Raw genomic sequence first — 115343 nt, 5'->3', positions numbered from 1 at the left:
TCTTTGCAGGTGATCATGGTGTGATGGAAGAAAATATTTCGGCCTACCCACAAGCTGTCACACGCCAAATGCTACAAAACTTCACGACCGGTGGTGCATGTATTAGTGTCATTGCACGTGAGTATCAAGCCAAACTACAAGTGATTGACTGTGGTTCGGTAGGTGAAGCTTATGAATATGCAGGGGTAGAGCGCTACTGTATTGCAGCGGGTACAGCAAATTTTGCTAAAACTGTTGCGATGAGCGAATCACAATGTATTGAAGCGATGAATCTTGGCCGTAAAAGTGTTGAAGATGCTATCGCTGCAGGTGCGTCAATTTATGTCGCAGGGGAAATGGGCATTGGCAATACCTGTTCTGCTTCTGCTGTTGCATGTTTTTTATTTAATGAGCCGGCCGAAAAATTGACAGGTGTTGGTACAGGTATTCGTGCTGAACAATTGGCACATAAGAAACACGTGATTGATCAGGCCTTGGCTTTACATCACGACTATGTCGGCCAAGATGTCTTTAAAGCCCTATGTGCTGTTGGTGGCTTAGAAATTGCCGCGATGGTTGGAGCATACATTCGCTGTGCGCAATTGGGGCTAGCAATGGTCGTGGATGGATTTATTAGTACGGTTTCTGCCTTGGTCGCTGTTCGTTTAAATCCTTCTGTACGTGAATGGATGCTTTTTGGTCATCAATCGGCTGAATATGGGCACCAGCGTTTACTTCAAGCCCTTGAAGCTGAACCACTCTTAAAGTTGAATTTACGTTTAGGTGAAGGCAGCGGTGCCGGTGCGGCATTGGGTTTAATTCGTTTGGCATGTCGTTTACATAACAACATGGCGACTTTTGCACAAGCTGCTGTGATTGGTGAAAAAGTTTAAATGGAACATTTCCGTTTAGATATATTGCGTCATGGTGAGACTGAACTAAGCCATACCTTACGTGGCTCTACAGATGATGCTTTGACGCAAAAAGGTTGGCAGCAGATGCAGCAGACCATAGATGATGTATTGAACGTCATACATACACACGGTTTAGCGAGCTGGGATGTCATCATTACTTCTGACTTACAGCGCTGCCGTTTATTTGCTTTAGATTTGTCTCAACAACTCAAATGTCCAATGTTTGAAAATGCGAAGTTTCAAGAAATGCATTTTGGCGACTGGGAAGCGGTATCAACCAAGCATATCTATGAAAACACTCCAGAGTTACTCGCACAGTTTTGGCAAAGTCCCAGCACATTTACGCCACCGAATGCAGAAAGTCTTCAGCAATTTCAACATCGGATATTAAGCGGTCTAGATGAGCTAGTCTTGCAGGCTCAACAGCATCATTGGCAACGCGTTTTATTGGTTTCCCATGGTGGTGTGATTAAATTATTAAAATGTATGGCACAGCAAAGTCACTTAGATGATTTATTAAAAATGACTGCTGAATTGGGACAATTAAATTCATTCATTGTGCAAAATCGTGCAAATATTCGTCTTTTGGAGCAAAGTGAATGACACCTTTTTGGATTGCTCTACAGTTTCTCACGACTTTCCCTATTCAACTTAAAGCGATGCCATCGAAACAGCAAAATGGACAGTCTTTATTGTTTTATCCAGCGGTGGGATTGCTGATCGGTGGCATTCTTGCCTTGCTTGCTTTTATATTTCACAGCCTGCCGATCGTCTTACTCACTAGTATTTTGCTTGTAGTCTGGATTTGGCTCACAGGTGGATTACATCTAGATGGTTTAGCTGATACGGCAGATGCGTGGGTCGGTGGCTTTGGTGATGCCGAGCGTACACTTAACATCATGAAAGACCCTGCATGTGGGCCGATCGGTGTTTTGAGCCTCGTCGTGATTTGCTTACTCAAATGGTCGGCACTTTATGTTTTGCTACAACAGCAAATGTATTTGGCATTGATTGTATTTCCAATGTTGGGTCGTTTAGCCCCTTTATTTTTGTTTTTAACAACTCAGTATGTCCGTGAAAAAGGCTTAGGCTCATCGATAGCAGAAACTATTCGACGCAAGTCGGCATACATGGTCTTTATACTCTGCCTAAGTGCATGTTTGTATTTTAGCTGGCTTGGAGTGGTCAGTATTCTTACATTTATTTGTACTTTATTGTATTTACGATGGAAATTTATTCAGCGTATAGGTGGTGTGACAGGAGATACAATTGGTGCCGCGATTGAAATCACAGAAGTATCGAGTCTTTTAGCGTTTGTCATAGCAATACATTATTTAGCTGTATAGTTTTACAGATGAAACAGTTTAAATCATCATTTTAAAAGCCCAGAGACTGCACTGGGCTTTTTATTTTATCCCAACAGATAAATGACTAAATGAATAAGCGATGGCCCAAGCAATACCATAAATACTCCAGCAAGTACCATGCTCAAGCAGGCTGCAACACCTTCTTCTTTATGACGTGATAATGCTTTACTTGTACCAAATCCGTGTGCAGCATTGCCAAGAGCCGCACCTTGTGCAAAGCGTGAATGCAATTTAAGCCCAGCCAAAACTAGGTCAGCCATAGCCACGCCGGCAATCCCAGTAATCATGGTAAATAGAATCACCAATTCTACTGAACCTCCAATATTCGAGGTAAGTTCCATGGCAAAGGGCGTAGAAATGGAACGTGCCATTAAGCTATAAGACGTTTCTTGGTCAAACTGAAACAACTGTGCCAAATAAAAAGCACTAATAATCCCTGCTAACATACCAATCACGATGCCCAAACTAATGCTCAGCGCATGCTGACGGATAATTTGTCGATATTCATAGATGGGAATAGCAAAGGCCACAGTGGCAGGGCCGAGCATCCATACAATCCATTGGCTTTCTTGCATATAGGTGTCATATGAAATATGAAAGCAAAGCATGAGTATAATCAGCACAAACGGGACGAATAGTGCAGGGGAAAGAACCATATACGGTAACTTACGATGTAGCTTTTTCGCCAAAATATAACCGATTAGGGTCAGGACGAAAAACAATACAGAGATGCTGTTCAACCCAAAATCGTTCATAAGGTTTTTCCTGCTGTGTTGACATCATGATCTGTCGCAGTTTGGTGTTTCGCTTTAAGTTTTGCCTCGAGTTTAAAGCCCCAATAAACCGTAAATGCTGTAAACACCATGACACAGACGGTACCCAGTACCACGGCTAAAATTAACTGCCAGCCAGAGCTGAGTAATAAATCTTGATATTTAATTAATCCAACTACACAGGGGATAAAGAATAGAACCAGTTCAGCCAAAATAAAATCTGAGCCTTGTTTGACCCACTGCATTTTAAATAAACCACTCAACAATGCAGCTAATAGCAGCAATAAACCAATCACGCCAGCAGAGATCGGCAAGTTAAACCATGATTGAATGCAAGAGCCGATCCACCAGATCAATATCAATAAACTTAGCTGCGCTAAAGTTTTAAGAAACTGGGTAAATTTGGAAGTAGATTGTGGAAACGTATCCATGAGACAACAGCAGAATAGGAGATGACGCTATTTTAAAAGTGCATACCCTGTATAATTATGAATAATTAATTATTAATTATGCTTAAATGGAATAATAATGGACATTAAAAGCCTAAAAGTCTTTGTGACCATCGTGCAAAAACAGAGTTTCAGTCATGCAGCAGAAGCGCTTTTTGTCACTCAGCCGACCATTAGCAAATTAATTCGTCAGTTAGAAGACGAGATCGGCGTGCCTTTATTTCATAAAGGAGAAGCAGGTCGAAAAAGGGAAGCACAGCTCACCTATATGGGAGAGCAGATTTATCAGCATGCTTTAGTGATTTTGAATGAACAACAACGGATGCTTGATACTGTCACCCAAGTTCGCGCCTTAAAACAAGGTAAATTGACTCTAGGTTTACCGCCATTGGCATCGGTGATGTTTAGTCAGTTAATCGCGCTGTTTCATAAAAAATACCCCAATATTGAACTGAGCTTTTTTGAGGTAGGGGCGACGGGTATTGAAAATGCCATTTTAAAAAAACAGGTCGATGTCGGGATCATTTTGGGTCACTTGAAACCGGTGTTGAGCGGTATTCCAGTGATGGAGTCACCTTTGTGTCTATTGTCCAAAAAAAACTCACAGTGGCGTAAGCGAAAAACCGTTTCGTTAATTGAATTAAAAGAAGAATCTTTTTTATTGTATGACGATACTTTCACACTCAATGACATCATTATACAGGCGGCAAATTACGTCGGATTTGAGCCCAATGTAGTGTGTAAAAGTAGCCAGTGGGACTTCATCGCCAAAATGGTAGATTCAAATGTCGGGATTGCACTCCTGCCTAAAATTTATTGTGAACAACTTGATGCGGCAAAATACCATATGGCTGAATTAGAAAATCCAAACCTAGACTGGAAACTCAGTATGGCCTGGAATACCACTGTTGCCATGAGTCCCGCAACGCGTGCATGGCTAGAAATAATTGAGGACAATAAAGACAAAATACATTTTTAGTTCATTTACAGATCAATCCGATGAAATAAATGATTGGAAATGAAGGTCGATTTATGATTTGTATATCAAAGATTATTGAAAAGGATTTTGCAAAATCAACAGGCATGAATTAAATTGGGTGTTGGTCGTTATTTTTGATGGTTCATAAAATGAAATGGGATGATATAGGTCAACAACCGTGTTCAATCGCTCGTGCACTTTCAGTGCTAGGGGATCGTTGGACCATGTTGATTATCCGTAATGCATTTATGGGCATTCGACGTTTTGATGACTTTCAACAAAATCTCGGTGTGACGCGTCATGTGTTATCTGACCGATTAAAGCGTTTGGTTGAAGAAGGTATTTTAACCAAAGTTGCTTATGTCGAGCGTCAGGAACGGTTTGAATATCGACTGACGCAAAAAGGCTTAGACTTGTATCCCATCCTTCTAGCTATGACCCATTGGGCTGATCAATATATGGATCAGGGCTTAGGATCACCTGTTGAATATGTGCATCAGGCATGTGGGCAAAAATTTAAACCGGTTTTGGTGTGCTCATGTTGTGCTGAACCGATCCAAGCCAAACAGGTCAAACCGATATTTACCCAAGCCTATTACATCGCTCTCAACCAATTAAAACCTGCCTAAGCTGTTTTATGGCTTTCTTCAAGATGTTAATTTGCATCTGTTTAGCCAAAATAGCCTAAGCGGTATTTAGATTGCTTTAAAATTACAAACAATTTGCAGGCTTAGGGATTCCCGCTAAACGACTTAAATGCCGAGCGACCAAACCCGTGTTAAATTTGTCTTGTAACACCGCATTATTAATATCAGCGCTCACCGTTTTCATTAAAAATTTAATGAGTGGGCGAGTTGCCGGTGAGTGACCAAACTGTTGATAAAACTGTCGTACAGCTTGTAAAACTTCAAAATGCCAAGGGCTTAACTCAAGCTCTAAACTTTTAGCCAGTTCTTGGGCAACAGCTTCATTCCAAATAGTGTAATCCACCAAATGGCCATCTTGGTCTAATTCAAGATTCATATTCATTCCAAAAGAGAAGATTGTAGAAATGGATCGCTTTTACTCAAATTATTTGAGTGAAATACATCTTTTAAATCTCAGGCATAGATCAGCAAAAGCGGCATAGTCGATTACTTTCATATGACTATAATTCATAATTTTACCTAAAATCTCAGCATCATTTTCAAGTACATAACATGTGCCAAATTGCTGAATTTGTTCATCTGCAATATGTAAGACTGCTTCACCCATCAAGATGATCACATCTTCAGGGTTGATTAAACTGGCTAACTGCTGGATGTGCTGTAGGGTATTGGCATAGCTGGCTTGGACTAAATACAGCGTAGAATTTGACATCATCATTCCTCTTTTACCAATACAGCACATGATCAAATTGTTGAATTAATTCAGTATTGAATTGAACAAACTCAAGTTCTTGTTCACTGTTGATTACAAATGGATGCTGTGAATTTTTTTGTTCAATATAAATCGGAGTGAGATCATAAAACTCAAAGCTATCAACCATGTTGGATGCGAGTTTAAACGCATGCTTGAGTTGACTAAACTCTTGTTCTGCTTGAAGTAAGCTTAGCGCAGCATCTTTGAGCAACACTTTTACGTCACAACCGAAGGTTGCAAGCACCATGGTCGCAGAAAGACTTTCATGTACTTGTAAGCTTGCAAGATTTGCATGGGTTAAAACAACCAGTACAGATTTCACGTAATTTTCCTTTTCAATGCTACAAATGCGCGGCAATAAAAATTTTTAGAATTGCAATAAACGGTCAGCAGTTTGTACGGCATCGGCAAGTTCGCCTAGGCCCACAAGTTCAAATTGCTCAGCTAGATTATGTTGCTGAATATTGTGACGCTGTGCATTTTCCTGATCTGTGATCCCACGTGCGAGAGCTGCACTTACGCAAACAGGTAAACGAATGCCGAGTTTTTGCCATTCACTACTGAGTTTGCGTTGATCATCTGGCACCCATTGCAGGGCATTTGCGACATTTACAGCATCTTGATAGAAAAAAACCCGAAAGTTTTCGCCTTTCTGTTTCAGCGCTTGGGCAAGACCCAAAGCATGCCAAGCCAATATCGAAGTGGGTGAGGAGGTAATTAGTAATAGAGTACTCATCGAAATTCACTAAATGAATAAACGGTCTAGATCGACAGTTTGTTCTGAGTTCAGAAGAAAAAGCTAGTATACAATGATTTACTCAATGATCTGAACATTTGCAAAGTTTTGCTTATTTAGGCAGCACTGCCATTGCAAATTTTTCTTCAAATAGAACGATTGGTATAACTTCTGGCTTATTTGGGATTCAGCCTCGAGCCATCACTTTTTCATAAATAAACTGTGCGGTTACATACTGAATAATCTTTATATGAATAAAACGCAATTTTTGATTTTACAGAGTGTTATGATCTTTTCATTTTTTAAACCATCTCATGAATATAGAGAAATTTAATTTAAGTTTATTTAATTCAATCAATGCTTCGGACAATGCTTTAGATTTCACTATTTCTTTTGCCATATTTATAGCCAATGATCTATTTTATATCGTGATTCTTTTGATGTTTTTGGCTTGGTTTAAAGGCAGTTTTGACACCAAAAAACAAATCGTTAAAGCCACTGTTTTTACAATTGTCGCATTTCTAATCAGCCAAGTGATTTCAAGTTTCTTTTACTATCCTAGACCATTTGTCTTGGATGTTGGACGCACGATTATAGAACATTCACCGAATGGATCATTCCCGAGTGATCACATGCTGTTTTTTAGTACGATTGCATTTTCTTATATTTTTTCAAAGCAAAAAGCTGTCGGCTATGTATTTCTAGCTTTCGCTTTTCTTGTGGCGTGGTCGAGAGTCTATTTAGGTGTGCATTATCCAATGGATATGGCGGGAGCGCTGATCATTGCGGTTTTGCTGAATTTTGTTGGACTGTCTTTATGGCGAAAATATGGGTCTTATTTGGTGAGCATGATCTTAAAAGTTTACGAGTTCCTATTCTCAGCCATGATTAAAAAAGGCTATATCCGCTAAATTAAGTTCCTTAGATATTTGCGATTTCAAAAGTTTGCTGCTGCTATAGTTACATTGCCAATATCTTGCCAGATGAATATTTATGATGATTCATCTGGCGTTCACATCCTGCTTCTCGACCTCAAAAATAGTCAGACTGCTCAATTCTATTTGCTCATTCGATCAAGATCATTTCTAATATTTTGTTGCTGTCTAACATGCTTCGCAATGTAACTATTATTAAATATCTTCTTCAAAAACCCTTCAACTCAAATGCCACGAAAACTTGTGATGTCTTCAAAATTGATAGCTAGCTAGGTCATTTGTCGTAAATCAAATACAGTTAATATCCATAACTGCAACACAGTCAAAATTCTAAAGCAGTAAGATAAAACTAGAATGCTCTTGCAGATTATTCGGCTCATGAAAAATGCTGAGGCGAAGTTTCAAAATTTAGATCTGTAGATAAGTTGGTGACGACACCAAGATGATGCCAAAGATTTGTAAAAGCTTGATAACTATAAGGAGTATCTAAACAATGATTTTAGTGACTGGTGGTTTAGGCTTTATAGGCTCACATATAGCCTTGAGTTTAATGGCTCAAGGTCAAGAAGTCATTATTGTGGATAATTTATCCAATGCAAATTTACAAACACTTGAACGACTAGAATTTATTTCAGGCATGTATGTGCCTTTTGTCAAACTCGATATTCGCAATACTCCCGCACTCAATAAAGTATTTGAACAATATACCGTCGATGCTGTTATTCATACGGCAGGCTTTAAGTCATTGGAAGAATCCGTCCTTAAACCACTTGAATATTATAATGATAATGTCAGTTGTATCATGAGTTTGCTGCGTGCCATGCAGCGAACAGGTGTACGAACACTGATCCATTTATCAAGTTTAGCGGTATATGGTCAGTCGTCGGCAGAATTAACAGAAGACACAGAAATCAATTTTACCTATCCAAATCCCTATGTGAAATCTCAACAAATGGTGGAAGAAATTATACGGGATACCGCACGTACTGATAATGAGTGGAAAATTGCGATTTTGCGTTTAGGAAACGTCGCAGGTGCTTTCGAACATGCAGTTTTAGGTGAGTTTGTTGCGCCATTGCCAAAAAATATCGTGCCGCTTGCGATGCAAGTCGGGGCTTTACAACGAGACTTTATTGAACTTCGCAAACAAGCTAAAACTGAAGATGGTACTGTGGAACGGAGTTTCTTGCATGTACTCGACTGCTGTAAGGCGGTGTGGCAATGTTTGCAATGGTTGTCGCAGCAGCAATTCGCCTGTGAGGCCTTTAATATTTCAGGTGAATTGGTTTCGATACAGCAACTGTTGGATACGCTTTCAGAAGTGACACAGGCCGAGATTAAGACGGTCGAATCTAGTTTTTACCCAAGCCATGAATATGACCAGCTTGGGGCAAGTACACAGAAAGCGAAAAGTACTTTTGGTTGGCAGCCTGAACAAGATTTAAAGAAAATGCTAGAAGATGAATGGCGTTTCTATCAACAAACATTAAGAGGTAATTAACTCGTCTTGTATTGGGTGAATTTAATCATTGTGCATGATTTTCTTTATAAAATCACGATAAAGATTATCAAATAAACCACTTATAATTGATAATGATTATTATTTACAAGTCTAGGCAAGTTACCTAAACTGTATTTATCAGCAGAGTTTAATTCTGCATAGACGTTCAAGTTTTATAGATAAGGATATGAGGTCATTTATGCAAACACGTATTGAACATGACACAATGGGCGATGTTGAAGTACCTAGCGATGCGATGTGGGGTGCACAAACACAGCGTAGTTTGCAAAACTTTAAAATTGGTGGTGAACGTTTACCACGTCCAATGATTCGTGCAATGGGTCTCGTTAAAAAATCAGCAGCGATTACTAACGCAGCATTGGGTCAAATCCCTCAGGAACTTTCTGGTTATATCGTCAATGCAGCCGAAGAAGTGATCTCAGGGCAGTGGGATGCACAATTTCCACTGGTAGTTTGGCAAACGGGTTCAGGTACGCAAAGTAACATGAACTGTAATGAGGTAATTGCCAATATTGCCAATCAAAAACTGGGTAATCCGTTGGGCTCACAAAAACCTGTCCATCCAAATGATCATGTCAATCGTGCTCAATCGACCAACGATTCTTTCCCAACTGCAATCCATGTGGCTGCAAGTCTACAAATCAATGAGCTTTTAATTCCCGCAGTAACAAAACTGCGTAATACCTTAGAAGCTAAATCTAACGATTTTAAAGATATTGTTAAAATTGGCCGTACACATTTACAGGATGCAACGCCTTTAACATTAGGCCAAGAGTTTAGCGGCTATGTTTCACAGCTCGATCATGGTTTGAAGCGTTTAAATCAAGCTTTAGAAGGACTGTATGAATTACCACTAGGCGGAACAGCGGTCGGCACAGGTCTGAATGCACATCCTGAATATGCTGTAAAAGCAGCAGCAGAACTTGCGAAACAAACGGGTCTGCCATTTGTCACTGCACCCAACAAATTTGAAGCACTTGCAGGACGTGATGCTGCTGTATTTGCATCGGGGGCGTTAAAAACACTTGCTGTAAGTTTAAATAAAATCGCCAATGACGTGCGCTGGTTAGCCAGTGGCCCACGCTGTGGTTTTGGTGAGCTACGCATTCCAGAAAATGAACCAGGTTCAAGCATCATGCCAGGTAAGGTTAATCCAACTCAAAGTGAAGCTATGACGATGGTGGTTGCTCAAGTACTTGGAAATGACACAACCATTAATGTTGCTGGGGCATCGGGTAACTTTGAATTAAACGTGTTTATGCCGGTTATTGCCTTTAACTTATTGCAATCTATTCAACTCCTCGGTGATGCATGTAATAGCTTTAATGACCACTGTGCAGTAGGCATTGAGCCAAACCGTGAAAAAATCGATCATTTCTTACATGATTCATTAATGTTAGTTACGGCACTCAATCCTGTAATTGGTTATGAAAATGCTGCGAAAGTTGCTAAAACTGCATATAAAGAAGGTAAAACTCTAAAGCAAGTTGCGGTAGAACTCGGTTTAGTCACTGCAGAGCAATTTGATGAAGTGGTTCGTCCTGAGCAAATGGTTTCACCCAATACCAAATAAATAGTTTTGAGATCATTCATCTAGAGTGTTTGAAAATAAAAAGAGGGGCTGATTCATATTCAGCCTCTCTTTTTATTGGATAAATGATTGAATTATTTTTCAACTAGTTATTGCTTAACACAGATTCTTTGGATTCATATTCATCTTGAAATGTATGTATAGAAACCAGACGATTTATTAAAAATAGAGGAACGAACAAAATGAAGAAAGGCCTGATGATGAAGCGAGTAATTCATTGGATTGGGCTTTGAATTCATTGGCACACTTGTTAAAATGCCTTTCTTTTTCTGTTTTCGTTGCTATTTGACATTTGTTTGAATAAATATTTGCAAGACAGTGTTTTATTTAAGGATTTCCCCCAATGCTCACCATCTATTTGACAGATGTCCAAAAGAACGTTCAATTTAAAGACTATCCGGGCGAGCATCCTGTTAAATTTGTTTTGAATTTTAAAAAGATTTTCCCAAGTGTTATGGAGCTTTTGCTACCAGTTTTGCCTGAGAATGAAAATCTAGAAGAAATGAGCTGGGAATCTACTACTACTGATTTTGAAAAATTCAAATTACTACTCAGTGGTTGGGGCGTAATCGAACTGCGTTTGAATGCTATTGCGCAATATAAAGACCGTGCTTATGCAGATAACTTGGTAAAAAAAGCACAGCAAAAGCGCAAAGAATATAAAAAAGCACAGTCAAAATTACAAACTGTTGAACTAGATTATCTATTCATGCACGAAGTTCATGGTTTGATTGATGCAGAGTTGGTTGAGTTAGGTGAAAAATTCTATCTACCGACGTTACGTGAGCTTTGGAAAAACCAAGTATCAGCGAATGTGCTAGAAGCAAAATTCTAAACTTCATAAGGTTTTAGTCGAAAAATCCTCCGCTTAGGAGGATTTTTTATATGTACAGCAGAACTTCAGATTTACTTCGACAAGTGACTGTTTCATAGTGACCCATCAAGCAAGTAAAGCATTCAAAACATTTGGAAAGTCGCGATACTTATCATTCCAAATGTTTCTGACTCATCTGCACATTATATTCTAAAGGACCATTTTATATGTCAAATCAGTTTATTGACCTGATAAGCAAACGTCGCACTATTTATGCTATTGGGGACAATGTAAGCCAAAGCACAGAATATTTAACTGATTTGATCCAATCAGCGATTAAACAAAGCCCGTCTTCATTTAACTCACAATCTTCTCGTGCTGTTATTTTATTTAACGGTGAAAGCGAAAAATTTTGGGGCTTAGTCGCTGACAAATTAAAATCATATGCAAAAGATGAAGCAAGTGCTGCGAAGACGACTGCGAAAATGGCAAGTTTTGCAGCAGGTTTGGGTACGGTTCTGTTCTTTGAAGATTTGGATGTGGTCAGTGGTCTACAAGCACAATTTCCGTCTTATGCAGAAAACTTTCCGATTTGGGCAGAACACTCAACTGCCATTGCCCAATTTGCGACTTGGACAGCGTTGCACACCGAAGGTTTAGGTGCATCACTACAGCATTACAACCCAATTGTGGATGAACAAGTGCATGCTGAATGGGACATTCCTGCGCATTGGAAACTTCGTGCTCAATTGGTTTTTGGTTCAGTGGAAGGTGAAGCGAAAGAAAAAGGCTATATGGATGATGCAGCTCGTTTTAAAGTCTTTCAATAATTGCAACGTATAGCACTCAATTTTGATAAAAAAGAAACGAAAACTAAGTTCCTCTTTTTATGGCAGTTCTTATTGAAATAGATAGGGTTGGACAAGATTTTCCTCCCTGAAAACCTTGTCCAGATTAGCCCATTGAGGACTGAGCTAAACAGGTGGCTAGAACCAACTTTCTTGCATCTTGAGACAAGTATCATCAAGTTCTAGCAATAACTTGGCTTGATGTTCTATTTCAGGTAACTCCCAGCGGATAAAATATTGCGCGGCTTGTAATTTACCGGCTAAGAATTGTTGATCTTCAGCTAAATCTGAATGTTCAAATTTCACTAGGGCTTGATTAGCCATTTCAAGCCATAGCCATGAAATGATGACTTTGCCCATCATGTCTAGATACAACGCAGAATTTCCCAGTGCCTGATCGACACGACCTTGGGCGAGGACTTGTCCCAAACTTTGTGTGGTTTTCTTCACCGTGTTTAAATGCGCTGAAAAAATCGCTGCAAGCGCTTCCGTTTTTGGATGTTGAGCTTGATCAATCGTATTTTGCATACGTTGTAATAACAGCATCAAACCTTTGCTGTTGTGCTGCCAAAGCTTACGACCCAATAAATCCAAAGACTGAATCCCAAATGTGCCTTCATGGATCGGATTTAAGCGGTTGTCGCGATAACATTGTTCAAGCGGATACTCACGGGTATAGCCCGCACCACCTAAAACTTGAATGGCTAAATCATTGGCTTTTGGACCATAGGCAGAAGGGAATGATTTGACGACAGGGATAATCAAATCTAATAACAACGCGCTGTCTTCATTGTTAGCGGCTTGATGATCATCAATTAAACGTGCAGCAAATAGGCATAATGCAAGTGCGCCTTCCACATAGGATTTTTGTGCCAAAAGCATCCGTTTAACATCTGTATGTTGAATAATATTGACAGGTTTTGAGGCAGGATTTTTATCTGATACTAAGCGACCTTGTGGACGGTTTTTGGCATATTCGAGTGACTCTAAATAGCCACGGTATCCAATCATGGCTGCACCTAAGCCGACACCGACTCGTGCTTCATTCATCATCTTAAACATATATTTAAGACCAGCACCTGCTTCACCAATCAGATAGCCTGTACATTGGTCTTTTTCACCAAAGCTCAGTACTGTCGATGTTGTACCTCTGTAGCCCATTTTATGTAATAAGCCAGCCAGTTGAACGTCATTGGCGCCTGCAAGTGAACCATCGCTCAGGGTTTTAAACTTCGGAACAATAAACAGAGAAATACCTTTCACGCCCTGAGGTGCATCTTGGATGCGAGCAAGGACCAAATGGACGATATTTTCAGTGATGTCTTGGTCACCCCCTGAAATAAACATCTTTTGGCCTTTGATGAGGTATGTTCCATCGGCTTGCGGTATAGCTTTTGTGGTCAAATCACCTAAAGATGAACCCACATCAGGTTCAGTCATGGCCATCGTTCCAGCAAAGCGACCACTAAACATATGCGGTACAAACATATCTTTTTGTTCGGTCGTACCAAAAGCCTGAATCACATTTGCAGCCGCAGCGGTTAGAAATGAATAAGCCACTGATGAAGGATTTGCTGACATGAAATAAGCATTTGCAGCCATGTTGATCAAAGTCGGAAGTTGCATACCGCCTGCATCATAATCATGCTGCGCACAAAGCAAGCCGGCATCTGCAAATTGCTTCCATGCCGTTTTGACTTCAGCAATGGTTTTAACCTGTTGACCATCAAACGTAGGTTCGTTTTGATCGGCTGTTGCGTTATGGGGGGCAAAAAAGTCTTGAGCAATACCTTGTGCAGTTTCTAGGATGCTTTTGAAGGTTTCAGCATCATGCTCAGCAAAACGTGGGTAATGTGTTAAGTCTTGCGCTTTAAACACGTCAAATAGCAAAAAATTTAAATCTTTGTCATTGATTAACTGCGCCATTGATCAATCTCTAATCGGGTCGAATTTTATGCCTTAAGCCTAGCAGTTGATTTTTAGATATAGAATTGTCAATAATGACACTTAATAAGTCAAAAATGACATTTTGATAATTTGAACTTTAAATGAAGAAAATCATAATTTTAGCATTTGATGGCGCTTTAGCTTCCGCGATTACTGGGGTCATTGATTTATTTGCAATGGCGGGAGTCAGTTGGAACCGGATTCAAAAACAAAATGTGCAGCGGCTATTTCAGGTCAAAATTGCCTCACAACATGGTCAAGCAGTGCAATGTATCAATGGCATCAAGCTTTATGCAGATTTAGCATTTTCTGAAATAACAGATGCAGATATCATCATTGTTCCAACGATAGGCGCGCCGATCTTAGATGTTTTAGCGCAAAATTCAGCACTAATCGAGTTATTAAAAACTCGGCAATTGCAGAGCGGACTGATCGCAGGAAATTGTACGGGTAATTTTTTTCTGGCAGAAGCAGGGCTTTTAGATGGTAAGCAGGCAACGACGCATTGGGGCTTTCAGCAAATGTTTCGTGAACGCTATCCTTTGGTCAAACTGAATGCAGATCAGCTCATTAGCCATGATCAAAATATTTACTGTGCTGGAGGTGGCTTAGCATGGTTTGATTTGGGACTGCACCTGATAGAACGTTTTTATGGTTTTGAAACGGCAATCCATACGGCAAAATCATTTGTATTGGATTATCGTCGTGATAGTCAGTTGTCCTATTCATTATTGAAAATATCTAAACCGCATCAGGATGGTTTGGTGCAAAAAGTTCAAGATTGGTTGGAACAGCATTATCATGAAAATATTGTCTTAGATGAACTTGCGGCGCAGTTTAATGTGACAACGAGGACATTGATTCGACATTTTAAAACGGCTTTGGATATTCCTCCCAATCAATACTTACAATCAATACGGATTGAAGCTGCACGAAAGCGTTTAGAAGAAACGGGACATGCTTTAGATCTGATTATGCGAGAGGTCGGCTATAGTGACCCAAGCTCATTTCGACGGTTATTTCAAAAAAAAACGGGGCTGAGCCCCTTAGAATATCGTCGACGTTTCAGCCGACGATTTGATGTTTAGTTATAGTTTAAGCGGTTCGAACGGTATAACGGCCATGTAAAATGTAGTAGGCACCAATACATGCAAAGGCAGCAAATGCGCTATACAAATACAATTGTGAGTAGCCAATATGGTCGAGCAATTTACCGATAAAGTATGGTCCAAAGCCTAAGCCAGCATCCAAAAAGATAAAGAAAGTCGAAGTGGCAAAGCCCATACGTTCAAGCGGTGCACTTTTCACGGCAACTGTTTGGCAGACCGACTGAATATTGCCATAACCGAGTCCAAGTAAGCCGGCACAAAGTAAAAGCATCCATGAACTCTGAGTGATGCTGAGCAGTACCAATGCTACGCCCATAATCACAAAAGCAGGGTAGATCACAATATTTTCACCTTTACGATCCATCAACGGGCCAGTAAATGGGCGAGAAATTAAAATCGCAATGGCATACATCAAAAAGAAAAACGAGGCTGTTTCAACCAAATCGATTTCTTTGGCGTAGAAGTTAATGAAAGATAAAACACCTGAATAGCAGATTGAAGCGAAAAGCATGATGAATGATATCGGTAATGCTTTAGGCTCTACAAATTGAGCAATCCAACTCGGTTTTTTGACAGCTTCAACAGTATCGAGGGGTTTATTGATTATGGGTAAATCGGGCACTTGAATCAGCAAGGCAACCAATAGGCAGCTCAATGCGATAATCGTAGAAACGATAAAAATCGCATGATAACCAATATGTAACATCATCCAAATGGCAAGAAATGGCCCAATAGCCGTACCTAAAGTACTACTCATGCTGTAATAGCCAATGCCTTCACCGCGACGTGTCGCTGGTAAGATTTGGGCAATTAAGGTACCCAGCACTGTTGATGCCATACCCATCATAAAGCCATGCATAAAGCGTATGAATAGCAATATGCCTACACCAAACTGAATGAAGTAAAAACCAGAAAAAATTAAAAAGCCAATTAAACCAACGATCAGTGTCGTTTTACGACCAAAACGTTCTAGGAACTTACCCACCAATAAACGCCCGACCAATGTGCCGACAATGAACAAGCCTGAAACTAAACCTGCTTGGGCTGTAGTCGCACCCAATTCAGCCACCGCATAGCCCACGATCACCACAACCAAGAGATAAAAGGTTAAAACCAATTGGAAGTTAATGGCGCTGACTAAAATAAAATTTCGAGTCCAAAGTGGTGCTTTATCTTGCATAATCATCACCTACATTTCTGTGTTCAAGTTCTTGCATGACACGGTGTAAAATTTGAATGGAGTGTTGGATATCTTGGCTAGCTAATGGCGCGATCAGGCGCTGCTCAAAGGCATCTATGTCTTTTGCACATTGCTGAAATAACTCACGTCCAGTCTCGCTGAGCATCATTTTCTTTTGACGTTTATCGTCAGTTTGTACATGACTCAAAATATCCATCTGTGCAAGAATTTTGACTCGCTTTGTGATAGATGGCTTGGATACGTTTAAATATTCCGCCATTTCAATAGATGTACAAGCGGTTTTTTCACGGATGACAAACATGACTTGCCAAAGCGAATAGTTCAATTGATAGGGCAATAAAATCGTGTTGATTTCATCACTCATCAAACGCGCACAGCGTAGAAGTGAAGAGCGGAAACCTAATGTGGAATTCATGATAGTTAACTAGGGTAACTAAATTATCGCAACTTTATGCCTTATTTATTTTGAATTCAAGTGAACAACTCAAAGCATAAAAAACAGGTATAAAAAAACCTGTGCGCACACAGGTTTTTTTGCATAACATTTCATTTAAAGCTTATCGTTCAATGTATATCATTGAATTGATACCTTAAACAATACGTGTTTATTCTACAGAAGCTTCTGCAGCTGCAATTGCAGCATCTTCCGCTGAACTGTCTGCATTTTCTGAAATTTCTACACTTTCACCATCTGCATAAGCAATTTCTACACCTTCTGATTCAGCTTGCTCTAAATAAGCCGCAAGTTGTTCATCCGTTAATTCTTCAGGTTCACCTTCAGACATCATTGCTTGTTCTTGTAATTGCGCTTGTTCTAAATTGCTCATCATACTTTGCATATTGAACATCAATGGGATCATGACCAATAAATAAACAATCATCAGGATTAGATACAATGACCCAATAACTTTCTCTGTTTGTTCCGTTGGACGTTTTATGCCATATTTATTTTCACCTTCGGTGCCTTTTGCAGCCATCACATAAATGCTAAAGATGGTTCCGACCAGTGGGATGAGAAAAATTAAACAGAGCCAACCGCTTTTATTTAGATCATGTAAACGACGAATCGTAATGCAGATCATTGCGACAAACATTGCAATAATGGAAACGACAATGAGAGCGATCGCACTGAGTCCTAAGAATGAATTAAAAAGTGCTTCAATACTACGTTCTGCTGAATTGAAAAATGCAAAAAGACCTAGCGCGACGCTGATGCCCAATAGACAGGTATAAATCATGCTAATGATAAATAACCACGCTAAATAGGACAGGCGGCCAAAACGTCCTTCAGGAGACAGTGGATGATCGGCTTTTTGAATTTGAGGTTGAATATTTTGATCTTGTTGAAACGGATTCAATTAGCTTGAAGTAAGTTCAGTCATTATTATTCCAATTTTAATTATCTAATTTATTTTCTATACCCAAAAGGGCAGCATTATTGTATAGCGAAGTAAAAAAAGGTCAATTGTAGACATGGCTAAGTCATCAAATATTCCTTAGCCATGCTGTAATGTGGTCTGTTATTTATGTAATTTACGATACTCTTTAGGGCGCATTGGACGACTGGCTTTCCACAAACCTTTCTTTTGTTTACGTGCTTTACTTTGTAAATTCATCATATAGTGCAAATGCTTTTGGTCACGGATGTATTCTTCGTACACCCACGCAGCACCACGTTTTACCATTTCTTCATTCATGCATTTACGATAGCGATAAATAACCCCAACGCAGCGGCCATAACGGTCTACATCAGTGATTTTTACGCGGACAAATTTCTTATAAACCATGGATTTGATCAGGCGGGCTGACTCTTTACCGTAGGCTTGTGTCGATTCTGGCGCATCCACATAAGCAAAGCGAAGTTTGGTTTTAGAACGTCTCAGATTCATCCGATAGCAGGTGAGGGTGTCGCCATCACTAATATCAGATACACGACAGAGGTAAGATTTTCCTTTCTTAAAAGGTTGAAAAAAATCCTTTAAGAAAATGGTGACTTTATAGAGAACATAGACTGTGATCAAGCACAGTACTGCACCTAAAGCCATGAGCCAATTTGCGGAGAGATTTGAAAGCATACACAATGATATGAACGAAGTCATATCGCATAAAAACAGGAGTTTAGATTTTATAAGAACTCATGATTTATGGCTGTCGAATAAACCGACGGTCAGTTAAAAATACATTAAATAATCAGCATTTGATCTATAAATATACAGCACGTTTAATCACGAAAAATTCAATCTAAATCCATGTAAATAGCCTAAGCAAAGCTATATTTCATTAAAATAGCCTAAGCAAATATTTTAGAAATTTCGCTTCGCAAAAAAACATGCCGTGAATTTAATTCCAAATCATTATGCCAATACATCCCTAGTTTAATTTTCGGCAAGTCTACAGGTACATCAAAAATATTTAGTTCGGGAGCAACCTGTAAATGCGTCAAAATATTTTGCGGAATCGTTAATATTGCCTTGGGTTGCTGTGCCAAAATTTGTAGCGCAGTAGAGTAATGCTGACAGCGTAAAAAAATCTCTCTAGAGTGTTTTTTACGATTTAAATAAATATCCTCGACTAATACACCTGCACGTCGGGAAGAAACCCCAATATGAGGAGCCGAAAGATAAATATGTTCATCCATTTTGGGATGTTGACTACAAATCACGAATTGGTCTTCAACTAAGGTTTGAAAATTAATCTTTTCACCAAAGTTTTGCTCAAGGTCAATCGCAAAATCGATTTGCTGTGCAGCTAGATCAGCCACAATGGTTTTACGATCTAATTTAATACTGGAAAATTGGATCTGAAACTGTTGCTGTTGAAAGTGTTCAACTAACTTGGGAAAAATGATCGGTTCAATTTCATCATGTACCGCAATTTTCAAGCTCTGTACCATCGACGGCGTAAATTGTTGTTTTTGGATAGAAATACTTTGAATCGCAATAAGCGCATTTTTAATTACAGGATAAATCTGCTCGGCAAATGGCGTCGGAAGCATTTTTGCTCCAGCACGTACAAATAAGTCATCTTGTAAATGTTGTCTTAAACGTTGAAGTGCATGACTCGCTGCAGACTGAGTAATACACAAAATTTTTGCAGCTTTTGAAATGCTTTTTTGTTCATAAATTGCGATATAAAGTGGATATAAATTGATATCCATACGGTGAAACACACCCATATCGATGACGGTATTTTTATGAATACTATTCATGTTCATCTATTGAATTAAATCATTTTGTTCATATTAGATTTCAGGTTATGGTGTTGTAAAGCGTAAAGAACATAATATTTAAAGGATGTTGTCATGTTTGAACTTTCAGCACGTGCACAAGATTATATTGAAAGAACAAAAAAATTTATTAAAGATGAAATTGAGCCTGTAGAAACTGAGTTTTGGGCAGAAGTTCATGAGCTGAACCAAGGTGGCGATTGGACCAAATGGCAATGGCCGGCACAGTTAGAGGTCTTAAAAGATAAAGCCAAAGCTGCGGGCTTATGGAATATGTTCTTACCTTGTTCTGAACTTGGGCAAGGCTTATCTGTACAAGAATATGCACACATCGCAGAACTTTCAGGCCGTAGCTTACTTGCACCTACGGTATTCAATTGCAATGCACCTGACAGCGGCAATATGGAAGTGATTTGGCGTTATGGTACCGAAGAACAAAAGCAGCAATGGTTAACACCATTACTAGACGGCAAAATCCGTTCGGTATTTTGTATGACAGAACCTGCTGTTGCTTCAAGTGATGCCACCAATATGGAAGCTACGGCTGTCGTTGAAGGCGACGAAATTGTATTGAATGGCCGTAAGTGGTGGTCTTCAGGTTTAGGTGATCCTAATGCCAAAATCATTATTTTTATGGCGCATACACCAGATGAAAGCAAAGACCGTCATCATCAGCATTCTATGGTTTTAGTTCCAGTAGATACGGATGGAGTCAAAATAGAACGTATGCTTCCGGTCTTTGGCGACTATGATGCGCCACATGGACATGGTGAAATTAGCTTCACAAATGTTCGTGTTCCTGTTGCAAACTTCATTGGCGGCGCAGGTCAAGGTTTTGAAATTGCACAAGGTCGTTTAGGCCCAGGCCGTATTCATCATTGTATGCGTTGTATTGGTGCTGCCGAAAAATCGCTAGAACTGATGATTGACCGCGGTATGAGCCGTACTGCTTTTGGTAAAGAAATTTTAAAACTCGGTGGCAATTTAGAACGCGTAGCAGAAGCACGTGTTGCGATTGATCAGGCACGTTTACTGACCCTTTATGCAGCATATAAAATGGATACTCTAGGGAATATGGCTGCATTAACCGAGATTTCTGCAATTAAAGTAGTTGCGCCGAGTGTCTTAGAAAAAGTTGTCGATATGGCGATTCAAATCCACGGTGGTGCTGGAGTTTCTCGAGATACACCGCTCACAGGTTTCTTTGCGCAAGCACGTTCACTGCGTCTAGCTGATGGCCCTGATGAAGTGCATAAAGGTATGATTGCTAAATTAGAATTGGCAAAGCGCGGTTACAGCAGCCGCCGTAAAAAATAAACAAGTTGTAGTCACATATTTGGCATGGCAACCCCGAGTTGTCCATGCTATAAAACTATAGAAAATTATATTTTTATCATCATGATAGATTCAAGTTTAGGAAGAAAAGCATGTCAGTGATCGATGTAGGCGGTTCAGTTCGTGAGGGTGAAGAACTGGATGTCCGTGCTGTAGGAAATTGGTTGATTGAACATGGCGTTGAAATAGAAGGGCCTGTAGAAGTCACTCAATATTCAGGTGGCGCGTCAAATTGGACTTATCGCTTAAAATACGACAATGCTGATTTAATCTTACGTCGTCCTCCAAAAGGCACCAAAGCCAAGTCTGCACATGATATGGCACGTGAATATAATGTACAGAAGGCATTATCTGAATTTTATCCTGTACTCCCTGAGATGGTGGCGCTATGTCAGGACGAATCAGTGATTGGCTGTGATTTCTATGTAATGAAACGCGTAGAAGGCATCATTCCACGTGCAAACTTACCCAAAGAAATTAATTTTGATGAAACTCAAGTTCGAGCGTTATGTACCAACGTCATCGACAAGTTAATTGAACTGCATCAAGTGCCTTATGAAGGCACCGCTTTAGAAAAAATAGGCAAGGGCGACGGATACTGTCGTCGTCAAGTGGAAGGTTGGGACGCACGCTTTGAACAAGCCAAAACATTAAATGTTCCTTCTTTTAAATATGTCCGTAATTGGCTCAAAGACAATATTCCTGCTGACTCTAAAACCTGTGTAATTCATAATGATTGGCGTTTTGATAACGTGATTTTAGATCCAAATGATCCTACCCAAGTGATTGGCGTATTGGATTGGGAAATGGCAACACTTGGTGATCCATTGATGGACTTAGGTTCGGCTTTGGCGTATTGGGTTGAAAGTGGCGATAACGCAATTTTTAAAGCGACACGCCGTCAGCCGACCAACCTAAAAGGGATGTTTAGCCGTAAAGAAGTCGTTGAATATTACTTAGAAAAAACTGGTCTTCAAACGGACAATTGGACCTTTTATGAAGTGTTCGGCATTTTCCGTTTAGCGGTAATTGCACAGCAAATTTATTATCGCTTTTACCACAAGCAAACCAATAATCCGGCATTTAAAGATTTTTGGATTGTGATCCATGCTTTACATATTCGTGCCTTAAAACTTATCGGTTTGCAAAAACTTGAAGCCAATGATGTGGCACAAAAATATATTGAAAAAATGAAGGATATTTTAGGGAAATGACCACGATATATTTAATTCGGCACGGTCAGGCTTCTTTTGGTGCAGAAAGCTATGACAAGCTTTCTCCCAATGGTGAGCTACAGGCTAAGGTGCTGGGACAGTATTTCGACCGTATTTTAAAAGAAAGTCCTTATGTGGTTGCGGGCTCAATGCAACGTCATCAACAAACAGCCAATCTTGCATTGGCTGAATGCTTTCCAGAAGCACAAGTTGATACAGATAACGCGTGGAATGAATTTAATCATCAGCAAGTTTTTGCTCAATATGAACCTCGATTTAACCAGCCGCATTTATTAAAAGAAGATGTATCTAAGCATGAAAACCCGCGTGCTTATTTATCTAAAATTTTTGAAGGTGCCATTGAACGTTGGACAGGCGGAGAATTTCATCATGAATACGATGAATCTTGGCCACATTTTAAAAATCGAGTCGAAACAGCGTTAGATAAGTTATGCAATCAACTGGCTGAAACCAAACCGCGTTATGCCGTTGTGTTTAGTTCAGGTGGAGTGATCTCGGTTGCCGTAGGTAAAATTTTAGGGCTGAGTCCTGAAAAAACATTTGCACTTAATTGGGCCATTGCCAATACCAGTATGACAACACTGCGTTTGGTTGGAAATGAACCGCAATTACTCAGTTTAAATGAACATCATTTTATAAAAGCAGTTGATCCAAATTTATTAACTTGGATCTAAGATAAACAAAGGAATTATCATGGCTAAAACAATTTTAATTACAGGTGCAAGCTCAGGGATTGGTGCAGGAATGGCACGCGAGTTTGCACAAAAAGGCTATAACTTAGCCATTTGCGCACGTCGTTTAGAGCGTCTAGAAACGCTAAAAAATGAACTAGAAAGCCAATATGGCATCAAAGTGATTGCGAAAACCCTCGATGTCACAAATTACGATCAAGTGTTTGAAGTATTCCGTGCCTTTAAAGCAGATTTTGGCAGTATTGATCGTGTTATTGTCAACGCAGGTGTCGGTGAAGGTCGTCGTATTGGTAAAGGCAATTTTGAAATTAACCGTGCCACAGTTGAAACTAACTTTATCTCTGCATTAGCGCAATGTGAAGCTGCGGTTGAAATTTTCCGTAGCCAAAATGCAGGGCATTTGGTGGTGATTTCTTCGATGAGTGCTATGCGCGGCATGCCTAAACATTTAACGGCTTATGGTGCGAGTAAAGCAGGCGTTGCTGCTCTAGCTGAAGGTATTCGTGCAGAGCTGATTGATACCCCAATTAAAGTGACGACTATTTTCCCTGGTTATATTCGTACGGAGATCAATGAAGGTGCGAAAAAACTACCATTTGAAGTCGATGAAAAAACTGGTTCACATCTTTTAGCAAAAGCCATTGAGAAAGCACCAGTTAAAGCTTATGTACCACAATGGCCGTGGTTGCCTTTAGGTCTTGCGATGAAAGTATTGCCGTTGAAGATCGTGAATAAATTAGGTTAATTCTTTATATAATAAAAAAGCTCCAATATTGGGGCTTTTTTATTCTCAAATGATATTCGCCATCCTCTGTAGGTTAAAAAGGAATACATAAAACCTGTGATGAAAAGACATTAAAAGCAACCGATTTTGCAAAGAAAAAATGGAGTAAATACTCAGATTATTTATAAATAAGATATTGAAAATAAATAAAATGTTGAATATTTGAACAGACGATGATTTGTTCTCAAAATAGCGATTTCCTTTTTTTTAATTTGCTTTAATGTACAACTGTTCATTAATTTTTAGGTTTGTACTATGTCTATGTCTTCCGATATGACAGATCAACAGCGAATTAACAAAGTCAGAACTGTCGTAACGAAAGCTGGTGAAGACTTACGTCAGCAATATCCCATTTTAAAACATCAAAACTTTATAGGCGCAGCCATCCTTATTTTTGCGCTACTGGGAATGTTGGGTTCAGCTTGGGCGTTTGCTGTTGGCATTTTACCGGCATGGGCTTGTGTGATTTTAGTGGCGATGTTTGCTTCACTGACACATGAATTAGAACATGACCTGATTCATTATATGTATTTTAAAAAGACGCCGTGGGCTCACCATCTCATGTTGGCCTTGGTTTGGTTAGCACGTCCGAATACTATTAGTCCTTGGGCACGTCGTCGTTTGCACCTCAATCATCATAAGTATTCAGGTTCAGAATACGACTTGGAAGAACGGGGCATTAGTAATGGCATGCCGTGGGGTTTACGTCGTATATTGGTCATTAGCGATCAATTGATGACGGTTTATTTGCGCCCATTTCAAATGTTCAAAATGATTGGGAAATTCATTGAAAAACAACCTGAAAAAGAACGTAAAACGGCATTGTTCTCTCAATTGACTGGATTTTTCCCTTTAAGTTTTGTTTATTACGGCATCTGGTATGTATTTGTCATTTATCATGTGGTGAATGGTATTGCTCCAATGTTAGGGCAAAGTATTAGTTGGTCAGTCAATTTAGTGAAGTTAATTCCAACGATTAATTTTCTAGCTGTGGTTTGGATTATTCCGAACTTTTTACGCTCTTTCTGCTTGCAATTTATCAGCTCAAATATGCATTATTATGGTGATATTGACCCACGCGATGTCATTAAACAAACTCAGGTGTTAAATCCGTGGTGGTTATTTCCAATGCAATTGTTTTGCTTTAACTTCGGTTCGACCCATGCCATTCACCATTTTGTGGTCAAAGAGCCGTTTTATATTCGACACCTAACTGCAAAAACTGCACACCAAGTCATGCGTGAGGTTGGTGTACGTTTCAATGATTTTGGAACCTTTAAACGCATAAACCGCTGGAATTAAATCAGTACTAGCTTCAAAAAAAGCCCTCAATTGAGGGCTTTTTTATGATCTAAACGTTTATAAACTACTTTTGCGCAAAAAAATGTTTGAGTGCATCTTGCAAGGCAACTTGCCATACCGCGTAGGAATGTCCGCCTATATACGATTTGTAATGTACATCATGACCTTTATTTTTTAAGTCGGCTGCAACAATAGGCGAAGTCTCTAAAATACTCAGTTCATTATTATTGCGTGAGCTTTCATAACTATTGGCAGTAATAAACCAATGCTGTTTAGGTTGCGAGGTTTTATCACGAATGATTTTACTCATGCCATTTGGGAGGTCTGTCGCTTCATTTTGCCACCAAAATGATCCAGATAAAGGTACGACGTGACTAATTTGATTTGGATTTTCTAAGGCTAAATAAGCTGAACTTAAACCGCCAAGACTTGACCCAAGTAGTACCGTTTTCTTCGAATCGACTTTTGCAGGTGCATTTTTTTGAATCCAAGGCATCAGTTCATCACTAAAAAATGCTGAAAATTTTGCATTGGGTGTTAATTCTTTCGGTCGTTCCTGATCTCTCGGTGGAGAAACAAAAATGGCTTGAATTGGCGGCAGTTGACCTTGCTCAACTAATATATCTAATGCCTTTGGAACATTCAGCAACTCGTTATATTGCTGACCATCAAAAAATATAGCGGTGATATAGCTTTGATTTTTCTTGGCTTTAGATTGGTAAATTTGGATTTTACGTGAGTTATTCAAAATTTTGCTGTCTAGAACAAACTCTTGTAATTGGGGCTGGTGCACATTTGGATATTGTTTTGGATCAATAAAAGGCGGGGCATCTTTAAGCGCCACTAAATTTTCATTACGCAAGCCTGACGTGTCATCACTTGCGAGATAAGTCTTTTTATTGAAAGGATCAATCCGTTGTACCTGTATCACAGCACGACGCTGCATTCTTGATTCTTTAAGTTTTGGATTCAGATGCGGACAATAATTTGACAGATAGCCTTCTAAGTTCGGTAAATCGACAGCAAAGCTATAACTGCCAATATAACGATGATCAATAATCGATTCTTTAAACCAAATATAGGTATTTGGTAGGCGTGTTAACCATTCATGGTCATTACTTGGGCCACCAATAAGGCGAACATTATGCTGCGCACCTTTCCATAAAAAAATTATACGGTCATGTTTTTCATCATAGTTTTCAATGATTGGTGTACCTATAAGCTCTACACGCTTCCAAAAATCTTCAAGAATTTGAGCATGTTGTTTTGGATTTTGATTTAACTGATGCTGTAGGTTTAATAATATTTGGCTTTGCGCTTTGACATCTTCACATGCAGCAGCAAAGGGGAAATGTTTTTTTTCTGTTGTATCGGTTAAAGCGGGTGAATTTTGAGTTTGGGCAAAAGCAGAAGAAACAGCAATGCTCATAGAGCAAGCTAAAAAAAGTGGGGAAAGTTTTTTCATTGAAATAATAAAATAGCTAGAATGAAATCAGATAAATGATAATCATTATTAATATAAAAAACTAGCAATATGCCACTTTTAACAAAAGAAAACGTAGAAAAATAACAATAGAGTCAATGCTTTGTTTTTTAAACTAATTAAAATAATGCAGTCGACAAGCTCTCAATCATTGCTAAATATTATGCTACTCAAAGTATCAACACTGCTGCTGTTACCTGCATTACTGATCCAAGGTTACCGTGTGAAAAAAAATACCCCACGTTTAGCAGAACCGGTGGGAGAGCGCTGTGGAATGATTGGTCAGGGTAATCGGCCATTATCGGTATTGATCCTTGGTGACTCAGCGGCAGCAGGTGTCGGCGTCGAGCATCAGTCGGATGCGTTATTGGGACAATTGCTTAAAATTTTATCGCCTGATTATCAAGTTCACTTTTGCCTTGAAGCCACAACGGGGCATAACAGCCAGCAAATCATCAATGCTTTGGACAATGTCACTACGCAGAACTTTGATGTCGTGATCAGTTCTGTTGGTGTTAATGATGTTACAACATTAAAACAGCCAGACCAGTGGTTGAAGCTCCAGCAGCGCTTATATCAAGCTGTCGAGGAAAAGTTTCAACCACAGCTATTGATCATTTCAGGTGTGCCACCAATGGATGAGTTTCCAGCTTTACCGTTTCCATTGTCATGGCTGTTTGGACAATATTCTCAGAAGATGAATGCGCTGTTAAAAAATTTTATTAAAACAAAGCCTAATACGAGGCTAATTGAATACGATTTACAAGAATATCGTGAAAAAAATTTACAAATGGCAAAAGACGGCTTTCACCCGAGCAAAGAAATTTATCAGTTATGGGCTGAAAAAATAGCAAAACAAATCACTGAACAATTTTCATAGACATTTTATGATTCAACCACTGGGCGAAGTTAAATTTACATGAGCAAAGACATTTCCGACGCGAATCCGCAAATCGAAACGCATCCTTTAGCACCATTTTTGCCATCAAATGGGAAACTATTGATGCTAGGGAGTTTTCCGCCACCCAAAACACGCTGGAAGATGGATTTTTATTATCCAAATTTCCAAAATGACATGTGGAAAATCTTTGGCCTATGTTTTTTTCAGGATAAAAATTATTTTCTCAATGTAGATAGCAAGACTTTTAAAGAACAGCGCATTCGAGATTTTTTAAATCAAAAAGGCATAGGCATTTTTGATACGGCCTATCAAGTGATTCGTTTGAAAGGCAATGCATCAGACAAGTTTTTACAGCTCCATCAGCCAACCGATATTGCGAAGCTTCTTAGGCAGATGCCTAATTGCCATAGTATTATGACGACAGGAGACAAAGCGACTGATACTTTAATGCTCTCTATGCCAGAAAATACGGAAAAACCACACATTGGGCATGCTGTTCATACCGAATTTGCAGGCAGAGATTTGACTTTATACCGTATGCCATCATCATCTAGAGCTTATCCACTAGCACTGGAAAAAAAAGCTGAAGCCTATCAAAGCTTATTTAAAGATATAGGCTTACTTTAGGGAAGTTTACGTTATTGTGAGATACCTTGAAATATATGTCTCATTTAAACAGGCAAACATTCAATACTCAAAACGTGGCATCTTATGGATAAACATCAATTCCTTAGACATCATATTCAACATAATCCCAAAGGTTTAAACGAGCTTTAATTTCTTTGCGAATATTCGGCAGCATAGGTAGTAAAGTGCCATCGATCCATAAACTCAGTGTCTGAGATGAAACTTTTTTGTTTGCATCATCTACAATTTGTGCGCCTTTCACGATCACCAAAGTTTCTTCGCTAGCTGCAGTTTCAATGCCTTTAAATAAAAGCTGTAATTCATGACCTGTATCTTGAATTAACCATTCCAACTCAATTTGAATATTGTGATTAGATTTAAGCACAGCTTGGCCTTCAATCATGTCATTGTCAGATAAGCAGTCATGCTCAACCCGAACTTTCGACAAAAACCATTCTTGATGACCAAGGTCAGAGAGCGTTGTAAAAGGCGTTAAAATATCACTTAAATTAAATTGGCGGCTTAAATCAAAAAATTGCATTAGAAAACTTTAGGAGGAGATAAAACAAAATAAGAGGTGGATGTTAAAGCATCATCAAGTGTGAGTAAAACCTTTGCTTTTATTGAGATATTTTATGTATAAGTAGCATTCAATCTATCTAAATTAAGTCTAAGAAAATGAATTGTGAAAATAATATTCACATAAATGATGTGCACAGCCCCATAGACTTAAAAGATCCAATCGAAGCTAAACAATGGGCTGCTGAAGTCAATCTTAAACGTCCATGGCGTTATGACATCTTTCAAATGTATGTTGACTCTATTTTGGCTTTCAACCCGAATGCGCACGTGCTTGAACTCGGTTCAGGCCCAGACTATTTGGCTGAGTTTTTAATCAATCATTGTCCAAATATTCACTACACTGCATTTGATTTTTCCGAAGCTATGCATGACTTGGCAAAAGGAAAACTAAGTGCAGCGCAACGCTTAAAATGCAATTTTATAACAGGGGATTTCAAACAATCGGATTGGGAAGAATCACTTCACTTCAATCAAAACAGCACCTTTGATGTGATTGTTATTCATCAAGCTTTACATGAATTGAGACATAAGGCGTATGCAGCAGAGTTTCATCGGACTGTAAAAACGTTGTTAAATACACAAGGCGTGTATTTTGTATGTGATCATTTATATGCACCACATGCTCAGCAAAACCATGAGTTGTATATGTCAGTTGAGGAACATTTAGCAGCGTTGAAAGCAGCCAATTATGGGCAAGTGGAATTTCTTGGCGAAATCAATGGTTTGGTTATTTTCAAAAGTCAGCACTCATATAAACGAGACTGAACAAGAGCATTATTGAGTTGCTTGAAACTGCTTAAATCGTTCCTATTAGATATTATCGATGAGAAAAACCTAACCAATTAGCAGTACATTGTCATTACATCATCCATTCGATAGGGAGGTATGACACTGCTTTTATGCTAAATCGTTGGAATCGGGTTGTTTCGGGTTCATGGGTATAGGTTTTGATTTTTCCATTTTTTTGATGCTCTAACCAAATGATTTCGCCGTTTTTATCCAGTTTTAATTCATATGCAATTTGCGGTAAGTATTGGTTTAATGCGGCAGAAATATCGTTTTGTAATCGATCAGACTTAACGACTAGGCCAACTTCTGAATTTAAATTTGCTGAACGTGGATCAAAGTTAAACGATCCAATAAATACCATACCGTCAATATCGAAAAATTTTGCATGCAAACTAGAGGCATTTTTGCCTTTCGCAGGGATGATATTTCCAGTCATGACTTCATACCATGTGCGTTTAGAGCGTTCTATATAGGGTTTGAATTCATATAATTTCACGCCATTTTCGAGTAAGTCTTTGCGATATTTCTGATAAAACGCATGAACGACAGCTACGTCATTGGCTAAAAATGAATTGGTTAACACACGGACTTCTACATTTTTACCTGCAAGACCCGTCAGAAAGTCAGTGCCTTGTTGCGTAGGAACAAAATAAGCCGAAACCAATTCCATGCGTTCTTTGGGTTGTCCCATCAAAGTAGAAAATTGGTTATAAATCAATTCTTGTTCTTTGGCTTCACCACGTATTTTATTCGGACTATCCGCAATAAAATGAGCTTCAGCCCAATTCACCGGTCTTAGTTTAAGCTGAGCCGCCAGTTGTTGCTGTGCATAGTTAATGCGCTGTTGATCTTTAGTCAACATTGTAGAGTTTTCTTGGTACGTTTGTCTTAATTGATTTAAGTCTTCTTTTGTACCTACACCAATCCATTGCTGAACAGAATAACTTAAATCATCATTCCAAAAGTTCAAAAACACCTGATTGGCTTGCTGAATGGCTTCCCCATAGAAAAGGATGTCCAAATCTGTAAATTGAAAACTTTCACTGGCATCAAAATATTCATTACTGATGTTACGACCGCCAGTTACGCCCATAAAACCATCAGCAATAATTAATTTATTATGCATACGATGGTTAATGTGCTTTAAGCGAAATGCATAATCAATGACACGTAATTTTCTGAATTTATAGGGATTAAATAGTTTGATTGAAATGTTGGGATGTGCTGAAAGGGCTTGTAAGGTCGGATCGAGTTTCGTCCCGTTTTGATCATCAATTAATAGCCTTACCTTTACCCCCCGGTCAGCGGCATGCAGTAATTCTTGAAACATCAGATGCCCAATAGCATCATTTTCCCAAATGTAATATTGCAAATCGATGGTGTATTTTGCATTTCGAATCAAATGTAGGCGAGAAGCAATGCTTAAGAAGGCATCATCTAATGCTAAATAAGCCGTTTGTTTTTGTTCTAATTTTTCTAAATCCGTAGCAGACGCAATCCATTTTTCTGCATGTGATTGTATAGGGACATCTTTTTTTGACTGATTGCTAGGTAAGCTGCATCCAGTTAATATGCTGATCAAAACAGTTAAACCGACAGTACAACTTATTTCACGTAATTGTATCATTCGAATAGCATTAATCATTCCTTGAAAAATTCATCATAACATCATGTTTTAAGGTTGTATCTAGGCTTAAAAAGAGGTTACTGTAGCTCATCTGTTACTATAAGCCATACAGGATGTTTTTAGACATGAAATCACGTGCAGCCGTTGCTTTTGGACCGGGTCAGCCTTTAGAAATTGTTGAAATTGATGTGGCACCACCTAAAGCAGGTGAGGTTTTAGTCAAAATTAGCCATACAGGTGTGTGTCATACAGATGCATTTACATTATCAGGTGATGATCCTGAAGGCGTATTTCCAGCAATTTTAGGGCATGAAGGTGCAGGTGTTGTGGTTGAAGTCGGTGAAGGTGTGACTTCAGTGCAACCAGGTGATCATGTTATTCCACTTTATACCGCAGAATGTGGTGAATGTTTATTCTGTAAATCGGGTAAAACAAATCTTTGTGTATCTGTACGAGCGACACAAGGGAAAGGTTTAATGCCGGATGGCACAACACGTTTTTCTTATAATGGTCAGCCGATTTATCACTATATGGGCTGTTCAACATTCTCTGAATATACTGTGGTTGCAGAAGTGTCTTTGGCAAAAATTAACCCTGAAGCGAACCATGAGCATGTGTGTTTGTTGGGTTGCGGTGTAACAACAGGCCTTGGTGCAGTTAAAAATACCGCTAAAGTTCAGGAAGGTGACTCAGTTGCAGTCTTTGGTTTAGGTGGAATTGGTTTGGCTGTGGTACAAGGTGCTAAAAAAGCTAAAGCAGGTCGTATCATTGCCGTAGATACCAATCCAGACAAATTCAAACTGGCTGAAGAATTTGGCGCTACAGATTTTGTTAATCCAAAAGATTATGATCGTCCAGTTCAAGAAGTGATTGTAGAAATGACGGGTTGGGGCGTCGACCATTCATTTGAATGTATTGGCAATACCAATGTGATGCGCTCTGCTTTGGAATGTGCTCACCGTGGTTGGGGCCAATCTGTGATTATTGGTGTAGCTGGTGCAGGTCAAGAAATTTCAACGCGCCCATTCCAATTGGTTACTGGTCGTACTTGGAAAGGCACTGCTTTCGGTGGTGTTAAAGGTCGTTCACAATTACCGGGTATGGTAGAAGAAGCCATGTCAGGCGAGATCAAACTTGAACCATTCGTGACCCATACTATGGGGCTGGATAAAATCAATGAAGCCTTTGATTTAATGCATGAAGGTAAATCAATTCGCTCTGTTGTACATTTTGAAGACTAATATTGATTTAAATATTTTTGATTAAACGACTAATTATTTAAATATTAATGCGTTAATTTTCACTGTTTTAAAAACTAGGCTTTAGCCTAGTTTTTTTATTTGTGTCGTTATAACAAATCAAAACTTCAAATTAGGATTTGCAAAAAGTGACAGATTGTTAGACATAAAATGATAAAAAATGCCAAATGATAGATTTTGTCCCGAATTCACATGGTGGGAAATTAGCACTAAACATAAGGTAAGCATAATTTAAAAACAAATGTATATTAATGCATTATCCGAGGCAAAAAATGACAACTACAAGTTACAAGCCTGAGTGGATTCGGCAAGATTTTATTGATTTTATTGCAGAAAAATTTGATGCAATTTGGGCCTACAAACGTGTAAAAGCACAATTGGTCAAATCACGTTGTGTGGGGATCGGGTTTTATGAACTGAGCTTTTTAGCGAATCACAACTTTAAAGCAGCAAACTATCGACCAGGCCAATGTGTTCTGGTGACAGTTGTAAAGGATGGTGTACGGCATCAACGTAGCTATAGCATCGTCGAAATCAATACATCTGGTCATGTAGTAATCGCAGTCAAACAACAAGGCAAAGTGTCCAACTGTCTGACGCAATTAAAAACAGGTGAGGTTGTTGAATTATCGCAACCGCAAGGTGAGTTTGGCCTAAAGCTAAATTCGGATCGACCAATTTTACTGCTTGCTTCTGGTAGTGGCATTACCTCAATCATGGCTTTGTTTAAACAAGCAATTCAGCTTGGGCGTACGGTTGACCTGATTTATTTCAATCGAGATGATGCTTATTTGGATGAATTGATTCAACTGGCGAAGCAATCTAACCATGCACATTTACATGGGATTAATACGCTGAAAACCAAATTGCATATCTCACCAGAGGTGCTAAATCACATGGTGCCTGATTTTAAGCAGCGAGATTGCTATGCCTGTGGTGCAGCGCCAATGATGCAAAGCATTGAACAACTGTATCGTGAGTTCAAGCTTTCAGAGTATTTAAATACTGAATATTTTCAGATGATTGCTGATGATTCAGTACCTGCTCAACCTGTAACTTTTAGTTTAGCCCAGCAAGATTTTTTGGCAGAAGGTAACTTACTTGAAAGTGCTGAAAAAGCTGGTTTAAAACCTGCGCATGGCTGTCGAATGGGTATTTGTAATACTTGTTCGTGTACGAAATTACAGGGGTCAGTGAAAAACTTACTCACTGGCGCAATTGATCATGCGAATAACACGCAAATCAAGTTATGTGTCTCTCAGGCCATTTCACCTGTACGTATTCAACTCTAATCCAAGCCGCATAAAAACAAATCAGGGGCATCATCATGAATCAATCGATATATATTCGTCCGAATAGTAAGTCACGTTATTTATCACCCGAACAAACTGCTGAATTTGGCGAAAAAGTTGAGCAAATTCGACGTGAAATCATGCAGAGTGTAGGTGAAAAAGATGCAGCGTATATTTATAAAATTCGCAATTTTGTCCGTTATAGTGAGATCGCATCTCGTGGCATGTTGATGTTTGCAGGTTGGATTCCACCAGTTTGGTTAATGAGTACGGGTTTATTGGGTATTTCTAAAATTGTAGAGAACATGGAACTTGGTCATAATGTGATGCATGGTCAGTTTGATTGGTTAAATGACCCGAGTTTAAATGGTGCTAATTATGATTGGGATACCATTGCCACAGGTCAAGACTGGAAATATACCCATAACTATGTGCATCATACCTATACCAATATTGTCGGTATGGACCATGATGTCGGCTATGGCTTAATCCGTGTAAGTGAATCGCAAAAGTGGGAGCCACGTTTCCTTTTTAATATTCCATTGGCTGCCCAACTCATGGTTTTCTTTGAGTGGTATGTCGGCATTCAACGTTTACATTTAGAAGATGTTATTGCGTATAAAACCAAAACTTGGAAAGATGTATGGCATGAAGCAGCCGATGTACGTCAGAAAATTAAGCGCCAAGTGATTAAAGATTATGTGTTTTTCCCGCTTATTGCAGGTCCCAATGCGATTCCTGTATTTGCAGGAAATGCTTTAGCCAACGTGATTCGTAGCTTATGGGCTTCCGCTGTCATCTTTAATGGCCATTTTACTGAAGATGCGGAAAACTTTGAGATGGACAATACCGAAAATGAAACTCGAGCAGAGTGGTATCTCCGTCAAATTCGTGGCTCCAGTAATTTTAGTGGAACACAATGGTTGCATATACTCAGTGGTAATTTGAGTCACCAAATTGAACACCATTTATTCCCTGATATGCCTGCAAACCGCTATGCAGAAGCCGCACCTAAAATTAAAGCACTTTGTGAGGAATATGGTATTCACTACAACGAAGCCAGTTTTATCAAACAGTTTGCCAGCGTTTGGGTTCGACTCGCGAAATGTTCAGTGCCAAATGACTGGCGTGCCGAGCTTAAGGAACGTTCAGCTTCACTTCAGCAGCGCCTTAAACAAAAAATCATGAAGAAAATCGGGTGTTAAAATACAGTATTGTTTAGCAATATTGCCCTTAATGCTTCCAATGGATGATTTCTAAAGCATTAAATTCGCCAAAGTAGCGTTCATCTACTTTGGCTTTTTTAGATATATCTAGCGAGCGAGAGTTATTCAACTACTTGCACGCTATTCTGAATGCCACAAGATTCTACAAAATAAGCATCATGTGAAACGAGGATCACCGCACCTGTATAATGCTGAATGGCTTGAGCCAATAACATTCTAGACTCTATATCTAAGTGACTTTCAGGTTCATCTAACAATAAAAGCTCAATATTCGGTGTTAAATAATTTAAGCCCAACAAGGTCACTTTTAAACGCTCACCACCACTTAAACAGTGAAATGGCAGTTCCGCTTTTTGACCACGGATTCTAAGTTGACCGAGTTGATTACGCCATTCCGTTGACGAAACCTCAGGATTAAACTTTGCCAAATTGTCCAAAACACTCAGTTCAGGTGATAAATTACTCAAGTTTTGATCTAAATACAGGGTATGCACAGACAAAAACGTTTCATGGCTAGACTGTGATGTGGTCTGACTCAAATACTTTAGAAATGTAGATTTACCAATACCATTTTTTCCTTTTAAATGAATTTTTTCACCTGCCTGTAAGGCCAAGTCGAAAGGCTGGTGCTGAGATGTTTTGCGATGAAAATGTTTAACTCTTAAGATTTCTCCTGTTTTTTCAGCGTGATGTTGAAAAACGAATTGCTGCTCTTTGACATGCTCAAGTTGTTGCTGTGACTGAATCAGTTGAGATCTCTTTTCTTCCAATTGCTTCTGCTGTTGTGTTTGAACTGAAGCGAGGCTTTGACCGGCTTGTTCCTTTTTAAAATCGAGTAACACTTTGGCTTGGGTGCTTGACTTGCGTAGGACACGCCCTTGTTGTTCTCGTTTTTGCGCTTTCATCTGTGTTTCGTGTTGTTGTAATTTGAGTTGTTTTAACTCACGCTGCTGTTGTAAAGCATTACGCTGTAAGGCTTTATTTTGCAGATCATTTTGTTGAACGTAGTCTTCATAGTTTCCAGTAACATGACTGAGTCCAAACTCATTTAAAGCATAGATATGCTCTACATGTTGCAGCAATTCTCGATCATGACTGATGACGAATGCACCCGCAGGATGGTTTTTTAAACGATCGATGAGCCATAAGCGTGAGGATGCATCTAAATGGTTACTAGGTTCATCCAAAAGTAAATAGTGGTCAGTTTTTAAAAATAATGCACACAATGCCAATTTGGTTTTTTGCCCCTCACTCAGCTGAGCGACTGGGAAATTTAAATCTGTTGGTAGTGAAGCTTGCTTAAGTTGTTGCTGCCATAGTGCAGGACGGTGCCATTGGTTTTCAGTCAGCTCAAAGTCTTCAAAACTTGCGCTGCCTATTTCGATACGTTGAAATGAGTCATATAAATCTTCAACACCGAGTGCAGAAGCAATCGTGTCAGCTTCTAGTCGAGAAAATTGTGATAAATAGGCATGTGGTACATTCCATGAAATTTCACCTTCATAGGGGAGATCTTTCAGATTTTGCTCATGTAAGATTTTAAGGATGCAGGATTTTCCTAAACCATTGCGACCAATACATGCCGAAAGTTGCTGTTGATTGAGGTTAAATTTCAGGTTTTTAAAAAGTGTTTTGGATGGAAATTCCAAGCTAAATTTGGAAATTGTACAAGCCGTTTGAGTCATAGATGCACCTTGCGATAGCAAAGATGCGCAATACAAATAACTAATTTTACTCTATAAAAAAGACAATATTGGTGAAAATGCAGTCGAAGTCATTAGCCATGTGTTTGCACATCAAAAAAATGGATTTGATGATGAAAAAAACAGGGCTTACTTCATTGGCAAATACTCGAATTAAAAATAAATGGAAAAAATCTTAAGACAGCCTAATGTTGTGCAGTCTAATAAATGTTTATTTATTAATCAATACATCAAATTTTAAAAATAGGTCGCAATTATTTACAGCAGCGTTATTTAATACAACAAAATAGCAAAAAACTATTGTCAAACCGATGAATACAGCGTATTTTAATTTTCAGACAGATACTTTTTGATGAAATCAAGATGTTAAAGCAACCTTTAATCTCAAACGCATATTATTACTTCTGGCAGTTTAGATAATTGCCTGAACGCGTTCGGGCATGAAAAAGGTTGCCCACCAAGTTTATACCTGATCGGCAACCCTGATCAGGTTTTTTTATGTCTTGATTTTTATAATATTTTTGGAGAAATCTCATGTTTACAGTAAATAATTCATATTTTAGCAACGGTTATTGGTTTTACTTTAGTCAATCTATGTCTAAAGCCTTGAAGTCCCAAAGTCCCATAACGCTCAGATAAAAGATCGGACTGTTTATACGTACAGTCCAAAGGAATAGAACCAATGAATGCGCTAAATACAGCTTTACAACAAACTCAAAATTCAGAAATTCAGAAATCTACACAGCCAAAAGAAACACTTTTGAGCTTGCCACATCAACTGAAACAACAATTACCTTTATCAGTTCATGCTGCAGAGCAAATTGCTGCACATCGTGCAACGATTCAAAATATTTTGACGGGTCAAGACCCGCGTCTAATGATTATTAGCGGCCCATGTTCAATCCATGATCCAATTGCTGCGTTGGAATATGCTGAAAAATTAAAACAATTACAGGCACAGGTTTCAGATCAAATTTTTCTTGTGATGCGCGCATACATTGAGAAACCACGTACTACAGTGGGCTGGAAAGGCTATATGTATGACCCAAGTTTAGATGGTTCATCTAATATGCAGTTGGGCTTAGAAAAATCACGTGAGCTGTACTTACAAATTATTGAAATGGGTTTGCCGATCGCCTCTGAAATTTTAAGCCCAATGGCGACGGGTTATTTTGATGACCTTTTGGCTTGGGGTGCAATCGGTGCGCGTACCAGCGAATCACAAATTCATCGTGAAATCTCAAGTCATATGCCATACAGCATCGGTTTCAAAAATGGAACAGATGGATCAATCCAAATTGCACTAGATGCCATTCAATCTGCTTCGCATCCACACCAGTTCTTAGGTATGAGCCAAGCCGGTTTACCGTGTATTTTAGAATCCGTTGGCAACCCGCAAGCACATTTGATTTTACGTGGTTCCAATACAGGTCCAAATTATAGTTTGGCTGAAATAGACAAAATTCGCAGCAAAGCAAAAGGCGATTTACCAGCTTTAGTGATCGATTGTAGTCATGGTAATAGCCATAAAGACCCAATGAAGCAACCTGAAATATTACGTACAATTGTGGCGGAGCGTGAGCATACCCAAGTGCGTGGTGTGATGTTAGAAAGTCATTTAGTGGATGGTAATCAAAAAATTAGTTGTGACATGACTTATGGTCAATCTGTAACAGATGGATGCTTAGGTTGGGACAAAACCATTGATTTAATTCAACAGGTTGCGAATGAACTTCGTGCATCACAAATCAAACGTAGTGCTTAACAATCCAGAGCATACTCAGTCTGAATTAATGTAGCCCAAAGCCTTAGAATATTGATTGTTCTAAGGCTTTTATTTTGAAATTTACTTTATTGTAAACTGTGATGTAAAAATTGAAATATGGCCCATATTTTAAAATATATACTGATAATTCAGTATTTTATGTTTGAGTGAGTCACACTTTTTATGCACAATAATGTCTAAGCCCAATACAGCGCCAGAAATAATGACAATCTGTGCTTGGGTGTTTGAAATTTTATATTGGGGAAGTTGATGTACACTGCTGAATTGCTGGAAGAAGCACGCCGTTTTATGTTCCACATGTTAACAAAAGTAGTTGAATATGGTGGTTCTGATTTATTTATTACGGCAGATTTTCCACCAAGTATTAAACATCAAGGCATGATGAAACCTTTTGGGCAGCAAGCGCTTGATGCTGAGAAAACAAAGCTTTTCGCCTATAGTTTGATGAATGAGAAGCAGCGCAAAGAATTTGAGAAAGAATTAGAATGTAACTTTGCGATTAGTGTGCCAAACGTTTCACGTTTTCGTGTCAATGTATTTCAGCAACAGTTACATGTAGGTATGGTCATTCGTACCATTACCGCAGAAATTCCAAACTTTGAAAAACTTAAATTACCGGCTTCGCTTAAGCATGTAATTATGGAAAAACGTGGTTTGGTTTTAGTGGTTGGCGGAACAGGTTCAGGGAAATCAACCTCTTTAGCGGCGCTGATTGATTATCGAAATGAAAACAGCGCAGGGCATATCATCACTGTTGAAGACCCAGTGGAATATGTGCATAAGCATAAAAAATCCATGATTACACATCGTGAAGTCGGTGTAGACAGTCATTCGTGGCATAACGCCTTAAAAAACACTCTAAGACAAGCGCCAGATGTGATTTTAATCGGTGAAATTCGTGACACCGAGACGATGGAACATGCGATTGCCTTTGCTGAAACAGGGCATTTATGTTTAGGTACGCTACATTCAAATAATGCCAATCAAACCCTAGATCGAATCATTAACTTCTTCCCAGAAGAGCGAAGAAATCAATTGCTTATGGATTTATCGAGCAATATGAAAGCGATTGTTTCGCAGCGATTAATCCGGACTGAAGATGGCAAAGGACGACGTGCAGCCGTTGAAATCATGTTAAACACGCCACTTATTTCAGATTTGATTTTGAAAGGTGAGTTTCATGAATTAAAAGCGATCATGGCAAAATCTCGTGAACTTGGGATGCAAACTTTCGACCAAGCTTTATTTGATTTATATAATGACGGTTCAATTTCTTATGAAGAAGCCTTAAGAAATGCCGATTCAACTAATGAATTACGTTTGCAAATTAAACTGAAAAGTTCACGTGCAAATGGTACTTCAGCGGCTGCGCAATCCTTTAGTATGGTTGAAGAAAAGAAAGAAGAACCTGAAAGTACCGAAGCTTCGGAAGAAATATAAGCTGCATATTCATGCAAATGGTATATAAGCCAATTCAGCCATCATATTGAAATAAAAAAATCAGCCTGAGGGCTGATTTTTTTAGATATTAGAAATATTTACAGGCCAGCTTCATATTGTTCGCTGGTCAATAAAGCATCTACATCAGCCATATTGTCTGGTTTAATTTTATAAATCCAACCTTTGCTATAAGGCGCATCGTTTACAAAATCTGGATCATCTTCAAGGTCTGGATTGACTTCAACAACCACACCAGAAACCGGAGCATGAATATCAGAAGCGGTTTTTACCGACTCAACCACACCCGCTTGTTCGCCAGCAGTGATATGTTGACCAACATCTGGTGCTTCAACATAAACTAAATCACCCAATGCGTCTTGTGCATGATCAGAAATGCCTGTAACAACAAGGTCACCTTCAATTCGCACCCATTCATGTGTACTTGCGTACTTTAAATCTGAAGGATGATTCATTGATAACTCCTTAAATCCATTAAATTCATTTTTGGCATGAGTTATACATGCTTTTTACTTAAAACAAAAGACTTATAAGTACGGATCTTTACGCCAATTGCTTGGGCTACGACCACTCCAACGCTTAAAAGCACGGCTAAAATTGGCGACATCGCTATAGCCCAATTCATCAGCAATTTGCTCTAAGGTAAAATCAGTTCGTGACAGGAGCGAAGTAGCATGACGGTAGCGAACTTCGTCGACCAATGTTGAAAATGAAGTCCCTTCGGCAGCAAGTTGGCGTTTAAGGGTTCGATCGGACATGTGTAGCCGTTCAGCAACACTTTCGATACTTAGATAGTGCTGTTCGGAGTTGGTTAAAATATCACGAACGCGCATGGCAATACGGTGACGTTCGCCCAAAGCTGAGAGTTCAGCTTCACATTGGTTAATCGCGATTTGACTGGCAATTGGGTCTGCATGGACCAATTTATTGGTTAAATATTGCTTATCAAAACTAAGTAAGAGATGTGGCTGATCAAATCTAAATTGGTGGCGTGGATATTTTGCAATAAACCGCTCAAAACCTTCAGGTTGAGGAAAATCAAAATCAATTTCACCAGCAGAATAATCCACACCGGTAATTGCTTTGCCCATGCTGATCATGCCAAAAATTAAGGCAATTGAAATCTCAGTACGCAAAGGCTCAATCGTAACGTCGGTTTGTAGTTGAACAGTAGCTTTGGTTCCAAATGTCGAGAAAAAAAGCTGTAAAAAGGGCATGCGTAACTGAATAAAACGGTTTGCCAAGACTAAGGCATCGGTTATGTCCTTCGCCGTCATGATGGCATAGCCAATAAAACCATGAATCGAGATGCGCATTTGGTTGCCTAAATGAAAACCTAATGTTGGCTCACCAGTTAAACGTAGTGCGTGCTCTACCAATTGATTGGCGATGGGTGTTGGAATACGGAAATCTGGTTCAGCCAATTGTTCGCTGTTTAATCCGAAGGGACTAAATAATGTCTCTGCAGTGTAGCCCCATCGAGAGACCACATCTAAAAGGAGCAATCCATATACTCCGGGAATACCCTGATCCTGACGGGAATTAATTGTTTTCATAGCGTTCCGTTGCAATGCGGGTTTTTCTTCTGTTCAAGCTTATATTGGCATGATTCTGTGTTGTATCCCACAAAAATTGTTGGACAAACTGACTAGGCTCAACTATTTATAGCGGCCTACCTTAGCGTTGTAAAGTAGGCCGTTAAGGATTAATTCGGTTTAAAATCTTTGGAAAAGACCACAATTTTGGTCGTAGACATATACAGAACGTCATTGTGCTGATTGAGCGCTTGAGTAACATAGGTCACAATGCCGCGGTCTGTCTTACTTTTCGACGGAGTAATTGCTGATATTTCAACTTCTACACGAATTTTATCCCCCGGACGTGTTGGGCGCGGCCAACGCAGACTTGACTCTGAGCCAATTAAGCCATAAGCCACAGGGAAACATTCAGTCCATAAGCGCATTGTTACAGCAGCAGTATGCCAACCACTTGCCGCTAGCCCTTGAAAGATCGGGTGTTGTTGGGCTTTGACTTCATCTGTATGAAATTCCTGAGGATCATAAGCGTTGGCAAATTTTTTTATTTCTTCAACAGTCATTTCATATTCACGACTGCTAAAGTGATCACCAACTTTAAGGTCTTCCAGATACAGCATTTTCATCTTCCTTTGATTCTACTTTATGTTGTTCTATTAAAAAGCCACCGGTTTGACGCTGCCACAAGTGTGCATAAATACCATTCAAAGCGACAAGCTCTTCATGGGTGCCTTGCTCAGCAATACGTCCTTGATCCAAGACAATCAATCGATCCATTTGCGCAATTGTTGACAGTCGATGCGCAATGGCAATCACAGTTTTGCCTTGCATCAAATCATCTAAACTCGATTGAATCGCAGCTTCGACTTCTGAATCGAGCGCACTTGTGGCTTCATCTAAAATTAAAATTGGTGCGTCTTTTAAAAATACTCGAGCAATTGCAATACGTTGACGCTGACCGCCAGATAATTTAACACCACGTTCACCAACAAATGCGTCATAGCCCCGTTGACCACGTAAATCGATCAATTGAGGAATGAATTCATCAGCTTTCGCTTTGCGTACTGCATCATACATTTCTTCATCAGTCGCATTCGGACGGCCATATTTAATATTTTCTTCAACCGTGCGATGCAATAACGAGGTGTCTTGGGTCACCAAAGCAATATTTTTTCTTAAGCTATCTTGGGTAATATCTTCTATATTTTGGCCATCAATCGAAATACGACCATGGTTGATATCGTAAAAGTGGAGCAAAAGTTGAATTAATGTCGATTTTCCGGCACCTGAACGCCCGACTATACCGATTTTTTCACCTGGTCGAATGGTTAAATTAAATTGATCGATGACATTTTTATCATTATAAGCAAAACTGACATCTTCAAATTTAATTTCGCCTTGCTGTACTTTTAAGTCGGTTGCATCAGGTTTATCTTGAATATGAATCGGGCGGCCCATAGTCTTCATACCATCTTGAATTGTCCCGACATTTTCAAAAAGGGCAGACGTTTGCCACATCATAAACTCGGAAATACTACTGAGTTTTAAAATCATGGCGGTCGCTGCTGCAATGACCCCAAGCTCAGCTTGACCATCCATCCAGAGCCAAACGGCTGTTCCAAGTACGCCACCATATAAAACAATGATCAGCAAATTCGTCGCGATGTTGTATTTTGCAGCAAGTCGCATTTGCTTATACACCGTCACCATAAATTCTTTCATTGAGGCTTTGGCATATTGGCTTTCACGGCCTGCATGGGCAAACAATTTCACCGTTTGAATATTGGTGTAGGCATCGGTGACACGACCAGTCATTACTGCGCGTGCATTGGCTTGTTCATTTGAAATTTTGCTTAATTTAGGGATGAAATAGCATGCAGAACCAATAAATAAAGCCAGCCAAAGTAATAATGGAACAATCAACAGTGGCGATATAGCACCTAAAATCACGGTGATCGAAATCAGGTAAATGAAGACATAGGCCAACATGTCACCAAGAATAATCCAAAACTCACGTACAGCCAGTGAAGTTTGCATGACTTTGGCAGATAAACGACCTGCAAAGTCGTTGTGGAAGAAATCTAAACTTTGTTTCAGTAATAAGTTATGAAATCTCCAACGTAGGCGCATTGGAAAGGTGCTATATAGAATCTGATGTTTAATAATGGTTTGAAGGCAAGAAAAGAAGATATTTGCCAATAAAATAAAGCTCAAAATGGTCAGATTGGTCTGGTGCTGCTGTAAAAAGGTTTCAGGTTGAGACTTACTGATCCAATTGACTAAATCGCCAATTTTGGAATAAAGCAATGCTTCAAAACTCGCCACACCAGCTGTACAGAGTACCAATAACAATAGGTATTTTTTTACGCCAGTCGCAGCTTGCCATACAAAGGGGAAAAATTTTGTCGGCAATGGTTTATTCAAGTCCTGTTCAGGATAAGCGTCAACTAAATTTTCAAACCATTTAAGCATGCAGATAACCTGAGAATTTTACTGTAATTAATCTTTCTTTCTTCAGCTCTGAGTGTAATGGATTCGCTGGTTTTTCTCCATTTTGATTTGTTTATTTACTTAAAAACTTGGCTGCAAAAGTTCATAGAATTAAAATGTACAACCCGATTACGACCTTGGCGTTTTGCTTCGTATAGAGCAATATCGGCTTGTTTAATTAACTGATCAAGTTTGGCGTGGTTAGGGTCAATTTTGGAAACACCAATGGAGATCGAAAATTTCACCAATTGACCATCTATATAAAACTGGTATTGTTCCATTTTATGTCTTAACCGTTCAGCAATTTTTAATGCATCTTCTGGGACGGTATAAGGCAAAAGTACAATAAATTCTTCACCCCCGAAACGCGCCAATATATCGTAAAAACGCAATTCTTTCCGTGCAATTTCAGCAATTTGGCATAACACTTGATCGCCGACATCATGTCCGTATTGATCATTAATCGCTTTAAAATGATCGACATCAAAAATCAAAAGACTGGTACAGACCGTCATTGGGGTTTCTTGGATTTTTTTATTTGCAGCATGTACAAATTGGCGACGATTGCTTAACTGGGTTAATTCATCCGTATGGGCAATTTTGCGCAGGGTATGAAAGTTCCAGTCATCTAGCAGCGCTCTTAGAAACGTTTTACGAGAGTTGAGCGTAGAGTTCCAGCAGATATACATACTGAACAGCAGCACAGGAACGTACACCAATAAAAATATTGTAAAATCACCAAAATCATTAATGCGCCATGCGCCAAAAAGGATCGCTGCCGTGATCATGGCTGAGGTGATGATCGAAGGGCGAAAATGCACATGAATACTTAAATTACCCAATACAATCAAAATAATGGCGGCATATTGATAGCTATGAACCAGTTCATTTTTCGACTGAAGTAATATCTCAAACCAGAGAATCGCTGAAAGACAAGTGGCGAGTGGCAAAATTAAATCAAGCAATTTAATCTGTTTGATATATTTAAACAGAACATAATTTAGGCTAAATGCACCAATAATGGCAATGATACGTATCACACCCGAAAGCATTTCTATGTCTGGCAGGACATAGCGATCTGCCCAAAAATAGATTAAAAAAGCCAATTGAGCGAAATAGTTGACCTGTTTTAAATAGTCTTTCTGTTTGTAGTACAAAAATTTGTAATAAGCATTTTTAAACTGTGCCGGAATACGTGCAATCGGGTCAGATAAAGCACGCTCAATACGGACACGATTCTCTAGGTCACATGCTTCTGCCTGTATAAGCGTATGTTTGGCAGAAGTGCGATTCATCGATTCTATGAGTAATTGTGATTCGTTTTTAACTGATTTCCGAGAAGGTTGATTGGGGCCTTCCATGATCAAGTTCCTATTTTAGAAGCGTTTTTATGCAACTGTTAACAAATAGTATCTAAAAATGTCTACATTTGTATAGTATTTGTTCTGATTTTTTAATTATATTTAGTTGTTTCGGATGAATTATATTTTTAAGGAATCGAGCGATTAGCGCATTTATCTGATTCGCTTTTATTCCTTATATCGCATGATCTAAAGTAATTGCGGAAGTAGAGGGGGGTAACCGATAGCCCCAAGTATATTCAAAAGCCATTGTGACTTTTTTAATTTGCGGAATTTCTTCTTTGAATATACATGGGGAGAGGAAAGTTTAGCTCTTAACTTTTATCGGCATTTGGTTGAACGAGGTCTTTAAAATCGGCACTAGAAGGGGCTTGATAGATTTTAAGACCAAACTCAGGTGTGATTGCAATCAGATGATCAAAGATATCAGATTGAATCGCTTCATAATCTTTCCATGCAATTGTTTTACTAAAAGCATAAATCTCTAAAGGTATGCCTTCACTCGTGGGTTGTAACTGACGCACCAAAATCGTTTGGTGTTGGGCAATGCCTGAATGCTGTTGCAAGTAGAATTCTACATAGGCACGAAAGGTCCCAAGATTGGTTAAACGGCGCTGATTATATTTCGATTGATTTGAAAGTTGCTGATTAAACTGAGCAAGCTCTTCATGCTTATGATCAAGATATTGATCTAGCAATAAAAATTCTTTGAGTTTATTTTGCTCATCCTGTGTCATGAAATGAATAGAGCTTTGATCAATATAAAGCGAGCGTTTGATGCGGCGCACACCTGACTGTGCCATACCACGCCAGTTTTTAAAGGTGTCAGTCACCAGTTTATTGGTTGGAATCGTGGTAAAGGTCTTATCAAAGTTCTGCACGGTAATGGTATGTAATGACATATCAATGACATCGCCATCTGCATTAAGCGACGGCATCTCAATCCAGTCACCAATTCGCACCATATCATAAGAAGAAATTTGTACCGAAGCCACCAGTGACAAAATGGTGTTCTGAAAAACCAACATGAGCACAGCCGCCATAGCACCAAAGCCTGCGAGTAATGTAAATACATCTTTTTTCAGGAAAGTACCTAAAATCATCAGGCCACACACCAAAAAAATGATCAATTTGACCAACTGCAAATAGCCTTTAATCGGTTTGTTTCTAGATTTTGGATTACGTTGGTAAATCAGATTAAAAATATTCAGTAATTCAGAAATTGCCAAAGCAATGGTCAAGAAAATAAAAGCCTGACAAGCCATCTGCACGATTGAAGTAAATTTCACAGATAAATGTGGGACTGTGGTTATGCCATTTAAGATCACAATTGCTGGAACAATGTTAGCAAAGCGTTTAATCACACTATGTTCTGACAAAATTTGACTATGGCTAAAGGCCATTTTAGAAACGAGCTTACGAATTCCACGCACCACGATTTGCTTGGCGATAAAATTTGCAATGATGGCAAAAATAATAATGAGACTGAGCGATGTCAGCATTTCTAACCAAGGGTATTGATCTGACCAATCTTGAATATTTTTAATGAACTGAAATTTTTCCAAAATTATCCTACTCTTATTGAAGTAAATGAAAGGCTTAATGATCAAACTATTGTAATTATGATGATTATATAAGCAATTTTATACTCGTAAACTTTACGGAGTTACGACATGTATAGTCCATAATGTTACTTATTTTGTGCTAAAAATGATTTTTTGAAGGTATAACCTAATTGATGAACTAAAATAAATAAATGTTGAGCTAAAAAAAGCCCCCTAATTAGGAGCTTCATTAGCGATATGAAATGCTTACCACATTAAATCATCAGGAATTACATAAGCTGCATATGGATCTTCTTCATCCGTGGTTTGCTCATTCACTTCAGAATTATTCACAATAATAAAGCCTTCCATTTTCGCATTAATACGGTCGGCTAATTCTTTTGGTAAAAAAGCATAGTTGCTATTTTCACGTGCAATAACAAGACTACCCGCAACAAGGGCATTATAAATTTGCTGATTGATATAAAGCTTTTTGATCTTGGTATCATCGATAAATTGATAGGTCGATTCGCCATCGGTATCACGAATTTTATGCTGATTAATCATTTGCATGATGGCAGCTTTTAATTCTTTTTCTTGCAAAACTGCTTTACGATCTTGCTCTAAAGCATGATCTTTGGCCATTTTCTGCTGCTGATCTTGCTCAATTTTCGCCTTGATTTCAGCATCTTTACTTTCACCAGTACGTTTTTCATGTACGGCTTGTTTAGACAATTTTTTTGCCTTTTTATTATCGACCAGACCTGCTTTAAGCAGTTGCGCCTGTAATGCATTTTTAACCATAGTACGTTCCAACTAATCGTGTATATGTCGATAATGAAAATAGATGATCCAATATACCGCGCTCATGATTAAACTGAGTGCGGCAGGAATCAAGAATGCGTTTAATTTTAAATAAGGATAAAGCCAACTGGCAAGTATGCCACCAACGATAAATCCAGCCAAAATTAATAAATGTAAGACCACACGTTTAGACTCAACCGGAAGTCCACGGGCTTTATAACCCAAAGCCAAACCTAAATCGGTCAAAACACCAGAGAGGTGTGTGGTACGTATAATGGTACCTTTATAGTGGCTAACCATTGCATTTTGTACACCCATCGCCACACAAGCCCAAAGCAAAGCATAACGTGGAAAATAGGGCAATAGCAGCCAACACAGGACAATAAAAAAAGCCACCAAGCTTAAGGGGACGCCATAACGTCGCGTTAAGCTAAAGTGACTATTTCCAAGAATAAGCCCACTATAAAATGAGCCAATCACATAACAAAGCAAGACTAAACTCAAATAAATAATCGTAGCTGGCTGCCATGCAATGAAGGCCATGGCTAACATACTGACATTACCGGTCATGTGAGATACTGACTGGTGCAAGATGGTCACCAGTCCAAGTACATTAATCATTCCTGCATTCACTGCGAGGAAAAAAGCACCCAGTTGTATCCAAAGCGGTAAAGTCTGTAAAGGCATGGCCTCGCCTTAAAAAGTATCCAATATCAGGATATTATCTTAAACCACGGTCTACTGCAGCTGTAAATAATACGTCAGTCGAAGAGTTTAAAGCGGTTTCAGTTGAATCTTGGAGTACGCTAATAACCATACCAATGGCTACAACTTGCATCGCGATATCACTTGAAATACCAAACAGGCCACAAGCCACTGGAATAAGCAGCAATGAACCACCAGCAACACCTGAAGCACCACATGCAGAAACGGTAGCAACGACTGATAAAATCAACATTGTGCTGAAATCAACAGAAATGCCCAAAGTATGAACTGCTGCTAGTGTGAGGACTGTAATTGTGACCGATGCACCTGCCATATTGACAGTTGCACCTAAAGGAATCGCTACGCTTGCAGTTGACTCTGGTACACCAAGACGCTTTGCAAGGTCTAAGTTAACTGGAATGTTTGCAGCGGAACTACGTGTAAAGAATGCAGTGATACCACTTTCACGTAGACATTGGAAAACCAATGGGAACGGGTTTGAGCGAGTCATAAATGCCACCATTAGTGGGTTAATGACCAAAGCTACAAAGAACATGGTACCGAGTAATACCGCAAGTAAGTGCGCATAACTAACAAGCGTTTTTAGACCTGAGTCGGCAAATGTAACAGCAACCAAACCGAAGATACCAATAGGTGCAAAGTTAATCACTAAACGGATCACTTTATTCACTGCATCAGCAGCGTCAGATACAAAGACTTTGGTGTTCTCTGATGCATGACGAAATGCAATACCTAAGGCAACAGCCCAAGCCAAAATACCAATGAAATTTGCTTCAGAAATTGCTGTAACAGGGTTTGCGACAAAACTTAATAATAAGTTTTTCAATATTTCAGCAAGACTGCCTGGCGGCACAAGGTTTTCTGCAGCAACATCAAGAATTAATGTACTAGGGAATAAAAGGCTTGCTACTACTGAACTTAAAGCAGCAAGGAACATACCAATAGCGTACATCAATATAATTGGTTTAATATATGCATTACTGCTACCCACTTTGAAATTTGCAATGGATGACAGCACAAGTACAAAGACCAGTATCGGTGCTACGGATTTCAATGCCTTAATGAATAAATCACCAAGCAAACTTAAATAGGGTGCAACGCCTGGAGCAACAACAGCAACCAATACACCTAAAATAATGGCGATAATAATTCGGGTTACTAAACTCAAGCGTGTAAATGCTGAAAACATAGGAGAGCCTTGTCAGAATTACAATGACAAAATGATGAAAATTAGCCCTGTATTTTATACGAAAATGTCGCATGCTTAAAAAATAATTTAATTTAAAAATAAACCTTTGTTTTTTATAATCTATTTTTGTGTATTAAAATGTAAACCCTTCAAAACTCACTGTTTATCAAATTCGCATTGATTAAACAGTGAGCTAATAGGCCTTTAAATTTGGTACTCAGAACTGGCTGTCGCAAGCTCTTTAACTGCTTGATAGTGGGTGAGAAAAATTTGACCACTCAAATGCGTGAGTAGTTTTGAGTGCTGCAATTTGTCCATGACAGGGCCTTTGACCTCGGAAAAATGCAGTCGAATATCTAATTTTGATAATTCAGCATTTAAATCTTCCAACATTTCTAAGGCACTGAGGTCAATTGAACTGACGCTTGAGCAGTTGATAACAACATGTTCTAGGTCAATATTTTCACTGACTTCATTGATCAAGAAACCTTTAAGCGTATTGGCATTTAAAAACGAGATATTTTCATCTATACGGAGCGACAGAATATGTGGTGCGGTATAGACATGATGGCGCTGTACATTGCGGAAGTGCTGTGTGCCCTCGACTAAACCGATCACCGCAATGTGTGGACGACTGATGCGCCATAACAACAGAATAAAGGTAGAAATAATACCAATAATGAGACCAGTAGAAATGTCGATACACACCACACCGAAAAAGGTCACCCACATCGCAATACCATCAGCTTTTGAATAACGCCATGTATCCACAAAAGGTTTAAAGTCGACTAATTTCCAAATAGAAACAATAATCGTGGCCGCCAAGATCACTAAAGGTAAGTCTTGGAAAAAACCAGTGAAGTAGAGACTGACAACGATAATCAGCAATGACGACAACACGCCAGCCATCGGTGTTTTTGCACCTGCATCTGCATTAACAACTGTACGCGATAAGCTACCCGTCACAGGAAAGGCAGAGCTAACACCTGCGCTTAGATTGGCTAAACCTAAAGCGATCAACTCTTGGTTACTATTGAGTTGGCTGCGTTGTTGTAAGGCAGTGGCTTGGGCGATAGACAGTGACTCAACAAAACTGATCATGGCAATCATTGTTGCACCGGGCAGTAAGGTTTGTACCAGTTCCCAGTTCCAATGTGGAAAGCTTAAGGGTGGAAAATCTGAAGGAATTTCACCGACGGTTTTAATCCCGACATTTTGCAGGTCAAATAACATCACTGATGCAATTGAGATCACCACTAGTATCAATGGAAGTGCTTTACTTAGAAAGGCAGTAGAGCCGAATCGAGATTGAATTGATTGAGTGGCCAACATTTTTGGTACATAGATTAAAAACAGTATGGCCAGCACACCAAAGATGAGTGAAGCAAAGTGAGTTAAACTCAGGTATTCCCACAGACTTAAAACAAACTCAGGGATGTTGTTGGCTTTTAGCGGGACATCGACGAGAAACTTAAACTGACCGAGCGCAATGAGCAGAGCCGAGGCAATAATGAAGCTTTTAATGACAGGATGACTGATCAGCTGAATTAAAAAACCAAAACGTAGTACACCTAGCATCAGAGAAATCAGGCCGACCATTAAGGCCAAAAGTGTCGCTGCTTCAATATAAACAGGCGAACCAACTTCAAATAGCGGATTGAGCGTGGCGAAAGTCATCATCGAAATGATTGCCACAGGGCCAATCGATAAGGTTGAACTTCCACCAATGAGGGCGTAGACAATCATCGGTAAAATACTGGCATATAAACCCATGATTGGAGGTAAACCTGCAAGCATGGAATACGCCATACCTTGAGGGACTAACATGGCAATCACGATCAGCGAAGCAAGTACATCAGATTTAAATTTCACGGGGCTGTAGTGCTGTAACCACTGCCAAGCTGGAAATTTCTGTAAGAAATGAGGTTTTAAATCTGACATAAACTTATCTAAATCACAATTTCATATATATTATGCACAAAAAATGCTAAGAAGTCTTGTGCAATAAATTTGACCGTACAATATTGCAGTACATTTGTGGGATATATAAGAAACCATCATTCTAAATGAATTAATGAAAAGTATGAGCTGATTTAAAGCTTAGGATATTCGAAATAATTATTGATATTTAAAAGAAGTGTGGAGGGTAAATTAAGGTATTGAATTGCTGTCCATTGCGATAATTCATCTATAGTGGTGCAAGAACAGCATGTCTGGCTTGAAATTTTAAAATAACTGAGTGTTATTTATAAGATTGGTTGCAATACAATTGGTAAAGAGTATTGAGAACTTGAACTAAATTTGCATCTTTAATTGAATAATAAATTTGCTTTCCATCACGACGCGTGGTCACAACATCACTTTTGCGTAACATCATCAGTTGTTGTGAGAGGGTTGGCTGTTTAATATCAGTGATTTCTTCAATCTGAGACACATTCAATTCTTGCTGTGCTAGATGACATAAAATTAGTAGACGATCCGTATTTGCCAGCGACTTTAAAACGCCCACGACTAATTCGGCAGAATCACGCATAGTAGTGATTTCCAGATCGGTATTCATTGGATATGTCCATACGATTAACAACAGCTCAAGTATACGGATATCACGGCTTAATACATTGAATAAATAAGACAATTTCTATGGTTTTTTATGAAATCAAATATCATTAATTTTTATAAGTTTAAATTTAGTTAATCAGTTAAATTTATTGCTTGATTTTAGTGCAAGCTTTCGCAAAATGCACATAAATATAAGACATTAGCTTAAAAAATCATGCACACTTTGAAAATAATTGTATCATCTAAAGATCGTATTCAATAAATACACAAGGGATAAATAGTCATGACAACAGATTCAGCTTTTCCAGCAACGAGTAATTTAGGTATCGCAGTATATAGTAATAACGCTGAAGCGATTGGTAATACACCTTTAGTTCGTATTAATCGTGCGATTCAGTCAGAAGCAACGGTCTTGGCTAAAGTTGAAAGCCGTAACCCAGCATTTTCAGTGAAATGTCGTGTAGGTGCAGCTCTCATTGCAGATGCAGAAGAAAATGGTTTATTAAAACCGGGTATGCATATTGTAGAACCTACAAGTGGCAATACAGGCATTGCTTTGGCATTTGTTGCAGCAGCGAAAGGTTATGCAATTACATTAACCATGCCAGCAAGTATGAGTATCGAACGCCGTAAGGTGTTGAAATCTTTTGGTGCAAATCTCGTATTGACTGAACCTGCTAAAGGCATGAAAGGTGCAGTCGAAGAAGCACAGCGCCTCGTTGCCGAACATCCTGAAACGTATTATTTACCACAACAGTTTGAAAACCCTGCAAACCCTAAAATTCATGAATTGACCACTGGCCCAGAAATTTGGGAAGCAACTGGTGGTAAAGTGGATATTTTAGTATCGGGCGTAGGTACAGGTGGTACGATTTCTGGCATTTCAAGTTATTTTGAAAAAGTGAAAAATCAGCCGCTTTATTCTGTTGCGGTAGAACCTGCTGAATCTCCGATTATTGCCCAAGCGAAAAAAGGCGAAACACTTACTCCTGGGCCACACAAAATTCAAGGGATTGGCGCTAACTTTATTCCGGGTAACTTAGATCTAGACCTTGTTGATGAAGTGATCGGTATTGAAAGTGCTGAAGCAATTGAGTGGGCGCGTAAAACGGCAACTCATGACGGTATTTTAGTGGGTATCTCTAGCGGTGCTGCTATGGCTGCGGCGGCAAAACTTGCTGCACGTCCTGAGAATGCAGGCAAAACCATTGTGGTCATTTTACCGGATGGTGGTGAACGTTACCTTTCTTCAGTTTTATTTGAAGATATTAGTGCTGACTAATAATTCTGACATGAAAAAAAGCCCATTCAATTGAATGGGCTTTTTTATTGATGATTTTGCTATTTGTACGTGTCTTAAGCCGCGTCTTGATCATCGTTTTTGGGATTTTGTTGTTTAATTTTTCGTTTAGGCGGTTCATGTCCTAACTTTCTAGCGATGTATTTAAACAGGAAGCCTAAGAGTATGCATATCGTGACAGCAGGGATAACCACTTGAGTGAGCCAAACATCAATATGATCTAGACTCCAACTTAAAATTAAAAATAAAAAAGCACACAAATATGCGCAGTTAAAGCAAATGTTCGACAGTTTGTACATGCGAAAGAGAGTAATTCGTTTGGTGGTCACGAATCTCTATCTTACTGAATAATGAGGAAATGTGTAGTTTTAATATCAGAAAAACAAACTAATTGAATAATGATTATTCAATATTATTGATTATATTTTTGAATATTCGCAATTTTTTATATCGTAAAAAAAAGCCTTGCTGTGAGTCAGAAAAACTTGACCTTCCCATTGTGGTAAAGTTTAAGCTATAGCCTAAAACAAGCACATATGATTGGGATGTTGCCATGACAGATTCGACAGAACACAAACTTTTTGATGGCACACTTGCTATTGAAGGGATGACCTGTGCTTCTTGTGTGGCACGGGTGGAAAAAGCCTTAAAAAAAGTCGATGGCATCACTGATGCTCAAGTGAATTTAGCCACTGAAACAGCACATGTTCAGAGTGATAAAAATGTGGATTATTCTGCTGTAATTCAGGCCGTTGAAAAGGCAGGTTTTGGTGTTGCACAGAAGCAGATTGAGCTTGAAATTGAAGGGATGACTTGCGCATCGTGTGTTGCACGTGTTGAAAAAGCATTAAAGACAGTTCCAGAAGTCATCGATGCAAAAGTGAATTTGGCAACTGAAAAAGCCACGATTACGGCATTGGCATCTGTTGAAAATTCTGCATTGGCGAAGTCTGTAGAAAAAGCAGGTTTTCATATTGCACAGCCCAATATTGAATTAAATATTGATGGAATGACCTGTGCTTCATGTGTGGCACGGGTTGAAAAAGCCTTAAACGCTGTAGACGGTGTCAATAAAGCAACGGTAAATTTAGCCAGTGAAAAAGCCTTTGTTCAGGCTCCCGCTTCAAAAACACAAGAATTGATCGCGGCAGTTAAAAAAGCGGGATACAGTGCTAGCATTGCTACGCAGCAACAACCGACAATGGCAGAAAAAAAAGCCGACGAAGCTCGGTTACTCAAACGTGATTTAATCATCGCATTGGTACTCGCTGTTCCTGTTTTTATCTTGGAGATGGGATCACACATGATTCCAGCTTTTCATCATTTTATTGCGCATAATTTAGGAACACAAAATAGTTGGTATATTCAGTTTATATTAACCACTTTGGTGTTAATCCTACCCGGAAGACGCTTTTATCAGCACGGCATACCAGCACTTGCGCGACTTGCCCCGGATATGAATTCTTTGGTCGCAGTCGGGACTTTATCTGCTTATAGTTTTTCTTGTGTTGCAACATTTGCTCCGCAATTATTACCGCAAGGTACGGTTCATGTGTACTTTGAAGCAGCCGCAGTAATTGTGGCGTTGATTCTTTTGGGTCGTTTTATGGAGGCGAAAGCCAAAGGTAAAACATCGCAAGCTATTCAATACTTAGTCGGCATGCAACCCAAAACAGCACGTGTAGAGCAATCTGGTACCTTTATAGATTTGCCGATTAGTGATGTTAAAACAGGTATGTTGATTGAAATTCGGCCTGGTGAACGTTGCCCAGTCGATGGTGCTGTAGTGTCTGGGAACAGTTATATTGATGAATCCATGATCAGTGGCGAGCCAATTCCTGTCGAGAAAAAAGCCGGTGATCAAGTTGTCGGTGGAACGATTAACAAAAATGGGGCCTTGAAAATACAAGCCACTGCGGTAGGTCAAGATACTGTTTTGGCACTAATTATCCATATGGTCGAACAGGCTCAGGGTTCAAAATTACCAATTCAAGCTTTGGTGGATAAAGTCACTTTATGGTTTGTACCTGTGGTGATGGCGTTGGCCTTGATCACCTTTTTAGTTTGGTATGTTGTAGGACCTGAACCGAGTTTAACCTATGCTTTAGTCAATGCTGTAGCAGTACTGATCATCGCATGCCCATGTGCAATGGGTTTGGCAACGCCAACATCTATCATGGTCGGTACAGGGCGAGGTGCAGAACTTGGAGTATTGTTCCGTAAAGGTGAAGCCTTACAACAACTCAAAAATACGCAAGTGGTTGCGGTCGATAAAACGGGGACATTGACGGAAGGTAAACCGAAACTGACTGATTTTGAAGTCACTGAAGCTTTTGATAAAGATCGCGTATTTCAGTTATTGGCCTCTGTAGAGCAGAAATCTGAGCATCCGATCGCCTATGCCATTGTACAAGCTGCGAAAGAGATGCAAGTGCAACTTTTAGAGGTTGACCAGTTTGATTCCGTGACTGGTGCAGGGATTCAGGCGGTTGTTGAAGGACAAAGCATTTATATCGGTGCAGATCATTTGATGCATAAACTTGGTTTAGATACACAAATCTTTTCAGCACTGGCGGAACGCATGGGCAATGAAGGGAAATCCCCGCTCTATGTATCGATCGATCAACAGCTTGCTGCCATTGTTGCTGTAGCCGACCCGATCAAAGCCACAACCTTTACAGCCATTCAAGCTTTGCATGATTTAGGACTGAAAGTGGCCATGATTACAGGTGACAACCGACACACTGCCACTGCGATAGCACGACAGTTGAAGATTGATCATGTGATCGCTGAAGTAATGCCAGACCAAAAAGTGCAATCTGTACAACAATTGCAAAAAGAACATGGTGTTGTTTGTTTTGTGGGCGATGGTATTAATGATGCGCCTGCACTTGCTCAAGCAGATGTGGGCATGGCGATTGGTACAGGGACAGATGTGGCGATAGAGGCCGCGGACGTTGTGCTTATGTCGGGTAATTTACAAATGGTACCGACAGCGATCGCACTGAGTACTGCGACGATGAATAATATTCGCCAAAACCTATTTTGGGCATTTATTTACAATGCAGCATTGATTCCTGTCGCTGCAGGTGTGTTATATCCATTCTTTGGTATATTGCTTTCACCTATGTTCGCCGCAGGTGCAATGGCACTTTCATCGGTGTTTGTTGTGTCAAATGCCTTGCGTTTAAAAGCATTTAAAGGGCCAGTTTTTCAGGAGTCTTGAGATGAATATTGGACAAGCAGCGAAAGCATCGGGCATTTCTGCAAAAATGATCCGCTATTATGAATCGATTGGGCTGTTAAATAATGCGCAGCGCACCGATGCCGGCTATCGAGTTTACTCGGAAGCCGATATTAAAACCTTGAGTTTCTTAAGACATGCGCGTGATTTAGGTTTTTCTTCTGAACAAATGAAAGATTTACTTGGGCTTTGGAAAAATCAAAGTCGGCAAAGTGTAGAAGTTAAAGCATTGGCGTTAAAACATATCCAGACCTTAAATCAAAAAATCGCAGACTTACAGGCCATGGTTGAGATCTTGCAACAGTCCGTCGATGGCTGTGCCGGTAATGATCAAGCCGATTGTACGATTTTAAATCAAATCGAAACGGGCATGGCTGAGTGCTGCCATACAGCAAAGATTTAAATCCGCTTGACCTTACAATCGTGGCAAGGTTTATAGTGTTGTTATTAGAAAAGAAGGATGAATATCATGAAATTTCGTATTGATAATATGACATGCGGTGGTTGTGCCCGTAGCGTAACAGCAACGATTAAAGACTTAGACGAAAATGCAACGGTCACTATTGATGTAGCTACAAAATTAGTTGACGTTGAATCTAGTGCCAGTGCAGAGCAATTGATTAGCGCTTTAACCGAAGATGGCTTCCCACCTGTGATTGCATAACCTAGATATTGTTTAATGAAAAAAAAGCCGAACAATTGTTCGGCTTTTTTATTTATAAATCAATTCTATACGGCTGAAATTTTATCTGGCGTCATCAGCGCCTGATTAATATATAGCTTGATTAAGCGTTCACGTGAACCGATTGATTTTTGATAATGCGTTGAATTGAGGAGTAGGGATGCACCATAAGTGACCGTCCAAATATAAGATAAATAATCACGTATCGACATTGCGCTTTCAAGTGATTTTAGATAATCACTGGTCATGTCCTTAATTTCAATAATACGTTCTTCACGAACACGATAGAGCTCTTCAAATAACTCTTTTAATTTACGTTCATTATTGGTTAAGCGTTCTTCAATGACATGTAATAATATAGTTCTATTAGAATTCAACATATTATAAAGCATATATTGTGAAACATAAGTTTTAATATCATGATTATATTTTTTTGAAATTTCTAATAATCGTTTTTCATTTAAGATAATCAGTTCTAAATATAATTGGTTTTTACTTTTAAAATGTTTATAAATCGTGCCTTTGGCAATATCTAGTTCACAAGCTAACTCACTTAAGGTGATGTCTTGATTATTATCTAATAGCAGGGTTTCTGCCATGGCTAAAATTTTTTCCTTGCGAAGGATAAAATTTTGTTGGCGTACTGAACTCATGATAACTGTTCCATAAACATCTTGAGGGTGAACAAGCCTAGCTTAAGCTAAATCTTGTGAATCTTACATTCCACTATGGTCTCAAATATTACATAAATTGGTTTAAAAATAAACACATTAGTAGAGTGCGTAAAACATATAGAATTCATAGCATAAAATTAATGTCAACAAAACTGAACCCTTGAGGTCATTTTTTTGAAATAAAATTCCATTTTTATTTTTTTTAATTTATTGTCTTTTCGCTTTTACAACAAAAGCAGCATTTAACAAAACGGTCTTGGTTGTTATGTTATTAATACAACCTAAATTAAACATGATTATAGGTACTATTATGTTTGGTTTTAATCAATTACCAATTATAAATTTAGTCAATTCAATAAATTTATTTAATTGTAATAAAATAATGCTGCTCAAAATATCAGGTGGTTATTTTCCACTTGTCGGTAAAAACACGTTATCTATATCCATTTTAGATATCTATCTGAAAAAACAGATCTTTAAAAAATCCACACAAAATTGATTTGATGATTTTGTGCGGGAGCGTGCAACTTTAAAAAAGTACTTTGTCAAAGACGCTGACAAAGCCTGTAGAAAAGGAAAGTACAATGCCAATATACAATGCGCCGTTAAAGGACATGGACTTCATCTTAAATGATGTATTCAATGCAGATGAGTTCTGGCAGTCAAATGAAAACTTAGCTCATATTGATATGGCGACTGCAAATGCCATTTTAGAAGAAATGGCTAAGTTTTCTAAAAACGTTATTCTAGACTTGAACCGTACTGCAGATGAAGAAGGTGGTGCGCAGTTTAGTAATGGTGTTGTTACTACGCCTACAGGGTTTAAAGACGCTTTTAAACAATTCGCTGAAGGTGGTTGGGTTGGTTTAGGCGCTTCTGAAGAATGGGGCGGCCAAAACATGCCAAAAATGTTGACAGTACTTGCTGACGAAATGATTTGGAGTACCAATCCATCATTTATGTTGTATCCACTACTGACTGTGGGTGCAGGTATGGCGATTAATGACCGTGCTTCGCAAGAGCAAAAAGAAACCTATCTTCCAAAATTTTATACGGGTGAATGGTCAGGCACTATGTGTTTAACTGAACCACATTCAGGGACTGATTTGGGGATCATTAAAACCAAAGCAGAGCCGAATGAAGATGGTTCATTTAACATTACAGGCACGAAAATTTTCATCACCAGTGGTGAACATGATCTGTGTGAAAACATCATCCATCTTGTGTTAGCAAAAACGCCAAATGCACCTGCGGGTTCACGTGGTATTTCATTGTTTATCGTTCCAAAATTCCATGTCAATGCCGATGGCTCAGTCGGTGAACGTAATGCCGTATCAGCGGGTTCAATTGAGCACAAGATGGGTATTAAAGGTTCTGCAACGTGTGTCATGAACTTCGATGGCGCCAAAGGTTATATCGTTGGTAAAGAAAACGAAGGTCTTGCGGCGATGTTTGTCATGATGAACTACGAACGTTTATCGATGGGTATCCAAGGGATTGGCGCAGCAGAATTTGCTTACCAAAATGCTGCACAGTATGCGACTGATCGTCTACAAGGTCGTTCTGCGACAGGTGTGAAATCTCCTGAAAAACCAGCAGACTCTATTTTAGTACATGGTGATGTACGTCGTATGTTGTTGAATGTACGCGCCAACAACGAAGCATCTCGTGCATTTGCTGTGTATGTTGGTCAGCAACTGGATATTACAAAATATTCAACTGACGAAGCTGCAGTGAAAAAAGCCAATGACCGCGTGGCTTTATTGACACCTATTGCAAAAGCCTACCTAACAGATACAGCCCTACAAGCTACTTTAGAAGCGCAAATGTGCTTTGGTGGTCATGGCTATATTCGTGAATGGGGCATGGAGCAATGCATTCGTGACTTACGTATTTCACAGATTTATGAAGGCACAAATGGCGTACAAGCGATTGATTTAATTGGACGCAAAACCACGAAATGTAATGGTGCATTTATTGCCGAATACATTGCTGAAATTCGTGACTTTGCTGCAACAATGGCTGATTCAAAAGTTAAATCTGCAGCATTGAAAGTTTCTGACGAAGTTGAAGCATTAACGCAATTCATTATTGAACAATCTAAGACCACCCCAGACTTTAGCAGTTCGGTGGCAGTCGATTACCTGCACGCTGTTGGTTTACTCAGCTTTGTGTATATGTTTGCGCGTATTAGCAAAGCTGCGACTGCAAAACCAGAGAGCTTCTTCCAAAACAAACTGGTACTCGCAGATTTCTATGTTGAGAAAGTTCTACCTGACCTTGCTGCCCGTGCTCAACGCATTAAAGCAGGTTCTGAACTTATCATGCAGCTATCTGAAGAATACTTCACCGCTCAATCTTAAAGTTTCATCGAAACCACTGTGAAAAACATTAAGATGGAAAATCTGAGGAATCAGTCATGGTTCCTTGGGGTTAAAAGATTTAAAACAGGATGAAATAAGAAATGATTGTAATTGTAGATGGCGTACGTACAGCGATGGGTGGTTTTCAGGGTTCACTTTCATCTTGTACAGCTCCAGACTTAGGTGCTGCAGCGATTCAGGCTGTTGTTGCACGTGCAGGTTTAGAACCTACAGATATTGACGAAGTTATTTTTGGCTGTGTATTACCGGCTGGTCTTAAACAAGGTCCTGCACGCCAAGCGATGCGTCAAGCAGGCTTACCAGATACAACGGGTGCCACAACGATTAATAAAATTTGTGGTTCAGGCATGAAGGCAGTGATGCAAGCAGCTGATGCGATTAAAGCCGGTTCTGCTAATATTGTGGTTGCTGGTGGTATGGAGTCGATGTCAAATGCGCCATATTTACTTGAAAAAGCGCGTTCAGGCTATCGTATGGGTCATGGTAAAACCACAGACCACATGTTCCAAGAAGGCTTAGAAGATGCTGAGACAGGTTTATCGATGGGTATTCTGGCACAAGATATGGCAGATAAAAAAGGCTATACCCGTGAACAGCAAGATGCTTTTGCCATCAACTCACTCAATAAAGCCGTTGCAGCGATTCAAGGCGGTTTCTTCAAAAATGAAATCGTGCCAGTTACTGTTAAAAGCCGTAAAGGTGACGTCGTTGTTGACACAGATGAACAGCCATTAAGTGCTAAGCCTGAAAAAATCCCAACACTGCGTCCTGCATTCAAAAAAGACGGCACGATCACAGCCGCCAATGCCAGCTCAATTTCTGACGGTGCATCTGCTTTGGTGGTTACATCAGAAGAAACGGCCCAAGCACGTGGTTTAACACCACTGGCAAAAGTCGTTGCTTATGCTACAAATTCACAGCATCCGTCAGAGTTCACGATTGCTCCAGTCGGTGCTATTGAGAAAGTACTTGCACAAGCCGGTTGGGATGCACAAGAAGTTGACCTGTGGGAAGTCAATGAAGCATTTGCCATGGTTACAATGCTGGCGATTGATGGATTTAACTTAGATGAAGCAAAAGTGAACATTCATGGTGGTGCTTGCTCACTTGGTCACCCACTAGGTTCATCAGGTTCACGTATTATTGTGACGCTGATTCATGCCTTAAAACGCACTGGCGGTAAAAAAGGTGTCGCAGCACTGTGTATTGGTGGCGGTGAAGCAACTGCAATTGCGGTTGAACTGATTTAATTTGCCTCAATTTATATAAGTAAGCTTTTAGATAAGTACGTTTTTAGATAAGCAATAACAAACGCTATCTCAGTTCGCTGGGATGGCGAAAAAAGATGTTTATTTTGAGATATTTATTTTTTGAGATTTAATTATGAATGGTTTAGATCGCATTCGCTTACTCTCCCTTCGCGACAAAGTAATGTCTGCTGAAAAAGCGATTGAGTTAATTCAAGATGGTTCAGTGGTTGGTTTAAGTGGTTTTGGTGGTGCAGGTGAGGCAAAGACGGTTCCATTGGCACTTGCAGATCATGCAGTTTCACATCCTCTTCGTATCACGTTGGCAACGGGTGCTAGTTTAGGAAATAGTATCGATGGTCGCCTCAATGCGGCGCATGCGATAGAACGTCGTTATCCGTATCAGGCAGATCCTGGTTTACGTAAAGCCATTAACGCTGGCGAGGTCATGTATATTGACCAACACTTGTCTGAAATGGCCGATAATATTCGTCATCATAATTTACCGCGCATTAATGTGGCCGTTATTGCAGCGACTGCAATTACAGAAGATGGTCAAGTTATTCCGACAGGTTCATGTGGTAACTCAGCCAATTTCATTGAAATGGCAGATCATGTGATTATTGAAATTGATAATACGATTAACCCAGTGCTAGAAGGTGTACATGATATTTATGTGCCGAAAGCGCGACCAAACCGTGGGCCAATTCCACTGACTCAGGTCGGTGAACGTATCGGTACGATTGGGATCAATGTCAGCCCCGATAAGATTTCAGCTATTGTGTTGAATGATCTGCCAGATACCCAGTTTAAAATGGATGAACCTGATGCTGAAACCCTAGCGATTGCTCAGCATCTGATTGATTTCTTTGAAGGTGAAGTCGCAGCAGGGCGTTTGCCTGAAAATTTAGGCCCGCTACAGTCAGGTGTGGGTTCGATTGCCAACGCTGTATTTGCCGGTTTTGAGCATTCGAATTTTCATGATTTGGAAATGTATTCAGAAGTACTACAAGACTGTACTTTCCAGCTAATTGATTCTGGAAAAATGAAATTTGCCTCAGGCTGTTCAATGACGTTATCTGAGCCTTGTGCACAGCACGTGATGAACAATTTTGATCAGTACAAAGACAAAATTGTGTTACGTCCACAAGAGCTATCCAATAACCCTGAAATCATTCGACGTTTAGGCATTATTGCGATTAATACGGCGCTTGAGTTTGACATTTACGGAAACGTAAATTCGACCCATGTGACGGGTACGAAAATGATGAACGGTATTGGCGGTTCAGGAGACTTTACTCGTCATGCGCACATTGCCATTTTCGTAACCAAGTCGATTGCAAAAGGTGGTGCGATTTCATCTGTGGTGCCAATGGTGAGTCATACCGACCATACTGACCACGACGTTGACATCGTGGTTACAGAGCAGGGCTTGGCAGATTTACGTGGTCTTTCACCACGTGAGCGTGCACGTAAAGTCATTGAAATCTGTGCACATCCAGATTATCGCGCAGCATTGTTGAGCTACTTTGAACGCGCATGTGAGCTTGGTGGTCAAACGCCACATATTTTAAAAGAGGCTTTGTCTTGGCATGCCACTTTTGAAGAAACCGGTTCAATGCGTCAAATCGTATAAATCTAAAGATTGAAAATATTTAAATAAGCCCACGATCAAGTGGGCTTATTTATTATGAAGGACTACAAATGTTTCAAAACATGACAAAAGAAAAACAGCGCCACTTGGTTTGAAACTTTTGCACAACATGAACGGTCTTAAGTTCTCTTCAAGGCTTTCTATAATGCAAAACTCATTGACAAAGAAGGTCAGTATTTTGAAAAAGATTCAATTTTTTTCTGCGATGTTGTTCGCAGTTCTCCTCAGTGCATGTAAACAAAGTCCAGCGCCTGATTATGCAGGAACATGGCAAAATACCGCAGTAGATCCGCAACTTGAAAATGCGCTGATTATTAGTAAAAATGGTGAAAACTATTTCATTACTAATACTTTAAAAGATAAACAAAGTGGTAAATCTGAAAAGAAAAATCCTGTACCTGCGTCTGTTGCTGAATCTGGGTTACTGGCTGTAAACTCTGGGACAGGTGCTGTTGAATTTGCGATTGACGAAAAAACTGGAAATTTAGTTGGGTCTGGATCCATTTATAAAAAAGTAAAATAGATCAATTATCTATAGATGCAAAAATATCAAAAGCAGCCTCTAAGTTGGGCTGCTTTTTAACTTTTAAGCGAACGCTTATTTACTTTAACTTAGTTCAGAACCGAAGAGAAATCATGGATAAAATAATCCGCTTTATTTTTGATTTGCTCAATTTCGTGCTCTGAATATGCATCATACACGGCAACCACTTCAATGCCTGCTGCATTTGCAGCTTCTACACCAATGAGTGAATCTTCAAAAATTAAACATTCTTCAGGTCGAACTGCAAAATGTTCAATCGCCTGTAAATAGACTTCAGGATGCGGCTTAATATTTTTGACACTTTCACGGGTCAGGATCAGATCAAAGCTATTTTCAAAATGCAGCATTGGATAGATGTTAATATTTTTTTGATATCGATAAATATTTTGCAGGCTGGTCGTGGTGGTAATTGCCACCTGAATGCCTTGCTGAATGAGCTGTTGAACAAATAACGCTGCATGTGGTTTAAGCAAGATGATATGTTCTAAAAAATGCTGTGAAATGGCATATCGCTGCTGTTTGATTTGATCTGCTGTGTGTTGTTCAATCTTATAAGTATCTTTTAGATAGTTACAGTACATTAAGTAAGGGTCTGGTGTATTTTTAAATAATTGCAGCTGAATGTCACGTTCACGTTGAATGAAACCCAGTTGGATGGTTTGTCCAGTTAACTGTTGAATCAAATCTGCGTCGACCTGATTCCACACGCCAACAGAGTCGATAAGTGTGCCATCTAAATCAAAACAAACCAGTTTTTTTCCTTGAAGCATGTTGATATCCAAATTCGTGCTGGGTCTATTATGCGGACTGATTGGGGTGTTGAAAAGCCAAATGCAACTGAGCAGGCTAAACTGGCGTTTCATCTGCAATAAAAGTAATATTTCGTTATTGGCTTTTTGTATAATTCAGCAGATGATGCACAGCATAACTTGCAATATTTAATTAGGGATTAAATCTTTCGTGTTTGAATTGGACTGTAAACTTCTTAGCATTTTTTTTCATGTTTATAAGTACAAAAATGTGTCGCAAGCTGCTGAACACTTGCAGATGAGTCAGCCTACAGTCAGTAATATTTTAAATAAAATACGACAGCATTATAACGACCCCTTATTTTTACGTATCGGCAATGAAATGGTGCCTACGGAGTTATCGCGTCAATTATTTCCTTTAGTCAGCGAAGCCTTGAGTAAAGTCGAAGCCATTAATAATTTTACGATTAATTTTGATCAAGCCATTTCAGATCAACAATTTACTTTGGCCATGACCGATGTTTCGCATTTGGTTTTATTGCCTAAAATCAGCCAATATCTAAAAAAACACGCGCCACAAATACGTCTGAATGTACGCCCGATTACCACTGAAACCAGTTATCAGATGGCGAATGGTGAAATTGATTTAGCATTGGGGTTTTTACCGCATTTGGAAAGCGGTTTTTATCAACAAAAACTGTTTGAGCAATATTATGTGGTGATTGCAGCTAAGGATCATCCACGATTAACGGGTGACACCATTACAACTGAGCAATATTTATCAGAGTCGCACATTGATATTGATGCAGGGATGGGGCACTACCATATTGAAAATGAGCTGCTTAACCTTGATTTAAAACGTGATATTTTGATGCGGTTACCTAGTTATTTAGGTGTGGGCTTGGTTGTGCAAGACACTGATGCGATTGCAACTGTGCCGTACTACTTGAGTGAAGTATTGCTTTCACGCGGCAACTTAAAAATATTTGATGCGCCGATTGCGTTTCCAACCTATGGCGTGAAGCAATATTGGCATATGTCTTGCCATCATAAAACCAGCCATCAATGGCTACGTCATATGTTCCATGAAATCTTAGTGAAGTAAAAAATATCATTAAAAGATCTCGCGCAGAAAATTGATTGCTAGACGTTTAGTGAATAAAAGCATAACTATTCCACTAATCGATAAATGCAATTTTGTGATAAATATTGTCAATTAACTTATTTTTCATCATAAAGCTGACTGATTATTATGTGAATTAGTTATCACTTTTTATGAAAAAATATGAGCGGCAAATCTAAACCTTTAATTATTACGGCGATCGTCATTGTGGCGATCGCTGCTTTCGTATATTTCCAAGCTAAAAAATCTACTCCTGACACTTCAACGGCTGCAATTGCGCAAAAAGATCAGAAAGCGGTAGTCATTGCCTATCAAACTGGTGTTGATCCGAGCAAAGTGGCGCAGGCCAATGGCGATTATGAAAAAGACAGCCAACAGCCCATAGAATGGAAAAAATTTGATGCTGGCGCAGACGTTGTAAATGCTTTGGCATCAGGTGATGTCAGTATTGGCAATATTGGTACCAGTCCTTTAGCTGCTGCTGCCAGCCGTGATTTACCTATTGAAGTATTTTTTGTGGCAGCCAAACTTGGTGCTTCAGAAGCCTTAGTGGTGAGCAATAAATCAGGCATTGAAAAACCTGAAGACTTAAAGGGCAAAACCATTGCTGTCCCTTTTGTTTCTACAGCACATTACAGCCTGCTTTCTGCATTGAAGCATTGGAATCTGTCAGAGTCTGACGTCAAAATTATTAACTTACGCCCGCCTGAAATTTCTGCGGCGTGGGAACGTGGCGATATTGACGCGACTTATGTATGGGAACCTGCTTTAAGCAAGGCGAGTGCCACAGGTAAAGTTCTGACCGATTCTAAGCAAGTTGCAGAATGGGGCGCACAAACCTTTGATGTCTGGGTGGTTCGTAAAGACTTTGCAGAGAAAAATCCAGAGTTTTTAAAATCTTTCGTTCAAACTTCTTTAAAGAAAATAGATGAATACAATCAAGATCCGAAAGCGTTTGAAGCGAATACTGCTTATATCAATAGCATTGCGCAATTAACCGGTTCTGATGCGAAAGATATTCCATTGCTGCTATCTGGCAATATTTATTTGAACCAGCAGCAGCAAGCTCAAAGTTTCAGCACAGATTTTGCCAAGAATATTTTAGATACAGCAACCTTTTTAAAAGCCCAAGGCAAAGTAGATAAAGTTAAAGCTGATTACAAGGACAATGTAACAGCCTTATTTGTTCAGCCTTAAGGATGTGAAAATGAGTATCTTAAAAGCGGAAAATATTAGCCTGACCTATCCTGAACAAGAGGTGGCTGTACTAAAAAATATCAATTTGGACGTTCCTGAATCGACTTTAACAGTTGTACTTGGTGAGTCTGGCTGCGGCAAAACGACGCTTTTAAATATTTTGGCGGGTTTTCAACAGGTGAGTGCAGGCCAAGTCAAAATTGATGATGAAGTTTTAACTGGCTCAGATGCTAGACGTGCTGTAGTTTTTCAAGAACATGCCTTACTGCCTTGGCTCAACGTGTCAGATAACGTGGCATTTTCCTTGAAATTAAAAGGCTTAAAAAGTGCAGAGATAAAGTCACAAGTCACATCAATTTTAGGGACTGTGGGCTTGTCGCATGTGGCAAATGCCAATATTTGGGAACTTTCAGGCGGGATGAAACAGCGCGTTGGTATTGCACGTGCCTTGATTAGTCATGCACCATTTATTTTGCTGGATGAACCCTTTGCAGCACTCGATGCATTTACCCGAGAAAGTATGCAGGAGTTTGTGCTCAATTTATGGATTAAAGAGAAAAAAGGTTTCTTCCTCATTACCCATGATATTGAAGAGGCGCTTTTATTAAGCAATCAATTGGTACTGATGACAGCGCGTCCGGGTACGATTGTTGAAATGCTCAAGCTGGATTTTGCTGAGCGCTACCGTAAAGGCGAATCTATACGAGCGATTAAGTCTGATCCGCAGTTTATTCAGCTGCGTGAAATGTTGTTTGAACGCTTAAAAGCGCAAAAATTACATGCGGTGGAGTCTTAATATGAATACACAAATTCAAAAATTAAATAAGGCTCATCTAAGCGAAAATCGTGCAGAAGCAGCAACATTAAACAGAAGTTCATCTATTTCTATATTTAGAAAAAATTTTCCACTTATTGTGAGCATCGGCAGCGTGCTGAGCTTGCTGGTGCTTTGGTTTGTCGTAACCACTTTGAAAATTATTCCTGAGCTTTTTTTACCAAGTCCAGCAGCGGTATGGCAGAAGTTTATTGAAGTCAGCCAGCAAGGTTTTATGAAAGCCACGCTTTGGCAGCATTTGGCTGAAAGTATTGGCCGTGTGTTTAGCGCACTCATTGCTGCTATTGTGATTGGTGTGCCTTTAGGTTTATGGATGGGACTCAACAAATGGGTACGTGCTGTATTTGATCCACTTGTGGAGCTACTCCGTCCCATTCCACCGCTTGCGTATTTACCGTTATTGGTGATTTGGTTTGGTATTGGTGAAACCACCAAAGTGCTGCTGATTTTCTTTTCAATTTTGGCGCCAATTATTATCAGCAGTGCGCATGGTGTGATCAGCCATCAAAAAAACCGTGAACGTGCAGCATTATCTTTAGGCGCAACGCGCTTGCAGGTTTTGCAATATGTGATTTTACCTACAGCTTTGCCGCACATATTAACGGGTGTGCGCATTGGCTTGGGCGTGGGCTGGTCAACACTGGTGGCTGCAGAGTTGGTTGCTGCTGATCGCGGTATTGGTTTTATGGTGCAGTCTGCGGCTCAGTTCCTAATTACTGATACCGTGATTCTTGGGATTATTGTGATCGCGATTGTCGCAGTAAGTTTTGAGCTATTTTTACGTTGGCTGCAAAAGCAGTTGGCGCCTTGGTATGGCCAACAGCTGTAAATAGATTTAGAGATTGAAGAAGATTTGATTATGTCATTGCAAGCGAAGCAAATTAACCCAAACATTGGCGCCGTTATTGAAGGTATCGATTTAAACCATGCCGATACACCGTTGCTGCTTGAAATAAAACAGGCACTATTACAGCATCAAGTGATCTTTTTTAGAAAGCAGGCGCTTAGCGCACAGTCGCAAGTGAGGTTGGCAAAAACCTTTGGTACTTTGCATATTCATCCGATTTACCCTGCGATGGATGATGCACCGGAAGTGATTGTACTGGATAGCCACAGACAAGATTTAAGAGACAATGACCTTTGGCATACTGATGTGACCTTTAGTCAGACACCGCCACTTGGTTGTGTGCTGCAAGCCATTAAAATCCCAGAGTTTGGCGGGGATACGCTGTGGGCCAGCGGTACAGCAGCTTTTAATGCGCTCAGTGAAGATTTTAAACAGCAACTACGCGGTTTAACAGCAACACATGATATTCGTAAATCTTTTCCATTAGAGCGCTTTGGCACAACAGCAGCAGACCGTGAACGCCTTGTAAATAGTTTCCGTAAAAATCCGCCAGTAGTGCATCCGGTCGTACGTACACACCCCGAAACTGGTGCTGAAGTGTTGTTTGTGAATGAGGGATTTACAACACAAATTAATGAATTAAATGCACAAGAGAGCGATGCATTGCTGACATTCTTGTTTGAACATGCAGTGAAGGAAGAATTTCACTTGCGCTGGAAATGGCAAGAAGGTGATGTCGCTATTTGGGACAACCGCTGCACGCAGCACAAAGCGCTGTTTGACTATGGTGATGCGCACCGCATTATGCATCGTGCAACTGTGAATGGCTCGGTACCATTTTATAAAGCAGCAAGTTAAAAGCGAAAGTAGCTGTTTGCAAACATCACAGGAAAGGCCCAATACTAAAATTGGGCTTTTTATTTTGAAGAAATCGAAAAAATATAAATTCCAAAAAACTTAACCATGAATGCATTTGCACAATCATGAAGCATATCTAGGCAGAAACACAGTTCAAAAATAGCGCAATTTAAAACCAATGCTGCAGCTTAAGCATCAAAACGAATCCTAAAACCTTAGTAATACGATTTATTCAAACCGTAATACTAAATTGGCACAGCCTTTGCATTTCTACATACATCATAAAGTGATCTAGGGTTCCGATACATTTCTATGTATGACTGCGACCGAGAGTTCACGGCTTCGTTTTAATTCAAAGCAAAGCTGCACGGAGGGATAAAAGCCCGGGAGGTAAATAGTTAAGAATTAGGCAGAGGCTGCAATGAGCACAATACATTATCATGATGATAAAGAACTATGGACTGAACTTTTACCGGGTGGACACCACTGGTCAGCGCGTATTCAGCGTGGGGCAGTATTACAGCTTAAATCGCTAGGGCAAAATGCCAATGTGGCACTGTACTGTGTAAATAGTGAAGATAAGCTTGAACGCTATAACATGCCAGATAGCCTCAAAGGTCAACACACGGCATATTTAAGTACAGGACATATTTTGGCGTCGGATTTAGGCCGTGTCATGATCTCGATAGTCAAAGACGATCACGCTTGGAATGATGCGTTTTGTGCACCAAGTACCGCATCACAAATTGAAAACCAATTTGGCAGTAAAACTTTCCAAGATGCCCGTAATGATATGTACCGCAACGGCAAAGATAGCTTATTGCTTGAAATGACCAAGTTTGGTTTATCTGCAACCGACTTAAGTTCAACACTTAATCTCTTCTCTAAGGTTGCGCCTGATGATACAGGTAACTTGTCTTATATCGACTCCGATAACACTGATCAAATTATTGAACTGCGCTTTGAAATGGATTGTTTAGTCTTTTTATCTAGTGCACCACATGGATTATCTCAAGCAGAAGAATATAACCCTGCTGACGTACAACTAAGTTTATTTAAGGCGTTACCTTTGGCAGACACCGATGTTTGCCGTGATTCTTGCCCGCAAAATCAACGTGCTTTTCAAAATAATAAACGCTATTACGCTTTAACGGCTTGAGGGGAATGATCATGACTGCATTAGTAAATCCAACACAACATTCTGAAAAATCAGTGTTAAGCGAAGTATGTTCTGCCGGTGAAGCATGGATGTGCGAAGTCAAAAAAGGGCAGTATTTCCGTATCGTGGATTTAGAGGGCAATCAAGCGGTGGATACGCTGTTTATCTCGGCATCAAACCCTGAAGAGCGTTATAGCGCCACTGATACCTTAGCGATTAATCAACAAATCTATTTAGAAAAAGGCACAGCTCTATACACCAACTTTGGCAACAAAATTGCCAGCATTCATGATGATAATTGCGGTCGTCACGATACTTTAGGCGGTGCATGTTCATGTGAAAGTAACACCGTGCGTTATTCTCATGACAAATTTCCAATGCACAGTTGCCGTAACAATTTCATGATTGCGCTGTCTCAGCATCCTATTGCCAAAAAACATGGCTTAAATGTGCGCCATATCGGCCCAAATATTAACTTCTTTATGAATGTGCCTGTGACTGCGGAAGGTCATCTTAAATTTGATGATGGTATTTCTGCACCGGGTAAATATGTTGAAATTAAAGCTGAAATGGATCTCATTGTCCTCATTTCCAATTGTCCGCAACTGAATAACCCATGTAATGCCTATAACCCAACAAAAATTCAATTGATCATCCGTGACGGTGAGGAGTAATACCATGTTCAATAAAGTCCTCATTGCCAACCGTGGTGCAATCGCGTGTCGAGTGATCCGTACACTCAAAAAATTAGGCATTCAATCTGTTGCTGTGTATTCCGAAGCAGACCGTGATTCTTTGCATGTGACCTTGGCGGATGAAGCAGTATTTATTGGTGATAGTCCTGCCAGCCAAAGCTATTTAAATGTCGATAAAATTTTAGAAGTCACAAAACAAACAGGTGCAGAAGCGATTCATCCGGGCTATGGTTTCTTGTCTGAAAATGCAGAATTTTGTGATCTCTGTGCAGCTCAAGGCATAGTATTTTTAGGGCCAAATTCGGCACAAATGAAATCATTTGGCTTAAAACATATTGCACGTGAACTTGCAATTCAAGCCAATGTACCACTTCTTCCGGGCAGTCAGCTTTTGGCAGATGAAGCCGAAGCCTTAACGGAAGCTAAACGTATTGGTTATCCTGTGATGCTGAAAAGTACCGCAGGCGGTGGCGGTATCGGCATGCGTTTGGTGTGGAATGAAGAAGAGCTGAAAGATGCTTATTCTACGGTTTCATATCTTGCCCAAGCCAACTTTAAAGATGCAGGCTTGTACCTCGAAAAATTCGTACAAAATGCCCGTCATATCGAAGTGCAGATTTTTGGTGATGGCAATGGCTTAGTTTTAGCACTCGGTGAGCGTGATTGTTCGGTGCAGCGCCGAAACCAAAAAGTGATTGAGGAAACCCCAGCACCACATATCAATGATGATCAACGTGCCTATATTCAATCGGTTGCGATTGGGTTGATGCAGTCGGTGAATTACCGTTCGGCAGGCACAGTAGAATTTGTGATGGATACCGACACACAAGAATTCTACTTTTTAGAAGTAAATACCCGCCTGCAAGTTGAACACGGCGTGACAGAGCAAGTGTTTGGTGTCGATCTTGTGGAATGGATGGTGACTTTAGGCAGTGGTGATTGGATTACACCAACAGAACAACTTGAATCGAAAGGTCATTCAATTCAAGTGCGTTTATATGCCGAAGACCCGATCAAGAACTTCCAACCCAGTGCTGGTTTACTGACGCATGTTGAGTTTGATAGTAATGCCCGTAATGAAACTTGGGTGGAAACAGGTTCCAATGTATCGTCATTTTATGACCCGATGATTGCGAAAATCATTGTGACAGCGGATGATCGAGACTTGGCAATTGCTGCAATGACCGAAACTCTCGGCAAAACATCGGTTGCAGGTATCGAAACCAATCTTGAATATCTACAAAACATTATCGACTGTGATGTATTTAAAGCCGGTACGCAAACCACACGATTCTTAAATACATTTGAGTGGAAAACCCAAAAAATTGAAGTGTTGCAATCAGGCATTCAAACTTCTGTGCAAGATGTCACAGGTCGTTTGGGCTATTGGGATGTGGGTGTACCACCATCAGGTGCGATTGATCCGCTGTCACTTAATGTTGCGAATCAATTGTTAGGTAATGCATATAACACGGCAGGGCTTGAATGTACTTTGCAAGGACCAAGCTTAAAATTCCACTGTGATAGCCAAATTGTATTGGCGGGTGGTGATATGCCATCAACACTAGATGGCGCTCAAGTTCCGATGTGGCAGACCGTCAATGTGCGTAAAGGTCAGGTGCTCAAATGTGGCAAAATCGCCACAGGTTGCCGTACGTATATTGGGATTAAAGGCGGTCTGAATGTGCCTGAATATCTCGGCTCACAAGCGACCTTTACCTTAGGTCAGTTTGGTGGTCATGCAGGTCGTAACTTATTGATTGGCGATATGTTACCAATCACGGCATTTACATCTGAACAAGTCACAGCGCTTGCACCTGAACAAGTGCCGTCATTTAGCCATGAGTGGGAAATTGCGGTGATGTACGGCCCACATGGTGCGCCTGATTTCTTCACCAAAAATGATATTGATACTTTCTTTTCCAATACCTTTGAGATTCACTTTAACTCAAGCCGTACCGGTATTCGTCTCATTGGTCCAAAACCGGAATGGGCACGTGAGGATGGTGGTGAAGCAGGTCTGCATCCATCAAATATTCATGACAATGCTTATGCCATTGGTGCGATTGATTTCACTGGTGATATGCCGATTATCTTGGGTCCAGATGGTCCAAGTCTCGGTGGTTTCGTTTGTCCTGCGGTGGTGATTCATTCTGAGCTATGGAAATTAGGTCAATTGAAAGCCGGTGACAAAGTTAAATTTGTGCCTGTGAGCTATCACCAAGCCAAAATGCTGAATGAAAAATATCATGCGCAATTAGAAGCATCTGATACCCAAGCTGTCGCATTTGATGAGTCGTTCTATCCTGAACTCGCAACCTTAAAAAATGCCGTGCTTGATACCTTAAAAGGTCAGAATGGTTTGCCGGATGTGGTGTATCGTCCTGCGGGCAATAACTACATGTTGGTGGAATATGGTGAGTTGGTTTTAGATCTAAACTTACGTTTCCGTATCCATGCGCTCATGCAATGGGTACAAAAGCAAAACATTGCCGGCATTATCGACCTGACACCGGGTATTCGTTCGCTACAAATTCACTTTGATTCGATCAAGCTTGATCAACTTGATTTACTGCGTTTATTGCAAGTGGCTGAAGCAGAATTGCCTGATGTCACAGAAATGCAAGTTCCATCACGTACGGTGTATTTACCGCTGGCTTGGGAAGATTCACAAACCCAATTGGCAACTGAACGCTATATGCAAACTGTGCGCCCAGATGCACCATGGTGTCCAGACAATATCGAATTTATCCGTCGTATTAATGGCTTAAAAGACAAACAAGCCGTAAAAGACGTAGTGTATGACGCAAGTTATTTGGTCATGGGTTTGGGCGATGTGTATTTAGGTGCACCTGTGGCAACACCACTTGATCCTCGCCAGCGTTTAGTGACGACTAAATACAACCCTGCACGGACATGGACACCTGAAAATGCTGTCGGTATTGGCGGTGCGTATATGTGCGTGTACGGTATGGAAGGTCCGGGCGGTTATCAGTTTGTCGGTCGTACCACACAAATGTGGTCACGTTACCGTAAAAATGCCGACTTTGAGCAAGGTAAACCATGGTTACTACGTTTCTTTGACCAAATTAAGTTTTATGAAGTCTCTGAGTCCGAGCTTATGCAAATGCGTGAGGACTTTAAAGCTGGTCGCTTAAAACTCCGTGTAGAAGAAGGTGTATTGAACCTAAAAGAATACAATGAATTCTTGACTGAAAATGCCGAATCTATCTCAGCATTTAAATCTATCCAACAAGCCAATTTTGATGAAGAACGTCGTCGTTGGCATGAAGCCGGACTTGCAGAGTATGTGTCTGAAAGTTTGGATGCTGTGTTGGATGACAGCGATATTCAAATTCCTGAAGGTGGCTGTGCAGTGGAATCGCACATGCCGGGCAGTATTTGGAAAATTGAATGCAAGTCAGGTGATATTGTTGAAGAAGGTGCAACGCTTGCTGTGATTGAAGCGATGAAAATTGAGATCCCCATTATTGCGCCTGAACGTATGATGGTTTCTGAAATTACCATTGAAAAAGGGCAGACGGTGAAAACGGGGCAGGTATTGTTTACGTTGGCACCTGTGGCTTGATGAAGTAGGAAAAAAGACCGTCCGTAAGGGCGGTTTTTTTGAAAAAAAAGATATAAAATTGATTTAGATACATAAATTTAATTTAAATACATTATGCAAAATTTTTACATGCATTCTTTTGAAGCTAAAAATTACAGACATTTCGAATCATTATTTATTAAGTTCAATAATAAATTTAATTTTATTACTGGCTCTAATGGATGTGGGAAAACTAGTGTTTTACATGGAATTATGCACAGTTTTGATAGTAATAACCACATTAATACTCGTTTTTCTGATGATTCGAGTATTTTAACTAATTTAATAATTGGTAGTGATACAGCTAATTTTCTAAAAATTTCAGTTGGATTTGGATGGGGATCTTTCAGAAATAAAGAATATCGTGGTAATACTTTATATAATTATCTTACACCTTTAGCAACTCAAGATGGATTTAAAGGATTCAGTATAATAGATTTTAAAAATACTTTTCCTCATGTAATTCCATTGAATATCACATCTGAAAGAAATATTAAGTACGAGTTTATTGAGGGAACACGACGTTTATTACCAGAGGATCAAAAAAGAGATAGTTATTTGAATGGAGGATTAAACTCTCACTATACTGATAAGGATCGATTTGTAAAACAATGGATGATTAATCGTTATGTTTGGATAGATAAAGAGTGGGCATATGATTATAGAAGAAATTGGAATCATTTAATTAAATATCTTCCAAAACTTGCTCCAAATGGTAGTGATTTTGAATTTGTTGAGATCAGAGATGATTTAGAGCCTATGTTTTCATTATATGGTCAAAAATGTTATCTAGAAGAACTTTCAGCAGGGTTTCAAGCTATTTTTACTATAGTCGCTAATATCATTGAATGGGTTGAAAACACAAATTCTGAGGGACAACGCTTTATAGGAGATGCAACAGGTACTGTACTAATCGATGAGTTAGATCTACATTTGCATCCTGAATGGCAATTTAATATTAGAAATGGGTTAGAAGCTTTATTCCCTAATCTGCAGTTCATTGTTACGACTCATTCACCACATCTTTTGGCATCAGCAAAAAATGGTGAAGTCATTATTATGAGCCGTGAAACTGGAAAAACAGAATATCATTTTGAGCCTAGTAATAAGCGCTATTCAGGTTGGAACACGGATCAAATTTTAGAAGATGTAATGGGGGTTAAAAGCCTGAAAAATAAAGATTACGAAAAATTAATTGATGAAGCTTTTGATGCTTATGAGTCAAAAGATAAGATTAAGCTTTTATCTGTGATGGAACAGCTAAAGAATATTACTCATTCTGATGACACAATTGTTCAAGTGCTAGAAATGAAAATGGCTTCTTTGGAGCTTCTATAAGATATGATTAAACTTGAAAAATCTGTTAATGCCCCTCAAATTCTTCAGGATAAACAAAAAGAATGGACAGATCATTTACTTTCATTAGTAAGTAAATATGGAAGTTACAAGGAGATTCCGAAAGAAGAGAAAGCTTCTGCGCTCAGTCATTACAGACATAAAGATATTACAACTCCTTTATTTGATAGTTCATATCAAAAATGTGCTTTTTGCGAATCTACTCCAAAAGATAGTGGAAATATAGAAGTTGAACATTTCTATCCAAAATCCATCTATCATGATAAAACTTTTGATTGGGAAAATTTTTTACCTAGTTGTCGTAAATGTAATGATTCAAAACTTGCACATGATGTAGGAGTTGAACCTATTCTAAATCCATATGAGAGTGATTTTGATCCAAGTGAGCATTTTGAATTTACTTTGGCACGTATGAAAGGTAAGACTGAAATAGCGAAAATGACAATAGATGTTTGTGGCTTAAAAAGCCGATTATACGATCCATATAGTAACTTGATTAAAGTGTTTTGTGAGTATGAGCAAGATTTAGAAGAAGCACTTCAAGAGCTAGAGGTAAAAGATACTGAAAGAAAAAAACAGAATCAATTGAGAAAAATTTCTGAGTCTATAGCGAGAATTGAAAATTTAATGCAACCTACTAAAAAGTATTCATATTTTTGTAGCTGTATGATCAAAGATAGTGAAATATATAATCAAGCAAAAACAATTTTATCCTTAGAGCTTCAGGAAGCGTATTAACGGTTTTGTAAAGCATAATTTTATCAGATCATGCTTTGTCGCAAATATATTAGATGCCAATGGAATCAAAAGAGATTTTTTTTAATTATGGCTAAAAAACTAGAAGAACTTTTAGATGCTCGTAGCTCTGAAAGTCGAAAGCGAATTGTGGAAGATGCAAAAATAATTTTGAATGATTATCTTTCGGAAGATGTGCATTTAACAGAACTAGCAGAAGAAGCTAAAAGTGAAAAAATGATAAAGATCACATTAAACGAGCTACGAGCTCGAGTTCACAAAAACCGCGCTTAAAAATTTCACTTATTTATCCAAATGCTCTCTCAAAATGCGTCGCAACTCTAAAATGGCATCTGGAGACTCATGGATGGAATGTCCACCATTGAAAATCTTTTCAGACACCGCACCCTCTAAATGAGAACTTGTATAGGGAACAATACCATCCGACATTTTGCTCGGTTCAGTATTTTGCTTCTGATTTCCCATAATAGAATGATAAGGAATATCTTTATTTGGCATGATGTCAGCAGACAACAGCATAAAACGTGATTTTTGACTTAAATCTGCTGGCCCAGACTTAATCAGGCCCATCGTTGAATTTTTTGCATTCGGGATTTCAACATTGACATCATTTAAAAAACTTAAAGGCAATACCACGATTTTTTTCGCCAAATTGGTAAACCAGCGGTCTGCATAGTCAGTACCATGATGCGGTGCGGCAATGAAAATTGCACGACTAACTGGCTTCAAGGCTTTAAATACAAAACGATCGCGGATAATTGGATGACGTTGTAACTGCGTATTTTGTTCATAGTTCATGAGTGGAATAGCTTGAGCGGAAATATCTGCATCGCTAACCAATAAACGACTGATGATGCCGCCCATACTATGCCCGATAATGACAGCATCCTGAGCCGATGGCGTATTGGGCTGAACAGTTGCAAATGCCTGTTTGAGTAAAGCATTGATTTGAAAGCGACTCTCAAATATTGGCATATTGGTTGAGTAAAACACTTGCCAAACTTGGTAATGATCACGCAGTTTTTGATCACCCATGATGTTATTGGTCAGGCCGATCCAAGTTTCAGGACTGCTGGCTAAACCGTGAACCATAACAATAATTTTTTTATTGGGTTGATACGGCTCTAACATAAACACATGTGGCATGCGCAAATGTTCTTCCTTATTCAGGAGTGTCCAATAGCCAGATTGTCCTAATTTATTTTCGGCTAACCAAAGACCATAAGGCACAGAATAATTGGCTGTTAGGGTATAGGGCTGAGATTCAATTTTTGCCTTTTTAAATTGATAGGGATTAAATAATTCAACATTAAAGTCTGATTGCGGCGACAAAATTTCACTAATGCTGCTATTGGTCTTGGCAGGCTCTGCGATTGCACTGACAGATAAATAGCGTGCTGTATGGATATTGGGGTTGGGTTTATTTGAATAATATTGTTCAGGGTCTAGTACAAAAGGCTGCGCAGCAGACAGATCCGTGGCTTTTTTGACTAAGACAAATTCAGAACCAATTCCTTCCTGACGGTTAATGGTTTTTAAGCCTGAAAAATTAAAATTATAGCTCGACTGTAATTTATCAATGTCCGCATTTTTGATTTCTGGATAATGTTCATAGTTAAAATGATAAAGCGATGAACCCAGCATTAAACTTTCAGGCATTTGCTGATAGTCAAAACGGGTAAATGATGAGGTGATTAAACGTGATAAAGCCACATTATAAAAGGTGCGGACTTGTCCCTGACGCAAATCAAATAAGCGTTCTTCAGGGGCTTGAGCGGATTTAAATAGATAGACATAGCTGTAGCGCAGACTGAAATCAAAGTCTGCAAGCTGTTGATCCATACACATTTTTATTTTGCTTGAAGCTAATTTTCCGCTGTGTTGTTTTAAGCTTTTTTTGCATTGTGGATTTTGATCGGCGCTTAAAGCACGTGCCATGTACAGCTCACTTGCTGCTGCATAGACTTGAGCAATATCTAAAGTTTCATTATTACGCATTTTGTGAATACAGCTTTCAAGCGCATTTAAACAAGATTGGTCGCTTTCATTCACCATTAACAGGATTTGATGGCTAAATGTACTGAGCTTCTGATGGGTTAATATGCTATCTGTTTTATTATTTAGTGACGCACTGAGTTGATTTTCTTGTAATTTGACCAATTGGCATCCACTAAGCAAACTCAGGCTGATGATACACATGAAACGAGCGGGTAAATGCGTGAAAGGCATCATTGGAAAGGTCACAGGCATCTATTTTTTGTTATTTTAACCTTTATAAAATAGTAAAAATAGGGCAGGTGTTACAGTGCTCAATCCAAGAAAATTACTACGTATACATCCTTTCAAACTAAGCTAATGTACGAATACTGTGATACCGAAAAGTTGATTTGAGATTCAAACACTGTCGCGTGTTAAATTTAATCTAATTGTGCTGCTTGTGCTGCTGGTTTTTTAAGGTCATGTTGAGCAGTTTGTGGTGAATAAACCGCAATTTATCCAATACTGGATTCGACAGCGTAAACGGATATGCATCATCTAAGCCCATGCTGCGGTTCAACGCATTTAAATTAAAGGTCAAGGTCATCCAATGTTGCAGCAATAGGTCAAAATCCTGAGCGCCAATCGGGTTCTCTTTCAGTTCTAAATTATTTAAATCTGACTTATTGGTTTTGACCACTAATCCTGCATAGTAGGCTGTTTCTAGAGTATCCATCATGTGCAAATAATGCGCCCATGTTTCCGCCCAATCTTCCCAAGGATGCGTACTGGCATATGAACTGACATAGTAATCCGCCCAATTTTGCGGCGCACCATCATTATAATGCCGTTTCAAAGCTTCACTATAATCTTGTCGTTCATCACCAAACAGTTCTCGAAATTCCTCAATCAATTCAGGGTGTAAATGTTTAATCAAATCAAAATAATAATGACCGCTTTCATGTCTAAAATGACCTAGAAGTGTACGGTAGTTTTCACCCATTTTTATACGCGTTGTTTCGCGGTAAATCACATCTGCTTCACTGGCATTTAAGGTAATAATGCCATTGGCATGACCGGTCATGACAGGTGTATTTTCTGTTGGCATGAGAAAATCAAAACGCAGCCCAAAACGGTCATCTTGACTGCGTTTAGGACGCGGCATGGTATTCAGTTGCTGCATTAAATACAAAAAACGCCGTTTGGCATGTTCCAATCGTGCCCAGTACACAATATGGTCTGGGTTATCTAAGTTGGGAATGGTATGTGTCAGTAGGCAAGATTCACAATAAATTTCTTCACTGTCGGCAGGCACCATCCAGTTACATACCTGATGATGCTGATAATTATGACAAGGTTTAAAGCGTTTTCCCTTTATTTCAGGATTTAACGCAAGCCATAACGTGCTGCTATGCTTTTCAAAACAGCCCATTTGCTTTTCAGAGGCAATATAACCCAGTGCAGTCTGACAATTGACACAGTGTGAATTGGCAAAAAAGATTTGGTTAGAACATACCGCGCAGCTGAAATACTTCATAGGCGTTGAGTGATGAATAGAAAGTTTAATCAGTATAAATGATGTTCAATGTTGATGAAATAAGTTGAACTTCGAGTTTGTTGCATATCGGTCAATGCTCTTGGTTAATAAGTCTAATAAGTTTTAGAAATAGTCCATCATAAAATCACCCATCGCAGCAATAGTGCAAAGGGGGTCTCGATGAGTGCATTTATTGCACAAATAACGAACAATAAAATCTATAAGAAAGTTAAAAGAAGAAAATAATCGATCATTTTTTGTATTTCTCACTTGGCACAGATTCTGCATTTCTATCGATATTACGAAATAAATATTTTGTATTACTCAAACAGGAGATGCATATGAACCGCCATCAATCTGCAACATTTCTGCATCAGTTAAAGCAGTTTTTTATTGAGCTACTGAGCGCCCGCGCGGGTTTCTATATTCATCCAAAAAAATAAGGAAAAACAGTGCCTAAACAAAAGCTGGCGCGTATCAGTATTACCGTGCCTGAACAAACAGTCGATTCATTGGACCAAAAAATTGTCGATCAGCATTATGAAAGCCGTTCTCAGGCCATTGTCGACATGATCAATAAGCATCTGATTGCCGATCAGGAGCAGCGCAACGAAGTGATGGTTGGCACATTTACCTTACTTTATGACGCAAGTAGTACGGCGCTACGTATTCAACTTTTAGATTTACAGCAGCAGTTTTTAGAACAAGTGGTGAGTTCGCTGCATATTCAACTCGATGACCACAAAATTTTAGAAGTCATGATTCTGCAAGGCGTCAGTTCAGAGCTCAAAGTTATCAGTCAGCATTTTTCAGCACTTAAAGGTGTGATTAAAGGACATTTGGAGTTGATGGACGCTGTAATGCCGCCAATTCCGCAAAATGCAAAGGATTTAGGAGTTTAAAATGGGCCAATTATATCGATCACAAGGTCAGTTTAAAGATCAAATCACAAACCAAAAGCAAGCACATGCTAATGCAGCCAACCATAGACCAAATCGTGCAAAGCGTAATGCTCAATCTGTCAGTAATCCGAATACACCATCGTTTTTGAACACCAATACCAAATTTAACTGTAATGCCATCGGGGAAATCGCACTATGATCAAAAAAGCCTGCTTATCTGCATCCGTTGTGACTGCTATCTTACTACTTGGTTGTGACAATACAGCAAAAACTCCAGAACCAAATGCTCAGGCAGAAAGCACAGTCAATACAAAAGCCATTACGATTGGCTATAGCGACTGGCCTGGTTTTGTCGCATGGCAAGTTGCTATTGAAAAAGGCTGGTTAAAAGAAGCCGGTGTCAAGGTAGATTTTAAATGGTTTGATTATTCAGCTTCACTATCTGCATTTGCTGCAAATCAGTTGGATGCCGTTTTGGTCACCAATGGTGACAACTTAGTCACAGGTTCTGGCGGCACAAAAGGTGTCATGATTATGGCGACGGACTATTCTGCGGGTAATGATGTCATCATTGCTAAAGATGGCATCAATAGCCTTGCCGATCTAAAAGGAAAAAGTGTCGCGACAGAAAAAGGCTTGGTTGATCATTTGCTTTTGGCTACTGTGTTGGATGATGCAAAAATTCAAGCCTCTGAAGTAAAGTTGGTCAACACCATGACTAATGAGCTACCACAAGTATTTGCAAGTCCTGATATTGCAGCGATTGCCGTGTGGCAACCGGTTGCAAATCAAGCGCTGAAAGCAGTTGCTGGCTCTAAAATCATTTATACATCGAAAGATAAACCCGGTCTGATTTACGACACGTTAACCGTCAATATGACGCATTTATCTGCCAACAAAGAAGAATGGAAAAAAATCATTCAAGTTTGGGATAAAACAGTTAAATACATCAACGACCCTGCAACGCATGCCGATGCAGTGAAAATCATGTCAAATCGCGTTGGCGTTGATCCTGCACATTATGAACAGTTTATTGGAGGCACACATTTACTGGATTTAGCTGCCAACAAACAAGTCTTTAAAAAAGGAACTGGTTTTGACTCTATTTATGGTTCTAGCTACCACGTAAATAAATTTAATGTTGCTAATGGCATTTATAAAACTGAAATGGATGTCGATGGATCAATCTATCCAACATTGGTTGAAGAACTGAAATAAGTTGAAACGTAAATAAAATAAGCTCTGAATAGTATAAATGCTTCAGGGCTAACAATATCAATTTAATGTCCCAATAACTTATGCCTTCATAATGTGAAGCGGAGCGATGACCACAGTCATTAATCTGCTTTATATTTTTCCAGCGTGAAATTCCCAGTGAGCTACTAATTAAGCTAAGACCATGTTCTGCCGCATAAAGTGCAGTACGCTCGAAGCGCATATCAAAACACATCGTGCAACGAATGCCTTTTTCAGGCTCATTTTCCATACATTTAGCGCGAGCAAACCCATTGTCTGTGTCGTAATCACAGTCGATAAACGGAATATTGTGTTTTTCTGCAAAGCGGATATTTTCCTCTTTACGGATTTCATATTCTTTCACAGGATGAATATTGGGATTGTAAAAGAAAATTGAAAAATCGATACCTGATTCAATTAATGTTTCCATGACTTCGCCAGAGCATTGTGCACAGCAAGAGTGGAGTAAAAGCTTGTCATGACCTACTGGGAGAGTCAGTGTCTGACGTTCTAATTTATTGGACATGATTTTAAGAAGGTATAAGTATAAACCGAATATTTTAGTGATTCCTTAACATACCAAAGCTCGAATATGCTGATTTTTTCTAAGTATAAGTTGAGTCATATTCAGTATATTGACTAAAAAGCTGAAACGACATGAATATATGCTTATTTCATATTTGGTTTATCTATTTATGGCAAGGATTAAGAACTTTATAGCTCAGGACAAAAGTATATTAGTGTTACAGATTCAATATTAAAACAATTAGTGATTTGATCTTTTTTCATTTTAAAGTTAGAAAAATTCACCCTAATGAATAAATCCGCTGAATTTTGAGAGTGGAGATTTTGAGCCAATCTGTACGATTCAACACATTTCAGATGTGTGTTTGAATGAAAAAATTTTCATTGAATTTTTTTTAAGCCCTTATTTATATTAAATAAAATTTAAATTCTACCTGGGTGGCAGTTTTTTTTATCGCCAGTTGAATGATGCATAGTTGAAGAAAATTCATTGTATTTAAATCTTAAACATGAATTTATCTCACTTTGAGTTGAGGTTAAATCATTTTTATTCATCTTAAGTTTCACGTATAAATTACTCCATACAGAAATTTTGATTATTTTTAATTTTAGGGTAGTGAATCTCCATGAGTCATAAATTTGCATGTTCAATCAAACGTATCCGCTTTGATGAAAACTATAAACCAGCTGACAATACACGTTTAACAACGAACTTTGCCAATTTGGCACGTGGTGAACACCGTGAAGAGAATCTGCGCCGTACTTTGGCAATGATTAATAACCGTTTCAATAGTTTAGCTACTTGTGACAACCCAAATGCAGATCGTTATTCACTTGAAATTGACATCATTTCGGCTGAACTCGATGTGGAAGGCAATGGTCAAACTTTCCCGTTTATTGAAACTTTAAAAAGCACCATCATCGACCATAAAACCAATGAACGCATTGAAGGCATGATTGGCAACAGTTTTTCATCGTATGTACGTGACTATGACTTCAGTGTGGTATTACCAGCACTCGGCTGTAAGTTCAATGAAAAACCTGAAGATTTTGGTGATTTACACGGCAAGCTATATCAACACTTGATCAATTCTGACGTATTCAAAGCTGAATTTAAAAAACAACCTGTCATCTGTTTAAGTGTTTCAACGACAAAAACCTATTACCGTACTGCAAATGTGCATCCGATCTTAGGTGTGGAATACACCAATGATGATCACTCCCGTACAGATGATTATTTTGCAAAAATGGGCTTAAGCGTTCGTTACTTCAAACCTGAAAATGCGACTGCACCATTGGCATTCTATTCAGCAAATAACTTGCTGAGCGACTATACAGATTTCGAACTGATCAGCGCGATCAGCACCATGGAAAGCTTCCAAAAAATCTACCGTCCTGAAATTTACAATACCAATGCGACAGCAGGTTTAGTGTATCAACCAAGCTTAAGCTTCGGTGATTATTCATTAACCCGTATTGTGTATGACCGTGTTGAACGTGGTCAGTTGGCGGTTAAACAGGGCAAATGGACGGAAGAGAACTTTATCCAGCCATATAAAGACATTCTGAATGAGTGGGCGGCTAATTTTAGTATTGAAAATGCAGACGCAGCTTAATTTTAAATCACGCAAATAGATGAAACACGGGTGAGTTAAAACACTCGTTTTAAAGAAAATAGAGATAGAAGATCGAATATGGCCATTTTACTCCCAACTTCAACTGCTGGCAGCTTACCTAAACCGTCTTGGCTGGCTGAACCTGAAAAATTGTGGTCAGCATGGAAACTTGAAGGCGAAGAATTATTAGATGCAAAGCGTGATGCGTTGAAATTATCTTTGCATGAACAAATCCATGCAGGCATTGATATTGTCAGCGATGGCGAACAAACCCGTCAGCATTTTGTAACCACATTTATTGAACATCTTGAAGGTGTAGATTTCGAAAAGCGTGAAACGATGCGTATTCGTAATCGTTATGATGCAAGTGTACCGTCTGTGGTCGGTGAAGTATCTCGTAAGAAAGCAGTGTTTGTTGATGATGCAAAATTCTTACGCAGCCAAACCAATCAGCCGATCAAATGGGCTTTGCCAGGCCCGATGACGATGATTGATACTTTGTATGATGGTCATTACAAGAGCCGTGAAAAATTGGCTTGGGAATTTGCTAAAATCCTGAATCAAGAAGCGTTAGAGCTTGAAGCGGCAGGCGTGGATATTATTCAATTTGATGAGCCTGCGTTTAACGTATTTTTTGATGAAGTCAATGACTGGGGTATTGCGACCTTAGAGCGTGCGCTTGAAGGTTTGAAATGCGAAACAGCAGTTCACATTTGCTATGGTTACGGTATTAAAGCCAATACTGATTGGAAACAAACTTTAGGTAATGAATGGCGCCAATACGAAGAATCATTCCCGAAACTACAGCAATCGAAGCTCGATATCATCTCGCTAGAATGCCAAAACTCTCGTGTACCTATGGATTTGATTGAACTCATCCGCGGCAAAAAAGTCATGGTTGGCGCAATTGATGTAGCAACCAATCAAGTTGAAACAGCAGAAGAAGTAGCCAATACATTACGCAAAGCACTTCAGTTTGTAGATGCAGATAAGTTATATCCTTCAACAAACTGCGGGATGGCGCCTTTACCTCGCCAAGTGGCGCAAGGCAAACTAAATGCGCTAAGCGCAGGCGCTGCCATTGTTCGCCAAGAATTGACTGCATAAATTTGAGCTGACTCGGTTTCATGTACGGGCAATAAGGAAATTAAATTTGCTATTGCCCAAACCTGAGAAAGAGAAAAGCCATATAGACCATTGAGATTGAAGAGATGATTGAAGCAACTGATTTTAGAAATGCAATGTCTTTATTGACGACTGCAGTCAACGTGATTACGACTGAGGGTGAAGCAGGCATGCATGGATTTACAGCATCAGCAGTATGCAGTGTGACAGATACACCGCCAACTTTGCTGGTTTGTATGAATCAATCATCTCGTTCTCATGCGCATTTTCTTGAAAATAAAGTTCTGTCTGTCAATGTTTTGGGCGCACAGCATGAACAAATTTCCAATGCTTTTGCTTCAAGCAAATTAAACTCTGAAGAGCGGTTTAAATTGGGCTCTTGGACTGTATTAGAAACAGGTTCACCAATATTAAAAGATGCTTTGGTCAGTTTTGACTGTCAGATTGAACAGATTCAAGAAGTGGGTACGCACAGTGTGTTTATGTGCCGTGTGGTTGCAATCAAGCAAAGTCAGCAGGAGGAAAGCTTGGTATATTTCAACCGCGCTTATCATGCTGTGGGTCAAGTGGAGTTGGCTTAAACCAGTCAACTTCTTCAATACATCTCTTTAAAAGTATCTATTTCGTGGAACTCATTACTTTCTTAATTATTGGCGCATTTGCTGGTTTTGCTGCAGGGCTGTTTGGCGTTGGTGGCGGTACTATCATTGTGCCATTGCTCTATATTGTTTTTAGCCAAATGGGCTATAGCCCCGATGTGATTATGCATTTGGCGCTTGGTACATCTTTGGCTACGATTGTGGTGACGTCGATCAGCTCCTTGATGGCGCACAATAAGAATGGCGCTGTGATTTGGCCTGTATTTAAAAATTTAGCTCCGCCAATGGCGATTGGCTGTTTTGCTGGTGCTGGGATTGCAGGCTGGCTGTCAGGTTTGCATCTGCAAATGATTGTCGGTGTGTTTTTACTTTGGGTGGCTTATACCATGTTTATGGGAGCAAAAAAGCCAGTCGATCCAAACAAAACACTGCCATCTACAGCTAAGCAAATTGCAGCAGGTTCGGGTATCGGCGTTGCATCGGCCATCTTCGGGATTGGCGGCGGCAGTATTACGGTGCCGTATTTAACGGCAAATGGCGTGGTGATGCAAAAAGCGGTCGGGACGTCTGCCGCTTGCGGTTTACCCATTGCCATTGCTGGCGCATTAGGTTTTATGTTCTTCGGCATGCAGCAGCATGTTGAAATTCCAAATACCATTGGCTTTATTCATATCTATGCCTTTTTGGGCATTAGTGTGATGAGTTTCTTTACGGCTAAATATGGCGCGAAAACTGCGCATGCGCTTTCACCAGCAGTACTGAAAAAATGTTTTGCTGTGCTGTTATGTATTGTTGGATGCTTTTTTCTAGTGAAAGGCATTTTATAGTAGCAGACTGATCACAGTTGCTTCATTCGAAACGTATGCTCTAGTGTGCAACAGTAAGCTAGAGCATTTTTATCTATAGCAATTTAAGTCTTTAAAATTTCAGAGATATTATTTAAAAACTTCATTTTAAAACTGACATTTCAAAGCTCTGTGCTTTTAGAAAAAACATTAATAATCACAATACCCAATAAAATAAAGGCCAAACCAATCATGGCAGGCAGGTCTAAATTTTGTTTAAACACAATCCAGCCCACGCATGAAATAAGCACAATGCCTGCAGCGGACCACATGGCGTAGGCCAATCCCATAGGAATCGATTTAAAGGTCAAACCTAAAAAGAAGAGCGCAATGGAATAGCCCAATACGGTAAAAATAATCGGTACTAGTTCGGTAAAGCCATTACTGGCTTTTAAGGCGGATGTAGCAATCACTTCAGCAATGATTGCGATGAGCAAATATATAAACGACATTGATTTCCTATAGACATTCTACGGCATGGTACAAGAGGTGCTGTTTTTCATTTTGCAACCAATCTGTACTTTCTGTCGTGGTATCAGTGCGATGCTGAAATGCAAAATGCGGAACATAAATATCCACCTCAAATATCAGCTGTATTGCTAGACCGTTAATAATTAGGTTTTGCTTTAAATGTGTTTCATCAATAAATTCAAAATGATCAAAATTAAGTGATTGATCTTGCTGAGAGGAAGTCGTTGTATAGTACTTATGCAGACCATCTACAGCGATGGACACTTCAAAGCTTTCAATCAACGTTTCATACATAGTAGGCGCAGATGATATATCGATGCTGGCAACTGTGTGCTGATCTGTAGGTAAACGGCTCAGTGCGAAGGCCACATGCTTATCACAAATAATTAAACCGCCATCCATCTGCAATGGCTGATGGCTTTCTACATCTAAAGCTGACTTCAAGCGCAGGCCTAAAAATAGCCCTTCATGCACTTGTTGACGCCAGTCTTCGACATACGCATTGCTTGGAGAGAATTCTAAAATACAGTTGCCAATCGCATGTAGTTTTGCAGGTTCTGGCCATTGCACATGATTTTGATAATTTGAGTGTGCTTTAACGTCCCAAGACAATAATTGCTGTTCAGCATCCCAAAGAGTGTTGCCAATCCAGCCTTGACGTTCATTCACTGGCGTATTTTCACGGCTTTTTAAACGTAGATCGATGGTGAAACTACGTGACTGAAACCAATACACAATGGTTTTTTCATCCGTTAATCCATTCGAAAAACTGATACTTTTTCGGCGAAAAGCACCATATAAATAGTCTGGAATAGGACCTGAAACCTCTTGGCTTGCTGGAAGCTTTGCTAAAGCCTGAAATAGATTCATGCGCTTGCTCCTTGTACTTCTGTATTTTCATCCATACCAAATGATGACAAAGGCACAGCATTTCTTAGACTCAGATCTCCTGAAGCGATACGTTTTTTGAGATAACTAAAGGTTTGCGCGGGTTGATTAAATAAATGTTCGCCACCAATTAAGGGTTGATATTTGGGTGCGTCAGTAGAATGTACTGGCTCAATGATCGTGTCGTAATTACAGGCACAGAACAGAGGAAAAGAGTAGCGCTCTTCAGAGACTTTTTTAACACGGTGCTTGGTGGCCAAATATTTGCCATTCGACAAAATTTCCATCATGTCGCCAATATTCATCACCAAGGTATTTTCAATCAATGGAATATCCATCCATTCACCTTGTTTATTTAATACTTGTAAACCCGGTGCAGTCGGCAAGAGCAGTGTAAAACACTCATAGTCTGTATGTGCGCCAATGCCTTCAGCATCTTTCACTTCAGGGTTATAGGGATAATGGATTAGACGCAATTGGCTGGTCGGATGGGTAATTTTGCGATCAAAAAAATGCTCATCTACATTCAATGCTAAAGCAAAGGCCTGAAAAATCTGCTCGCTAATACTGCTTAAATGGCAATAATAATCACTGACGGAACTTTTAAATGTGGCATCATCTCGCCATAACGTAGGGCCAAGCAATGGAAATGCCGTAGTTTCGCCGTGGTAATCATAATTGACGTCATAGGCTTCTTTTAAGTCGTAGCTGTTGCCTGCAAATTGTTCTTCACCAATTGGCACATAGCCACTATGATTTTTCGACAGTCCAATATAGTGTTGCATTTTACTTGCGGTATCTTGTTGAAAATAACGCTTTGCCACCTGAATCAGTGATGTCGCAAAATCAAAATTGAACTGATCACCCTTTAAATATAGAAAACCAACATCTTTACAGGCTTGATCCAATGCAGAGGCTACTTCTAAGCGTTCTGACAGTACCGTACTTTGCATTTTTGAAATATCAACAAGTGGCAAAACATAAGATTCATTCATCTTCAATTCCTATAATGTTGGCCGTCCAACGCTGTAGTAAATCATTTAGGCCGTCCTAAAGATGAAGAGGGATTAATCCAGTTATTTTTGCGTACTGACTTGAGTCATACGTGGAATTTTCGGTAGGTTTTCCATCGCTGGGTCGAGCTCGTCTTCCTGCGCATGTACCAAGAAATCCACCCGTTCGCGCAGTTGTTTAAATTCAGGACTCAGCATGAGTTCAGGATTACGAGGACGTGGTAAATCGACCTCGATTATTTCTTTAATTTCACCAGGATTGGCTTTGAGCGCCACAATACGATCCGCCAATAAAATGGCTTCATCCATGTCGTGGGTCACAAAAATGATGGTGATATCAATGTTTTGCCAAAGATCCATTAAATGTTTTTGCATTTTTTGACGGGTATGCGGGTCAAGCGCGCCAAACGGCTCATCCATCAATAATATTTTGGGTTCATTGACCAGTGCGCGGGCAATAGCAACGCGCTGTTTCATTCCGCCAGACAGCTGATGCGGGTACTGATCTTGGTATTTTTCTAGACCAATAATATCAATCCATTCGCGGGCGCTGGATTCAGCCGAGGCATTGCTGGCACCTTTCATTAAAGGGCCAAACATCACATTTTCTTTGACCGTTTTCCATGGAAAAAGCGTGTAGCCTTGAAACACCATGCCACGCTCAGGGCTTGGGCCTTCAATGGCTTGGCCATCGACCAGCAATTCACCGCTACTGTAAGGGTCAAGTCCAGCCACAATTCGGCTAAAGGTCGATTTACCGCAACCCGATGGGCCAATCACGCAGATAAATTCACGTTTATGAATCTTTAAATCCAACTGATTTAAAATAGTGCGTTCAATTTTGCCGTGCTTAAAACTTTGTGTAAGTTTTTTTGCTTCTAAAATGACAGGGCGTGCATAAATTGCATCGAAATAAGTGCTGGCATTAAATTCTGTGCTGTTCATTATTTTGCTCCTGCTTTCCATTTAAATAGACCTTGACCGAGTTTCATTAGCACCACATCGCACACCAAGCCAATCACCCCAATGATGAGGATAGCGGCATAAACATTGTCAAAGTTTTGGTAACGCGCTTGTTGAGTAATAAACCACGTAATCCCAGATGTTGTGCCAATCAGTTCAGATACGATCAGATAGGTCCAAGCCCAGCCGAGCAAGACACGCAAGTCGCGGTAAATATCTGGTAGTGCCGCTGGAATAACCACATGAAATAAGCTTTTTAATTTATTGGTACCTAGCGTAAAACCTGCTTCAATCAGGCCTCGGTCAACCATCCGTGTGGTATTGGCAATAATCAGAATTTGCTGAAACAGCGTACCAATCACGATAATGGCGATTTTAGGTGCATCATTAATGCCTAAAATCGCAACGGCTAATGCACCAAAAGCAGGAGCGGGCAAGTAGCGGAAAAACTCAACAAAGGGTTCGGTCAGTTGTGATATTTTTTGAGAAAAACCGCAAAGAATACCTAGCGGAATACCGATGAGAGAGGCAATAAAAAAAGCGCTGAACACAATTTTAATACTGTGCCATAAGCTTTGATGAAACCATGGGGCATCAGGTTGGGCAGGTGGAGTTATAAAAGCCGTAACTAATGCTTTTGCTACTTCGTGCGGTGCAGGTAAATAGATTGGATTGACCAGTTTACCTTGAGGTGGTGCTAAACCTGCATTGACCGCAGATTGCGCTTCGGCATAAAACACCGCTTTGTCTACACGGCTATCGACTTGCAAATACGGCACACTGCCAGACTGAGTAATTTGCACCTGTGGATGCCATAAAAATGGCAAATAACTCACTGCACACCAAATAAGCACAGGAATTAAAAATGATCCGAAGCCGAGCAATAGCTTGCTTTTCGGACTGAGCTCTCTTGCGACATAACCCATACTGACCAAGCCCCAATATTACTTTTTTAATAAAACGTAATACTGTTAAGCAATTAGAATGCCAAAGGCCTGTATGCCGTGATTTAACTGCAATTGATAAAGTTGAATGGACTAAATATTTGAAAAAGCCTGCCAAGGTAGCAGGCAAAATGATTTTTTGGATCTAGAACAATGCCAAAATGTACTTTTATGGCGCAACTAATTGCTCAAATAGCTTTTTCATGCCTTCGCTGGCACCTGCTTTAATCAGTTCATATTGCTCAGGTACACGCTGATAATCTGCTTTCGGGTCAATATAAAATGCACGGCAGCTCGGTCGAATTTGGTGAATCAATCCAGCCACAGGGTAGACAGCTAGACTTGTGCCAATCACAATAAAAATATCTGCTGTTTGTACACTTATACTGGCATCTTCATAGGCAGGAACTGCTTCGCCAAACCAGACTACATGTGGCCGTAAAGGATATCCTTCAGGGCATTTGTCGGTGTCTAAGTTTAAATCTGAACCTTCTACTTTAAATAGTTCTTCTGGGTGTGGAGCCTGAGGGCCAGAGCTTTTAGCGTAGCGAATATTACCATGCAAATGCAGCACATTTTGACTGCCTGCACGTTCGTGTAAGTCATCAATATTTTGTGTAATGACTTGAACATCAAAAAAATCATCGAGTTCAGCAATCAATTTATGCGCTGTATTTGGCTCTGCGGCTAAAATATGTTTACGGCGTTCATTATAAAAACGCTGTACTAAAGCAGGGTCACGTGCCCAAGCTTCAGGTGTGGCCACATCTTCAATACGATGCTGCTCCCAAAGACCATCACTGTCACGGAAGGTATTGATGCCGCTTTCTGCGCTCATGCCAGCACCTGAAAACACCACAACTTTTTGCATAGATATTTAGCCTTATATTTTAATTGATGAGTCCACTGCGTACGGTTGCATGTATTGAACGAATAATTCAGCGAATTTACTGTACTCAAAATATAGCGATTACTTCAACTAATCAGGTGCAATTCTTGTAGCACCCAATCGACAAATTTTTGTATTTGTGGTGAACTGTCTTGGCTCGAGTGGACTAAATAATATTTTCGGCTACCGTGCAATTTTTTATTTGATGCAATCACCAATTCTTTTTTTCTCAGTTCTGCTTCAATCAGCATTTGTGGAATGAGAGCCATACCCATGCCATGACTGGCTGCCACAGAAAGCATAGAAAATAGTTCATGTCGCTGACCATCAAATGGTTTGGGATGCTGAAGCTGATGGGCTTGAAACCATTCTTGCCAGATACTTGGACGGGTGGTTTGCTGTAATAAGGGCAATTGAAGCAATTCATCATCGCTTAAATTAAAACTGTGATCATCTGTCATTTCCGCAAGTGGAAAGTTGTTTTCAATCAATTTGGGTGAACAAACGGGAACCACTTCTTCATCCATTAAATAATGCGCTTGAATGCCGGGCCAATGCTCAATTTGCTGTTGCGTTCCTGCAAAAATAGCTGCGTCAAAGACATTTTCATTAAATAAAAAAGGTTTGGTACTGGTTTCTAAATGCACGGTAATTTCAGGATGCTGTGCATTTAATTTATGTAATTTTGGCAACAGCCAACGTGTGGCAAAGGTTGGCACAACGCCCAGCTTTAAAGTACCGCCTAAGCCTTTGTGCGTCATGATATCTGAGGTGCTTTTTTCGATGCCTTGCAAAAAGGGTTTAATACTTTTTGCATATTGCTTGCCTGCTTCTGTGAGATCGACACCGTGACGTGTTCGGCTAAATAGCGTGACACCTAGATATTCTTCTAGCTGTTGAATTTGGCGTGACACAGCACTTTGAGTAATAAATAACTCTTGAGAAGCATGCGTATAACTTGCGTGTTTTGCAGCAGATTCAAAGCAAATTAAGCTTTGCAATGATGGAATATTACGCCGCATAGATAAAGTCCTTTTTATCGAGAGGTATCACAAAATGGCATATAAGAATGATTTTCATATACCACTATAGTCTATAAATAAAGCAATCCGCAGTTCAAATCAGTGGCTAAAGTGCTTAACACGCTGTGAACAAAGCTCAGGTATGCGAAAGGCGCATATCTACATGCAAATTAATCGTTTGAATGAATCACTTTTCACACATAGCATCGAATAAAACAAAGAAAGCCCGAAAAAGCAGAGGATGCGATGAATCAAATGGTCAATGTAAAAAAACCAAAAGTACAATTTAACTGGCAAGATCCGTTTCTTTTGGAACAGCAATTAACTGAAGAAGAACGCATGATTCGCGATACTGCGCATGCATACTGTCAAGAGCGTTTACAGCCACGTGTACTCGAACAATTCCGCCATGAAAAAACCGATGCATCTATTTTCCGAGAAATGGGCGAACTTGGCTTACTTGGCCCAACGATTCCAGAGCAATACGGCGGCGCAGGTCTAAACTATGTTAGTTATGGTCTCGTTGCACGTGAAATTGAATATGTTGATTCTGGCTACCGTTCAATGGCCAGCGTTCAAAGTTCTTTGGTGATGGTGCCAATTAATGAATTTGGCTCTGAAGCGCAAAAACAGAAATACCTACCAAAGCTGGCAACAGGCGAATACATTGGCTGTTTTGGTTTAACTGAACCAGATCATGGCTCTGACCCAGGTAGCATGATTACTCGTGCAAAAAAGGTCGAAGGTGGCTATCGTCTCACGGGTGCAAAAATGTGGATTACCAACAGCCCAATTGCCGACGTGTTTGTTGTTTGGGCGAAAGAAGTATCGCCTGAAGGTAATGTGGGTGACATTCGCGGTTTTATTTTGGAAAAAGGCTGGGACGGTCTATCTGCTCCAGCAATTCACGGTAAAGTTGGCTTACGTGCATCGATTACCGGTGAAATTGTGATGGACAATGTCTTTGTCCCTGAAGAGAATGCTTTTCCAGAAGTACGTGGTTTAAAAGGTCCATTTACCTGTCTAAATAGTGCTCGTTATGGTATCGCTTGGGGCGCAATGGGCGCCGCAGAATTCTGCTGGCATACAGCGCACCGATATACTATGGACCGTAAACAGTTTGGCCGACCTTTAGCTGCGAATCAGCTGATTCAAAAGAAACTGGCAGATATGCAAACTGAGATTGCCTTGGGTCTACAAGCTGCGCTTCGATTTGGACGTATGAAAGATGAAGGCATTGCTGCTGTAGAAGGCACATCACTCATTAAACGTAACAACTGTGGCAAGGCTTTAGATATTGCCCGTGTTGCGCGTGACATGATGGGTGGTAACGGCATTTCTGATGAGTTTGGTGTTGCCCGCCATCTGGTCAATCTCGAAGTCGTCAACACGTATGAAGGAACGCATGATGTACATGCACTGATCTTAGGTCGTGCGCAAACAGGCATCGCGGCTTTTAGTAACTAATTGAATTATATATCGATAAGGTGCTCTGCATAGAGTGCCTTAGAGACTTTTTATGCAAAAATAAACTTAATCAATAAAGGATTCATCGTGAAACACTCTTGTAACTCTGTGCAATAGCCTGAGCAGTGATGAAATAAAAAGAATAAAAAAGGCAAATGTGCAGACATAGGAATGCCGATGACTCATTTGGGAAAATGAGGAACAAGGAAATGAATAACGAAATGCAAAACGGAGCAGGAACGCTCAAATTGCCTTCTAACGTGGGCACGATGCATCGTATTACAAGCAACACTTGGAAAATGGCTTTTATTTTTGCCTTTATTTCCTTGGTGATTGATGGTGTAGACATCATGTTGCTGTCATTCAGCCTGACCAGTTTAAAGGCTGAATTTGGTTTAAGTACATTTCAAGCCGGAATGCTCGGTAGTTCTTCTTTAGCAGGGATGGCGCTGGGTGGTATTTCGGGTGGATGGGCGTGCGATAAATTTGGCCGTGTGAAAACTATTGCTTGGTCGGTCGTATTTTTCTCAATCATGACCTGTATTTTAGGCTTTACCCAAAGCTATGAACAATTTTTAATTTTACGTTTTATTGGCGCATTTGGTCTGGGCTCACTTTATATGGCGTGTAATACGCTGATGGCAGAATATGTACCAACCAAATACCGCACAACAGTACTTGGGACTTTGCAAACGGGTCAAACTGTGGGGTATATCGTTGCAACGCTGATGGCGGGTGCCATTATTCCAGATCACGGCTGGCGCATGCTATTTTATGTCACCATTATTCCTGCTGCTTTTGCCCTGATCTTTATGCGTTTTGTTCCTGAACCAAAATCTTGGCAGGAAGCAAAAATTGAGCAGCTAAAACGCCGTGAATTAAAACTTGAACCTGTACAGCAACATGCTGCAGTCAATCAAAATGCACCTTCTGAAAGTATTTATAAACGTATTTTTGGGCATACCAATCATCGTAAAATGTTCTTCTTTTGGATGTCGACCGCTGCATTTCTACAATTCGGTTACTACGGTGTCAACAACTGGATGCCAACGTATCTAGAAACCGAACTCAGCATGAACTTTAAAGCCATGACAGGCTATATGGTAGGCGCATATACCGCCATGATTCTGGGTAAAATTTTAGCAGGCTATGCCGCTGACAAGTTCGGACGTCGTATTACCTTTGTGTTTGGTACGGTAGCTACGGCAGCATTCTTACCGATCATCATTTTCTATAACACACCAACCAACATCGCCTATTTACTCGTAACTTTCGGTTTCTTATACGGTATTCCATACGGTGTAAATGCAACTTATATGGCAGAAAGCTTCTCGACGGATGTACGCGGTACGGCTATTGGCGGTGCTTACAATATGGGACGTTTAGGCGCAGCCATAGCACCAGCAACCATTGGTATGATTGCCGCTGGCGGATCATTCACCATGGCCTTTATTGTAATGGGTGCTGCTTACTTTATTGCAGGTGTTATTCCGGGCTTGTTCATCCGTGAACGCCAATATGACCCACAGCAAGCATCACTTTCTTCAGATGCGGAAAAAGAAAAACTGGCAAGTGTAGAAACATATGTTGATGATGCAGAACAAAAAGCATCTGCAAAAACTGCAACAGTAAAATAATTAAAAATATCTGTGCCATAGCTCAATACTATGGCACATCTGGAGTGAACTATGGGTGCATTAAAAGGAATTCGTGTATTGGACTTAAGCCGTGTTTTGGCAGGTCCTTGGTGCGGTCAAATATTGGCTGATTTAGGTGCAGAGGTAATCAAAATTGAGCGTCCTAAAGTCGGGGATGATACCCGCATGTGGGGACCACCCTGGATGCCAAATCAGCAAGGTCAAGCGACGAAAGAATCAGGTTATTACCAATGTGCGAACCGCAATAAATATTCTGTAGCCATTGATATCGCCAGTGAAGAAGGGCAAGCCCTAGTCCGTGAAATTGCCCAAACTGCAGATGTCGTGATTGAAAACTACAAAGCAGGTTCACTTGCCAAATATGGTTTGGATTATGCATCTCTCAGTACGCTAAATCCAAATATCGTATATTGCTCAATTACAGGTTTTGGTCAGGATGGTCCACGTGCGGAAGAACCAGGCTATGACTTTATTATTCAAGGTATTTCCGGTTTGATGAGTATTACTGGTGAATCTGATGATGTAATCGGTGGTGGCGCACAAAAGGTGGGAGTCGCTGTGGTCGACATTCAGACCGGACTGTACTCAACGATTGCAATTCAGGCGGCATTGTTAGCACGGCAACATACTGGACGTGGCCAATATATTGATATGTCATTACTCGATGTACAGGTGGCGGCTTTGGCCAATCAAGGTATGAACTATTTGACCTCGGGTAAAGCACCCAAGCGTATGGGAAATAATCACCCGAATATTGTGCCGTATCAAACCTTTAAAGCCAAAGATAAGGAATTTATTATTGCCTGTGGTAATGATAAGCAATTTAAAGATTTGTGTATTGCGATTGGCTATACAGAACTGTTAGATCAACCAAACTATTTACGTAATCAAGATCGAGTGAAGCACCGTGAAGAATTAATTCCATTATTGAGTGCTTATTTTCTCACTCAAGATGCTCAAGTTTGGGTTGATGCGATTCATGCGGTAAAAGTGCCAGTGGGTGTAATCAACTCTGTAGAAGACGCATTAAATGAACCGCAAATTCAACATCGTCAAATGGTTGTGAATATTCCACATGCTTTAAATCATGATTTTAAAGTGATTGGATCACCGATGAAATTATCTGATACGCCTGTAGAATACCGTCATGCACCGCCGCAGTTAGGGCAGCACACAATCGAAATTTTGTCTCAATTTAAAACTGAAGCTGAATTAAATGAATTGGCTGCACAAGGCATCATTGATCAACTCAATCATCCTGCAGCTTAAAATTTCATGGGATTATTCTTCAAACTATTCTTCAATATATGGACTTAAACGCCTATGTGGAATGAGTGGAGTTAAAAGTTTAGACCGAAGGACTCCAATACTTCGGTCTTTTTCAATATCAATATTCATTTACGGAGTGCTTTTAATGTTAATTTTCTAGATAAAGTATAATTATTCATTAAAGTTTGGGCCTGCAATACGGTCTTTATTTTTTCGTATGAAAGAGATGTCCATACTTTTGCGCCTTGATATTTTTTCTTTAAGCTATAACTTTAAAATTCTGGAATCCACAAACCAATTTCCGCAATGCTGCAGGCAATAAGCATTTATATGCCTATTTTTCAAGTCTACTAATTGCACAGAAAGATCTCGATACCACCTCCATTGGCGAGAGTATAAGTCTTTATATCCTTAATACGCTGAGTTGTAACATCTGCATTAGAAATCGTAGAACTAAAGCCAATGATTAAACTAGAAAGCAATATTGATCCGTTTTTTATATAGATGAATCATTCTTCTAATTGTCCATTTATTTTAAGAACGGACATTAAATCAAAGCCTTTAAACGAAATAAAGCCCTGCACAATGGCAAGGCTCTATTTTAATAACATTACATTGAATTTGTTCAGCTGCTTATTATTGCTGTATAAAATTCTGCAAAGCCTGATTAAATGCATCTGGCTGTTCGATGTTTGAAATATGCGATGCATTAATTTCAAATAATTGGCTATTTGCAATGCGTTCTTGCATGAATTGACCATCTGCAACTGTAGTTACAGGGTCTTGTTGACCTGCAATAATTAATACAGGTACGTGAATAGACGAGATTTCATTGCGTAAATCCGCTTTAGCCAAAGCTTCACAACAACTTGCATAACCTTCTGGGCTGCCAGCTCCGAGGTCGTTACTCAAAGATTGTACAGTTGCCGTGTTACTTTGGATAAAGGGTTCTGTAAACCATCGTGATGCTGCCGTTTCTGCAATTGGTTTCAGACCTTGTTGACGGACTAACTGTGCACGTTCATTCCAAGCTGATTCTTGCCCAATTTTTGCAGCGGTATTGCATACAATGACATGGTTAAAGCGTTCAGGATGATGTATTGCAAGCCATTGACCTGTTAAACCACCCATCGATATTCCACAAAATGTGGCCTGTTGAATATTTAAATGATCCAATAAATGGATGACATCTGTACCCAATTGATCAAGGCTATAAGGCCCTTGAGGGGCAGAAGATGCACCATGACCACGTGTATCATAACAAATGACAAAATAATCCTGCTGCAGCGACTCTATCTGAGGCTGCCACATGCTGAACTTTGTGCCTAAAGAGTTAGAAAAGACAATCGCAGGTTTGTTGGTATCACCAAAAGTTGCGTAATTAATCGTTGCATCATTGGATATAAATGTAGGCATATTTTGAATCCTTAATTTTATAAATCTCCTAAATCCCCCTATCAGAAGGAGGACTTTTATTGAGGATTAAACACGTTCAATAATCAAAGCGATGCCTTGACCGACACCAATGCACATCGAACAGAGGGCATATTGACCTGAAATTTCCTCAAGCTGATTTAACGCAGTCATAACTAAACGGGCTCCAGATGCACCTAAAGGATGACCCAAAGCAATAGCGCCACCGTTTGGATTAACATGTTTAGCACCATCTTCTAAACCTAATTCACGGGTAACCGCTAAGGCTTGAGCCGCAAAAGCTTCATTCAGCTCGATCACATCCATTTGTTCAAGGCTTAGACCTGTTTGAGCTAACAGCTTTTTGATGGCAGGCGCAGGACCAAAACCCATGATTTTGGGTTCAACACCCACCACCGTTGCTGCAATAATTTTGGCTCGTGGCTTTAACTTAAATCTGTTAACAGCATCATCTGAAGCAATCAGTAGTGCAGCCGCACCATCATTGATCCCTGAAGCATTGCCCGCTGTTACCGTCCCATCTGCTTTCACCACAGGTTTGAGTTTTGCCAAACCTTCTGCTGTCGTCGATCCGCGTGGATGCTCATCTGTATCAACTATCAGTGGGTCGCCTTTACGCTGTGGAATGACGACAGGGATGATTTCTTTCTCAAAAAAACCATTGGCTTGTGCAGCGGCTGTACGGCGCTGACTTTCTAAGGCAAAAGCATCTTGATCTTCACGGTTAATATTGAATTGTTCTGCCACATTTTCAGCGGTTTGAGGCATGGTTTCCACGCCATACATTTGTTTGAGTATTGGATTGATAAAACGCCAGCCCATGGTGGTGTCTTCAATCTTTTGACTACGTCCATAAGCGCTTTCAGATTTACCCATTACAAAGGGCGCACGGGACATACTTTCTACACCACCAGCAATAATCAAGTCTGCTTCATTTGCTTTAATTGCACGGGCTGCCATCGCAATTGCATCAAGTGATGAACCACAAAGTCGGTTTACAGTTGTAGCAGGAACTTGAAAAGGTACACCTGCAAGTAGCGACGACATTCGTGCAACATTACGGTTATCTTCACCGGCTTGGTTCGCACAGCCATAAATCACGTCATCAACAGACTCCCAAGCAATACTTGGATTTCGCTGCATCAGTGCCTTAATAGGTAAGGCACCTAGGTCGTCGGTACGTACTGCTGCTAAACCGCCCGCATAGCGACCGAAAGGGGTGCGGATTGCATCAATAATATAGGCATTTTTCATTTTATAAATCCTAAAAACTCAGCTCCTCCCTTTTAACGGGAGGTTGGGAGGGATTTACAGGAAGTTAATTTTTGAATATTAATCCTCCCTAAATCCCTCCTTTAATCAAGGAGGGACTTTTTGCTTTATGCTGTCGTATCTATCAGCTTTGCACCGGTCATTGACTGTAATTCGTCAAAGCTCAGACCCTCAACTTTTTCAATCACTTTCATGCCTTCAACTGTTACATCAATGACGCACAAATCTGTGTAAATACGATCGACACATTGCAGGCCTGTCGCAGGGTATGACAATTCAGCGACAATTTTCGGTTCACCTTTTTTTGTCACATGGTCTGTAGTAATAAAGACTTTTTTCGCCCCAACAGCCAAATCCATTGCACCACCTACAGCAGGAATTGCATCTGGCGCACCAGTATGCCAATTTGCCAAGTCACCATTTTGGGCAACCTGAAAAGCGCCTAATACTGCAATATCTAAATGACCGCCACGCATCATGGCAAAAGAGTCACCATGGTGAAAAAAGCAGCCGCCCGTTTGCATAGTGACAAACTCTTTTCCTGCATTAATTAACTCAGGGTCTTCTTCGCCTTTAGCTGGAGGAGGACCAAAAGCCAAAAGTCCATTTTCTGAATGTAGAAATACATCTTTGTCTGTTGGTAAATAATTTGAAATTTTAGTGGGTAAGCCAATGCCTAAATTGACATAAGCACCATCTGGAATATCCTGTGCAACACGTTCTGCAATTTGATCACGGGTTAATTTAGTATAGCTCATGGTTCTTTCCTCACGTGATTTATGCAGATTGCTCAAGCTGTGCAGGTTGAACAGCCACAACATGTTGTACAAAAATGCCAGGGGTAATAATGTGCTCTGGGTCTAATGCACCAAGTTCAACCACTTCTGAGACTTGTGCAATTGTCACATCTGCCGCCATGGCCATAATGGGGCCAAAGTTACGCGCTGATTTGTTGTAGACCAAGTTGCCCCAGCGGTCGCCTTGATGTGCTTTGATTAAAGCAAAATCGGCTTTAATTGGATTTTCTAAAACGAAATCTTTGCCTTCATAATTGAGTGTAGGTTTGCCTTCTGCCAACAATGTACCGAAACCTGTTGGTGTATAAATTGGACCCAGACCCATACCAGCTGCCTGAATACGGCAAGCCAAATTACCTTGTGGTACAAGCTCAAGTTCTATCTTTCCTGCACGATATAATTCATCGAACACCCAAGAGTCAGATTGGCGAGGGAAAGAACAGATCATCTTACGGACAGCACCGGCTTTGAGTAATTTAGCCAGTCCATAGTCACCATTACCTGCATTGTTGTTGACGATGATGAGATCTTTGATGCCAAGTTCTATCAATCCATCAATCAGTTCAGCAGGCTGACCAGCCGTACCGAAGCCGCCGATCATAATGGTTGATCCATCCTTAATTTGAGAAAGTGCTTCTGTTAAGGAAGCGGTACTTTTATCAATCATGCTACGATCCTTCATCAAGAACGATAAAACTATTTATCTGACTAACCACTTCAGTCATGTAAGGCAGATAATCTTTTATTTCAAATATTTACAAACTTAAAAATGCAGATCAATGGACTCCAATCATGTGCTACACAATTGGAATCCAATCGCATCAGCTATCATCACTACGAACAGAAGAGGGATGACGATTTAAAGCCATAACTTCAATATTCATATACGGGTAAAGGGGCAATCCTTGTAAAATGTTGTGTAGCTCTTCATTGCTTTCAACATCAAAAATACTGATATTTGAATATTGACCAGTGATGCGCCAGATATGACGCCATTTGCCTTGACGTTGTAGATCTTGTGAATAAGCTTTTTCTACAGCTTTAATTTCATTGGCTTTTTCGACTGGCATATCTAATGGAATATTGACATCCATGCGTACTTGGAAAAGCATTTCTCACTCCTAGCTAAATGTTATTTGCGACGTAAGTCATCAATTTTGTTTTCATCAATTTCAATCCCTAAACCCGCTGTGGTCGGAATCTTGAGTTCGAAATCTTGATATTGAAGTGGGGTTTTTAAAATTTCTTCAGTTAGCAGCAATGGACCAAAAAGCTCTGTGCCATAAGCTAAATTGTCAAATGTAGAAAATGCATGTGCCGATGCAATAGTGCCCACAGGGCCTTCAAGCATGGTTCCACCATATAAATCGATACCCGCAAGTTTGGCGATTTTAGAAACCTCACAGCCTTCGATTAAACCGCCAGACTGTGCAACTTTGACTGCAAAAACAGAAGCAGAATTCTGCCGCGCAAGTTGATATGCCGTTTGCGGGCCCATCAGTGATTCATCTGCCATAATGGCTATATCAAAACGACGAGTTAAACGGCGCATCGCGTCAATATTATCGATCGCGCAAGGCTGCTCAATCAGATCAACACCACCATCTTGTAACAATTGAATGCCTTTAATGGCATCTAGTTCAGACCATGCACGGTTGACATCCACACGAATAGAAATGTCCGAACCTAACGCTTTTTTTATGGCTAATACATGCTCAACATCAGCTTCAACGGGGCGTGAACCGATTTTAAGTTTGAAAATATTATGTCGTTTTGCCGCAATCATTTTTTGTGCTTCGGCAATGTCTTTTTCTGTATTGCCAGACGCAAGTACCCAAAGAACAGGTAAGCTGTCACGTAAGCGCCCGCCCAATACCTCGCTTAAAGGCAAATTTAAACGCTGCGCCAAAATATCGAGTAGCGCCGTTTGAATGGCACATTTAGCAAAGCGATTGCCGTTAATATTACGTTTAATGGCTTGCATGGTTTGAGCAACATTCAAACCAGTGAGGGTTTTCAGTAAAGGACTAAAATAAGTTTCAATATTGGTACGAATGCTTTCAGGGCTTTCTTCACCATAGCCTAGACCACCAATCGTCGTCGCTTCACCCCAACCGATATAACCATCTTCGGTAGTGATTTTAATCAAAACAAGGGTTTGCGTTTGCATGGTTGCAACAGCCATCTTGTGCGGACGGATTGTTGGGATTTCCACGAGCAGGGTTTCAATCGACTTATACATCTTGCGTATTACTTATCTATCCAACTATTTATATACCCTAATTTAATGTAATATCTTTAACTAGAGCGATTTTGGTATTTTTAGATACTTAAAAGGTATATAAATGGAATTAAGGCACTTACGTTACTTTGTCACCGTGGTTGAAGAGCAAAGTATTACCAAGGCAGCAGAAAAATTATGTATTGCTCAGCCACCTTTGAGCCGCCAAATTCAAAAACTTGAAGAAGAACTGGGGATTACCTTGTTTGAGCGTGGTTCTAGACCCGTGAAAACCACAGAAGCAGGTATGTTCTTTTATGAGCATGCTGTACAGATATTGACGCATACCGCCCAGGCCGCAACTATGGCACAGCGAATTAACGCCGTCGATAAAACTGTCCGTATTGGTTATGTCAGTTCGCTTTTATACGCATTATTGCCACAAATTATTTATTTATTTCGACAACGTAACCCAGATATTCATGTTGAACTCATAGAATGTGGCACACGTGATCAGATTGAAGCCTTAAAAACCGGTCGAATCGATATTGGTTTTGGACGACTGCGATTAACAGATCCGTCTATTAAACGTGTTTTATTAAGAAAAGAAGCGCTACGTTTAGCTATTCATAAAAATCATCATTTGGCTGAATTTAAAGACAAAGGCATTTATCTTTCTCAAATTTTAGATGAACCAATTTTTGCCTATCCAACAACACCTAAACCGAATTTTTCTACCCTTATCCAATCCATTTTTACCGAGTTAGGACTTGTACCTAAACATTTAACCGAAGTGCGTGAAATTCATATGGCTTTGGGCTTAGTAGCGTCGGGAGAGGGTATTTCCCTGATTCCTGAAAGTGCTAGTGATATTGGCATGAAAAATTTGATGTACATCCCAATCTTAGATTTGGAAGCCTATAGTCCAATCTCTTTGTCGGTACGCAATATGGATCATAGTAATTACATTCCAAAGATACTGGATTGCATTCGTGAAGTCTTTGTTGAAGAAAATATCGATCTGCGCGCCATCGATGCAGATGCATAACTAAGTCAAGGTTTCATGGTCGATGTAACACAAGATCTACTATTCAGATGATAGGGTCTTATGGAATATCAATCACTTCAGCCCAAAGCATCCTGATAAATACAAGACTGAGCTATTTCAAAAACCTTTTCATCTTCAATATTCAATTGATCATATTGCTGCATTTTTTGAATCATCCATTCAAAATCTGAAGTTTGTGGCGCTTGGGTCTTACCAAAATTTTGAATGATTCTTTTGATCCGATGAAAAGCCTCGACGTGAATCTGCTCAGAACAATCAAAACGGATGATGTGATATTGCTTTAACAAAGAAAATATTTCAGAAAAATGCGTTTGTTGAAGCAGATCGTTTTGGGCTTTTTGGATGGCAAGATTGATTGCGTTTAAGGTATTAGGATGTTTTTCTGCCCAATCATGGGTAAAAGCCAAAACTTTATCTGGAATATGATCAATAATATCTTGACTATTGACGATAATACGACTATAGCCTTGTATTTCAGCTTGCGTATTCCACGGCTCTCCGACACAGAATACATCAATTCGTTGCGTTGATATTGCTTCGACCATATAAGGCGGTGGTAAAGTTGAAAACGTTTGCGTTTGAGCAATTTCTGTGTCTGCAAGTGCCAGCCATTCTCTTAGAATATAATGATGAATCGAATGCTGAAAAACATGCGCCAACTGAATCGTTTGATTCTGTTTTACCGCAGATACGATTTTCTCTGCTGAATTTTTTGGAAGATCCAAAGCATGGATATTTAATTCATAGCACAGCTTTTGACTCAAACTAATATAAGCACAATTAGTACTGAGTGTAAGAGAGGTTTGTAAGGGAATGCCGAGATGGTCTTTACCTGTAACAGACGCAGGCAGCATGGCCGATAAGCAATGGGCAGCATCTAAAAAACCAAAAGCTAGACGGTCGCGTAAACTTGCCCAAGATGGTTCTTGAGTCAGTGTGACATTTAACCCTTGTTCAGCAAAATATCCTTGATGTTCTGCCCAGAGCAAAGCAACACAGTCGAGTAAAGGAATATAGCCCAATTGAATATCTGTTTTTTCAAGCTTTTGCATGGTTTATTCCTTAAATTGAGACTGTAACAACGCTTGCGCATCAAGCAGCCGACGCGCCATTTCACCCATTGTCATACGGTGACTCATGGCATTTTTTCTCAGCAAATTAAATGCTTGATCTTCGGTTAATCCATGCATTTGTATTAAAAGCACTTTGGCTTTTTCAATATCTTTTCGATCGGCCAATTTGCACTTGGTTTCAGCCAAATCATTCAGCAGTTTTTTATGCTTTTTATATTGTTCAATTGAAATTTCTAAAATGCTATTCAAACGTGCAGGGTCAATGCCATCGACAATATAAGCCGTCACACCTGCATCAATCGCGCTTCGGATAATTTCGAGACTCGAATTTTTAGTAAATAGAACAGTCGGTAAGTCAAATTGGCTGACACAGCTTTCAATGACATCGCGATGTGGATGATCCATATCCAATAAAATCACATCTGCATGAATATTTTGCAGATATGACATATTTAAATGATTAATCATGAAACTGGCGACCACATCAAAGTCATGCTGAATTAATGAGGCTTGAATAAATTCAGCGCGTTCTTGATCATCATCAATCAGGGCTATTTTTAGTTTTGGCATGCAAACACTCAGACAGAGCCAAACAGATACGTATTGAGTTTGCTAAGCAAATTAAATGCCAAATCTAAAGGCAATACAAAATATAAATCTGCTTCTATGTTTGAGCATAGTTATGTGCGCATTTTTAAATTGAACCATTTCCATGCACTGATCTTGTGCAGGGCTGAACCACGCTTGAACATTTAGCTGCATCTCTATAGGCACATTGACTATCTATTTACCTTAATTCGCTTAATTTCTGACAAGTCGGCGTTCAAAGCCGCAATGTAAAGATGAATTGAAGTCGAAAATAAAAACTTGGCATGGCTCGTGCTTAATACTTGTTGAGTCAATGAAGACTCTAAAAATTTGTTAGACGGCCAACGACGTCCGTTCTGATCGACTCTGTTATGTGTTAGCGACATAACCGAGTAATTCATGCGTTCAGTTCAGTCAGGAGAAGGTTATGTCTTCAAATTTAAATGCCAAAAAAGCCACAAAAATAAGTCTATTTAATTTTTCTTCAGCAGCAATGCGGGCCTTCCACATGAGTTGGCTCGCATTCTTTGTTTGCTTCTTTGCATGGTTTGCCTGTGCGCCGTTGATGCCAGTGATTGCAGGCGAATTTCACCTGACTAAAGATCAAATTGCCAATATTAATATTGCCGCGGTTGCAATCACGATTTTAGTCCGCCTGATTGTCGGCCCTTTGTGTGATAAATATGGCCCGCGTAAGACCTACACAGCATTATTAATTGTCGGCAGCATCCCGGTCTTTGGGGTTGCATCTGCGAATAGCTATGAATCTTTTCTTTTCTTCCGCTTGCTGATCGGTGCGATCGGCGCAAGCTTTGTCATCACGCAATACCACACTAGCATTATGTTTGCGCCTAATGTGGTGGGTACAGCCAATGCGGCAACAGCAGGCTGGGGTAATGCCGGCGGCGGTGCAACTCAAGCCCTCATGCCTTTATTGCTTGGCACACTCGTTATGTTTGGAGTAGAGCAAGCGATGGGCTGGCGCATTGCACTGATTGTACCGGGTGTAATGATGCTGATCGTAGGCGCGCTGTATTGGAAATTTACCCAAGACTGCCCGCAAGGCAACTTTAAAGAACTGCGTGAACAAGGCGTTGCAGTCGGTTCAGATAAAAAAGGCGGTGTAGCCATTCTCATGCACGCTGCACGTAACTATCGCGTATGGATTTTATTTGGCGCTTATGCAGCTTGCTTCGGCATTGAAATCTTTATTCACAACATTATTGCGCTGTATTACGTCGACAACTTCCAATTTGGATTAAAAGAAGCGGGTATGGCAGCAGGGATCTTCGGTCTATTGGCACTGTTTGCCCGCGCGCTCGGCGGCATTGTTTCAGACAAAGTCGCGACTACCAAAGGCTTGGATGGCCGTACCAAAGTTCTGTTTGCGATGATTCTGCTAGAAGGACTGTTTTTAATACTGTTCTCGCAAATGAGCACGCCAATCTTCGCCATTCTTGCCATGACAGTCTTTGCACTGTTCACTCACATGGCATGCGGCGCAACCTATGCCTTGGTGCCATTCATTGACCGTGATGCTTTAGGCGGCGTGGCAGGCATTATCGGCGCAGGCGGCAACGTTGGTGCGGTGGCTGCAGGCTTCTTGCTTAAAGGCATGTTAGATATTCAAACCACGCTAATGGTGCTTGGCGGTTTGGTCGTTATTGCTGCAAGCTGTGTGCTGATGATCCGCTTCTCTGTAGAGCATAAAGAAAAAGAACAGCGCTTATTTGAACAAGCAGTAAATGAACGAAATTTAGCTGAAGCTCAAAACTAATACAAATAGCAGCCTAAGCGTATAGAGGCTTAGGCTGTGCAAAAGAAAATATTGCGGAGAAAGAATATGAAAATCATCATGATTGGTCATGGCATGGTAGGCCACAAGTTTATCGAATCTGTACTGGAACACGCAGGTGATGATGTTGAATTAACCATTTTGGCTGAAGAGCCGCGTTTAGCTTATGACCGTGTGCATTTAACTGAATACTTCAGCGGTAAATCGGCTAAAGATTTAACCCTATGCCGCAGCGACTTTGCCGATGCATACGGTATTGATTTGCGCCTGAGCACCAAAGCAGTTGAAATTGATCAGCGCAATAAAACGGTCACAACCAATCACGGTGATATTCTTTCTTATGACAAATTAGTACTGGCTACAGGTTCATATGCTTTTGTACCGCCCATTCCAGGCAATGAACGTCAAAACTGTTTTGTGTACCGTACCATTGAAGACTTGGATGCCATCCGTGCCGCAAGCTTGAATGCTAAAACAGGTGTGGTGATCGGCGGCGGTTTATTGGGTCTGGAAGCAGCAAAAGCGCTGCGTGATCTAAACTTAGAAACCCATGTTGTTGAATTTGCACCACGCTTAATGGCAGTTCAGATTGATGATCTAGGCGGTAAAGTTTTACGCTCGAAAATTGAAAATCTAGGTGTTAAAGTCCATACGCAAAAAGCAACATCTTGCATTGAAGACGGTGCAAATGCGAAGCATGTAATGAAGTTTGGTGATGGTTCTGAACTGGAAACCGACATCATCTTATTCTCTGCAGGTATCCGCCCACGCGATGAATTAGCGCGCCAAAGTGGTTTAGCCATTGGTGAGCGTGGCGGTATTGTAATTAACGATTATTGCCAAACTTCAAACCCTGACATTTATGCCATTGGTGAATGTGCGCTTTGGCAAAATAAAATTTATGGCCTAGTTGCGCCGGGCTATGACATGGCACGTATTGCAGCAAAGCATGTGATGGAACAAAACTGCACGCTTTTCGCTGGTGCAGATATGAGCACCAAGCTGAAACTGATGGGAGTTGATGTTGCATCTGTAGGCGATGCGCATGCAATGACACCAAATTCTTTAAGCTATTTCTATGCAGATGAAGCAGCTCAGGTTTATAAAAAAATTGTCGTGAATGCAGAGAAAACTAAGCTGCTAGGTGCAGTATTGGTGGGCTGTGCTAAAGAATACAATGACCTGCTGCAAATGATGCTGAATGGCTTAGAAGTTCCAGAAAGCCCAGAAAGCCTAATCATGCCTGGCTATGCACAATCTGCAGGTAAATCGGGCGGAAGCGGTGTCGATCTGCTGCCAGACAGCGCAACGATTTGTTCATGTAACAACGTCTCTAAAGCAGACATTTGCTCAGCCATTGCAGACGGATCGACCTCTTTAGGCGCATTGAAAAAATGCACGAAAGCGGCAACAGCCTGCGGCGGCTGTGCGCCATTAGTCACTCAAGTACTTAAATCGGAGCTTCAGCGTCAAGGGGTAACGGTAAATAACCATCTATGTGAACACTTTGCTTATTCACGCCAAGAGTTGTATCACTTGGTACGTGTGAATGAGATCAAAACTTTTGATGACCTGATTCAGCAGCATGGCCATGGTTTAGGCTGTGATATCTGCAAACCGACGGCAGCCAATATTCTAGCTTCATGCTGGAATGACTTTGTACTTAAACCAAGCCATGCGGGCCTGCAAGACAGTAATGACTACTACCTCGGCAATATTCAAAAAGATGGTTCATATTCAGTAGTACCTCGTATGGCTGGCGGTGAAGTTACTCCGGATGGATTAATTGCCGTGGGTCAAATTGCCAAAGAATATGGTCTATATACCAAACTTACAGGCGGTCAGCGTGTTGATATGTTTGGTGCACAAGTGCATCAACTGCCTGAAATCTGGGAAAAATTGATTGCTGCTGGGTTTGAGTCTGGCCATGCCTACGGCAAATCACTGCGTACGGTGAAATCTTGTGTCGGCAGTACTTGGTGCCGTTATGGCGTGGACGATTCAGTCGGCTTGGCGATTTATTTAGAGAACCGCTACAAAGGCCTTCGCTCACCGCACAAACTGAAAATGGCTGTGTCGGGCTGTACCCGTGAATGTGCTGAGGCGCAAAGTAAAGATGTGGGCGTGATTGCGACAGAAAAGGGCTGGAACCTTTATGTATGCGGCAATGGCGGTATGAAGCCGCGTCATGCAGAATTATTGGCTTCTGACTTAGATACGCAAACATTGATCAAATACATTGACCGTTTCTTTATGTTCTACATTCAAACAGCAGACCGTTTGCAGCGTACTTCTGTATGGCGCGACAACATGGAAGGCGGTTTAGATTACCTGAAAGATGTCATTGTGAATGATTCGCTTGGCGTAGCGGGTGAACTTGAACGCCGTATGAGCCATGTTGTGGGTACATATCAAGATGAATGGCGTACTGCTGTAGAAGATCCTGAAGTACGTAAACGCTTTGTGACTTTCGTGAATGCAAAAGCAGAACAGCAAAATGATCCGCATATTCAGTTTGCATCCGTTCGCGGTCAAATCAGACCCAAAACAGAAGCTGAACGCGATTCGTCACGCATTCCAGTGGTTGAAGCTTAAGAGAATAACGAATTTAAAACTTCTTTTATTTGATTTACATCCTTATTCGGTTTCTCGTTAAAGCGGAAACGAAAGATGGTGAACTAAAAGAAGTTTAAAAAAGGATGAAGAATATGACAATTTTAAAAGAAATGAATGATTTAGACTGGTTTGATGTTTGTGCATTAGAAGATATTACGCCAAATACAGGTGTGGGCGCACTGATTGAAAATCAGCAAATTGCGATATTCCGTGTCGGTGAAGAAAAGCGGGTTTATGCACTGAGCAATCAAGATCCGTTTAGTCAAGCCTATGTTATGTCCCGTGGTATTATTGGTGACTTGCAGGGTGAGCGTGTTGTGGCATCACCCATTTATAAACAGCATTTCAGCCTTGCTACTGGACGCTGCTTAGAAGATAAAGACCAAAAACTCTTGGTTTTTCCAAGCAAAATTGAAAATGGCCGTGTGCTGATTAGCCCGACTGCGCAAAAAACCTATATTACCAATAACGCGCCATCGTCTGAGTTGATGAAACTTGTTTTGGTCGGCAATGGCTTAGCAGGTATGCGTTGCTTAGAAGATCTGCTGGATATGGCGCCAGAGCGTTATGAAATTACGGTCATTGGTGAAGAACCTTGGGGTAATTACAACCGAATTATGCTTTCACCTGTGCTTTCAGGTGATAAAACCATTGAAGATATCATGCTGCATTCACATGCTTGGTATAAAGACAAAAATATCCGTTTTGTAGCAGGTGATGCGGCGGTACGCATAGACCGTCCGCGCAAGCAGGTATACACAGAAAAAGGCTTGGTCATCGATTATGACCGTCTGATTTTAGCGACAGGTTCTAAGCCATTTATTCCGCCTATACCGGGAACTGACTTAAAAGGTGTTCTCAGCTTCCGTGATATTTATGATGTAAACCGCATGCTGGATTACTGTAAATCTAAGCAAAATGCAGTGGTGATTGGCGGCGGTTTACTTGGCCTAGAGGCTGCGTATGGCCTGAAACAGCGTGGCATGAATGTCACAGTACTGCATTTGATGGATCGTATTATGGACCGTCAGTTAGATGAAAAAGCCAGCTTAATGCTCAATCATGCGATTGAACAAAAAGGTATAAAAATCATGACCGCAGCAAATACCCAAGAGTTGATGGGTGAAGATGGCCATGTGAAGCAGCTGCGTTTGCAAGACGGTACTGTTTTAGATGCAGATCTTGTGGTTTTTGCGGTGGGTATTCGTCCGAATATTGAGCTTGCGCAAAGTGCAGGACTGCGCTGCGGCCGCGGTGTCATGGTGAATGACACCATGCAAACTTTTGATCCGAGTATTTATGCGGTGGGTGAATGTATTGAACACCGAAGCCAAACTTTCGGTTTAGTTGAACCGCTTTGGGGACAGGCATTCATTTGTGCATCGCATTTGGCCGAACATGGCAGCTTAACCTTCAAAGCGCCTACGGTTCCGACGCAGTTAAAAGTCAGCGGCTGTGATGTTTTTTCTGCAGGCAACTTTGAACCGTTGGATGATTTTGAAGACATTATTTTGAATGATGAAAAACGCCAAATCTATAAACGCATTATTATTCAAAAAGATAGAGTGATTGGTGCTGTGCTGTTTGGCGATACTGAAGACGGGGCATGGTATGCAGAATTGATTTCAGATCAAACTTCAATTTCAAGTATCCGAAACAAATTGCTGTTTGGTAAGGATTTTGCATTAAAGAAAGCAGGGTGATGCGTCTTTAATTTTGAAAGTCCCTTCTCCCACTGGGAGAAGGTTAGGATGAGGGGGCTTTTCATATAAATCCTCTCCCACTTGCGGAACTATGTTCCTCATCCTTTAAAAGGAGAGGGAACTTCCTATATGAATTAAGTGTTGATTAAAAATCTACTTATGCAAGTAGTCTAATATTAAAAATTATTGCAATACCTCGTTAGAATTGGAAAAGGAGCCAGCAGAAGTGAATAGCATCCCGATAGTGGAACTGCATAGCTCCACAGAAAATAAAATTAAAACAACGCAAACCACTTGTCCATATTGCGGTGTCGGCTGCGGCGTTAGCGCAACAGTTGAACAGACAGCTTTAGGGCAAAAAGTGAGCGTGACTGGCGATGCGAACCATCCATCAAACTATGGCAAGCTGTGCATTAAAGGCAGTAACTTAGCCGATACGATTGGATTAGAAACACGTGTTTTACAGCCGATGCTTGGGCGTCAAACATCACCATTTCATACTCGTCAGGCTACAGATTGGAACACAGCAACAGCACTGATTGCCGAAAAATTTCAGCAATGTATAGATCTTTACGGACGTGAAAGCATCGCTTTTTATGTGTCGGGCCAACTGCTGACGGAGGATTACTATGCCGTTAACAAATTTGTCAAAGGCTATTTAGGTACTGCAAATATTGACACCAATTCACGGCTTTGCATGTCATCGGCTGTGGCGGCACATAAGCGTGCATTTGGTGAAGACCTTGTACCAGCAAGCTATGAAGACTTTGAGCATACAGATATGGTGGTGCTGGTCGGATCCAATACAGCATGGTGCCATCCCGTGCTGTATCAGCGCATTATGAAAGCCAAAGAAGAACGTGATTTGTTCGTGGTGGTCATTGATCCGCGCTTTACCAGTACCTGTGAGGCTGCAGATTTGCATTTACCAATTTTACCGGGGCAAGATGTCGCACTGTTCAACGGTTTGCTGCAGTATTTAGTACAAAATAATCATAGTGATGTAGATTTTATCACCAAACATACTCAAGGTTTGGCGCAAGCGCTGGAGCAAAGTAAAACAGAAGCTTCTATGACAGCAGTTGCTGAGCGTACAGGTATTTCTTTAGAAAAATTACAGCTATTTTTTGAAAAATTTGCGCAAACTGACAAAGTTATGTCGCTATTTTCGATGGGGGTTAATCAGTCTTCGCGCGGTGTAGACAAAGCCAACAGTATTATTAACTGCCATTTGCTGACTGGCAAAATCGGAAAATTAGGTGCAGCGCCTTTTTCTATGACAGGTCAGCCCAATGCAATGGGTGGCCGCGAGGTTGGCGGCTTAGCCAATATGCTGGCTGCGCACTTAGATGTCGATAACACAGCGCATCAGGCATTAGTACAAGAGTTTTGGCAAAGTCCATTTATTGCCAATAAAGCGGGATTAAAAGCGGTTGATCTGTTTCAGGCGGTTGAAAGCGGCAAAATAAAAGTCATCTGGATTATGGCTACTAATCCTGTAGTTAGCTTGCCAGATGCAGATCAAGTCAAACGTGCCTTAGAGCAATGCGAGTTTGTAGTGGTGTCGGATATTTGCAAAGACACAGACACAGCAATATATGCAGATGTGCTTTTACCTGCATTGGGCTGGGGTGAAAAAGACGGAACCGTTACCAATTCTGAACGCCGTATTTCACGTCAAACTGCTTTTTTAGATGCGCCGGGTGAAGCCAGAGCAGACTGGTGGTCTATTGCACAAGTTGCGAAAAAGATGGGTTATAGCGGTTTTGACTACAGCAGCAGCTATGACATATTTATTGAACATGCAAAATTATCTGCTTATCAAAATGCGCCTTTAGATCAACGTGATACCACTGAGTCTTTTCGCTACTTTAACTTGCAGGGTTTAAGTAAGTTATCTGCACAAGTTTATGCTGAATTAAAGCCCGTGCAATGGCCAGTTTGGCAGTTAGATCAGAGCGCTGATGCAGTCAGCCATTTGTTTGCAGCAGGCCAATTCAGCCATGCCGATGCCAAAGCTAAGTTTGTAGCAACAACCGCTATTGACCCTTTGAACAAGATTTGCGGCGAATATCCGCTGGTTTTAAATACTGGCCGTATCCGTGATCAATGGCACACCATGAGCCGTACGGGTTTATCTGCAAACTTGAGTACACATATCGCCGAACCATTTTGTGAAATACACCCGCAAGATGCACTGAAGTTTGGTGTTAAAGATGGTGAACTGGTTGAGGTGAAATCTAACTGGGGCTTATGTATTTTACGTGCACAGGTCAGCAGTAAAATTCGACGCGGTCAAATCTTTGCGCCAATTCATTGGAATGACCAAGTCGCATCGGATGCGCGTATAGGCAAAGTGGTGAATCCTGTGGTCGATTCACTATCTGGTGAGCCTGAATTTAAACATACGCCGGTATTTGTACAGCCGTTTTATACACAGTGGCAAGGTGTACTGTATGTACGTGACGGCTTTGAGCAAATGGTGCAAAACACCATTCAAAACACGGTGTGGTGGACCAAAATTAAAACAGCGAAAGCGACACGTTTTGAGTTGGCCGATCGTAAAAAATTTAGAAACACGGTTCAGCAGCTGAAAACATTACTGCCATTTACCGATGAAAGCTTTGAATGGCTGAATTTGGAAGATCAAACTGCCGATTTGAGTCATACCGTGGTGCTGCAAGATGGGCATTTAATCGCCAGTCTATATATTGCGCAACGCTCTATGCTGCCAGACCGTGATTGGATTGCTGGCATGTTTAAGCGTGAACGACTAAGCGCAATGCACCGCAAAGCGCTGCTTGCAGGTCAGCCGATTAACATGACCAACAGTGCAGG

At 40.1% G+C, this 115343-nt stretch carries 104 protein-coding genes, 2 pseudogenes and 1 riboswitch (2 of these 107 cut by a window edge); of the genes and pseudogenes, 59 read left to right on the top strand and 47 right to left on the bottom strand.

Annotated features, from left to right (window positions below):
- The 3 genes in view from cobT to FTU22_RS08985 are tightly spaced (each overlapping or abutting the next) and all read left to right on the top strand, a layout consistent with a single transcriptional unit that may run on beyond the window.
- A protein-coding gene (cobT, locus tag FTU22_RS08995; RefSeq protein WP_180094056.1) for a nicotinate-nucleotide--dimethylbenzimidazole phosphoribosyltransferase crosses the window boundary here: on the top strand, positions 1-872 show its 3' portion. Its footprint begins 181 nt before the window's first position; 872 of the gene's 1053 nt are visible here — the last part of the coding sequence; its start codon lies beyond the left edge, outside the window; the stop codon is at positions 870-872.
- Positions 873-1496, top strand: coding sequence for a histidine phosphatase family protein (locus FTU22_RS08990; RefSeq protein ID WP_180078904.1), 624 nt, complete (start codon positions 873-875; stop codon positions 1494-1496).
- Positions 1493-2239, top strand: coding sequence for an adenosylcobinamide-GDP ribazoletransferase (locus FTU22_RS08985; protein WP_180094054.1), 747 nt, complete (start codon positions 1493-1495; stop codon positions 2237-2239). Before FTU22_RS08990 ends, FTU22_RS08985 begins: the two co-directional genes overlap by 4 nt.
- Before the next feature lie 65 nt (positions 2240-2304).
- On the opposite strand, the gene FTU22_RS08980 is transcribed toward FTU22_RS08985, so the two are convergent.
- Positions 2305-3015 (bottom strand): LrgB family protein, encoded by a 711-nt coding sequence (locus FTU22_RS08980; protein ID WP_180026276.1) that lies wholly within the window; start codon positions 3013-3015, stop codon positions 2305-2307.
- Positions 3012-3464 carry a CidA/LrgA family protein gene (locus tag FTU22_RS08975; RefSeq protein ID WP_111884333.1) on the bottom strand — a complete coding sequence of 151 codons (453 nt, stop codon included), beginning with the start codon at positions 3462-3464 and terminating at the stop codon, positions 3012-3014. Before FTU22_RS08975 ends, FTU22_RS08980 begins: the two co-directional genes overlap by 4 nt.
- Before the next feature lie 97 nt (positions 3465-3561).
- Between FTU22_RS08975 and FTU22_RS08970 the strand changes: the two genes are divergently transcribed.
- A complete protein-coding gene (locus FTU22_RS08970; RefSeq protein ID WP_078193835.1) occupies positions 3562-4461 on the top strand; it encodes a LysR family transcriptional regulator in 900 nt (299 codons plus the stop codon).
- A gap of 149 nt (positions 4462-4610) precedes the next feature.
- Complete coding sequence (locus FTU22_RS08965; protein WP_078191046.1) at positions 4611-5090, top strand: helix-turn-helix domain-containing protein; 480 nt, start codon at positions 4611-4613, stop codon at positions 5088-5090.
- Between the two features lie 82 nt (positions 5091-5172).
- On the opposite strand, the gene FTU22_RS08960 is transcribed toward FTU22_RS08965, so the two are convergent.
- Genes FTU22_RS08960 through tusD form a run of 4 tightly spaced genes read right to left on the bottom strand, consistent with a single transcriptional unit; the run spans position 5173 to position 6598 of the window.
- Positions 5173-5484 (bottom strand): TusE/DsrC/DsvC family sulfur relay protein, encoded by a 312-nt coding sequence (locus tag FTU22_RS08960; protein ID WP_111884335.1) that lies wholly within the window; start codon positions 5482-5484, stop codon positions 5173-5175.
- A gap of 48 nt (positions 5485-5532) precedes the next feature.
- Entirely contained in the window at positions 5533-5820 is a 288-nt protein-coding gene (locus tag FTU22_RS08955; protein WP_180011417.1) for a DsrH/TusB family sulfur metabolism protein, read from the bottom strand.
- A 13-nt stretch (positions 5821-5833) separates the two neighbouring features.
- The gene (locus FTU22_RS08950; RefSeq protein WP_078193833.1) at positions 5834-6184 is read right to left on the bottom strand and encodes a hypothetical protein; all 351 of its coding nucleotides are present in this window, start codon (positions 6182-6184) and stop codon (positions 5834-5836) included.
- A gap of 45 nt (positions 6185-6229) precedes the next feature.
- Positions 6230-6598: a sulfurtransferase complex subunit TusD gene (gene tusD / locus FTU22_RS08945; RefSeq protein ID WP_180078898.1), complete on the bottom strand. Its 369-nt coding sequence runs from the start codon at positions 6596-6598 to the stop codon at positions 6230-6232.
- 314 nt (positions 6599-6912) lie between these two features.
- Between tusD and FTU22_RS08940 the strand changes: the two genes are divergently transcribed.
- The 5 genes from FTU22_RS08940 to FTU22_RS08920 all read left to right on the top strand — a co-directional run bounded on the left by FTU22_RS08940 (position 6913) and on the right by FTU22_RS08920 (position 12290).
- Positions 6913-7509 carry a phosphatase PAP2 family protein gene (locus FTU22_RS08940; protein WP_078193832.1) on the top strand — a complete coding sequence of 199 codons (597 nt, stop codon included), beginning with the start codon at positions 6913-6915 and terminating at the stop codon, positions 7507-7509.
- Positions 7510-8026: 517 nt separating this feature from the next.
- A complete protein-coding gene (locus tag FTU22_RS08935; RefSeq protein WP_180094052.1) occupies positions 8027-9034 on the top strand; it encodes an SDR family NAD(P)-dependent oxidoreductase in 1008 nt (335 codons plus the stop codon).
- 199 nt (positions 9035-9233) lie between these two features.
- Positions 9234-10628 carry a class II fumarate hydratase gene (fumC, locus tag FTU22_RS08930; protein ID WP_078193830.1) on the top strand — a complete coding sequence of 465 codons (1395 nt, stop codon included), beginning with the start codon at positions 9234-9236 and terminating at the stop codon, positions 10626-10628.
- Between the two features lie 361 nt (positions 10629-10989).
- Positions 10990-11481, top strand: a complete 492-nt coding sequence (locus FTU22_RS08925) for a hypothetical protein (protein WP_078193829.1) — start codon at positions 10990-10992, stop codon at positions 11479-11481.
- 206 nt (positions 11482-11687) lie between these two features.
- Complete coding sequence (locus tag FTU22_RS08920) at positions 11688-12290, top strand: nitroreductase family protein (protein WP_180094050.1); 603 nt, start codon at positions 11688-11690, stop codon at positions 12288-12290.
- A 156-nt stretch (positions 12291-12446) separates the two neighbouring features.
- Here FTU22_RS08920 and FTU22_RS08915 read toward each other — a convergent pair whose 3' ends face one another.
- Entirely contained in the window at positions 12447-14234 is a 1788-nt protein-coding gene (locus FTU22_RS08915) for an acyl-CoA dehydrogenase (protein WP_180094048.1), read from the bottom strand.
- 122 nt (positions 14235-14356) lie between these two features.
- Between FTU22_RS08915 and FTU22_RS08910 the strand changes: the two genes are divergently transcribed.
- Positions 14357-15343 carry a GlxA family transcriptional regulator gene (locus FTU22_RS08910; RefSeq protein ID WP_180094046.1) on the top strand — a complete coding sequence of 329 codons (987 nt, stop codon included), beginning with the start codon at positions 14357-14359 and terminating at the stop codon, positions 15341-15343.
- 7 nt (positions 15344-15350) lie between these two features.
- Here FTU22_RS08910 and FTU22_RS08905 read toward each other — a convergent pair whose 3' ends face one another.
- The 5 genes from FTU22_RS08905 to FTU22_RS08885 form a co-directional block, all read right to left on the bottom strand.
- The gene (locus FTU22_RS08905; protein ID WP_180094044.1) at positions 15351-16550 is read right to left on the bottom strand and encodes an MFS transporter; all 1200 of its coding nucleotides are present in this window, start codon (positions 16548-16550) and stop codon (positions 15351-15353) included.
- The gene (locus tag FTU22_RS08900; RefSeq protein WP_180094042.1) at positions 16534-16980 is read right to left on the bottom strand and encodes a MarR family winged helix-turn-helix transcriptional regulator; all 447 of its coding nucleotides are present in this window, start codon (positions 16978-16980) and stop codon (positions 16534-16536) included. The genes FTU22_RS08905 and FTU22_RS08900 overlap by 17 nt, the downstream gene beginning before the upstream one ends.
- A gap of 190 nt (positions 16981-17170) precedes the next feature.
- Complete coding sequence (locus FTU22_RS08895) at positions 17171-17923, bottom strand: DUF805 domain-containing protein (RefSeq protein WP_180094040.1); 753 nt, start codon at positions 17921-17923, stop codon at positions 17171-17173.
- Between the two features lie 162 nt (positions 17924-18085).
- Entirely contained in the window at positions 18086-18640 is a 555-nt protein-coding gene (locus FTU22_RS08890) for a thermonuclease family protein (protein ID WP_078193824.1), read from the bottom strand.
- Positions 18641-18855: 215 nt separating this feature from the next.
- Complete coding sequence (locus FTU22_RS08885) at positions 18856-19773, bottom strand: LysR family transcriptional regulator (RefSeq protein WP_180094038.1); 918 nt, start codon at positions 19771-19773, stop codon at positions 18856-18858.
- 93 nt (positions 19774-19866) lie between these two features.
- Here FTU22_RS08885 and FTU22_RS08880 point away from each other — a divergent pair, with 93 nt between their 5' ends.
- The 5 genes from FTU22_RS08880 to FTU22_RS08860 all read left to right on the top strand — a co-directional run bounded on the left by FTU22_RS08880 (position 19867) and on the right by FTU22_RS08860 (position 25139).
- Entirely contained in the window at positions 19867-21108 is a 1242-nt protein-coding gene (locus tag FTU22_RS08880) for an acyl-CoA dehydrogenase family protein (RefSeq protein WP_180035742.1), read from the top strand.
- A 110-nt stretch (positions 21109-21218) separates the two neighbouring features.
- Entirely contained in the window at positions 21219-22340 is a 1122-nt protein-coding gene (locus FTU22_RS08875; protein ID WP_180094036.1) for a phosphotransferase family protein, read from the top strand.
- Positions 22337-23035 (top strand): histidine phosphatase family protein, encoded by a 699-nt coding sequence (locus FTU22_RS08870; RefSeq protein ID WP_180094034.1) that lies wholly within the window; start codon positions 22337-22339, stop codon positions 23033-23035. The genes FTU22_RS08875 and FTU22_RS08870 overlap by 4 nt, the downstream gene beginning before the upstream one ends.
- Positions 23036-23054: 19 nt before the next feature.
- Entirely contained in the window at positions 23055-23798 is a 744-nt protein-coding gene (locus FTU22_RS08865; RefSeq protein ID WP_078193819.1) for an SDR family oxidoreductase, read from the top strand.
- Between the two features lie 294 nt (positions 23799-24092).
- Complete coding sequence (locus tag FTU22_RS08860) at positions 24093-25139, top strand: fatty acid desaturase (protein WP_180094032.1); 1047 nt, start codon at positions 24093-24095, stop codon at positions 25137-25139.
- Positions 25140-25203: 64 nt separating this feature from the next.
- Here the strand turns inward: FTU22_RS08860 and FTU22_RS08855 are convergent, their stop codons facing one another.
- Positions 25204-26568 carry an alpha/beta hydrolase-fold protein gene (locus FTU22_RS08855; protein ID WP_180094030.1) on the bottom strand — a complete coding sequence of 455 codons (1365 nt, stop codon included), beginning with the start codon at positions 26566-26568 and terminating at the stop codon, positions 25204-25206.
- A 217-nt stretch (positions 26569-26785) separates the two neighbouring features.
- Between FTU22_RS08855 and FTU22_RS08850 the strand changes: the two genes are divergently transcribed.
- Positions 26786-27502, top strand: coding sequence for an SGNH/GDSL hydrolase family protein (locus FTU22_RS08850; protein ID WP_180094028.1), 717 nt, complete (start codon positions 26786-26788; stop codon positions 27500-27502).
- 39 nt (positions 27503-27541) lie between these two features.
- The gene (locus tag FTU22_RS08845) at positions 27542-28150 is read left to right on the top strand and encodes a uracil-DNA glycosylase family protein (protein ID WP_180094026.1); all 609 of its coding nucleotides are present in this window, start codon (positions 27542-27544) and stop codon (positions 28148-28150) included.
- Positions 28151-28253: 103 nt separating this feature from the next.
- On the opposite strand, the gene FTU22_RS08840 is transcribed toward FTU22_RS08845, so the two are convergent.
- Positions 28254-28691: a hypothetical protein gene (locus FTU22_RS08840; RefSeq protein WP_180094024.1), complete on the bottom strand. Its 438-nt coding sequence runs from the start codon at positions 28689-28691 to the stop codon at positions 28254-28256.
- Between the two features lie 137 nt (positions 28692-28828).
- Between FTU22_RS08840 and FTU22_RS08835 the strand changes: the two genes are divergently transcribed.
- Complete coding sequence (locus FTU22_RS08835) at positions 28829-29497, top strand: class I SAM-dependent methyltransferase (protein WP_180094022.1); 669 nt, start codon at positions 28829-28831, stop codon at positions 29495-29497.
- A gap of 94 nt (positions 29498-29591) precedes the next feature.
- Here FTU22_RS08835 and FTU22_RS08830 read toward each other — a convergent pair whose 3' ends face one another.
- Positions 29592-31148 carry a phospholipase D family protein gene (locus FTU22_RS08830; protein ID WP_180094020.1) on the bottom strand — a complete coding sequence of 519 codons (1557 nt, stop codon included), beginning with the start codon at positions 31146-31148 and terminating at the stop codon, positions 29592-29594.
- 125 nt (positions 31149-31273) lie between these two features.
- Between FTU22_RS08830 and FTU22_RS08825 the strand changes: the two genes are divergently transcribed.
- The 3 genes from FTU22_RS08825 to FTU22_RS08815 all read left to right on the top strand — a co-directional run bounded on the left by FTU22_RS08825 (position 31274) and on the right by FTU22_RS08815 (position 34904).
- Entirely contained in the window at positions 31274-32389 is a 1116-nt protein-coding gene (locus FTU22_RS08825; protein WP_078193885.1) for an S-(hydroxymethyl)glutathione dehydrogenase/class III alcohol dehydrogenase, read from the top strand.
- A gap of 290 nt (positions 32390-32679) precedes the next feature.
- A complete protein-coding gene (locus tag FTU22_RS08820; RefSeq protein WP_180094018.1) occupies positions 32680-33699 on the top strand; it encodes a flavin reductase family protein in 1020 nt (339 codons plus the stop codon).
- Positions 33700-33734: 35 nt separating this feature from the next.
- Positions 33735-34904: an acyl-CoA desaturase gene (locus FTU22_RS08815; RefSeq protein WP_180094016.1), complete on the top strand. Its 1170-nt coding sequence runs from the start codon at positions 33735-33737 to the stop codon at positions 34902-34904.
- A gap of 122 nt (positions 34905-35026) precedes the next feature.
- Here the strand turns inward: FTU22_RS08815 and FTU22_RS08810 are convergent, their stop codons facing one another.
- Complete coding sequence (locus FTU22_RS08810; RefSeq protein ID WP_180094014.1) at positions 35027-36610, bottom strand: ATP-binding cassette domain-containing protein; 1584 nt, start codon at positions 36608-36610, stop codon at positions 35027-35029.
- A gap of 700 nt (positions 36611-37310) precedes the next feature.
- Between FTU22_RS08810 and FTU22_RS08805 the strand changes: the two genes are divergently transcribed.
- Positions 37311-38393 (top strand): 3-deoxy-7-phosphoheptulonate synthase, encoded by a 1083-nt coding sequence (locus tag FTU22_RS08805; protein ID WP_180094012.1) that lies wholly within the window; start codon positions 37311-37313, stop codon positions 38391-38393.
- A 270-nt stretch (positions 38394-38663) separates the two neighbouring features.
- Positions 38664-39854 (top strand): PilT/PilU family type 4a pilus ATPase, encoded by a 1191-nt coding sequence (locus FTU22_RS08800; RefSeq protein ID WP_180094010.1) that lies wholly within the window; start codon positions 38664-38666, stop codon positions 39852-39854.
- Between the two features lie 98 nt (positions 39855-39952).
- Here FTU22_RS08800 and gcvH read toward each other — a convergent pair whose 3' ends face one another.
- The 11 genes from gcvH to FTU22_RS08745 form a co-directional block, all read right to left on the bottom strand.
- A complete protein-coding gene (gcvH, locus tag FTU22_RS08795) occupies positions 39953-40327 on the bottom strand; it encodes a glycine cleavage system protein GcvH (RefSeq protein ID WP_078193810.1) in 375 nt (124 codons plus the stop codon).
- Positions 40328-40399: 72 nt separating this feature from the next.
- Positions 40400-41428: an AraC family transcriptional regulator gene (locus tag FTU22_RS08790; protein WP_078190954.1), complete on the bottom strand. Its 1029-nt coding sequence runs from the start codon at positions 41426-41428 to the stop codon at positions 40400-40402.
- A gap of 149 nt (positions 41429-41577) precedes the next feature.
- A complete protein-coding gene (locus tag FTU22_RS08785; RefSeq protein ID WP_180085027.1) occupies positions 41578-42027 on the bottom strand; it encodes a MaoC family dehydratase in 450 nt (149 codons plus the stop codon).
- Positions 42005-43879 (bottom strand): ABC transporter ATP-binding protein, encoded by a 1875-nt coding sequence (locus tag FTU22_RS08780; protein WP_180094008.1) that lies wholly within the window; start codon positions 43877-43879, stop codon positions 42005-42007. The genes FTU22_RS08785 and FTU22_RS08780 overlap by 23 nt, the downstream gene beginning before the upstream one ends.
- Positions 43880-43974: 95 nt before the next feature.
- Positions 43975-45258: a sensor domain-containing diguanylate cyclase gene (locus tag FTU22_RS08775; RefSeq protein WP_257225905.1), complete on the bottom strand. Its 1284-nt coding sequence runs from the start codon at positions 45256-45258 to the stop codon at positions 43975-43977.
- Positions 45259-45572: 314 nt separating this feature from the next.
- Complete coding sequence (locus FTU22_RS08770) at positions 45573-46823, bottom strand: mechanosensitive ion channel family protein (RefSeq protein WP_180094006.1); 1251 nt, start codon at positions 46821-46823, stop codon at positions 45573-45575.
- Positions 46824-47069: 246 nt separating this feature from the next.
- Complete coding sequence (locus FTU22_RS08765; RefSeq protein ID WP_180094004.1) at positions 47070-47606, bottom strand: DUF2058 domain-containing protein; 537 nt, start codon at positions 47604-47606, stop codon at positions 47070-47072.
- A gap of 12 nt (positions 47607-47618) precedes the next feature.
- Positions 47619-48293, bottom strand: a complete 675-nt coding sequence (locus FTU22_RS08760; RefSeq protein WP_180094002.1) for a YoaK family protein — start codon at positions 48291-48293, stop codon at positions 47619-47621.
- Between the two features lie 34 nt (positions 48294-48327).
- Positions 48328-49521 (bottom strand): serine/threonine transporter SstT, encoded by a 1194-nt coding sequence (sstT, locus tag FTU22_RS08755; RefSeq protein ID WP_180094000.1) that lies wholly within the window; start codon positions 49519-49521, stop codon positions 48328-48330.
- A gap of 204 nt (positions 49522-49725) precedes the next feature.
- On the bottom strand, positions 49726-51462 hold the full coding sequence (locus tag FTU22_RS08750; protein WP_180093998.1) for a SulP family inorganic anion transporter: 1737 nt from the start codon (positions 51460-51462) through the stop codon (positions 49726-49728).
- 301 nt (positions 51463-51763) lie between these two features.
- Positions 51764-52081, bottom strand: a complete 318-nt coding sequence (locus FTU22_RS08745) for a helix-turn-helix transcriptional regulator (RefSeq protein WP_078193801.1) — start codon at positions 52079-52081, stop codon at positions 51764-51766.
- 282 nt (positions 52082-52363) lie between these two features.
- Here FTU22_RS08745 and cysK point away from each other — a divergent pair, with 282 nt between their 5' ends.
- From cysK to FTU22_RS08725, 5 genes and pseudogenes are all read left to right on the top strand, one after another.
- Positions 52364-53362 (top strand): cysteine synthase A, encoded by a 999-nt coding sequence (gene cysK, locus FTU22_RS08740; RefSeq protein ID WP_180093996.1) that lies wholly within the window; start codon positions 52364-52366, stop codon positions 53360-53362.
- Between the two features lie 571 nt (positions 53363-53933).
- A pseudogene (locus FTU22_RS16480) lies at positions 53934-54143 on the top strand (cation transporter); the annotation flags it as partial.
- A gap of 24 nt (positions 54144-54167) precedes the next feature.
- Positions 54168-56606: a copper-translocating P-type ATPase gene (locus FTU22_RS08735; protein WP_373886246.1), complete on the top strand. Its 2439-nt coding sequence runs from the start codon at positions 54168-54170 to the stop codon at positions 56604-56606.
- 1 nt (position 56607) lies between these two features.
- Positions 56608-57027 carry a Cu(I)-responsive transcriptional regulator gene (gene cueR / locus FTU22_RS08730; protein ID WP_111884371.1) on the top strand — a complete coding sequence of 140 codons (420 nt, stop codon included), beginning with the start codon at positions 56608-56610 and terminating at the stop codon, positions 57025-57027.
- Positions 57028-57093: 66 nt separating this feature from the next.
- Positions 57094-57288, top strand: a complete 195-nt coding sequence (locus tag FTU22_RS08725) for a heavy-metal-associated domain-containing protein (protein WP_078190942.1) — start codon at positions 57094-57096, stop codon at positions 57286-57288.
- A gap of 65 nt (positions 57289-57353) precedes the next feature.
- Here the strand turns inward: FTU22_RS08725 and FTU22_RS08720 are convergent, their stop codons facing one another.
- On the bottom strand, positions 57354-57959 hold the full coding sequence (locus tag FTU22_RS08720; RefSeq protein WP_078190941.1) for a TetR/AcrR family transcriptional regulator: 606 nt from the start codon (positions 57957-57959) through the stop codon (positions 57354-57356).
- A gap of 605 nt (positions 57960-58564) precedes the next feature.
- Between FTU22_RS08720 and FTU22_RS08715 the strand changes: the two genes are divergently transcribed.
- From FTU22_RS08715 to FTU22_RS08700, 4 genes are all read left to right on the top strand, one after another.
- Positions 58565-60343 (top strand): acyl-CoA dehydrogenase C-terminal domain-containing protein, encoded by a 1779-nt coding sequence (locus FTU22_RS08715; RefSeq protein ID WP_180093992.1) that lies wholly within the window; start codon positions 58565-58567, stop codon positions 60341-60343.
- A 101-nt stretch (positions 60344-60444) separates the two neighbouring features.
- A complete protein-coding gene (locus FTU22_RS08710; protein WP_078193795.1) occupies positions 60445-61614 on the top strand; it encodes a thiolase family protein in 1170 nt (389 codons plus the stop codon).
- 133 nt (positions 61615-61747) lie between these two features.
- Positions 61748-63247 carry a succinate CoA transferase gene (locus FTU22_RS08705; protein WP_171319206.1) on the top strand — a complete coding sequence of 500 codons (1500 nt, stop codon included), beginning with the start codon at positions 61748-61750 and terminating at the stop codon, positions 63245-63247.
- Between the two features lie 223 nt (positions 63248-63470).
- Positions 63471-63788, top strand: a complete 318-nt coding sequence (locus tag FTU22_RS08700) for a hypothetical protein (RefSeq protein WP_373686486.1) — start codon at positions 63471-63473, stop codon at positions 63786-63788.
- Between the two features lie 89 nt (positions 63789-63877).
- Here the strand turns inward: FTU22_RS08700 and FTU22_RS08695 are convergent, their stop codons facing one another.
- The gene (locus FTU22_RS08695; protein ID WP_078193793.1) at positions 63878-64579 is read right to left on the bottom strand and encodes an HAD family phosphatase; all 702 of its coding nucleotides are present in this window, start codon (positions 64577-64579) and stop codon (positions 63878-63880) included.
- Between the two features lie 190 nt (positions 64580-64769).
- On the opposite strand from FTU22_RS08695, the gene FTU22_RS08690 reads away from it, so the two are divergent.
- From FTU22_RS08690 to FTU22_RS08640, 11 genes are all read left to right on the top strand, one after another.
- Positions 64770-65663, top strand: coding sequence for a LysR substrate-binding domain-containing protein (locus FTU22_RS08690; protein ID WP_078190935.1), 894 nt, complete (start codon positions 64770-64772; stop codon positions 65661-65663).
- Between the two features lie 180 nt (positions 65664-65843).
- The gene (gene tauA / locus FTU22_RS08685; protein WP_180093990.1) at positions 65844-66878 is read left to right on the top strand and encodes a taurine ABC transporter substrate-binding protein; all 1035 of its coding nucleotides are present in this window, start codon (positions 65844-65846) and stop codon (positions 66876-66878) included.
- Positions 66879-66888: 10 nt separating this feature from the next.
- Entirely contained in the window at positions 66889-67674 is a 786-nt protein-coding gene (locus FTU22_RS08680) for a taurine ABC transporter ATP-binding protein (protein WP_180093988.1), read from the top strand.
- A gap of 1 nt (position 67675) precedes the next feature.
- A complete protein-coding gene (tauC, locus tag FTU22_RS08675; protein WP_180093986.1) occupies positions 67676-68542 on the top strand; it encodes a taurine ABC transporter permease TauC in 867 nt (288 codons plus the stop codon).
- Positions 68543-68572: 30 nt separating this feature from the next.
- The gene (gene tauD / locus FTU22_RS08670) at positions 68573-69418 is read left to right on the top strand and encodes a taurine dioxygenase (RefSeq protein ID WP_180093984.1); all 846 of its coding nucleotides are present in this window, start codon (positions 68573-68575) and stop codon (positions 69416-69418) included.
- A 280-nt stretch (positions 69419-69698) separates the two neighbouring features.
- Positions 69699-69810, top strand: a riboswitch (guanidine-I (ykkC/yxkD leader).
- A 29-nt stretch (positions 69811-69839) separates the two neighbouring features.
- Complete coding sequence (locus FTU22_RS08665) at positions 69840-70577, top strand: urea amidolyase associated protein UAAP1 (protein ID WP_180093982.1); 738 nt, start codon at positions 69840-69842, stop codon at positions 70575-70577.
- Between the two features lie 11 nt (positions 70578-70588).
- Positions 70589-71251: an urea amidolyase associated protein UAAP2 gene (locus tag FTU22_RS08660; RefSeq protein WP_180093979.1), complete on the top strand. Its 663-nt coding sequence runs from the start codon at positions 70589-70591 to the stop codon at positions 71249-71251.
- Between the two features lie 4 nt (positions 71252-71255).
- On the top strand, positions 71256-74861 hold the full coding sequence (gene uca, locus FTU22_RS08655) for an urea carboxylase (RefSeq protein ID WP_180093977.1): 3606 nt from the start codon (positions 71256-71258) through the stop codon (positions 74859-74861).
- 108 nt (positions 74862-74969) lie between these two features.
- Entirely contained in the window at positions 74970-76217 is a 1248-nt protein-coding gene (locus FTU22_RS08650) for an AAA family ATPase (protein WP_257225904.1), read from the top strand.
- A gap of 3 nt (positions 76218-76220) precedes the next feature.
- Positions 76221-76973, top strand: a complete 753-nt coding sequence (locus FTU22_RS08645; protein WP_179998174.1) for an HNH endonuclease — start codon at positions 76221-76223, stop codon at positions 76971-76973.
- 87 nt (positions 76974-77060) lie between these two features.
- Positions 77061-77264 (top strand): hypothetical protein, encoded by a 204-nt coding sequence (locus tag FTU22_RS08640; RefSeq protein WP_180093973.1) that lies wholly within the window; start codon positions 77061-77063, stop codon positions 77262-77264.
- 9 nt (positions 77265-77273) lie between these two features.
- Here the strand turns inward: FTU22_RS08640 and FTU22_RS08635 are convergent, their stop codons facing one another.
- Both FTU22_RS08635 and FTU22_RS08630 read right to left on the bottom strand, forming a co-directional pair.
- On the bottom strand, positions 77274-79223 hold the full coding sequence (locus tag FTU22_RS08635; RefSeq protein ID WP_180093971.1) for an alpha/beta fold hydrolase: 1950 nt from the start codon (positions 79221-79223) through the stop codon (positions 77274-77276).
- 190 nt (positions 79224-79413) lie between these two features.
- Positions 79414-80505 carry a putative zinc-binding metallopeptidase gene (locus FTU22_RS08630; protein ID WP_180093969.1) on the bottom strand — a complete coding sequence of 364 codons (1092 nt, stop codon included), beginning with the start codon at positions 80503-80505 and terminating at the stop codon, positions 79414-79416.
- A 452-nt stretch (positions 80506-80957) separates the two neighbouring features.
- Here FTU22_RS08630 and FTU22_RS08625 point away from each other — a divergent pair, with 452 nt between their 5' ends.
- From FTU22_RS08625 to FTU22_RS08615, 3 genes are read left to right on the top strand one after another with little or no spacing between them, the layout of a single operon-like run.
- A complete protein-coding gene (locus FTU22_RS08625; RefSeq protein ID WP_180093967.1) occupies positions 80958-81407 on the top strand; it encodes a ribbon-helix-helix protein, CopG family in 450 nt (149 codons plus the stop codon).
- A 1-nt stretch (position 81408) separates the two neighbouring features.
- Positions 81409-81606 (top strand): hypothetical protein, encoded by a 198-nt coding sequence (locus FTU22_RS08620; RefSeq protein ID WP_180078824.1) that lies wholly within the window; start codon positions 81409-81411, stop codon positions 81604-81606.
- Positions 81603-82625, top strand: a complete 1023-nt coding sequence (locus FTU22_RS08615; RefSeq protein ID WP_180093965.1) for an ABC transporter substrate-binding protein — start codon at positions 81603-81605, stop codon at positions 82623-82625. Before FTU22_RS08620 ends, FTU22_RS08615 begins: the two co-directional genes overlap by 4 nt.
- Before the next feature lie 67 nt (positions 82626-82692).
- Here FTU22_RS08615 and FTU22_RS08610 read toward each other — a convergent pair.
- Positions 82693-83169: pseudogene (locus FTU22_RS08610) on the bottom strand (epoxyqueuosine reductase QueH); the annotation flags it as partial.
- Between the two features lie 625 nt (positions 83170-83794).
- Between FTU22_RS08610 and FTU22_RS08605 the strand changes: the two are divergent.
- The 4 genes from FTU22_RS08605 (at position 83795) to FTU22_RS08590 (ending at position 87335) form a co-directional block, all read left to right on the top strand.
- On the top strand, positions 83795-84784 hold the full coding sequence (locus FTU22_RS08605) for a putative oxygenase MesX (protein ID WP_180093963.1): 990 nt from the start codon (positions 83795-83797) through the stop codon (positions 84782-84784).
- A gap of 78 nt (positions 84785-84862) precedes the next feature.
- Entirely contained in the window at positions 84863-85891 is a 1029-nt protein-coding gene (locus tag FTU22_RS08600) for a methionine synthase (RefSeq protein ID WP_180065402.1), read from the top strand.
- Positions 85892-85995: 104 nt separating this feature from the next.
- Positions 85996-86490 (top strand): flavin reductase, encoded by a 495-nt coding sequence (locus FTU22_RS08595; RefSeq protein ID WP_180093961.1) that lies wholly within the window; start codon positions 85996-85998, stop codon positions 86488-86490.
- A 44-nt stretch (positions 86491-86534) separates the two neighbouring features.
- Positions 86535-87335, top strand: a complete 801-nt coding sequence (locus tag FTU22_RS08590) for a sulfite exporter TauE/SafE family protein (RefSeq protein ID WP_180093959.1) — start codon at positions 86535-86537, stop codon at positions 87333-87335.
- Between the two features lie 140 nt (positions 87336-87475).
- On the opposite strand, the gene FTU22_RS08585 is transcribed toward FTU22_RS08590, so the two are convergent.
- From FTU22_RS08585 to FTU22_RS08555, 7 genes are all read right to left on the bottom strand, one after another.
- Complete coding sequence (locus tag FTU22_RS08585) at positions 87476-87805, bottom strand: multidrug efflux SMR transporter (RefSeq protein WP_180079143.1); 330 nt, start codon at positions 87803-87805, stop codon at positions 87476-87478.
- Positions 87806-87812: 7 nt separating this feature from the next.
- Positions 87813-88694, bottom strand: a complete 882-nt coding sequence (locus FTU22_RS08580) for a hypothetical protein (protein ID WP_180093957.1) — start codon at positions 88692-88694, stop codon at positions 87813-87815.
- Complete coding sequence (locus FTU22_RS08575; RefSeq protein WP_180093955.1) at positions 88691-89707, bottom strand: isopenicillin N synthase family oxygenase; 1017 nt, start codon at positions 89705-89707, stop codon at positions 88691-88693. The genes FTU22_RS08580 and FTU22_RS08575 overlap by 4 nt, the downstream gene beginning before the upstream one ends.
- Positions 89708-89788: 81 nt before the next feature.
- Positions 89789-90670 carry an ABC transporter ATP-binding protein gene (locus FTU22_RS08570; RefSeq protein ID WP_180093953.1) on the bottom strand — a complete coding sequence of 294 codons (882 nt, stop codon included), beginning with the start codon at positions 90668-90670 and terminating at the stop codon, positions 89789-89791.
- On the bottom strand, positions 90670-91614 hold the full coding sequence (locus FTU22_RS08565) for an ABC transporter permease (protein ID WP_180093952.1): 945 nt from the start codon (positions 91612-91614) through the stop codon (positions 90670-90672). The genes FTU22_RS08570 and FTU22_RS08565 overlap by 1 nt, the downstream gene beginning before the upstream one ends.
- A gap of 187 nt (positions 91615-91801) precedes the next feature.
- The gene (locus FTU22_RS08560) at positions 91802-92503 is read right to left on the bottom strand and encodes a Sir2 family NAD-dependent protein deacetylase (protein WP_180093950.1); all 702 of its coding nucleotides are present in this window, start codon (positions 92501-92503) and stop codon (positions 91802-91804) included.
- A 104-nt stretch (positions 92504-92607) separates the two neighbouring features.
- Entirely contained in the window at positions 92608-93543 is a 936-nt protein-coding gene (locus FTU22_RS08555; protein WP_180093948.1) for a LysR substrate-binding domain-containing protein, read from the bottom strand.
- A 246-nt stretch (positions 93544-93789) separates the two neighbouring features.
- On the opposite strand from FTU22_RS08555, the gene FTU22_RS08550 reads away from it, so the two are divergent.
- From FTU22_RS08550 to FTU22_RS08540, 3 genes are all read left to right on the top strand, one after another.
- The gene (locus tag FTU22_RS08550) at positions 93790-95010 is read left to right on the top strand and encodes an acyl-CoA dehydrogenase (RefSeq protein ID WP_180093946.1); all 1221 of its coding nucleotides are present in this window, start codon (positions 93790-93792) and stop codon (positions 95008-95010) included.
- Between the two features lie 209 nt (positions 95011-95219).
- Positions 95220-96647 (top strand): MFS transporter, encoded by a 1428-nt coding sequence (locus FTU22_RS08545; RefSeq protein WP_180093944.1) that lies wholly within the window; start codon positions 95220-95222, stop codon positions 96645-96647.
- A 51-nt stretch (positions 96648-96698) separates the two neighbouring features.
- Entirely contained in the window at positions 96699-97937 is a 1239-nt protein-coding gene (locus FTU22_RS08540) for a CaiB/BaiF CoA-transferase family protein (protein ID WP_180093943.1), read from the top strand.
- Positions 97938-98573: 636 nt separating this feature from the next.
- Here the strand turns inward: FTU22_RS08540 and pcaD are convergent.
- From pcaD to FTU22_RS08510, 6 genes are all read right to left on the bottom strand, one after another.
- A complete protein-coding gene (pcaD, locus tag FTU22_RS08535; RefSeq protein WP_180093941.1) occupies positions 98574-99353 on the bottom strand; it encodes a 3-oxoadipate enol-lactonase in 780 nt (259 codons plus the stop codon).
- A gap of 66 nt (positions 99354-99419) precedes the next feature.
- The gene (pcaF, locus tag FTU22_RS08530; protein WP_180093939.1) at positions 99420-100625 is read right to left on the bottom strand and encodes a 3-oxoadipyl-CoA thiolase; all 1206 of its coding nucleotides are present in this window, start codon (positions 100623-100625) and stop codon (positions 99420-99422) included.
- A 125-nt stretch (positions 100626-100750) separates the two neighbouring features.
- Positions 100751-101401: a 3-oxoacid CoA-transferase subunit B gene (locus tag FTU22_RS08525; protein ID WP_078193766.1), complete on the bottom strand. Its 651-nt coding sequence runs from the start codon at positions 101399-101401 to the stop codon at positions 100751-100753.
- A 19-nt stretch (positions 101402-101420) separates the two neighbouring features.
- The gene (locus tag FTU22_RS08520) at positions 101421-102107 is read right to left on the bottom strand and encodes a 3-oxoacid CoA-transferase subunit A (RefSeq protein WP_078193765.1); all 687 of its coding nucleotides are present in this window, start codon (positions 102105-102107) and stop codon (positions 101421-101423) included.
- A 154-nt stretch (positions 102108-102261) separates the two neighbouring features.
- Entirely contained in the window at positions 102262-102552 is a 291-nt protein-coding gene (gene catC, locus FTU22_RS08515) for a muconolactone Delta-isomerase (RefSeq protein ID WP_078190886.1), read from the bottom strand.
- Between the two features lie 20 nt (positions 102553-102572).
- Positions 102573-103682, bottom strand: a complete 1110-nt coding sequence (locus FTU22_RS08510) for a muconate/chloromuconate family cycloisomerase (protein WP_180009436.1) — start codon at positions 103680-103682, stop codon at positions 102573-102575.
- Positions 103683-103785: 103 nt separating this feature from the next.
- On the opposite strand from FTU22_RS08510, the gene catM reads away from it, so the two are divergent.
- Positions 103786-104709, top strand: a complete 924-nt coding sequence (gene catM, locus FTU22_RS08505; protein WP_180093937.1) for a cis,cis-muconate-binding transcription regulator CatM — start codon at positions 103786-103788, stop codon at positions 104707-104709.
- Between the two features lie 77 nt (positions 104710-104786).
- Here catM and FTU22_RS08500 read toward each other — a convergent pair whose 3' ends face one another.
- Entirely contained in the window at positions 104787-105782 is a 996-nt protein-coding gene (locus FTU22_RS08500) for an ABC transporter substrate-binding protein (RefSeq protein WP_180023668.1), read from the bottom strand.
- A 3-nt stretch (positions 105783-105785) separates the two neighbouring features.
- Complete coding sequence (locus FTU22_RS08495) at positions 105786-106373, bottom strand: ANTAR domain-containing response regulator (RefSeq protein WP_180023669.1); 588 nt, start codon at positions 106371-106373, stop codon at positions 105786-105788.
- Between the two features lie 445 nt (positions 106374-106818).
- On the opposite strand from FTU22_RS08495, the gene FTU22_RS08490 reads away from it, so the two are divergent.
- The 4 genes from FTU22_RS08490 to FTU22_RS08475 all read left to right on the top strand — a co-directional run.
- On the top strand, positions 106819-108168 hold the full coding sequence (locus tag FTU22_RS08490) for an MFS transporter (protein ID WP_180093935.1): 1350 nt from the start codon (positions 106819-106821) through the stop codon (positions 108166-108168).
- Positions 108169-108234: 66 nt separating this feature from the next.
- Positions 108235-110781 carry a nitrite reductase large subunit NirB gene (gene nirB, locus FTU22_RS08485; protein ID WP_218955015.1) on the top strand — a complete coding sequence of 849 codons (2547 nt, stop codon included), beginning with the start codon at positions 108235-108237 and terminating at the stop codon, positions 110779-110781.
- Positions 110782-110894: 113 nt separating this feature from the next.
- A complete protein-coding gene (gene nirD / locus FTU22_RS08480) occupies positions 110895-112505 on the top strand; it encodes a nitrite reductase small subunit NirD (RefSeq protein ID WP_180093933.1) in 1611 nt (536 codons plus the stop codon).
- Between the two features lie 226 nt (positions 112506-112731).
- On the top strand, positions 112732-115343 hold the 5' portion of the coding sequence (locus FTU22_RS08475) for a nitrate reductase (RefSeq protein ID WP_180093931.1). The gene runs 181 nt beyond the window's last position; 2612 of the gene's 2793 nt are visible here — the first part of the coding sequence; the start codon lies at positions 112732-112734; its stop codon lies beyond the right edge, outside the window.

Origin of the sequence: Acinetobacter sp. YH12076, assembly GCF_013419525.1 — a bacterium.
Lineage (GTDB): Bacteria > Pseudomonadota > Gammaproteobacteria > Pseudomonadales > Moraxellaceae > Acinetobacter > Acinetobacter amyesii.
The sequence above is the reverse complement of the archived record's forward strand: the minus strand, read 5'-3'. Positions and strand labels throughout refer to the sequence as shown.

What these genes read in the sequence shown, in the direction of transcription:
- FTU22_RS08990 (WP_180078904.1), top strand. Translation starts at nt 873, where the DNA reads ATGGAACATTTCCGTTTAGATATATTGCGTCATGGTGAGACTGAACTA.
- FTU22_RS08985 (WP_180094054.1), top strand. Translation starts at nt 1,493, where the DNA reads ATGACACCTTTTTGGATTGCTCTACAGTTTCTCACGACTTTCCCTATT.
- FTU22_RS08980 (WP_180026276.1), bottom strand. Translation starts at nt 3,015, where the DNA reads ATGAACGATTTTGGGTTGAACAGCATCTCTGTATTGTTTTTCGTCCTG.
- FTU22_RS08975 (WP_111884333.1), bottom strand. Translation starts at nt 3,464, where the DNA reads ATGGATACGTTTCCACAATCTACTTCCAAATTTACCCAGTTTCTTAAA.
- FTU22_RS08970 (WP_078193835.1), top strand. Translation starts at nt 3,562, where the DNA reads ATGGACATTAAAAGCCTAAAAGTCTTTGTGACCATCGTGCAAAAACAG.
- FTU22_RS08965 (WP_078191046.1), top strand. Translation starts at nt 4,611, where the DNA reads ATGAAATGGGATGATATAGGTCAACAACCGTGTTCAATCGCTCGTGCA.
- FTU22_RS08960 (WP_111884335.1), bottom strand. Translation starts at nt 5,484, where the DNA reads ATGAATCTTGAATTAGACCAAGATGGCCATTTGGTGGATTACACTATT.
- FTU22_RS08955 (WP_180011417.1), bottom strand. Translation starts at nt 5,820, where the DNA reads ATGTCAAATTCTACGCTGTATTTAGTCCAAGCCAGCTATGCCAATACC.
- tusD (WP_180078898.1), bottom strand. Translation starts at nt 6,598, where the DNA reads ATGAGTACTCTATTACTAATTACCTCCTCACCCACTTCGATATTGGCT.
- FTU22_RS08940 (WP_078193832.1), top strand. Translation starts at nt 6,913, where the DNA reads ATGAATATAGAGAAATTTAATTTAAGTTTATTTAATTCAATCAATGCT.
- FTU22_RS08935 (WP_180094052.1), top strand. Translation starts at nt 8,027, where the DNA reads ATGATTTTAGTGACTGGTGGTTTAGGCTTTATAGGCTCACATATAGCC.
- fumC (WP_078193830.1), top strand. Translation starts at nt 9,234, where the DNA reads ATGCAAACACGTATTGAACATGACACAATGGGCGATGTTGAAGTACCT.
- FTU22_RS08925 (WP_078193829.1), top strand. Translation starts at nt 10,990, where the DNA reads ATGCTCACCATCTATTTGACAGATGTCCAAAAGAACGTTCAATTTAAA.
- FTU22_RS08920 (WP_180094050.1), top strand. Translation starts at nt 11,688, where the DNA reads ATGTCAAATCAGTTTATTGACCTGATAAGCAAACGTCGCACTATTTAT.
- FTU22_RS08915 (WP_180094048.1), bottom strand. Translation starts at nt 14,234, where the DNA reads ATGGCGCAGTTAATCAATGACAAAGATTTAAATTTTTTGCTATTTGAC.
- FTU22_RS08910 (WP_180094046.1), top strand. Translation starts at nt 14,357, where the DNA reads ATGAAGAAAATCATAATTTTAGCATTTGATGGCGCTTTAGCTTCCGCG.
- FTU22_RS08905 (WP_180094044.1), bottom strand. Translation starts at nt 16,550, where the DNA reads ATGATTATGCAAGATAAAGCACCACTTTGGACTCGAAATTTTATTTTA.
- FTU22_RS08900 (WP_180094042.1), bottom strand. Translation starts at nt 16,980, where the DNA reads ATGAATTCCACATTAGGTTTCCGCTCTTCACTTCTACGCTGTGCGCGT.
- FTU22_RS08890 (WP_078193824.1), bottom strand. Translation starts at nt 18,640, where the DNA reads ATGCTTTCAAATCTCTCCGCAAATTGGCTCATGGCTTTAGGTGCAGTA.
- FTU22_RS08885 (WP_180094038.1), bottom strand. Translation starts at nt 19,773, where the DNA reads ATGAATAGTATTCATAAAAATACCGTCATCGATATGGGTGTGTTTCAC.
- FTU22_RS08880 (WP_180035742.1), top strand. Translation starts at nt 19,867, where the DNA reads ATGTTTGAACTTTCAGCACGTGCACAAGATTATATTGAAAGAACAAAA.
- FTU22_RS08875 (WP_180094036.1), top strand. Translation starts at nt 21,219, where the DNA reads ATGTCAGTGATCGATGTAGGCGGTTCAGTTCGTGAGGGTGAAGAACTG.
- FTU22_RS08870 (WP_180094034.1), top strand. Translation starts at nt 22,337, where the DNA reads ATGACCACGATATATTTAATTCGGCACGGTCAGGCTTCTTTTGGTGCA.
- FTU22_RS08865 (WP_078193819.1), top strand. Translation starts at nt 23,055, where the DNA reads ATGGCTAAAACAATTTTAATTACAGGTGCAAGCTCAGGGATTGGTGCA.
- FTU22_RS08860 (WP_180094032.1), top strand. Translation starts at nt 24,093, where the DNA reads ATGTCTATGTCTTCCGATATGACAGATCAACAGCGAATTAACAAAGTC.
- FTU22_RS08855 (WP_180094030.1), bottom strand. Translation starts at nt 26,568, where the DNA reads ATGAGCATTGCTGTTTCTTCTGCTTTTGCCCAAACTCAAAATTCACCC.
- FTU22_RS08850 (WP_180094028.1), top strand. Translation starts at nt 26,786, where the DNA reads ATGCTACTCAAAGTATCAACACTGCTGCTGTTACCTGCATTACTGATC.
- FTU22_RS08845 (WP_180094026.1), top strand. Translation starts at nt 27,542, where the DNA reads ATGAGCAAAGACATTTCCGACGCGAATCCGCAAATCGAAACGCATCCT.
- FTU22_RS08840 (WP_180094024.1), bottom strand. Translation starts at nt 28,691, where the DNA reads ATGCAATTTTTTGATTTAAGCCGCCAATTTAATTTAAGTGATATTTTA.
- FTU22_RS08835 (WP_180094022.1), top strand. Translation starts at nt 28,829, where the DNA reads ATGAATTGTGAAAATAATATTCACATAAATGATGTGCACAGCCCCATA.
- FTU22_RS08830 (WP_180094020.1), bottom strand. Translation starts at nt 31,148, where the DNA reads ATGATACAATTACGTGAAATAAGTTGTACTGTCGGTTTAACTGTTTTG.
- FTU22_RS08825 (WP_078193885.1), top strand. Translation starts at nt 31,274, where the DNA reads ATGAAATCACGTGCAGCCGTTGCTTTTGGACCGGGTCAGCCTTTAGAA.
- FTU22_RS08820 (WP_180094018.1), top strand. Translation starts at nt 32,680, where the DNA reads ATGACAACTACAAGTTACAAGCCTGAGTGGATTCGGCAAGATTTTATT.
- FTU22_RS08815 (WP_180094016.1), top strand. Translation starts at nt 33,735, where the DNA reads ATGAATCAATCGATATATATTCGTCCGAATAGTAAGTCACGTTATTTA.
- FTU22_RS08810 (WP_180094014.1), bottom strand. Translation starts at nt 36,610, where the DNA reads ATGACTCAAACGGCTTGTACAATTTCCAAATTTAGCTTGGAATTTCCA.
- FTU22_RS08805 (WP_180094012.1), top strand. Translation starts at nt 37,311, where the DNA reads ATGAATGCGCTAAATACAGCTTTACAACAAACTCAAAATTCAGAAATT.
- FTU22_RS08800 (WP_180094010.1), top strand. Translation starts at nt 38,664, where the DNA reads ATGTACACTGCTGAATTGCTGGAAGAAGCACGCCGTTTTATGTTCCAC.
- gcvH (WP_078193810.1), bottom strand. Translation starts at nt 40,327, where the DNA reads ATGAATCATCCTTCAGATTTAAAGTACGCAAGTACACATGAATGGGTG.
- FTU22_RS08790 (WP_078190954.1), bottom strand. Translation starts at nt 41,428, where the DNA reads ATGAAAACAATTAATTCCCGTCAGGATCAGGGTATTCCCGGAGTATAT.
- FTU22_RS08785 (WP_180085027.1), bottom strand. Translation starts at nt 42,027, where the DNA reads ATGCTGTATCTGGAAGACCTTAAAGTTGGTGATCACTTTAGCAGTCGT.
- FTU22_RS08780 (WP_180094008.1), bottom strand. Translation starts at nt 43,879, where the DNA reads ATGCTTAAATGGTTTGAAAATTTAGTTGACGCTTATCCTGAACAGGAC.
- FTU22_RS08775 (WP_257225905.1), bottom strand. Translation starts at nt 45,258, where the DNA reads ATGGAAGGCCCCAATCAACCTTCTCGGAAATCAGTTAAAAACGAATCA.
- FTU22_RS08765 (WP_180094004.1), bottom strand. Translation starts at nt 47,606, where the DNA reads ATGGTTAAAAATGCATTACAGGCGCAACTGCTTAAAGCAGGTCTGGTC.
- FTU22_RS08760 (WP_180094002.1), bottom strand. Translation starts at nt 48,293, where the DNA reads ATGCCTTTACAGACTTTACCGCTTTGGATACAACTGGGTGCTTTTTTC.
- sstT (WP_180094000.1), bottom strand. Translation starts at nt 49,521, where the DNA reads ATGTTTTCAGCATTTACACGCTTGAGTTTAGTAACCCGAATTATTATC.
- FTU22_RS08750 (WP_180093998.1), bottom strand. Translation starts at nt 51,462, where the DNA reads ATGTCAGATTTAAAACCTCATTTCTTACAGAAATTTCCAGCTTGGCAG.
- FTU22_RS08745 (WP_078193801.1), bottom strand. Translation starts at nt 52,081, where the DNA reads ATGAATACCGATCTGGAAATCACTACTATGCGTGATTCTGCCGAATTA.
- cysK (WP_180093996.1), top strand. Translation starts at nt 52,364, where the DNA reads ATGACAACAGATTCAGCTTTTCCAGCAACGAGTAATTTAGGTATCGCA.
- cueR (WP_111884371.1), top strand. Translation starts at nt 56,608, where the DNA reads ATGAATATTGGACAAGCAGCGAAAGCATCGGGCATTTCTGCAAAAATG.
- FTU22_RS08725 (WP_078190942.1), top strand. Translation starts at nt 57,094, where the DNA reads ATGAAATTTCGTATTGATAATATGACATGCGGTGGTTGTGCCCGTAGC.
- FTU22_RS08720 (WP_078190941.1), bottom strand. Translation starts at nt 57,959, where the DNA reads ATGAGTTCAGTACGCCAACAAAATTTTATCCTTCGCAAGGAAAAAATT.
- FTU22_RS08715 (WP_180093992.1), top strand. Translation starts at nt 58,565, where the DNA reads ATGCCAATATACAATGCGCCGTTAAAGGACATGGACTTCATCTTAAAT.
- FTU22_RS08710 (WP_078193795.1), top strand. Translation starts at nt 60,445, where the DNA reads ATGATTGTAATTGTAGATGGCGTACGTACAGCGATGGGTGGTTTTCAG.
- FTU22_RS08705 (WP_171319206.1), top strand. Translation starts at nt 61,748, where the DNA reads ATGAATGGTTTAGATCGCATTCGCTTACTCTCCCTTCGCGACAAAGTA.
- FTU22_RS08700 (WP_373686486.1), top strand. Translation starts at nt 63,471, where the DNA reads ATGTTGTTCGCAGTTCTCCTCAGTGCATGTAAACAAAGTCCAGCGCCT.
- FTU22_RS08695 (WP_078193793.1), bottom strand. Translation starts at nt 64,579, where the DNA reads ATGCTTCAAGGAAAAAAACTGGTTTGTTTTGATTTAGATGGCACACTT.
- tauA (WP_180093990.1), top strand. Translation starts at nt 65,844, where the DNA reads ATGAGCGGCAAATCTAAACCTTTAATTATTACGGCGATCGTCATTGTG.
- FTU22_RS08680 (WP_180093988.1), top strand. Translation starts at nt 66,889, where the DNA reads ATGAGTATCTTAAAAGCGGAAAATATTAGCCTGACCTATCCTGAACAA.
- tauC (WP_180093986.1), top strand. Translation starts at nt 67,676, where the DNA reads ATGAATACACAAATTCAAAAATTAAATAAGGCTCATCTAAGCGAAAAT.
- tauD (WP_180093984.1), top strand. Translation starts at nt 68,573, where the DNA reads ATGTCATTGCAAGCGAAGCAAATTAACCCAAACATTGGCGCCGTTATT.
- FTU22_RS08665 (WP_180093982.1), top strand. Translation starts at nt 69,840, where the DNA reads ATGAGCACAATACATTATCATGATGATAAAGAACTATGGACTGAACTT.
- FTU22_RS08660 (WP_180093979.1), top strand. Translation starts at nt 70,589, where the DNA reads ATGACTGCATTAGTAAATCCAACACAACATTCTGAAAAATCAGTGTTA.
- uca (WP_180093977.1), top strand. Translation starts at nt 71,256, where the DNA reads ATGTTCAATAAAGTCCTCATTGCCAACCGTGGTGCAATCGCGTGTCGA.
- FTU22_RS08650 (WP_257225904.1), top strand. Translation starts at nt 74,970, where the DNA reads ATGCATTCTTTTGAAGCTAAAAATTACAGACATTTCGAATCATTATTT.
- FTU22_RS08645 (WP_179998174.1), top strand. Translation starts at nt 76,221, where the DNA reads ATGATTAAACTTGAAAAATCTGTTAATGCCCCTCAAATTCTTCAGGAT.
- FTU22_RS08640 (WP_180093973.1), top strand. Translation starts at nt 77,061, where the DNA reads ATGGCTAAAAAACTAGAAGAACTTTTAGATGCTCGTAGCTCTGAAAGT.
- FTU22_RS08635 (WP_180093971.1), bottom strand. Translation starts at nt 79,223, where the DNA reads ATGATGCCTTTCACGCATTTACCCGCTCGTTTCATGTGTATCATCAGC.
- FTU22_RS08630 (WP_180093969.1), bottom strand. Translation starts at nt 80,505, where the DNA reads ATGAAGTATTTCAGCTGCGCGGTATGTTCTAACCAAATCTTTTTTGCC.
- FTU22_RS08620 (WP_180078824.1), top strand. Translation starts at nt 81,409, where the DNA reads ATGGGCCAATTATATCGATCACAAGGTCAGTTTAAAGATCAAATCACA.
- FTU22_RS08615 (WP_180093965.1), top strand. Translation starts at nt 81,603, where the DNA reads ATGATCAAAAAAGCCTGCTTATCTGCATCCGTTGTGACTGCTATCTTA.
- FTU22_RS08605 (WP_180093963.1), top strand. Translation starts at nt 83,795, where the DNA reads ATGAGTCATAAATTTGCATGTTCAATCAAACGTATCCGCTTTGATGAA.
- FTU22_RS08600 (WP_180065402.1), top strand. Translation starts at nt 84,863, where the DNA reads ATGGCCATTTTACTCCCAACTTCAACTGCTGGCAGCTTACCTAAACCG.
- FTU22_RS08595 (WP_180093961.1), top strand. Translation starts at nt 85,996, where the DNA reads ATGATTGAAGCAACTGATTTTAGAAATGCAATGTCTTTATTGACGACT.
- FTU22_RS08585 (WP_180079143.1), bottom strand. Translation starts at nt 87,805, where the DNA reads ATGTCGTTTATATATTTGCTCATCGCAATCATTGCTGAAGTGATTGCT.
- FTU22_RS08580 (WP_180093957.1), bottom strand. Translation starts at nt 88,694, where the DNA reads ATGAATCTATTTCAGGCTTTAGCAAAGCTTCCAGCAAGCCAAGAGGTT.
- FTU22_RS08575 (WP_180093955.1), bottom strand. Translation starts at nt 89,707, where the DNA reads ATGAATGAATCTTATGTTTTGCCACTTGTTGATATTTCAAAAATGCAA.
- FTU22_RS08570 (WP_180093953.1), bottom strand. Translation starts at nt 90,670, where the DNA reads ATGAACAGCACAGAATTTAATGCCAGCACTTATTTCGATGCAATTTAT.
- FTU22_RS08565 (WP_180093952.1), bottom strand. Translation starts at nt 91,614, where the DNA reads ATGGGTTATGTCGCAAGAGAGCTCAGTCCGAAAAGCAAGCTATTGCTC.
- FTU22_RS08560 (WP_180093950.1), bottom strand. Translation starts at nt 92,503, where the DNA reads ATGCAAAAAGTTGTGGTGTTTTCAGGTGCTGGCATGAGCGCAGAAAGC.
- FTU22_RS08555 (WP_180093948.1), bottom strand. Translation starts at nt 93,543, where the DNA reads ATGCGGCGTAATATTCCATCATTGCAAAGCTTAATTTGCTTTGAATCT.
- FTU22_RS08550 (WP_180093946.1), top strand. Translation starts at nt 93,790, where the DNA reads ATGAATCAAATGGTCAATGTAAAAAAACCAAAAGTACAATTTAACTGG.
- FTU22_RS08545 (WP_180093944.1), top strand. Translation starts at nt 95,220, where the DNA reads ATGAATAACGAAATGCAAAACGGAGCAGGAACGCTCAAATTGCCTTCT.
- FTU22_RS08540 (WP_180093943.1), top strand. Translation starts at nt 96,699, where the DNA reads ATGGGTGCATTAAAAGGAATTCGTGTATTGGACTTAAGCCGTGTTTTG.
- pcaD (WP_180093941.1), bottom strand. Translation starts at nt 99,353, where the DNA reads ATGCCTACATTTATATCCAATGATGCAACGATTAATTACGCAACTTTT.
- pcaF (WP_180093939.1), bottom strand. Translation starts at nt 100,625, where the DNA reads ATGAAAAATGCCTATATTATTGATGCAATCCGCACCCCTTTCGGTCGC.
- FTU22_RS08525 (WP_078193766.1), bottom strand. Translation starts at nt 101,401, where the DNA reads ATGAGCTATACTAAATTAACCCGTGATCAAATTGCAGAACGTGTTGCA.
- FTU22_RS08520 (WP_078193765.1), bottom strand. Translation starts at nt 102,107, where the DNA reads ATGATTGATAAAAGTACCGCTTCCTTAACAGAAGCACTTTCTCAAATT.
- catC (WP_078190886.1), bottom strand. Translation starts at nt 102,552, where the DNA reads ATGCTTTTCCAAGTACGCATGGATGTCAATATTCCATTAGATATGCCA.
- FTU22_RS08510 (WP_180009436.1), bottom strand. Translation starts at nt 103,682, where the DNA reads ATGTATAAGTCGATTGAAACCCTGCTCGTGGAAATCCCAACAATCCGT.
- catM (WP_180093937.1), top strand. Translation starts at nt 103,786, where the DNA reads ATGGAATTAAGGCACTTACGTTACTTTGTCACCGTGGTTGAAGAGCAA.
- FTU22_RS08500 (WP_180023668.1), bottom strand. Translation starts at nt 105,782, where the DNA reads ATGCAAAAGCTTGAAAAAACAGATATTCAATTGGGCTATATTCCTTTA.
- FTU22_RS08495 (WP_180023669.1), bottom strand. Translation starts at nt 106,373, where the DNA reads ATGCCAAAACTAAAAATAGCCCTGATTGATGATGATCAAGAACGCGCT.
- FTU22_RS08490 (WP_180093935.1), top strand. Translation starts at nt 106,819, where the DNA reads ATGTCTTCAAATTTAAATGCCAAAAAAGCCACAAAAATAAGTCTATTT.
- nirB (WP_218955015.1), top strand. Translation starts at nt 108,235, where the DNA reads ATGAAAATCATCATGATTGGTCATGGCATGGTAGGCCACAAGTTTATC.
- nirD (WP_180093933.1), top strand. Translation starts at nt 110,895, where the DNA reads ATGACAATTTTAAAAGAAATGAATGATTTAGACTGGTTTGATGTTTGT.